This is a genomic window from Streptomyces sp. NK08204 (assembly GCF_020400585.1).
Lineage (GTDB): Bacteria > Actinomycetota > Actinomycetes > Streptomycetales > Streptomycetaceae > Streptomyces.
Genome location: NZ_JAINVF010000015.1, coordinates 57,672 through 160,862, shown reverse-complemented (window position 1 = coordinate 160,862; position 103,191 = coordinate 57,672). Strand labels below are relative to the sequence as shown.

Here is a 103,191-nt window from a genome sequence, read left to right as displayed (position 1 = left end):
GCTGGTGAACCGCGGCTTCACGATCGACGTGGCGCCGATCGGCGACGTCCAGTGGGTGGAGATCGACAACCACGACGACCTCGCCCGTGGACGGGAGATCGCATGCCGGTACTGACGCGCCTCATACCGTCGCCGGTCGTCGTGGACATCCGCCCGGGTGCCCTGGACGACCTGGCGACGGTCCTCGCCGACCAGCGGATCTCGCAGTCCGGGCGGCTCGCCGTCGCCGTCAGCGGCGGCTCCGGCGCCAGGCTGCGCGAGCGCCTCACCCCCTCGCTGCCCGGGGCCACCTGGTTCGAGGTGGGCGGCGGCGCGCTGGACGACGCCGTGCGGCTGGCGGACGAGATGAAGTCCGGCCACTACGACGCCGTCGTCGGCCTGGGCGGTGGCAAGGTCATCGACTGTGCGAAGTACTCGGCGGCCCGCGTCGGCCTGCCCATGGTCGCCGTCGCCACCAACCTCTCCCACGACGGCATCTGCTCGCCCGTGTCCATCCTGGACAACGACGCCGGCCGCGGCTCGTACGGTGTGCCGACCCCGATCGCCCTCCTCATCGACCTGGACGTCATCCGGGAGGCGCCGGTGCGGTTCGTGCGCTCGGGCATCGGGGACGCGCTGTCCAACATCTCCGCGGTCGCGGACTGGGAGCTGTCCAACCGCGTCAACGACGAGCAGATCGACGGACTCGCCGCGGCCATGGCCCGCCAGGCCGGCGAGGCCGTGCTGCGGCATCCGGGCGGCTGCGGCGACGACGGGTTCCTGACCGTGCTGTCCGAGGGCCTCGTCCTGTCCGGCATCGCCATGTCGATCGCCGGGCACACGCGCCCCTCCTCGGGTGCCTGCCACGAGATCAGCCACGCACTGGACCTGCTGTACCCGAAGCGGGCGGCCAGCCACGGCGAGCAGGTGGGACTCGGTGCCGCGTTCGCCATGCACCTGCGCGGCGACCACGACGGCTCCCTGCTGATGGCCGAGGTGCTGCGCCGGCACGGGCTGCCGGTGCTGGCGCAGGAGATCGGCTTCACCGACGAGGAGTTCGTCCGGGCCGTGGAGTTCGCTCCCGAGACCCGGCCCGGCCGGTACACGATCCTGGAGCATCTGGAGCTGTCCCCGGACGGCCTCCGCAGCGCCTACGCCGAGTATGCGGCCGCCGTCAACAGCTGAGCAGGGCCCGGTTTGACCCTCACCGGTCCAGGCCCGTAGTCTTGACCGTCGGCGTGTCCACTGAGCACGCCACATCCCCGTAAACCTCTTCCTCCCGGGCGCAGGGCTGGCCTGGGAGAGGTCGTCCATGGCGTTTCTGGGCGGCTGGCCTGCGGGGGTGCCGTGTCTTCGAGCGAAAGAGAGATCCGCGTGTACGCCATCGTGCGCAGCGGTGGTCGCCAGCACAAGGTTGCTGTCGGCGACATCGTTGAGGTTGACAAGATTTCCACCGCCAAGGTTGGCGACACGGTCGAGCTCTCGACCCTGCTCGTTGTCGACGGCGACTCCGTGACCAGCGACCCGTGGGTGCTGGCCGGTATCAAGGTCCAGGCCGAGGTCGTGGACCACCACAAGGGCCAGAAGATCGACATTCTGCGCTACAAGAACAAGACCGGCTACCGCCGTCGCCAGGGTCACCGTCAGCAGTACACGGCGATCAAGGTCACGTCCATCCCGACGGCCGCGAAGTAAAGAGGGACTGAGCAATGGCACACAAGAAGGGCGCATCGTCCACCCGGAACGGCCGCGACTCGAACGCCCAGCGCCTCGGCGTCAAGCGCTTCGGTGGCCAGGTCGTCAACGCGGGTGAGATCCTGGTCCGCCAGCGTGGCACCCACTTCCACCCGGGCGCCGGTGTCGGCCGCGGCGGCGACGACACGCTGTTCGCGCTGCAGGCCGGTGCGGTGGAGTTCGGCAGCAGCCGTGGCCGCAAGGTCGTGAACATCGTTCCGGTTGCCTGACCGAGCGATTCTTCGCGAGGCGGACCTCACTTCCCCTGCGGGAAGGCGGGTCCGCCTTTCGCGTGTTATGCAAGAGAAGATCCGCACGATTATGGAGGCACCGAACCATGACCACCTTCGTGGACCGCGTCGATCTGCACGTCGCCGCGGGTAACGGAGGCCACGGCTGTGCCTCCGTCCACCGTGAGAAGTTCAAGCCGCTCGGTGGGCCCGACGGCGGCAACGGCGGCCGGGGCGGCGACGTGATCCTCACGGTCGACCAGTCGATCACCACGCTGCTCGACTACCACCACTCCCCGCACCGCAAGGCCACCAACGGCAAGCCCGGCGAAGGCGGCAACCGCTCCGGCAAGGACGGCCAGGACCTGATCCTGCCGGTGCCGGACGGCACGGTCGTCCTGGACAAGGCGGGCAACGTCCTGGCCGACCTCGTCGGCCACGGCACCTCGTACGTCGCCGCACAGGGCGGCCGGGGCGGCCTCGGCAACGCGGCGCTGGCCTCGGCCCGCCGCAAGGCGCCCGGCTTCGCGCTGCTCGGTGAGCCGGGGGACCTCCAGGACATCGTCCTGGAGCTGAAGACCGTCGCCGACGTGGCGCTGGTGGGTTACCCGAGCGCGGGCAAGTCCTCGCTGATCTCCGTGCTCAGCGCGGCCAAGCCCAAGATCGCCGACTATCCGTTCACCACCCTGGTGCCCAACCTGGGCGTGGTGACGGCCGGTTCGACCGTCTACACCATCGCCGACGTGCCCGGTCTGATCCCGGGCGCCAGCCAGGGCAAGGGCCTCGGGCTGGAGTTCCTGCGGCACGTGGAGCGCTGCAGCGTGCTCGTGCACGTGCTGGACACCGCGACCCTGGAGTCCGACCGTGACCCGGTCTCCGACCTCGACGTCATCGAGGAGGAGCTGAAGCAGTACGGCGGCCTCGACAACCGGCCCAGGATCGTCGTCCTCAACAAGATCGACGTACCGGACGGCAAGGACCTCGCCGAGCTGGTCCGCCCCGACCTTCAGGCGCGCGGCTACCGCGTCTTCGAGGTGTCGGCGGTGGCCCACATCGGCCTGAAGGAGCTGTCGTACGCGCTCGGTGAGCTGGTCGGCAAGGCGCGCGCAGCGAAGCCGAAGGAAGAGGCCACGCGGATCGTCATCCGGCCCAAGGCCGTGGACGACGCGGGCTTCACGGTCACCCGCGAGGAGATCGGCGGCGAGCCGCTGTTCCGGGTGCGCGGCGAGAAGCCGGAGCGCTGGGTGCGGCAGACCGACTTCAACAACGACGAAGCCGTCGGCTACCTCGCCGACCGGCTCAACCGCCTCGGTGTGGAAGAGCAGTTGGTGAAGGCGGGCGCCCGCGCGGGCGACGGCGTCGCCATCGGCCCCGAGCACAACGCGGTCGTCTTCGACTGGGAGCCGTCCTTGACGGCCGGTGCGGAGATGCTGGGCCGACGGGGCGAGGACCACCGCTTCGAGGCGCCCAGGCCCGCGGCGCAGCGCCGCCGCGACCGGCAGGCGGAACGGGACGAGGCCCAGATGGAGTTCGACGACTTCGAGGCCTTCTAGAGCCGGCGAAAAGGGCGGGGCCCGGAGGAGACATCCTCCGGGCCCCGCCCTTTGTCACTGCTCGCTCACAGCTCCTTGGCCTGCTCCAGCATGCGGTCCACGACCCGCGCCGAGGCGTGGCCGTCGTCCAGGTCGCAGAACAGGTGGTGGAAACGGTCGAAGCGGTCCTGGTACTCGGCGGAGACCCGGTCGATGTCCCGGATCGAGTCGATCAGCTCCTTGGAGGTGAAGACCAGCGGGCCGGGCGAGTCCTGCTCGAAGTCGAAGTAGAAGCCGCGCAGCGTGTCCCGGTAGTGCTCCAGGTCGTAGGTGAAGAACAGCATCGGCCGCTTCAGGTGGGCGTAGTCGAACATGACCGACGAGTAGTCCGTGATCATCATGTCGGCCGCCACGTACAGGTCGGCGATGTCCGGGTACTCGGAGACGTCCCACACGAAGCCGTTGCCGGCACCCGGCACCGCGTCCACGATGTTGGAGTGGCGGCGGATCAGCAGGACGTGGTCCTCGCCCAGCCGGCGCTGCGCGTCCTCCAGGTCGATCCGCAGGTCGAACCGGTACTGCCCGGCGCTGTGCGCCAGGTCGTCACGCCAGGTCGGCGCGTACAGGACGACCTTCTTGCCCTCCGGCAGGCCGAGCTGCTTCTTCACCCGCCCGGCGATGGCGTCCTTGTCGGGGGAGTACAGGTAGTCGTTGCGCGGGTAGCCCGCCTCGAGGATCTCCCCGTCGTAGGAGAAGGCCCGCTGCAGGATCGGCGTGCTGAACCGGTTCGAGGACACCACCAGGCTCCACTGCTTGGCCTCCAGCGCCAGCTTCTCCTGGTACTGGCGGTCGAAGTGCAGTGTGTCGATGTCGTGGCCGATCTTCTTCAGCATCGTGCCGTGCCAGGTCTGGACGATGACCTGGCCGGGGCGGCGCTCGATCCAGTCCGGCAGGTGGCCGTTGGTGACGATGTAGCGGCTGGAGGCCAGTGCCTCGTACCACTCGCGGCCCCACATCCGGACCCGCTCCACGCCCTCGGGCAGGATGACCTGGCCGTCGCGCACGGCCCACAGCTGCTTGAGGTCCGTCCCGCGGGACATCAGCTCCTCGTACATCGCCTTCGGGCTGTCGGAGAACTGCTTGCCGTTGTAGCTGAGGTAGAAGACCTGGTCCTTCAGCGGCTTGTGCCGCAGGGGCTGGTACAGCTTCTGACGCAGCTGCTTCTGCCGGTACGGGCCGCGCTCCAGGTCGTCCAGCTCCGAACGGCAGTTGAGCTGCGGGAAGTCGCCCCAGCGGTTCTCCAGCCAGTAGCGGCGTCCGCCCAGCTCGGCGCGGAGCGGGAACTGCGCGGCGGCGAGGCGGTCGGTGACGAAGGGCACGTCGGGGCCGTCGGCCGGGCGCAGGAAGAGGTTCCAACGGCCCGCGCGCAGCGGTACGTTGCCGTTGCCGTTGCCGCCCAGCGTGGAGGGGTCGAAGGCGACCTCGAAGCGGCCGTCCGCGGACCAGCGCGGCTCCACGAAGCGCTCCTCGAAGCGGTTGCGGGGCTTGAGCAGCAGCCGGGCGCCGGTGAGCCGGGCGTCGGTGCGGGCGGAGATGGTGATACGGCCGTCCCGCACGGCGACCTCGTCGATCACGGCACGGCGGGTGCGGCCCGACAGCTTCAGGTAGCCGTTGTGCCCGCCGACCACGGCCAGCTCGCACAGCTCGGCCTGCTCGCCCAGCGAGGCGGGCAGGTCGTACCGCCCGTCGGTCAGGCCCTCCTGCATGACGGTGCTGAACGTGCGCTCGCCGCCCTGCGGGTCCCTGGCGACCAGCACGGTGGACCAGACGCGCTTCTCCGGCTGGGCGAGGGCGTCGACGCCCTCGTGGAACACCAGCGCCACGTCGGCGACGGGGACCTCGACGGAGAACCGGCGGTTGCCGCCCTCCTCGGTGAGGGTGGCCGGGTACTCGTGGACCTCGGCGCCCTTCTGGTTCTTCACCCGCAGGGCCACCCGCTCGCCGGCGGCCAGGGGAACCCGGATCTCACCGGTGACCCGCAGCTTCTCGCCCTCCAGCGTCCAGCCGGTGACCAGCGCCCGCACCTTCTCGACGCGCAGCTTGAGCGCGCCGCCCTCGACCGACGGCAGCATCCGGAAGTCGGCGCTCAGCCAGTGGTAGGGCGGGAAGTTGCAGGCGGCACCGCCGCTGGACTGCACGGCGGCACGGCGCACCAGGCCGGAGGCGTACAGGCCGAGGCCCACGTGCCACAAGCCCTCCTGCCACTCGCCGCCCTTGCGCAGCTTGGCGGGGTCGATGGTGACATCCCAGCCGGCCCAGTCGTAGTTGTAGCGGTCCTGGCCGGACTCGGTGGTGCGCTCGGGGCGCTCCACGTTGCGCGCGGGCAGCACGGTGCGGCGGCGGGACTTGTCCTTGCGCAGCTGAAGGACCTTCACCGCCGAGCGCTTGGACGGCAGGTCGATCTTGTCGATCCAGGCGTCGCCGGACAGCACCAGCTTGCCCTCGGACCACTGCACGTCCTGCAGCGGGGCGCGCATGCGCAGGTCCTGGTCGATGCGCAGCGCCTTGCGCGGGAAGTCCAGGTCGGCGTCGGCCAGGGAGGGGAAGGAGGCGTACTTGCGGACCAGGCCGCTGACCTCGATGGCCTCCTTGCGCCGCTGCCCGGCCAGCAGGGTGATCAGCTCGTCGAGCTGGTGCTTGCGCACCAGCAGCCACTGCACCCGCAGCTGGGTCGGCAGCGCCATGACGACCTTGGGGTCGATGTGGTCCAGGAAGCGGTTGGCGGACCGCATGAACTCGGCGCGGTACTCCTCGTCGCCGTCGGGCACCACGTTGAGGAACAGCCGCAGGTCGTCCTTGAGGACCCGGGTGTCGTACTCGTTCTTCAGCCGGGCGAAGGTCTCGCCGCGCTGCCGGCCCAGGAACTCGCTGATCTCCAGCACGGAGGTGACACGGTCGCGCACACCGGCCGGGTCGGTACGGCGCTGCGTGATGGAGGGGGCGGACTCACCCTCGCGCAGTCGCCAGTAGTAGCAGGGCTCGGAGATCACGTCGACGGCGTCGGCGAGGTAGTGCGCCCGCATCGTGACGGGCGTGTCCTCGTACAGACGGCCCTCGGGGAAGGCGAAGCCGTGCTTCTCCCAGAAGGTGCGGCGGAACACCTTGTTGCAGGCGATCCGGTCCGCGACGAGCTTGGCGTACGTCGATATGTGGGTGCGCTGGCGGGCCTCGCCGGCCAGCATCTTCATCAGCGGCACCTGCCAGGTCTTCTCGCCGCGCAGGTGCCATACGTTGCCGGTGGCGAAGTCCGAGCCGGTCTCGTCCAGGCTGCCCACCATCAGCCGGTAGGCGTCCGGGGGTATGAGGTCGTCGCTGTCGACGAACGTGACGAACTCGGACTCCGGAGCCAGGTGGGCGAGGCCGGTGTTGCGGGCGGCCCCCAGGCCCCCGTTCTCCTTGCGTATCAGCCGGAACCGCGGATCACGCTGCGCGTAGGTCTCCGCTATCGCGGCCGAGTTGTCCGGCGAACCGTCGTCCACCATGAGGACCTCGAAGTCCTGGTACGACTGGGCCGCCAGCGAGTCGAGGCAGGCCGGCAGATAGTGCTCGACGTCGTACATGGGGACGATGACACTGAGCCGAGGGGCCATAACTGGGGGATCTCCTTTTCCGGTGTTCCGGGGTCAGGCCCGCTCGACCAGTTCGAGCGCCTGGGCAGGGGTCGGTGCGTGGGGGCGTTCGGCGAACGGCACGAAGGGCAGCGGTGTCTGCTCACCGAGGAAGACGCGCCGCACCACACGCTCGGCCGCTCGCCCGTCGTCGAACTCGCAGAAGCGCTGCCGGAAGGCGGCGCGCAGCCCGGCCGCCTCGCTGCCGCTGTACTCGCCGGAGCCGAGCAGGCCGATCAGCGCGGCCTGCGAGGTGGCGACCACCCCCGGCGGCTCCTCCAGCAGGTTGAAGTAGGTGCCCCGCACCGCCGAGTAGATGTCCCAGTCGGGGGCGTAGATGATGATGGGTCGGTCCAGGACGGCGTAGTCGAACATCGCGGACGAGTAGTCCGTGATCAGCGCGTCCGCGGCCAGGTACAGCTCCTCGACCCGGGCGTGGCCCGAGACGTCGACGATACGGCCGCTGCGGCGCAGCTCGGCGACGTGCGGCGAGCTGCCGTAGAAGTAGTGGCCGCGGACCAGCAGCGTGACGCCCGGGCCGAGTTCGTCCGCGAGGCGTGCGAGGTCGAGGCTCGGCTTGAACCCGGGCTGGTACTCGCGGTGGGTCGGCATGTACAGGAACGCCCTGGTGCCGTCGGTCAGGCCGAGCGCGGCGCGGGCCCGGCGCACGTCGTCGGACGTGGCGTTCACGAGGATGTCGTTGCGCGGGTAGCCGGTCTCCAGGGAGACGTACGAGCACGGGTACACCCGCTCCCACACGGCGGTCGAGAACCGGTTGGAGCTGAGGCTGAAGTCCCAGCGGTCGCAGCGCTCGAGCAGCTTGGCGAAGTCCATGTCCGTCGACGCGGGGTACTTGCGCTGGTCGAGGCCCATGGTCTTCAGCGGTGTGCCGTGGTGGGTCTGCAGATGGACCTGGCCCTCGCGCTTGACCACCGCGTCGGCGAAGTTGACGTTGTTGACGAGGTACTTGGCGCGGGCGAGGGCCGCCCAGTACTCGCGCGAGCCCACGCGGACGTACTCCACGCCCTTGGGCACCTGGGCGACCGCGTCGGGCCGCACGGCCCACACACGGCGGATGTGCGGGGCCAGCCGGGCCAGTTCGGCGTCGATGGCCGCGGGGTTGCAGGAGACGCTGCGACTCCAGTAGGCGGAGAACAGCGCCAGGTTCTCGTCGAGCGGCAGCCGCAGCTGGGACTGGTAGAAGACGCCCATGGCACTGCGCTTGGACTTGTTGATCGCGGTGCGGGTGCGGGTCTTCACGGCCTTGCGGAGCTTGACCGCGGTGGTGGCACTGGCGAGCGTCGCGTAGGCGTCCCGCTCCAGCATGCCGTACTTGTGGCCACGGCCGCCGCCGGGGCGCTTGAAGTCCTTCGGCAGGCGGGCCCGGTAGTCGGCGGACGCCTTGTGGAAGAACTCGGCGCGCGCGTTCGACGGCAGGCGGTCTGGGCGGTCCAGGATGGTCAGGTAGTGGTCGACCATCTTGCGGAACAGCGGCTCGCGCCAGCGGTCGAGTTCGGGGTGGGCGTCGACGAAGTCGAAGACACGGCGGTACTGGTCGAAGACGTCGAAGTGCTTGCGGCTCACCGTCTTCAGGATGTTCCCGCCCTCGCGGCGCTGGCGGTACAGCACACAGACCCGGTCCAGCACGGCCATGCGCTCCGCGCTGATCAGCGAGCAGAACGTCCAGGGGGCGTCCTCGTAGTACCCCGGCGGGAAGGTCAGGCCGTGGCGGGTCACGAAGTCGCGGCGGTAGGCCTTGTTCCAGACGATCTGCAGCAGTTCCAGCAGCTGCGGACGGTCGGCGAGGGAGAAGACGTCCGGGCCGTCGGTGCTCAGCAGGTCCGCCCGCTGGTTGGGCCGTACCCGGCCGTCCCAGTAGGTACGGACGTAGTCGAAGGTGAGGATCTCGGGATCCCCGGTGGCGTCGAGGCGGTCGGCTATCGCCTTGAGCGCCCCGTCGGACAGGGTGTCGTCACTGTCCAGGAACAGGACGTAGTCGCCCTGGGCCTTCTCCAGTCCGGCGTTGCGCGCACGTCCCAGCCCCACGTTCTCCGTGAGGTGCATCACGTGCACGCGTGTGTCACGCTCGGCGTAGTCGTCGAGAATGGCACCCGAACCGTCCGGCGAGCAGTCATCGACCGCGATCACCTCGAAGTCCGTGAAGTCCTGCCCGAGCACCGAGTCAAGGCACTCGGCGACGTAGCCCTGCACCTTGTAGGCCGGTATGACGAGAGAGAGTCTGGGCATCCTTACAAACCTGTTCCGGGAGCTGATCCGCCGACTTAGCGTAAGGGATTCACTTTAAGTTTCCGCGAGTCAGGTTGAGAGACGGTTACGGGACCGCACCCGATCCCCGACAGCCGCTCCCCTGATACACGGGCAGGTCCGGAATGTCCGATTCGATTTTCCCCGGCTCATGGATGAGTCTGCTCTTCCGGAGTCTTCCGGAGACGATGACCTTGGGAGGCATGAGGATGAGCTGGCTGGTCACGGGCGGCGCCGGGTACATCGGCGCCCATGTGGTGCGCGCCATGATCGAGGGCGGCGAGCGTGTGGTCGTGTTCGACGACCTCTCGACGGGCAGCGCCGAGCGGGTGCCGGCCGGCGTACCGCTGGTCGTCGGCAGTGTGCTGGACGGGCCCCTGCTGGAGCGGACGGTTCGTGACCATGATGTGACCGGTGTGGTGCACATCGCAGCCAAGAAGCAGGTGGGGGAGTCGGTGGAGCAGCCGCTCCACTATTACCGGGAGAACGTCACCGGACTGCAGACCCTCCTGGAGGCGATGGCGGCCACCGGCGTCGAGAGCATCGTCTTCTCGTCGTCCGCCGCCGTCTACGGCATGCCCGATGTGGCGCTGGTCACGGAGGACACGCCCTGTGCGCCCATGAGCCCCTACGGCGAGACCAAGCTGGTCGGGGAGTGGCTGATCAACGCTGCAGCCCGCGCCCACGGCCTGCGTGCCGCGTCCCTGCGCTACTTCAACGTGGCCGGAGCCGCCGCGCCCGAACTGGCCGACACGGGCGTCTTCAACCTCATCCCCATGGTCTTCGAGCGGCTGGAGGCGGGGGAGGCGCCGAGGATCTTCGGCGACGACTACCCGACCCCGGACGGCACGTGCATCCGTGACTACATCCACGTCCAGGACATCGCCTCCGCGCACGTGGCCGCCGCGCAGCGCCTCGCCAAGGCGGACCCCGGCACCTCGCTGATCCTCAACATCGGGAGCGGCGAGGGCAGTTCTGTCCAGGAGATGGTCGAGCGGATCCTCAAGGTCACCGGCAACGAGCAGGTGACGCCCGAGGTGGTCGCCCGGCGCCCCGGCGACCCGGCCCGTGTCGTCGCGTCGGCGGCCCGCATCCGTGCGGAACTGGGGTGGGCGGCCCGCCACGACCTGGACGAGATGATCGAGTCCGCCTGGCAGGGCTGGCGCCACCACCACGCCTGAGTCCGGCCGGGCCTGGCTGAGCTCCCGGACCGTTCCGTCGGCCCGGGAGCGCGCATGACGCAGCTGACCTGCAGCGGTTCACCGCGCCGCTGCCTCCTGCCGTTGGGTAGCCGAGGGAGAGGCCGGAGCCCGGTGTGACGCCGCCCGCGGCCGAGCGCGGACCGGGGCGGCGGCCCCGCCGGCGAGACGCCGGGACCTGCCGTCTGCGGTGGAGAAGAGCGTGACCAGGGATGCCCGGACGGGGGCGGCGATCCGCCCGGCGTCGTCGGATATGCCCGGTTGTGGTCAGATCTGCCCGGTCGTGGTCGGCGGGGAGCTGCCGGTCAGGCTTTCAGCTCCGCCCTGTCTCCCATCACCACGACCGGGTGCTGGGCGGGATCGAGGGTCCGCAGCAGGTACCGCATCGCCGACTTGGACTGGCTCACGCACGCCGACGTGCCGCTGCCGTGGTCCATGTGCAGCCAGATGTTGCCGCCCTTGGACTGCCCCTCGGGCCGGGTCTGGTCACTGGGCGAGGTGCCCTTGATCCGGTTGTAGTCGATGGCGATGACGTAGTCGAAGTCGTGCCGGTACGCCTTGGCCCAGTAGCTGGGCGTCTGGAAGGCCACGGACCGGGTGTACGGCAGCCTGGTGCCCGGCGCGGCCAGCACACCGCCCGCGTCGCTCAGCGTGAAGACCCCCACCGGGCTGCGCCGGTCCCCTTCGTGGTGGTCCGGCGTCCAGCCCCTGCGCCCGTTGTGCGCCGGCCAGGACCGCTCCTGCTTCCAGACCGAGCCGTGCTTGGTGAAGAACACCACGGTGGAGTCGGGGGAGTTCCGGCCCGCGCCGTACACGGCGACCACCTGGCGGGAGCCGGCCGGCACCTGCCGCCACAGCCGGTCCCCGATGCCGGGTATGCGCTTCAGTACCGTGCTGCCGCGTGGCCGTGCGTCATCCGTCCGGTCGTGCGCGGCGGCGGACTTGTGGTCCGAACCGCCGCACGCCGCAAGGGACGTCACCAACAACGCGCCGCAGGCCGCAGCCACGGCCGCCCGTGTCGAACCGCCTTTTCGCATGGGGTCCATGGTCGCAGACCCCGGCCCAGGACCTCAGACCAGTACGTCCTTGTAGTAGATGCTGGCCAGCTTGCTGGTGTCGGTGCTGGAGGTGTAGGAAGCGAAGCCGCTGCACAGGCGCACCGCCTGAGGGTTGCTCGGGTCGGGGATCTGGATCGCCATGCCTTCGGGCTCGCGGTAGAGCAGGGTGTATCCGGCCTTGGTGAGCTTCTGTTCCACGGCGGCGCCGGTGTTCCAGTCCACCGTGGTGATGAAGGTGTTGCCGTCCGGCGAGGTCGAGCCGTTCGAGCCGTACGCGGAGCCGGCCAGCAGGTAGAGGTAGCTGCCGTAGCTCGCGAAACCCTGGAAGACGTCGGTGTAGCCGGGCTGGAGGTCGGCGGGCTGGGCCACGTCGGCGAGTGGCGTCCGGTTGCCCGACTTGAAGGCGGCGAGGTCGTACAGGCGGTACCGGAACGTGCCGCTGACCCGGCAGCGCACCGCGAGCCGGTTGTTGACCGGGTCGATGCCGCAGGTGGTGCGGTCGACACCGCTTTCCAGGGTGTACTGGGTGAGGCTCGGCGAGTCCGCGGTGAGGACGGTGCCGTTGGCGAATTCGAACCGGGCGAGCCGGTCGCCCCAACCTGTGTAGGTGCCGTCCGAGTTCAGGGTCCGTACGTTATGTGTCTCGGTCCACAGGTAACTGCCGGAACTGGTGGTTTCGACGCCGATCTGCACGCCGTGCCCGAATCCGCGCAGATACATGGTGCCGAGAATGCGCCCGGAGGTGTCCAGACGGGTCAGGCACAGGTCGCCATTGGCCTCGCGGTCGGCACCCGAATATGTCTGGGTTTCTCCCGGCAGCTGAAGCCCGCCGTCGACGAGTTGCACGGTGAACAGGTGTCCGCGGGTGTTGTCGAACGCGAAGGACTGCAGCACGCGCGTGCCGCTCAACTGGAACTCGCGCAGCAGTTCCTTGGAGCCGGCGGTCAGGTCGAACCGTTTGCCGGCGGTGACCGAGCCCGGGCTCACGTTGTCCTGGGCGGTGTCGCGGGAACGCGCGATCGCCTCACTCGCGCCGACGGCGACCGCCGGAACGGCCGCCGCGCCGATGGCCGCTCCGGCCATACGCAGAATGCGCCTGCGATCGAGCATGGTGATCTGAGCCCCCTTGAGAAAAGGAAAAGAGTGCCAACGCGGTGCCTTTGGCGCGCAGATGACGACATGCGGGTGCCAAGGGTGCTGGCTGAGCTGTTGGCCGGTCATTAAAGCACCTGTCAAGCGGCCGCGGTAGGGACACCGGAGCGGGGCATTCAGTTGCCCATGCAGGCGCAAAAATTTCGCCAAGGGGGCGGTGGACTTTGAGCCATCGAGGCTCGATTTCCCCCAAATGACGTGATCAAGAAGGTGGTTAGTCTCCGCTCTACGCGTGTTCGCCGTGCATTGGCTTCGTGTTGCCTCGTGCGTCGCGAGCCCGCTCTTTCAGACCGTTTGAGGTCGATGTCCGGCCAGAGGGGTGGGGGTTCGTGATGCGTGCGTCGTTGAGACGCGGCTTCGTCGTGGCTGTCTCCAGTGCGTTGTTGTCCGGTCTGGTGTCCGCACCGGCGTTCGCCGCGGCTGTTGCCGTGGCCAAGCCGAAGGACCCAACCGTCAGTGTTCCCACGCGCAAGGGCGCAGGTGTGCCCCGGCAGCAGGCGGAGCCGACCTTGACCAAGGCGCCACGGGTGACCTGGCCGAAGGGGGTGCGGGCCAAGGTCGACCTGTCGACGGCCAGGCCGGGACACGCCCTGGCCGTGTCCCCGTCGGGCAAGGTCCTCGACGCCGACGCCGGCAGCGCCGCGGCCAAGTCCGCCGTGGTCTCGCTGCGCACCCCCACCGCAGCGCAGATCCGGTCCGCGGGACTGCCCCCGCAGTCCGCGTTCGCCATCGGCCAGAAGGCCGCCAAGGACGCCCTCACCGGGAGCAAGGGACTCGACCTGGCCCCGTCCGCCGGCACTCCCGACGACGTCGATGTGCAGGTGCTCGACCGGGCGAAGATCAAGTCGATCGGCGGCGTCGGCATGGCCCTGCGCCTGACCCGCAAGGACCACAAGCCGGTCCCCGGCCCGGTCGGCGTCACCATCGACTACAACGCCTTCAAGAACGCCTACGGCGGCGACTTCGCCTCCCGGCTGCGCCTGGTGCAGATGCCCGCGTGCGCGCTCACCACACCGCACAAGCGTGGCTGTTCGCCTGACAGCCGCCGCTTCCTGCCGGTCCGCAACGACGTGAAGACGGGCAGGCTGACGGCCACGGTCTACGCCGACGCGGACCCCACCACGTCGACTGCGTCCCCGAAACCGGGCACCGCCATGATGGCCGCGGCCACCACCTCCACGGTGACTGCGGTGACGACCGCTTCCTCCTCGGGGGCCGGGGACTACCGCGCGTCCACGCTCAACCCGACCGGCAAGTGGGCCGTGACGACCGGCTCCGGCGCGTTCACCTACGACCTGCCGATCAAGCTGCCGAAGGCTCCCTTCGGCGCGACGCCGGACCTGTCCCTGTCGTACAACTCTCAGTCGGTCGACGGCCGTACCTCGGCGACGAACAACCAGGCGTCGTGGGCCGGCATGGGCTGGGACCTGGACGTCGGCTACATCGAGCGGAAGTACAAGAACTGCTCGACGGACGTCAACAACACGGTGGGTGACCTCTGCTGGCAGTCGCCGAACCACAGCACCGAGCCGGACGGCGCCGAGTACACCATCAGCCTCAACGGCGTTGACTCGGCACTCATCCAGGACGGCAACGGCACCGGTTCGTACCACGTCCAGAACGACCCGGGCTGGCGGGTGCAGCACCTGACCGGCGGACACGGCGCCGACGACGAGTACTGGGTGATCTCGACCCAGGACGGCATGCGCTACTACTTCGGCTGGGGCCGCAGTGAGCGCGACGGCTCCATCACCCACTCCGTGCTGACCGTCCCGGTGGCTGGTGACGACGACGGCGAGCCCTGCCACGCCCAGTTCCCCGAGCCCTGCACCCAGGCTTGGCGCTGGAACCTTGACCGTGTCGTGGACCCCAACGAGGTCGAGAACGCCTACTTCTACGACAAGGACCAGAACTACTACCGCTCGGTCATCAACACCGACAAGGCGCGCGTCTACGATCGGGCGAGCTACCTGACGAAGATCGAGTACGGCTGGGCCGCCCAGGTCCCCGGTGCGCTGCTTCCCGCCAAGGTCGAACTGCGGCACGTGGGGCGCTGTGTGGAGCGGATGAAGGACACCGACCCGCTGGGCAAGGAGCCCCCGGCCTGCCCGTCCATATCCGAGCAGCCCAGCTCCTACCCGGACGTGCCGACCGACCTGATGTGCGACGGCAGCTCGGCGGACAACTACTGTGCCGGCAAGACGTACTACCCCACGTTCTTCAGCACCGACATGCTCTGGGACATCAAGACCTACGTCAGCGACGACGGCGGCAAGACGTGGGACCCGGCGATGCAGTACCAGATGAAGTTCGGCCTGCCGGACCCGTCGGGCACGATCGGCAAGACGCTCTGGCTCGACTACGTCCAGCGCCAGGGCTACGGCGACGGCAAGGACCTGCGCCTGCCCGTCCTCAATTTCAACGGTGAGTGGCTGGACAACCAGGTCGGCTCCTCCACCCTCAACTTCCGCCGCGTCACGAAGGTCTATGGCGACCTGGGCGCGGTCACCAGCGTCACCTATGGCCAGCCGGACGCCTGCGACATCAACAACCCGCCCACCGAGGCCAGCAATACCCAGGACTGCTTCTGGCAGAAGTGGACGCCCGAGGGCGACACCACCGATCACTCGGGCTGGTTCAAGAAGTACCTGGTCACCCAGATCGACGAGGACCCGGGAGTGGCCCAGGGCGCCGGCACCGACGGCGACCCGGTCATGACGACGCGGTACGAGTACCACGGCGGCGCGGGCTGGCGGTTCACCAACGACCCGCTGACCCCGGACTCCGACGAGAGCTGGACCGACTGGCGCGGCTACCAGCAGGTCGAGGTCTTCACCGGCAGCAAGAGCAACGCGGCCTCCACCTACTACTGGCTCTACCGAGGCCTGGACGGCGACCGCACCTCCAAGTCGGACACCTCCGCGACCCGCAGCGTCTCGGTCACCGACGGCTTCGGCACATCCTGGACCGACTCCGCATGGCTGGCCGGCAAGACTCTGGAGCAGTCCAAGCGAGACGGCGACGGCAACTCGCACGAGCGCATCCGCAAGGAATACTGGGTCCACGACACCGCCCACTACGACGGTCTGCCCGACGCCCGCTTCGTGCGCGACAGCAAGACCACGACCGACAAACTCATCTCCGCGGGCGACTGGCGCGAGAGCGTGGTCAAGGACGAGTACGACGACACCCAGGACACCAGCACCGTCTACGGCCTGCCCATGCGCACCAACGACTGGGGCCAGGTCAACACCGACGACAACCGCTGCACCACCTACGGCCGCGCGTACAACACGTCGAACTTCCCGAACTCCGACGTCAAGCGCTGGATGGTGTTCCAGGACGAGGAGCGCCACTACGCCGCCGACTGCGCCTCCCGGGACGCCTCCAACCAGGACGCATACGTGGTGACTCTGTACGACGGGGCCACCTCGCTCGCGGAGAACGACACCAAGCTGGTGGACGGCAACGCGACGGAGAAGGACCAATACACCGACGCCGACCCGGCGCACGCGCGCAAGACGTGGACCGACTACGACGGGGCGGGCCGTGTCATCGGGGCATACGACGGCAAGCGGCAGAAGACCACCACCACCTACGACCCGGTCACGACCTGGCCCACGAACGGCGTCACGGTGACTACCCCTGACCCGGACGGCCCCGACAAGCCGGGCGCGGCGACGTCCACCACCACGTGGTACTCGCGACTGTGGGGGACGCCTTACCGGATCCTCGACGCCAACGGCCACACCACCCGGCTCGTCCACGACTCGGTGGGCCGCTATGTCCAGGTCTTCAAGCCGACGGAGATCGGGAACTACCCCACCGGCAACCCGTCGATCCAGTTCGCCTACGACACGCCGACCGGGCTCAACAGCGACGGCGTGCCCGACACGGTGACCGGCCCGACCAAGGTGACCACGGGCGTCCTGCAGTCCGGTGCCACGTATGTGAACTCCTACGACTACCTCGACGGGCTGGGTCGCAGCCGCGAGACGCAGGCCACGGCTCCGGACGGCACCGGCCGGGATGTGATCTCCACCCGTTACGACACGTCCGGCAATGTCACGGGCACCTCCGCGGCGTTCTACAACTCAGGCAAGGCCGGCATCGACGGCATGGTGCTGCCAACGGTCGCGGACCTGCCCTCCTACACCGACCCGATCTTCGACTGGGCCGGCCGGATCACGCAGACCCAGATCCTGGTCCACGGAACACCACAGGCGACGGGCCACACCCGCACCTATTACTACGGCGACTACACCACCACCCTGCCGGCCACCGGCGAACGCACCGACGCCTACACGGATGTCTTCGGACAGATCACGAAGGTCGTCGAGCACGGCCCGACCGGTGCCTCCACCACGTCGTACGCGTACACGCGCAGCGGCGAGCTCCAGAAGATCACGGATGCCAAGGGCAACGTCACAACCTACGGCTACAACTGGGCCGGTGACCGGACCTCGGTCGTCGACCCGGACACCGGCACGACCTCGACCACGTACGACGAGAACGGCAAGGTCGCCACGGAGACCGACAACGGCACGACGCTGACGTACCAGTACGACAACCTCGGTCGGCAGAAGACGGTCGCCCAGGGCACGACCCTCCTGACGGAGCTGAACTACGACACCGCCCCTGGCGGCATCGGCCAGCTGGCCTCGTCGACGAGTTACGCGAATGGCAAGGCATACACCCAGGCCGTCACCGGCTACGACGACCGCGGCCGTGCGACGGGCAAGAAGATCACCGTCCCGGACGACGGCTCCGGCTTCGCCGGCTCCTATGCGTTCGGCTACGGCTATGACCTGGCCGACCACATGACGTCGGTCTCCTACCCGGCGGTCGGCGGCCTGCCCGCGGAGACGGTGACCACCGCCTACACCGACCAGGGACGGCCGTCCAAGGTCTCCTCGCCGCTGGCGACCTACCAGTCGAATATCGACTTCGACCGGCTGGGGCGCCTGGACGGCCGGGCATACGGCACCAGCGGTTCGGACGCTACGGTCAGCCGCGCCTACTCCTTCAACGACACCGACGGCACCGGCGCGCTGTCGAACATCAAGACCACGGTCACCGCCGGCAGCACCACCACGACCGCGCAGGACGACACGTTCACCCGTGATCTCGGCGGTCAGGTGACGGGCATCACGGACGCCGTGGCCAAGCAGAGCGAGTGTTTCACGTACGACGAGCTCAACAGGCTCACCCATGCGTGGACCACCGAGGCCTCCGACGGCTGCACCGGCGCCGCCGCACCTGACCGGAGCAGCAGCCTCGACCCGTACGACCAGTCGTACACCTACGACGAGCTCGGCAACCTGATGTCCGTCAAGGACACGACGGCCGCCGGGTCGACGACCAGGAAGTACAGCTACCCCGGTTACAGCGCCGACGGCTCCACGTACACCGCTGGCCAGGCCCACCCGCACGCGGTGACCCAGGCCGGTTCCGACAGCTTCGTCTACAACGCGGCGGGTCAGATGCACACCCGCACCGTGGACGGCGTCAGCTCGACCGTCGACTGGAACCCGCAGAACCGGGTCAGCCAGATCACCCAGCACAAGGCCACCGGCGACGAGACGTCGACCTACGTCTACGACACCGACGGCGACGTCCTGCTGCGCACCTCGCCGCAGGAGAACGTGCTCTACCTCGACGGCCACGAACTGCACAAGGCCGCCGGTGCCAGCGTCAAGGCCACACGCCTGTACAGCGCAGTCGGCACCGCGGTGGCGATGCGCCAGGACGACGGCACGAGCAACGGCAAGCTGACCTGGTTCCTGAGCGACAACCAGGCCTCCACGTCCGTGCTGATCGCCATGAACGGCACGGTCACCCGACGCAAGTACACACCGTTCGGCAAGCAGCGGGGCAGCGTGGGCCTGCCGCCCTCCACCGACCGGGGCTTCCTCGGTAAACCAGAGGACGACTCCACCGGACTGTCCCTCCTCGGCGCCCGCATGTACGACGCGGCACTCGGCCGGTTCATCAGCCCCGACGAACTGACAAAGCCGTACGAGCCGCAGATCCTGAATGCCTACAGCTACTCCGGGAACAACCCCGCCAACTTCACCGACCCGTCCGGGCTGATGGAGATGATGGACAGCAGTGGGGGCGGCGGCCCGGTCGGCGGCTGCGGCACTCCAGGTTTCATCGGCCCGTGCCCGATGGCCGCCAAGGCACCGCATGTCGAGAACGATGAGCTGAGGGACATTCTCAAGGACATCTACATCAAACCGGGATCCGTCCCGGAGGTCGGCGACGGCAAGGTTGCCACGGCGCTGATCTCCGAGCTGAAAACGGGCAGGCCCACCAAGGGGCTGTGGCACATTGAGGACGCAGCCAGCCAGTTGAGGCGACTGGAGAAACTCCTCGAAAAGGATCGGAAGCCGGACAAGCCGGTTAATCTCTCCGAAGCCGACCGCAATGTCGCTCTGGCTGAGGCAGACGAGCTGTGGAGGGCGTTGGACACCAAGGATGACGCCGGTGCGGTCACGCAGATCATGAAGGACAATCCCAAGGTCTACAGTGCCGTGAAATCCGCCGTAGAGCATGCCTGGCGGGCGCCCTCGATGAAATCCGTAACGGGGGGAGAATTCGAGGAAAGCTCACATGGTGTGCCGCGGCTGAGGGGCGCGCCAACGCTTCCCAAGGTGATGGACGGGGTGGGTGTTCTGAGCGATCTGCTGTTCCTCTGGGACGGGATCAAGTCCGTCTACAATGCCGATCCGTCGTGTGACGTCATGGGAGATTGCGTTGTGCCGCAGGAGGCCTAGTATGTGACCGACGGTTCGAAGGAAGCGCCTCTCGGGGGAGTGTCCCGAGAGGCGCTTCCGCGCGTTGAATTATCGAAGGGGTAGGATTCGTGGAAGTTTCGGATTCCGCACTGGTCAGAAAACTTCTGTGGGATTGCTTTCCGGAGCAGCGGGAAGCAATCCTTGCTTTGGAGGAGGAAGAGCGGGAGGATGCGCTGCCGGATCACTGTGGACCGGTGGAGGTGGAGCAGTACGAGCTGACCAGCGTGGTCTTCGTCGAAGGGGTTCTGACGCCGCTCCTGGCTGCCGAGCCCTCGCTGAATGAGGAACTGGCAAAGCGCTGCGCGTACTTTCTGGAACGCCTCCTGGGCAGTGAGCGGCCATCCATTCATCAGATGGCGAGCATCAGGATTACTGACCACTTGCTCGGGTATCCGGAAAACTGGGTGAAGTTTCGAAAGTACGCGGGTGATCTGTTGCTCCGTGAAGTGGGGGAACGCAAGCGCTACTACAAGGGGCCCTTTCCCGACTGAGCATGCCGAACGTGCCGGACGTCACACGGCGTTGTGAGTGGTTACGATGACGGCTCGGGGCGATCAGCCCAGGCGCGCGAAGGAGACGAACCGCAGGTGGCAAGGGCAAGGCAGGCCGTGAACGAAGCCCGCAGGATCGTCGTGAAGGTGGGATCCTCCTCCCTGACCACCGCCGCGGGCGGCCTGGACGCCGACCGCGTCGACGCGCTGGTCGACGTCCTCGCCAAGAGCCGCAGCGGCGGCGAGAAGGAGATCGTCCTCGTCTCCTCCGGTGCCATCGCCGCCGGCCTCGCCCCCCTCGGCCTGCGCCGCCGCCCCAAGGACCTCGCCCGCCAGCAGGCCGCCGCCAGCGTCGGCCAGGGCCTGCTCGTCGCCCGCTACACGGCCTCCTTCGCCCGCTACGGCGTCCGCGTCGGCCAGGTGCTGCTGACCAGCGACGACATGAGCCGCCGCGCCCACCACCGCAACGCCTCCCGCACCCTCGACAAGCTGCTCGCCATGGGTGCCCTCCCGGTCGTCAACGAGAACGACACCGTCGCCACCGACGAGATCCGCTTCGGTGACAACGACCGCCTCGCCGCGCTCGTCGCCCACCTCGTCCGCGCCGACCTGCTGGTGCTCCTCTCCGACATCGACGGCGTCTACGACGGCGACCCCGGCCGGCCGGGCACCTCGCGGATAGCGCAGGTGCGGGGCCCGCAGGACCTCGCCGGCGTCGAGATCGGCAGCGCGGGCAAGGCCGGGGTCGGCACCGGCGGCATGGTCACCAAGGTCGAGGCGGCCCGCATCGCCGCCGCCGCGGGCATCCCGGTGGTGCTGACCAGCGCCGTCCACGCCGCCGAGGCACTGAGCGGCGGCGACACCGGCACCTACTTCCACCCCACCGGCAAGCGCTCCGCCGACCGGCTGCTGTGGCTCCAGCACGCGTCCACCCCGCAGGGGGCGCTGATCCTGGACGACGGGGCGGTCGACGCCGTGGTCAAGCGCCGCCTCTCGCTGCTGCCCGCCGGGATCGCAGCCGTCGAGGGCGAGTTCAGCGCCGGCGACCCGGTCGAACTGCGCGACGCCTCGGGGCACGCGGTGGCCCGCGGGCTCGTCAACTTCGACGCCAAGGAGATCCCCCGGCTGATCGGGCGTTCCACCCGCGAGCTGGCCCGCGAGCTGGGACCGGCGTACGAGCGGGAGGTCGTACACAGGGACGACCTCGTGCTCCTGCACGCGTAAAAACGGGGCGCGGGCACCGCCTTCAGGCGGGGACGTTCCGCAAAACCGCCCCACGGAGCCATACGGCCTGCTCAACTTTGTCTCAGGAACACGTTCCCGAGCGCTCGATGAAGGAGGCCGTCGTGAGACGAGTTCGCCCTGGGGCGGCATCCCGCGGTGCCCTGACGAGCGTCGCGGCCGGGGACGCCTATGAGGCGCCCAAGGACCTGCCCCGGCTGTGGCACGTCACCCTCAGCGTGGCCGGTCCGCAGGTCCCGCTCCAGGACCTGCGGCGGGCTCTCGAGCAGTTGGCCCACGACCACCCCTTCCTGCTGACCAGCAGATACGCCGGCGACCACGCGGAGATCCGGTACTGGGAGGAGGCCCGCGACCTGCACGACGCGGCGGCCGTCGCCCTGCGCCTGTGGGGCGAGCACCGGCAGAGCGCCGGGCTGCCGCCCTGGGAGATCGTCGGCCTGGAGGTCATCGACCGCGAGACCTACCACCAGCGCATCGCCGCGGGCTACGGACCGGCGCCCGCCACACCCGTAGGCGTACACCCGTTCTAGCCCGGGAGGGGTTCACCCCCTTTTGCGGCGTCTCGGGGTGTGGAACGGCCGCCGGACCGACCCGTGCCGCGCACTACCCTTCCCTCATGACCACGCTCTCCCCGTACGACTCGATGTCCCCGGTCACCCAGGCCGCCTACCGGGCCAAGGCCGCTGCCGCCCAGCTTGCGCCACTGCCGCGCGCCGCGAAGGACGACGCGCTGCTCGCCATCGCCGACGCCTTGGAGGTCCGTACGGCCGAGATCGTCGAGGCCAACGCCAAGGACGTGGCCAAGGCCCGGGAGAACGGCACCAGCGAGGCCATCGTCGACCGGCTCACCCTGACCCCCGAGCGGGTCCGGGCCATCGCCGGCGACGTCCGCGACGTCGCGAAGCTGCCCGACCCGGTCGGTGAGGTCGTCCGCGGCTCCACCCTCCCCAACGGCATCGACCTGCGCCAGGTCCGCGTCCCGCTCGGCGTCGTCGGCATCATCTACGAGGCCCGCCCCAACGTCACCGTGGACGCCGCCGCGCTCTGCCTGAAGTCCGGCAACGCCGTCCTGCTGCGCGGCTCCGCCTCCGCCTACGCGTCCAACAGCGCCCTGGTCCGGGTGATCCGGGACGCCGTCGGCGGTGCCGGGCTGCCCGCCGACGCCGTCCAGCTCGTACCCGGCGAGAGCCGCGACAGCGTGCGCGAGCTGATGCGCGCCCGCGGGCTGGTCGACGTCCTCATCCCGCGCGGCGGCGCCTCCCTGATCCAGACCGTGGTCAACGAGTCCACCGTCCCCGTCATCGAGACCGGCACCGGCAACTGCCACGTGTACGTCGACGCCCACGCCGACATCGACATGGCGGTCGACATCCTGATCAACTCCAAGGCCCAGCGGGTCAGCGTCTGCAATGCCGCCGAGACCCTTCTCGTCCACCAGGACATCGCCGCCGAGTTCCTGCCGCGCGCCCTCGACGCCCTCGCCGAGGCCGGGGTCACCGTCCACGCCGACGGGCGGGTGCTGGCCTACGCCGAGGGCTCCAAGGCCACCGTCGTCGAGGCGACCCCCGAGGACTGGGAGACCGAGTACCTCTCCCACGACATCGCCGCCGCCGTGGTCGACTCGCTGGACAAGGCCGTGGAGCACATCCGGCTGTGGACCTCCGGCCACACCGAGGCGATCGTCACCACCTCGCAGCAGGCCGCCCGCCGGTTCACCCAGCTGGTCGACTCCACCACCGTCGCCGTGAACGCCTCCACCCGCTTCACCGACGGCGGCCAGTTCGGCTTCGGTGCGGAGATCGGCATCTCCACCCAGAAGCTGCACGCCCGCGGCCCGATGGGCCTGCCGGAGCTGACCAGCACCAAGTACATCGTCACCGGCGACGGGCACGTCCGCCCCTGAAGATCGCTCGTTCGGCGGCGGCCGGAAGCTGTCTCAAAGCCGTCTCACCAGGCAGACGAATTTCCATACCGTCTGCCCAAATTGACCCCCCAGGTCTACCCTGGACCCGTGCCGGAGGACGTGGGGGGCACGCCGTTCCCTGACGGCTGGGAGCCCGACGACGACCACGACCACGGGGTGTCGGACGAAGAGTTCGCCTCCGTGGTCTTCGACGAGGCCTTCGTCAAGGCGGCCACGGTTCATGAACCGACCGCCGTCGAACGCCTCCTTGCCGCCGCACAGGCCAGAGCCGAGGCCTCCGAGGCGGAGGCCCGCCGCGCCCGCGCCAGAGCCGAGCGCTACGAGGAGAAGTACGGCCTCGAGGGGACCGATTTCGGTCATGATCAGGACGAGGACGAGGACGAGCTGGACGATCCCTACGTCCTCTCCGACCGCCACAGCCCCTTCGGCCCCTACGGCAGACAGGTCCGCTGGCACCGCCCCATCGCCTGGCTGCTCGCCCTCGTGATGGGCGTCGGCATGGTCGCGCTGGCCTTCGCCGCGGTCTACCGCGGCGCCTCCTCCGGTACCCGTGACCGGGTGCCCGCACCCGCCTCCACCGGCCCGGAACAGGGCGGCGGCGCATCGGCTCCCTCATCCGCCGACGAGCGTTCCCGGACGGCCGTCTCAGCCGTCCCCCGCTCTCCCTGAAGCGCCCGCGCACGCCTGGTGAGAACCTGTCAGAAGTTGGCGTGCAGCGGGGCGTTTACCCGAGGGCCGCGAGACCCACTCTGAAAGTATGGGCGGGCCTGCAGACCCACCGGAGGGGACACCCGAGCAGGGCCCCGGCGGTGCGGAGGACGAGTACCGATCCGTCGTCTTCGACGAATCGTTCGTACGTGCTGCCCGCCTCCAGGAGTACTCCGCCGAGGAGCGCATGGCCGACCACGCGCCCGCCGTACGCCGTCGCCCGGCCATGTACCGCGGACTGTCCCGGCAGGCCCTGATCCTCCTCCTGCTGATCGCCCTCGCCTTCAGCACCGCGATCTACATGGGCCTCCGCCACTCCTACGACACCCCACAGGCCCGGCGGCCCGTGGAGCCCCTGCGGATGACCGTCATCCCGCTCGCCCCGCAGGGCAAGGTGCCCGGCGCCGCCGACGCCGAGACCCTGTACGCGCACAGCCCCGCCGCCCAGTTCGAGGTCGGCGCCGAGGGGATACCGCTGCCCGCCTCCCGCGCCACCGCCCACTTCTCCGAGAGCCAGGTCGTGGCCGCCCTGGCCACCACCAAGGACTACATCGTCCGGTCCTCCCTCTACCCCGAGGTGCTGACCGGACGCCAGGTCCGCCCGGCCCGCGCCCTGCTCGACGCCGGCCAACTGGGCCAGTTCGACCAGAGCTTCGAGCACCCGGCGGCGGACGGCCGGCACGCCCCCACCGGCTGGCTGGTCCGCCTCGACCCCTCCAGGGCACAACTGGCCGACGACAAGATCCGCGTCCAGGGCAGCCTGCAGGCCGCCGAAGCCGACCCGGCCACCCTGGAGATCACCGCGGACCACACCTTCGTCTACGCGCTGCGCCCGACCGGCTCCGCCAAGGCGGCCGTCTCCCTGTTCACCGTCCGCCGCGAGCTGACCTTCCGCTTCGACCGCGACGACCTGCGCACCCACCAGATCCAGCTGGTCACGTCCTCCGTCCAGGCCGGCCCCCTGGCCTGTGCCGAGGACTCCGTCTCCTACCTCCGCCCCCTCCTGGCCGGCCAGACGGCCAGGACCGGCGGCCCCGCGGGCACCAACCCCTACGAGACCGACAGCCCCACGTCCCTGTGCGGGACGCTGGCCACGGGGGCCGAGCCGAACAGGTGAGGCGGCCGGGTGCGAGGCGGCCGGGTGCGAGGCGGCCGAAGGTGCCGGGCGGACAGGGTGCGAGCCGGGCCGGCCTCGCTACCGGTCTTCTGCCTCGCCGTCCTGCGGCGTCGCGTCGGTCGGGCCCTGCTGCGCAGGGGGCGGGCTCGTGAAGCCGTCGAAGCCGCGCCGCACCCGGCCGCCCAGGCCGCCCGCGCCGCCCGCCAGATCCGTGACCAGCTTCATCAGCGGGTCCTTGGAGGCCTTCACATCGTCGGCGTAGCTGGCCGCCGACTCCCGGAACGAGCCACTGACCGAGGTGTCCTTGTCCTCACTGCGCCGCGGGTAGTGCCCGTCCATGAGCCGCTGGTAGTCCCGGGACTCCGCCCACTTCTTCAGCTCGGCCGCGCGGATGGTGGCGAAGGGGTGCGAACGGGGCAGCACGTTGAGGATCTTCAGCACGGAGTCGCGCAGATCACCCCCGGAGTCGTACTCCTCGGCCTGCTCCAGAAACGCGTCCACGTTCATCTCGTGCAGATGGTTGCCGCCCGCCATCTTCATCAGGCCCCGCATCGAGGCCCGCACGTCCTGCCCCACCAGCAGGCCCGCCCGGTCCGCGGACAGCTCCGACTTGCGGAACCACTCCCTGAGCGCCGTCACGATCGCCATGATCGCCACATTGCCCAGCGGGATCCAGGACACCTTCAGCGCCAGGTTCGTCAGGAACAGCAGGATCGTGCGGTACACCGAGTGCCCCGACAGCGCGTGGCCCACCTCGTGGCCGACCACCGCCCGCATCTCCTCCTCGTCGAGCAGCTCGACGAGCCCGGTGGTGAGGACGATGACCGGCTCGTCCAGCCCGATGCACATGGCGTTGGGCTGCGGGTCCTGCGTGACGTACATCGGCGGGACCTTCTCCAGGTCCAGGATGTAACAGGCGTCCAGCAGCATGTCGTGCAGGTGTGAGAACTGGCGCTGGGAGACCCGCACCGAGTCGGACAGGAACAGCAGTCGCAGGCTCCGCTCCGGCAGCAGTCCGCTCAGCGCCTTGAACACGGTGTCGAAACCGCTCAGCTTGCGCAGCGCCACCAGAGCCGACCGGTCGGCCGGATGTTCGTAGGCACGGGAGGAGATCCCGGGGAAGCGCATGCGCTGCCTGCTCGGCACCCGCTCGTGCCCGGTCCCGTACAGGCCGTCGTCGGACATGTCATCCCCCATGTGCGTGTGAGTGTCCACTGTGCCCCCGAGGCGGAGCCCAGCCTAGGCGGAGATACCGTGGACGGGCAGTACAGCCGAAGGAGTCCACGTGATGGAGCATCACCCCGCAGCCGCCTGGCTGACCGAGGCCGCCACCAGCGCCGTCCAGCAGCACGGGACGGGGAATCTGCTCCGGATCGTCCTGGTCGTGATGGTCCTGGGCTGCGCGCTGACCGCCTGGTTCCTGCTGCGCGGCTACAAACGGAAGGACGACTGACCGGCCGCGGAGGTTCCCCGGACCGCCCGCTCCTGCCGCCGCCCGTCCCCAACGGCGGAGTCGGGGTGATCGGCGCGGGGGCGCCCGCTTACGATGAGCCGACATCTTTATCCCGCCCACACGCGATAGGTCCTGCCGAAGATGAGCTTCCACAGCGCCGCAGCCCAGTTGGTCACCCTCGCCGCCGAGGGCGAGGAGCACGGAGGTCACCACAACAGCCTGAACCCGGCCGTCACCGGCGGCGGCGCCCTGATCGTCCTGCTCCTTCTGCTGTGGGTCACCACGCGCTTCAACCGCGACCGCTGAGCCGAGAAGGCGGAGCACCCCGCCCCGGCAGGGGGTCCGAGGCCGGGCCGGTAGGGTCTGCACGCATGGGAAAGCAGGACATGCCTACCGGTCCGGCGAACGAGTACGGTGGCGCCAGGGCGAAGCACCCGCAGGACGGCCCGGGCCACGGCCCCGCCCACTCGGGCAAGCGACGCCTGGGCGTCATGGGCGGAACGTTCGACCCGATCCACCACGGACACCTCGTGGCGGCCAGTGAGGTCGCCGCACAGTTCCACCTGGACGAGGTGGTGTTCGTGCCCACCGGCGAGCCCTGGCAGAAGTCCCACCGCACGGTCTCCGCGGCCGAGGACCGCTACCTGATGACGGTCATCGCCACCGCCGAGAACCCGCAGTTCTCCGTCAGCCGTATCGACATCGACCGCGGCGGTCCCACCTACACCGTGGACACCCTGCGCGACCTGCGCGCCCTCAACCCCGACACCGACCTGTTCTTCATCACCGGCGCCGACGCCCTCGCCCAGCTGCTGACCTGGCGCGACAGCGCGGAGCTGTTCTCCCTCGCGCACTTCATCGGCGTCACCCGCCCCGGCCACCACCTGACCGACCCGGGCCTGCCGGAAGGCGGCGTCACCCTCGTCGAGGTGCCGGCGCTCGCCATCTCCTCCACAGACTGCCGTGCGAGAGTCGCCAAGGGCGAACCCATCTGGTACATGGTGCCGGACGGAGTCGTGCGCTACATCGACAAGCGCCAGCTGTACCGCGGCGAGTGAGCCGAGAGGGGCACCGGTGAACGACCGATACGACGCGGGGTACGGGAGCGACCAGTACGTACTCGTCGGCTACGACGAGTACGGGCAGCCCGTGTACCGGCAGGTCCCGGTACAGCAGGCTCCGCAGCGGACCTACGACCCGTACACCCAGCAGGCGGGCTACGGCTACGACCCTTACGCCACCGGGCAGCAGCAGCCCGTACCGCCCTACGACACCGGCCGGCAGCAGCCGCAGCCCCCGTCGTACGACGGGTACGGCTCCTACGACCCCCACGACCCCTACGGTACGGCGGCCCAGGGCCAGGCCCCGGCGTACGACCCCTACGGGCAGGCGGCGAGCAGCGGCCGACAGCCCCGGGTCGTCCCCGAGCAGACCGCCCACATCCCGCAGCAGACCCCGCACATCCCGCAGCAGACCCCGCATATCCCGCAGCAGGCCGGCCCGGCCGAGGAGGCATACGCCCCGCAGGAGGCCGAGGGGCAGCGGCCCGCGGAGGAACGGGACTATCGCACCGAGCAGTTCGCCTTCGTGGAGGAGCCCGACGGCGACTCCGAGGACGTCATCGACTGGCTGAAGTTCACCGAGAACCGCACCGAGCGCCGAGAGGAGGCCCGCCGCCGCGCCCGCAGCCGGATCGTCGCCCTCGTCGTCGTCCTCGCGCTGGTCGCCGTCGGTGGTGCCGGCTACCTCTGGTACGCCGGAAAACTCCCCGGCCTGTCCTCCTCCGGCGGCAGCACCGCCCAGGCCACCGCCGTGGGTGCCCAGAAACGCGACGTGATCGTCGTGCACCTGCACAACACCGCCAAGGGCGGCACCTCCACCGCGCTGCTGGTCGACAACACCACCACCAAGCAGGGCACCACCGTCCTGCTGCCGAACTCCCTCGCGCTGACCGGTGACGACGGCTCCACCACGACCCTCGCCAAGTCGGTCGACGACGACGGCGCCTCCGGCACCCGTGACCAGCTCGGCGCCGTCCTCGGCACCGACATCCAGGGCACCTGGCGGCTGGACACCCCCTACCTGCAGAACCTCGTCGAGCTGGTCGGCAACATCGACATCGACACCAATGCCGACGTGCCCGACCCCGACGCCAAGAAGAAAGGCGCCTCGCCGCTCGTCCACAAGGGCTCGGACCAGACCCTCAGCGGCAAGATGGCCGTCGCCTACGCCACCTACCGCGCCACCGGCGAGTCCCAGAACGCCCAGCTGGAGCGGTTCGGGCAGGTCATGCAGGGCGTGCTGCGCAAGCTGTCCTCGGACCCGGCGGGGGCCACGGTGACCGTGCAGACACTCGCGCAGATCCTTGACCCGCCGCTCACCGACAAGGACCTCGGTGCCTTCCTCGCCAAGCTCGCCGACCTCGCCAAGGGCGGCGACTACAAGACGGCCCTGCTGCCGGTGCAGGCCGACGGCACGCTGAGCGCGAGCACCAGTGACAGCGTGGTGAAGGACATCCTGGGCGGCACTGCCAAGAGCCCCGACGCGGGATCCGCGGTCCGGGTCTCCGTCCAGAACGCCACCGGCGCGAAGGACAACACCGAGAAGGCCCGTGTGGTGCTCCTCAACGGCGGCTTCACCTTCCTGGAGGGCGGCAGCGCGTCCGGCACCCGGACCACGTCGAGGGTGGTCTACGCGGACGCCGCAGACAAGGAGAACGCCACCGAGGTCGCCAAGACGCTGGGCCTGCCGGCCGGCTCGGTGGCCAAGGGCACCGTCTCCTCCGGAGCCGACGTCTCGGTGGTCCTGGGAACGGACTACCGGCCCGGCGCCTCCTGACTCCGGTCGGTGCACCCCACGTGCCGTCGTCATCACGTGGGGTGCGCCAGGCGGACCGTGAGACCCTTGAGGTCCAGTGACCGCCGACCGAAAGCTTCGTAGTGACCGCCACCGACCGTTCTCTTGAGCTCATCAACACCGCCGCCCAGGCGGCGGCCGACAAGCTCGCCCACGACGTCATCGCCTACGACGTCAGCGACGTGCTGTCGATCACGGACGCATTCCTGCTGGCCTCCGCGCCCAGCGACCGCCAGGTAAAGGCGATCGTGGACGAGATCGAGGAGCGCCTGCTGAAGGAACTCGGCGCCAAGCCGGTGCGCCGTGAAGGCGACCGCGAGGCCCGCTGGGTCCTGCTCGACTACGTCGACATCGTCGTCCACGTCCAGCACAGCGAGGAGCGCGTCTTCTACGCCCTTGAGCGGCTGTGGAAGGACTGCCCCGAGATCGAACTGCCCGCCGACGCCAAGGCCACCCGGGGCAAGGCCGAGGAGCACGCCCGCCTGCAGGCCGCCGAGGAGCCGGGCGGGGAGTGGTGATGAGCGCCACCGGCGAGGTGACCGACCGCAAGAACCGGGGCCGCCGCATCATCCTGTGGCGGCACGGCCAGACCGCGTGGAACGTGGAGCGCCGCTTCCAGGGCAGCACCGATGTCGCGCTCACCGAGGCCGGTATGGGCCAGGCACGCCGGGCCGCCCGGCTGCTCGCCTCCCTGCGGCCCGACGCCATCGTCTCCTCGGACCTGCAGCGGGCCGCGAGCACGGCCGCCGAACTGGCGGCACTCACCGGGCTCGACGTCAGTTGCGAGGAAGGCCTGCGCGAGACCTACGCCGGTGTCTGGCAGGGGCTGACGCACGAGGAGATCATCGCCCGGTACGGCGAGGAGTACGCCGCCTGGAAGCGCGGCGAGGCGGTCCGCCGTGGCGGCGGCGAACTGGAGACGGAGGTCGCCGACCGAGCCGCCCCCGTCGTGCTGCGGCACGTCGAGAAGCTGCCCGAGGACGGCACCCTCGTGGTGGTCAGCCATGGTGGCACCATCCGCACCACCATCGGCCGGCTGCTGGGCCTGGAGGCCCAGCACTGGGAGAGCCTCGGCGGCCTCTCCAACTGCTGCTGGTCCGTGCTGGGCGAAGGCGCCCGCGGCTGGCGCCTGCTGGAGCACAACGCGGGCACCCTCCCGGAGCCCGTCCTCGGCGACGACACCTGAGCCCGGGACCCCGGATTTCACTTTCCGGCAGGTCGCAGGCTAAAGTTCTTCTTGTTCGCCCCGCCGAGCGGGAAGAACACCAGGGGCTATAGCTCAGTTGGTAGAGCGCCTGCATGGCATGCAGGAGGTCAGGAGTTCAATTCTCCTTAGCTCCACTGGTCGACACTCTGTTGAGTTGTCAAAGATCGGTGATGAGGATCCCGTCCCCTCTCAGGGGACGGGATTTTCTGCATTCCACCCCGGGGTGCGCTCCCGGGTCTCCCGCAGGAACGCCACCTTCCGGCGCGTCTCCTCCTCCTCCGGCGTGTAGACCACGATCCGGCACTCGGGCATCCCGTCGATCGACAGCGACTGCGAGGTCATCCGCATCTCACCCACCGCCTCGTGCCGGAACGTCTTCACCCGCGGTCCCGGCGGCGCCACCACCCCGCTCTCCCACAGCTGCGCGAAGGAGGGGCTCGCCGCGGACAGGGCCCGTATGTACTCCTCCCAGGCCGGCTCGCCCACATGTCTGCCGTAGGCGGACCGCAGCGTCGCCACCATCAGCGGCAGCTCCTGCTCCCGGTGCACCACCGGGCAGGCCGCCTCCGACACCGTGAACAGCATCCACAGCACGTTCGACACGCCCATCCGCAGCGTCTCCGGCACCGCGAACAGGGCGCGGTAGGCCGCGTTCGTGGCGAGGATGTCGTACCGCGCGTTGTAGACCACCGCGGGCTGCGGGTCGAGCGCGTCGATGATCCCCTGCACCTCCGGACCGATCCGCCGGGTCACACACTGCGGATCCGGGTCGAAAGGCACCTCCGCCAGCCGGTAGAGATGCTCGCGCTCCGGCGGGTCCAGCCGCAGCGTGCGCGCGACCGCGTCCAGCACCTGCGCCGACGCGTTGATCGGGCGGCCCTGCTCCAGCCACGTGTACCAGGTCACGCCCACGCCGGAGAGCTGGGCGACCTCCTCCCGCCGCAGCCCGGGTGTGCGCCGCCGCAGCCCCGGCGGCATGCCCACGTCGGCCGGTTTCACCCGCGCCCGCCTGCTGCGCAGGAAGGCGGCCAGCTCGGGCCTGCGGCGTTGTGTCCTCGTACCCATCGTCGTTCCCCGTTCCCCCGTCTTCCGTCCCCATCGTCCGGATCAGGCCCGTCTCCTGCCAGGTGCTGGCAGTACCAGCATCAGCGGGCACTCGGCACCCTTACCGGTGTGTCGCGAGGCTCGATGCCATGACGACGACACCTCGAACCGTGCTGGGCTCCGCGCCCGGTGCGGGCCCTGCGATCAGTGAAGCACCGACCACTGACAGTGAAGCACCCGGCACTGACAACCGGTCCCGGGTACTGCTCGCGGCCCTGCTCACCGCCATGTTCATGGCCGTCCTCGACGTCTTCATCGTGAACGTCGCGGCCCCCACCATCGGTTCCGACCTCGACGCCTCGGGCGCCGACCTGCAGTTGGTGATCGCCGGCTACACCATCAGCTACTCCGTGCTGCTGATCACCGGCGCCCGGCTCGGCGACCGGCTCGGCCACGGCCGGGTCCACCTCGCCGGGCTCGCCCTGTTCACGGCCGCCTCACTCGCCTGCGGCCTGGCGCAGGGATCGACCGAGCTGATCGTGTTCCGGCTGGTGCAGGGCGTCGGTGCGGCGCTGATGATCCCGCAGGTGCTCAGCCTGATCCAGCGGACCTTCACCGGCGAGGCCCGGGTCCGGGCGCTCGGCGTCTACTCGGCGGTCCTCGCCGTGGGCGCGGCAGCCGGGCAGGTCGTCGGCGGTGTGCTGGTGAGCGCCGACCTGTTCGGCACCGGCTGGCGGCCGGTGTTCCTGGTCAACGTTCCCGTCGGCGCCGTACTGCTGGTGCTGGGCCGGCGCATCCTGCCGCTCGGCGGCTCGGCGAAGGAGGAGCGGGCCCGCACCCTCGACCTGCCGGGGCTGGTGCTGCTGGCCGCCGCCGTGTCGCTGCTGACCGTGCCACTGGTGCTCGGGCAGGAGGAGGACTGGCCGCTGTGGTCCTGGCTGTCGCTGGCCGGCGCCGTGGTGCTGTTCGCGCTGTTCTGCGGCTACGAGGCCGGGCTGGCCCGGCGCGGCGGCGCCCCGCTGATCGCGCCGCGAGTGCTGCGCCACCCCGGCATGGGCCTGGCCGTCTTCCGTGTCCTTGCCGTCATGTCGGTCAACGCCGGTTTCCTCTTCGCGCTGACGCTGCACGTCCAGGGCGGTCTCGGCTACAGCGCCCTGCGGGCCGGGCTGAGCTTCGCCCCGACCGCGGCCGTCTTCGGCGCCGTCAGCCTGACCTGGCGGAGGTGGCCCGCCGCCTGGCAGCGGGCACTCACCCCGGTCGGGTTCGCGCTCGCCGCGGTGTCCGTGGCCGGGGTGGGACTGTCGTTCCACGGTGGCGGCGACGGCGGCGCGGTGCTCTACGCCGCGTACGCCGGCATGGGGGTGGGGCTCGCGCTCGCCTTCAGCCCGACGCTCACCCGGGCGCTGGCCACGGTGCGGCCCGAGGACGCGGCGGACGCCAGCGGTCTGCTGGCAACGGTCACCCAGCTCGGCCAGCTGCTCGGCGTCGCGGTCTTCGGCACACTGTTCCTGAACCGGCTTGAGTCACTCGGGGTTCCGCGGGCGTATACCTCTGCGGAGGCGCTGTGGGGCTGCGCGTGCGCGCTGGCCGCGCTGGCCGCGGTGGGCGCCGTGTCCGGACTGGTACTGAGGCGTCGCTGACCGTATTGGTCCGGCCGTGGCAGAATCAAACGGCCGGAAGGGGGCGCGGCCCGACGGGAGGGAGCAGTGGTGCCTGAGAGCATCCTTGAGGAGGGCGGCGACCTCCTCGGTGCGGCGTTGATACGGGACACGGCGACCCGGCTCAGCTGCCCTTCCTGCGGTTCCGCGCATGTGGCCCAGGTTCTCGGGGACAACGGCGGAATCTCCTACGTGTGCACGGCCTGCGGCCACAGCTGGAGCTGATCGATGGGTGCCCACAGGCGGAAGTGCGACTGGTGCGGCAGCGGAACGCCGATCGTCCGGGACATGGAACCGGTCAATCCCGATTACCAGTACTGGTGCGAGGAATGCGCGCGGGCGCTGATCATAAAAGGCGACCCGATCGAGACCTACCGGGAACTGGAGGGCGAGCCGATCTATGGCCGCCTGCTGGAAGAGCACTGCACGCTCAAGCGGTTCTATTCCTTCGTCACGGCCTGACCACTCCTGAGCGCTTTCTCCGCACCGGCAACGATGTCCGGGCCGGCGCGAGGAACAGCGCACCGGTTGCTCCGTAGAGGGCGGGCAGCGTCAATCGCTCTCCTTCCTGCCGCAGTTGGGGTCTTCCGGCGCCGCGGGGGAGCGGCAGCGGGCCGCGCTCACCCCGGCGGCTTGCCGGTCCTGGTGTGCGGCAGGCGGGCCGGAACGCCGCGCGGGCCTGGTCCGCGGTGTCCTCGGCGTGCCCCGTGGCCCCACGCGGAACACCGCGCCGGTTCACCACCGCCACGAGTCGTGCGCCAGGGCGACCCCCGCGCCCAGCGTCGCCCCGCGTCGGCCCCGCGAAGGCGACAGCCGCCCTGGCCGTAGCCATCACAGTCCCCAAAGCCGACATCGATGCCCGTATCGGCCCGTACCGGAAACCGATTTGGTGCTACGCCCCGGGACCTGTAATGTTTACGTCGTCGCCGGGGGAACCGGGCGAGACAACAAAACAAGGGGCTATAGCTCAGTTGGTAGAGCGCCTGCATGGCATGCAGGAGGTCAGGAGTTCAATTCTCCTTAGCTCCACACAAATCGAAGGCGGATCATCCGAAGGATGGTCCGCCTTCGGCGTGTTGCGGAACGCGGCGGCCGAGAAGAAGGGGCGGGCCCCCGAACCGGGTGCCCCGCCCTTCCTGTGTGCTCAGCGCCCTTCCTGTGTCCTCAGCGGCCCAGCGCCCGCCGGCCGCGGCCCTGGGAGAGAACCGGCAGGTTGCGCGTCGGTTCCTGTGCGCGGGTGTCCTCCTCGATGCGCAGGGCGAGCGCCGGGCAGCGACGCACCGCACGCAGCGCCTTCGCCTCCGCATAGCGCGGCACCTGCGCCTGCGCGACGGTCGGGAAGCCGTCGGCGCCCAGCTCGAAGACCTCCGGGAGGATGTCGGCGCACAGCCCGTGCCCCCGGCACAGGGTCCAGTCGACGTAGATCTTCTGGCGGCTCGCGCCGGCCTCTGCCGGTCCCACGCCGCCCGGGACGCCCGCCGGGGCCCTGCCGCCCTCGAAGAGCGGCAGAACGCCCTCCACGGGCCGTCCGCAGCCGTTCCCGAGGACATGGGCGGCCAGGTCGCCGGTGAACGCCCTGATGGTCGACTCCAGGAACATCGCGGAGCCGTCCGGATGCGAACACGCCCCGCGCCGCTTCACGTTCCTCGCGACCTGCTTCAGCGCCTCCAGGGCGGCCGGGCCGCCGCCGTCCAGGATGTCCTCCATGCCACGCGCGGCGGCAGGCAGTCCGAGGTAGCAGGGGCCGCACTGGCCCGCACTCTCCTCGGCCAGCCACTGCGCCACCCGCAGCGACTCGCCCAGCGCACAGGTCTCCTGGCTGATCGGCAGGATCGCCCCGGCGCCCAGCGAACCGCCGACCGCGTCCAGGGAGTTGCGGGAGATGATCGCCTCGTCGGCGGTCGCCGCGTCGATCCACTTGCCGTGGTAGCCGCCGGTGAGCACGCCCTGCGGCACCGGCGGAGCACCGGCCATGTGCAGCACGTAGCGCAGCGGCACACCCGTGGGTATTTCGATCACCATGGGGCGGGCGACCGCGCCGGAGACGGTGAGCATGACGGTACCCGGCTCGTCGTACAGACCGGTGTTGCCGTAGCGGTCCGGGCCGATGCGTGCGGCGACGGCCAGCTGTGCGAACGTCTCGGCGTTCGACAGCAGCGTAGGCGCCCCGCCGACGCCGCTCTGCGAGGCGCTGGTCTTGCGGCCGGGCGGGATCGGCGGGCCGCCGTCGATCGAGCGGATCAGCGACGCGGCGGCACCGGTGACCATGCGCACCGGGTTGCGCTGCACCCACGCGCGCAGGGCCGACCTACGGCTGTTGCTCAGCCCGCGTTCGGCGAGCGCGGCCTCCATGGAGCGCTGGGTGGACTCCCGGGTGACCCCCACCACGAGCGTGCGGGCACCCAGGGCCTCGGCGCACAGCAGCGCGCCGTCCAGGATGAGGTGCGGGGCCCGGTTGATGAGCACCGTGTCCTTGCGACAGGCCGGCTCGTCCTCGCTGCCGTTGACGACGACGACCGGCCGTACGCCGCGCCTGATCGCGGACTCGGCGACCGAACGCAGCTTCTTGTGGAAGGGAAACCCGGCGCCGCCGCGCCCCTTGAGGCTGATCCGCTCGGCGAGCTGGGCGAGCTGTTCGCCGCCCAGGGGGTCGAGCGGCCCGTGCACCTTCAGGTGCATGGGCAGGTCGAGTCGTTCCACAAGGTCGAAGCCCGACGTGAGCTGGGGGAGCCCGACGACGCGGACCTCGGGAACGTCGGGCAGGGCCTCGTTCACTCAAAGCCTCCGGAAGGCGTGTTCCAGGGTTCGCCCGATCCCGGCGCGCCGAAGGGCGCTCCGGGCAGCGTTTCGGTGGCGGGACCGCCGTTGAACGTGTCACCCGGGTGGTACGTGCCATGACGGCCGTTCGTCTCACCGGTGTCGTACGGATCACTCCCGCCGTATCCGCCGACGCCCAAACCGTCGTACACCGGCACGCCCGGACCGTCGTACACCGGCATGGCGCGGCCGGTGTCCCGCACCGGGTCGTAGGCGGACGGCGCGGCCTCACCGACCGGCGGCGGGGACGGGATCGGCCAGCTGCCCGAGGAGCCGGAGGGGCCGCCCGCGCGGCCCGCGGTGGACACCGCCCGGTAGGCGGCGGCGAAGCCGGACACGGGCTCCGGGGCCGGGACGGGGGACGGGTACGGCGAGGCGAAGAGGGGACCCGTCGAGCCGGCGGGCGACGGCCTCCGCTCGGGCCGGCCCTCGTAGCCCGGCAGCGCGGACCCCCGGGCGCGGACGGCGTCCAGGTCGTCCGGCCCCGGCCGCTCCGGGCTGCCGAACAGCGCCGCGAGCCGGTCGGCGATCCTGCGCTTGACCGGACGCGGGGCCGAGCGCAGCGCCAGGGCGCCCATCACGCCCAGCAGGGACAGGATGTAGAGGATCACGAAGACGGGCTTGGCCTGGCGGCCCGCGTACAGGCCGTGCACCAGCGCCGCGCACCACGCCGGGTAGGCCAGCATGTGCATGGCCCGCCACCGGGCGGCTACGGGGGCCGGGGTGGCGAAGTTGCTGCGCAGGGCGCCGGTGACGCCCACGAAGATCATCAGCAGGCCCGCGAGCGAACCCAGTCCGATCAGACCGGCGATTCCGGTGACACCGAGCGAGAAGGGGACGACCGCGGCGATCAGCCGCGTGTGGCCGAGCGAGACCTTGATGGTGATGTGCAGCAGCAGGAACGCGATGGAGGCGATCCCCGTCGTCCGGTGCACCGCCTGGCCGACGATCCGCTGCCGGGCGTTCAGAAAGATGCGGTCCTGTGCGAACAGGCCCCAGATCACGGAGCAGCTGAGCGAGACGAGGGACATCACGCCCGCGCCGAAGTTCAGGAAATCGCGGAACCGGCTGCCGCCGGCCAGCACGGTCACGGGAAGGAGCAGCGAGGTGACGGCGGTCGCCGCCCCATAGGCCGACCGGCCTGGTTTGGGAAGCGAGCTGGTGCTACGACGACGGTTCATGGGGGCAACTCCGAGCAGTTTCGGGAAAGCGGTCCCGCTGCCGAACTCTAGGTGGCGCCATACCGATCAGTACGGGGTTTGAGTCATTGCGTTGTTATCGACGGACAATGTGACTGAGTGATGTCCCTTGGCGGGTGTTATGCGAAGCGGTCCTCGCCCTCGGTTCAGTTCCGTCCACGTTCCTGGCATGTCCACAAGGCATACGGAACCGCGTCGCTGCTTGCTCAAAGGGTGCGGTACCCTGGCGCCATGCGTGCCGTACGCCTTCTGCTTAGCGGGCCGCGCTGATCAGTACCGACCGGTGGTTGCAACCGTGGTCGGCATCGGCGCGGCGTCCCCTCCTGTGCGAGGGGTTTTTTCGTTTCTTTGGATGTCGCAGCCGCAGGCAGAGACGATCGATGGAGCTTTGAGGATCATGAGCGAGACGAACCCCGCTGCCACCGCCGAGGTAGCCGCGCCGCACCGCTACACGGCCGCCATGGCGGCCGAGATCGAGGCACGCTGGCAGGACTTCTGGGACGCCGACGGGACCTACGCGGCACCCAACCCCAAGGGCGACCTGGCCGGCGACGCCGCGGTGGCCGCGAAGCCCAAGAAGTTCATCATGGACATGTTCCCGTACCCCTCGGGTGCGGGCCTGCACGTCGGCCACCCGCTGGGCTACATCGCCACCGACGTCTACGCCCGGTTCCAGCGCATGACCGGCCACAACGTCCTGCACACCCTCGGCTTCGACGCCTTCGGCCTGCCCGCCGAGCAGTACGCCGTGCAGACCGGCACGCACCCGCGCGTGTCCACCGAGGCCAACATCGAGAACATGAAGGCCCAGCTGCGCCGGCTGGGCCTGGGCCACGACAAGCGCCGGTCCTTCGCCACGATCGACCCGGACTACTACAAGTGGACCCAGTGGATCTTCCTGCAGATCTTCAACTCCTGGTACGACGACGAGGCGAAGAAGGCCCGCCCGGTCTCCGAGCTGATCGCCCAGTTCGAGTCCGGTGAGCGCGCCATCGCGGGCACCACGCGCGCGTGGAACGAACTGACCGCCGCCGAGCGCGCCGACGTCCTGGGCGAGTACCGCCTGGCCTACGCCTCCGACGCGCCCGTCAACTGGTGCCCCGGCCTGGGCACCGTGCTGGCCAACGAGGAGGTCACGGCCGACGGCCGCTCCGAGCGCGGCAACTACCCCGTCTTCAAGGCGAAGCTGCGCCAGTGGAACATGCGCATCACCGCCTACGCCGACCGGCTGCTGGAGGACCTGGACGCGCTGGACTGGCCCGAGGCCATCAAGCTGCAGCAGCGCAACTGGATCGGCCGCAGCGAGGGCGCCCGAGTCGACTTCCCGATCGACGGCGAGCGCATCACGGTCTTCACCACGCGCCCGGACACCCTGTTCGGCGCGACCTACATGGTGCTGGCCCCCGAGCACCCGCTGGTCGAGAAGTTCACCCCGGCCGCCTGGCCGGAGGGCACGCACGAGGCGTGGACCGGTGGCCACGCCACCCCCGCCGAGGCCGTCGCCGCCTACCGCGCGCAGGCCGCCTCGAAGTCCGACGTGGAGCGCCAGGCCGACGCCAAGGACAAGACCGGTGTCTTCACCGGTGCGTTCGCGACCAACCCGGTCAACGGCGAGAAGGTCCCCGTCTTCATCGCCGACTACGTCCTGATGGGGTACGGCACCGGCGCGATCATGGCCGTCCCGGCGCACGACACACGTGACTTCGCCTTCGCGCGCGCCTTCGAGCTGCCGATCCGCTGCGTCGTCGAACCGACCGACGGCCGCGGGACCGACCCGTCGACGTGGGACGACGCCTTCGCCTCCTACGAAGCGAAGATCGTCAACTCCTCCGGTGACGACGTGAAGCTGGACGGCCTGGGCGTCACCGACGCCAAGGCCCGCATCACCGAGTGGCTGGAACGCAAGGGCATCGGCGAGGGCACCGTCAACTTCCGCCTGCGCGACTGGCTGTTCAGCCGCCAGCGCTACTGGGGCGAGCCCTTCCCGATCGTCTACGACGAGGACGGCATCGCGCACGCCCTGCCCGAGTCGATGCTGCCGCTGGAGCTGCCCGAGGTCGAGGACTACAGCCCGCGCACCTTCGACCCGGACGACGCCGACACCCAGCCCGAGACGCCGCTGTCGCGCAACGAGGAATGGGTCAACGTCACCCTGGACCTGGGCGACGGGCCGAAGAAGTACCGCCGTGAGACCAACACCATGCCCAACTGGGCCGGTTCCTGCTGGTACGAGCTGCGCTACCTGGACCCGCACAACGAGCGGCAGCTGGTCGACCCGGAGATCGAGCGGTACTGGATGGGCCCGCGCGAGGGCCAGCCGCACGGCGGTGTCGACCTGTACGTCGGCGGCGCCGAGCACGCCGTACTGCACCTGCTGTACGCCCGCTTCTGGTCCAAGGTCCTGTTCGACCTGGGGCACGTCTCCTCCGCGGAGCCGTTCCACAAGCTGTTCAACCAGGGCATGATCCAGGCCTACGTGTACCGCGACAGCCGGGGCATCGCGGTGCCGGCCGCCGAGGTGGAGGAGCGCGACGGCGCCTACTACTACCAGGGCGAGCAGGTCACCCGCCTGCTGGGCAAGATGGGCAAGTCCCTGAAGAACGCGGTGACCCCGGACGAGATCGCCGCCGAGTACGGCGCCGACACGCTGCGCCTGTACGAGATGGCGATGGGCCCGCTGGACGTCTCCCGCCCGTGGGACACCCGCGCGGTGGTCGGCCAGTTCCGGCTGCTGCAGCGGCTGTGGCGCAACATCGTCGACGAGAACACCGGCGAGGTCACCGTCACCGGTGCCGAGCCCGATGAGGAGACGCTGCGCGCCCTGCACAAGGCGATCGACGGGGTACGACAGGACCTGGAGGGCCTGCGGTTCAACACCGCCATCGCCAAGGTCACCGAGCTGAACAACCACCTGACCAAGGCCGGCGGCGCGGTGCCGCGCTCGGTCGCCGAGCCGCTGGTGCTGATGGTGGCCCCGCTGGCCCCGCACATCGCCGAGGAGCTGTGGCGCAGGCTGGGCCACACCGACTCGGTCGTCCACCAGGACTTCCCGGTCGCCGACCCGCAGTACGTGGTCGACGAGACCGTGACCTGCGTCGTGCAGATCAAGGGCAAGGTCAAGGCCCGCCTGGAGGTGCCGCCGACGATCTCCGAGGAAGAGCTGGAGAAGGTCGCGCTGGCCGACGAGAAGGTCGTGGCCGCGCTGGACGGTGCCGGCATCCGCAAGGTGATCGTGCGCGCGCCGAAGCTGGTGAACATCGTTCCCGCGTAAGCACCGGCAGCGGCCGGCCGGCTCGACCGTCTCGACCGGCTCGGGGTAGTCCCTTACGGGCAGGTTCGGGGTTCTTGCGGAACCCCGGACCTGCCCGCTGCGTTTACCGTGGAGAGCGCAGCGGCTTGCGCCGTGCCGGGCGGAGGAGGAGCGTCGTGGAAGCAGTGATCATCGTGTTCACCTTGCTCTTCCTGCTGTTCATCGGGCTCGGCGTGTACGCCACGGTCAAGGCGGTCGGCGCCGCCAAGCGCGGGGTCGACCGGACGATCGCGCAGGCCCGCCGCACGGTCGAGGACCACACCCTGCGCGCCAGGTCCTTCGTCCAGACCGGCCCGGCCGGTGAGGTCGCCCAGCTGCGGCTCACGCTGCGCACCTCGATGCGCGCCACCCAGGACGCCCTGCACACGGGCGTGGCCGAGGACGCATCCCTCAAGGAGTCCCTCGGCCTCTTCGAGCGGCTCAGCGCGCACGGACACGAACTGGACGCCGAACTCAGGCGCCTGGAGACCGAACCGGACCAGGCGGCACTCACCGCCCGGCTGCCGGAGCTGCGCCGCCGCACCGAACGCATCACCAAGTCCGCGGACTCGCTGCGCTGGGCGGCCCGCGACCGGGCCCGCCACTTCGCCGACGACGACCTGGACGCGCTCAGCGCCGAGATAGACGTCGAGGCGGGCGCCCTGCGCCACTGGACGCGTTCCACCGCACCGGATCCGCAGCCCCGGCCGGAAGCGCACGGCTCCCGCGCCGAGGATCCGACGACCCCGGCGATCACCCCGCCGTCGCGGCGCCCTGCCTACCCTTGGGAGAAGAAGGCCCGTCCCGAGAGCACCACATGACAGCGCCGGGTCCGTACCGCACGGCAGGGGGCCGGGCTGCCGTGTGAACGCTACGGCAGGTAACCTCCAGCTCATGTCCCGCCATGTCGCGATCGTCACCGATTCAACGGCCTACCTGCCGCCGCGGACGATGGAGCGCCACGGCATCACCGCGGTGCCCCTGACCGTGGTCCTCGGTGACCAGGCACTCGAAGAGGGCACGGAGATCTCCACCCGTTCCCTCGCGCAGGCCCTGCAGAAGCGGCGCCCGGTCACTACCTCCCGCCCCAGTCCCGAGCTGTTCGCGGAGACCTACCGCAGAGTCGCCGAGTCCGGTGCGAGCGGCATCGTCTCCCTCCACCTCTCCGCCGAGCTGTCCGGCACCCACGACGCGGCGGTCCTCGCGGCGCGCGAGGCGCCGGTACCCGTGCGGGTGGTGGACACCGGGATGGTCGCGATGGCACTGGGCTTCTGCGCGCTCGCCGCGGCCGAGACGGCAGAGGCCGGCGGGACCGTGGACGAGGCCGTCACAGCAGCCGAGAAGCGGGCTGCGGGTACCTCCGCCTACTTCTACGTGGACACCCTCGACTATCTGCGCCGCGGTGGTCGCATCGGCGCCGCGCAGGCGCTGCTCGGTTCCGCGCTCGCCGTCAAACCGCTGCTCCAACTCGAGGACGGCCGTATCGAACTCCTCGAAAAGGTCCGCACGGCGTCCAAGGCGATCGCCCGCCTGGAGGAGATCGTCGCCGAACGGGCGGGCTCCGCCGAGGTCGACATCGCCGTCCACCATCTTGCCGCCCCCGACCGCGCCGCCGCGCTCGCCGACCGGCTGCGGGAACGGGTGCCAGGCGTGGCTGACCTGCATGTCAGTGAGGTCGGTGCGGTGATCGGGGCGCACACCGGGCCCGGGCTGCTGGGAGTGGTCGTCTCGCCGCGCTGACCCGGTCACCTCCGCCTTGTCCTGCCTCGCCTTTGCTGCATCTTTCACCCGTACGGGTGGCGAAGTTATCCACAACTGGGCGGTAATCCTCGGGAATTGAACAAGATCATCGCGGAACGGTGAGATGCCCGATCCTCGTCGCATGGCACTTCGACCACGCTCACGCACAGCCACAGCGACCAGCGGCCCGGGCCGCGGCCCCACCTCCGACGGCCGGGTCCGCCACCGCCGCCCCACCCACCACAGGCGAGGCCCTGCCGCCCCGGCGGAGGAACTGCGCCGCCGGGCGGAACTCCTCTTCGGTGAACGAGCCGTGCAATGGAGGGAGTCGGGCAACGCCCCGCCGGACGGAAGGATCGCGACGCCCGTGTCGCTTGCGGCACCCGAGGCCGCCGCGTCCGAGTCTGCACCGCCCGAGTCTCAACCGTCCGAGTCTCAACTGCCCGAGTCCGAACTGCCCGAGTCCGAACTGCGCGAGTCCGAACTGTCCGAGTCCGAACTGTCCGGGCCTGAACCGTCCGAGATCGAACCCTCCGAGGGTGAACCACCGCAGGCTGCAGACGCTTTGGAGGCGGCGGGGCCGGTTGTGCCGAGCCGGCGGGAGCGGGTCGGTCTGGCGCTGCGGGAGCGGGTACCGGTGTGGTTGCAGACGCGGTACGGGGTGGAGCGGCGCGGGGTGATCGCGCTCTGCGTGGTGCTGCTGGCCGCCGCTCTCCTCGCCGTACAGCACTTCTGGGCAGGCCGGACCCAGTCCGTGAGTGCTCCCCAGGTGGTGCGGGCGCAGGCCCCGTTCGACAAGCGGACCGACGAGGGAAGGGGCGAAGACGAGGGAAGGGGCGAAGGAGAGGCGGCCGGTGATCGGACGGCCGGTGCGCCCTTGGGGGTCTCGGGGACACCGGGTGGAGAGATCGTCGTGGACGTCGGGGGCAAAGTCAGGCATCCCGGCGTCCAGCGATTGCCGACCGGTTCACGGGTGACCGACGCGTTGCGGGCGGCCGGCGGGGTGCGCCCGGGCGTGAGCATCGAGGGGCTCAACCGGGCCCGCTTCCTGGTGGACGGTGAACAGGTCGTCGTCGGGACGCCGCCCGGGGCACCGGCCCAGCCCGGCCCTGCCGCCGGGGGCGGCCCCGGAGCGGCCGGCGCAGGTTCCACGGCGCCCGTCTCCCTCAACACAGCGACCGCGGACCAGCTCGAGACCCTGCCCGGAGTCGGTCCCGTGCTGGCCCAGCACATCATCGACTACCGCACCCGACACGGCGGCTTCCGCTCGGTGGACGAACTGCGTCAGGTCAACGGCATCGGCGACCGCCGCTTCGCCGACCTGCGAAGCCTGGTCCGGCCATGAGTCCGACACGGGACGCCGAACGGGGACATGGGGATCGGGCGGTGCCGGCGCGGGGCGTGAGTGAGGGTGACGCGCGTGACCGTGACGTGCGGGACGGTGAGCCGCCGCGGCACGGGGTCTCCGGGGCGGTCGCCGGGCGCGCCGCGGAGCAACGACTTTCGCGGCCGGTGGCGGTCGGGCAGGCCGTGGGGGCAGAGCCGCCCGGGGAGCGGCTGCCGGGGCGCACGGGCGGGCGGCGGTCCCGCCAGGCCGGTCCAGGGCGGCGGGGCGGGACCGCTGAGCCGCGGCCGGCGGAGTCGGCGGACCTGCGGCTCGTTCCGCCCGCGCTCGCGGCCTGGGGTGCGGCGGCTGTGGCGCTGAACGTCCCGACGGGCTGGAGCATGGGGATCGCGGCGTTCTGTCTGGCCCTCGGAGGTGTCCTGCTGCTGGCGCGGCGGCCCGGGGCCGCCGACCGCTGCCGCCCCGCGGGTCCCGGGCGGTGGCTGCGGGCGGGACCGGCCGACGAGGCGCGCGGACGGTTCGCCTGGGCTCGCGCGCCGGTCGCCGCGATGCTGCTCTGCGTCGCCGCGGCCACCGCCTCGGCCGGGCTGCACGGGGCGGATGTGCGGCGGGGCCCGGTGCCCGAGCTGGCCCGGCGGTTCGCGACGGTGACCGCCGAGGTCGAGCTGACCCAGGACCCCTGGCTGAGCAGGCCTCGGGTGCGGGGCGACCGCACGGTGCCGGTGGCGGTCCTGGCCCGGGCGGAGGTGAGGCGCGTCAGGGAGAGCGGCGGGAGAAGTGTGCGCACGCGCAGCCCAGTGCTGCTGGTCGTCGACACGGACGGCCCGGCATCGGACACGCACGGCCCGGCATCGGACGCAGACGGTCCGGGAGAGCGGGACGCGGACGGTCCGGGAAGGCGGGGTGGGCGCTCGGCGTGGGGCGGGCGCTCGGCCTGGTCAGGGCTGTTGCCGTCCACGCGGCTGCGGGTGACCGGGCGGCTGGCGCCGGCCCGGTCGGGCGGTGGTCGGACCGCGGCCGTGCTGCGGGTGCGGGGCGGGCGGGGACCGGTGGTCGTGGCGGGGCCGAGCGGGCCGCAGCGGCTGGCAGGGCGGCTCAGGGCCGGGCTGCGGGAGGCGACCGAGGGGCTGCCCGCGGACACGCGGGCGCTGCTTCCCGGCCTGGTCGTCGGCGACACCTCGCGGATCACACCCGAGCTGGAGGAGGCGTTCCGGGAGACGGACCTGGCGCACACGCTCGCCGTTTCCGGCAGCAACCTCACCATCCTCCTCGCCCTGCTCATCGGACCGTTTGGCCTGGCCCAGCGGACCGAACGTCGCGGCCTTGCCCCGCGCCTGGGGCTCTCGCTGCGGGCGACCGCCCTGCTCGCCGGGGGGCTCACGGTGGGATTCGTGGTCGTGTGCCGGCCCGATCCCAGCGTGCTGCGGGCAGCGGCCTGCGGTGCGGTCGCCCTGCTGGCCCTGGCCACCGGACGCCGCAGGTCCCTGATCCCGGCGCTGGCCACTGCTGTCCTGCTGCTGGTGCTGTACGACCCGTGGCTGGCTCGCAGCTATGGCTTCCTGCTCTCCGTGCTGGCCACCGGCGCCCTGCTCGTGCTGGCGCCCGCCTGGAGCGAGGGGCTGCGGCGGCGCAGGGTGCCCGCGCGGCTCGCCGAGGCGCTGGCCGCGGCTGCCGCCGCGCAGGCCGTGTGCGCGCCGGTCGTGGCGGTGCTGTCGGCCCGGGTGAGCCTGGTGGCGGTGCCCTGCAATCTGCTGACGGAGCCGGCGGTGGCACCGGCCACGGTGCTGGGGTTCGCGGCGCTGGCAGCAGCGCCGGTGGGGATGCCGGTGGCCAAGGCGCTGGCCTGGTGCGCGAGTTGGCCGGCCCGTTGGATCGCCGGGGTCGCCCGCGCCGGGGCCGGCCTGCCCGGCGCGGGAGTGGACTGGCCCGCAAGCCTGCCGGGAGCGCTGCTGCTGGCGGCGGTCACCGTGGCCGTCGTCCTCGCTGGTCGCCGAGTGCTGCGGCACCCGTGGTGGTGCGGGATGCTCGGCATGCTGCTCCTGCTGGTGGTGGTGCGGCCGACGCCGCTGACCAGGGTGATCACGGGCTGGCCGCCGCCCGGCTGGCGGTTCGCGATGTGCGATGTCGGCCAGGGCGACGCGACCGTGCTGGCGGCGGGCAAGGGAGCGGGCGTGGTCGTGGACGCCGGGCCCGATCCCGCGCTGGTCGACCACTGCCTGCAAGAGCTGGGCATCACGCGTGTGCCCCTCCTCGTCCTCACCCACTTCCACGCCGACCATGTGGCAGGGCTACCTGGAGTGCTGCGCCACCGCACGGTGGCCGAGATCGAGACCACCGGCTTCGAAGAACCCGCGGAACAGGCAGAGTTCGTCAGAAGGGAGGCGGCCGAACGGCACATCCCGGTGAGCCGGGCCGTGGCGGGGGAGGAGCGGCGCACCGGACCGCTCGCCTGGCGCGTGGTGTGGCCCCCGCCGGGCCCGGCACCGGAGCCGGACGGACCCAACGATGCGAGTGTTGCACTGCTCGCCCGGACGGGCGGACTGCGGATGTTGTTGCTCGGCGACCTCGAACCGCCTTCCCAGCAAGCGCTGTTGCGCTCGCCGGATGTGGCGCGGTTGGCGGCGGTGGACGTACTGAAGGTGGCCCATCACGGCTCGGCCTACCAGGACCCGGACCTGATACGACTGGTGGCTCCACGGGTGGCGTTGATCTCCGTGGGCGCCGACAACCCCTACGGGCACCCGGCACCGGCGACCACGGCCGCGCTGCGGACCGGCGGCGCGGTGGTGCTGCGCACGGACCGGGACGGTGCGCTCGCGGTCGCCGGGAGTGGAGGCGCGGGCGGGGGAGGGCTGACGGCGTATGGGAGCGGTTCGGGGAGTTGAGCCGGGTGCGGGGCGCTGGCCGCCGGCCACTGGAGCCGGCATCGATTGTGCGGACTCCGGCCCAGGCGGAGCCGGACTGGGCGGACTCGGGCCCTCGGACGGGGCCCGCACTGGGCGGACTCGGGCCCTCGGGCGGGCCCCGGCCCTGGGCGCCCCCGGCCCCGGGCGGGCCGCTTCGGAGGGGGTTTCGGCCGGTGCTCGTGCTGTGTCGGAGAATGGCCCGGTGAGCGATGTGAGACACGTGCTGGTGCTGCCCGACCGTGAGGCCGCCGAGGAGGCTGCCGAGGCGGTCGCGGAGCGGTTCGGGATCGACGAGGAGCCCCGGGTCGTCCGGGACGCACTGGCCGGCGAGGACGACGCCGAGGACGTCCAGTGGCTCGTGGTCCTGCGGGACCAGGACGAGCTGCTGGACCCGGCAGAGCTGGACGCGTTCGCGGAGGAGTGGGACGGCTGGCGCGAGGAACCGTGACCCTGAGCCGGGCTCAGGGGACGCCCGAGGGCCGGCCGGGGTGCGTGGCCGGTCCGCTGTCAGTGCCGCGTGGGATGCTTGGGAGCGATGGCCAGGAAGACTGCGAATGACGACCCTCTCGCCCCCGTGACGCTCGCCGTGGGCCAGGAGGACCTCCTGCTCGATCGTGCCGTTCAGGAGGTGGTGGCCGCCGCGAAGGCCGCCGACGCCGACACGGACGTACGGGACCTGACCCCGGACCAGCTGCAGCCCGGCACGCTCGCCGAGCTGACCAGTCCGTCGCTCTTCGCCGAGCGCAAGGTCGTGGTCGTACGCAACGCGCAGGATCTTTCGGCCGACACAGTGAAGGACGTGAAGGCGTACCTCGGGTCACCCGCGGAGGAGATCACGCTCGTGCTGCTGCACGCGGGCGGAGCCAAGGGCAAGGGCCTGCTGGACGCCGCGCGCAAGGTGGGGGCCCGGGAGGTGGCCTGCCCGAAGATGACCAAGCCGGCGGACCGGCTGGCGTTCGTGAGAGGGGAGTTCCGCTCGTTCGGGCGTTCGGCCACGCCCGAGGCGTGCCAGGCGCTGGTGGATGCCATCGGGAGCGACCTGCGGGAGCTGGCGTCGGCGGTGTCGCAGTTGGTCGCCGACGTGGAGGGGACGATCGACGAGGCCGTCGTCGGCCGGTACTACAGGGGGCGGGCGGAGGCGTCGAGCTTCACGGTCGCCGACCGCGCCGTCGAGGGACGCACGGCGGAGGCACTGGAGGCGCTGCGCTGGTCGCTGGCGACGGGGGTCGCGCCAGTGATGATCACCAGCGCGCTGGCGCAGGGCGTCCGGGCGATCGGCAAGCTGTCGTCGGCGCGCGGCGGCAGGCCCGCCGATCTCGCGCGGGAGCTGGGTATGCCGCCGTGGAAGATCGACCGGGTACGGCAGCAGATGCGCGGCTGGACCCCGGACGGGGTCGCGGCGGCGCTGCGGGCGGTCGCCGAGGCCGACGCGGGCGTGAAGGGCGGCGGCGACGACCCCGAGTACGCCCTGGAGAAGGCGGTCGTGACGATCGCCCGGGCCGCGCGCTCCCGGGGCCGGAGCTGATCCTGATCCGGGGGGCCGCGGTGCCGCGGTGGTGCGGGCGGGGAGAACCGTAGGTATCAGCCATACACCGGTAACGGTCGTGCGCCGGTGGCAGTCATAGGCGGGGATGAGCCGTACCCCCGATGTCAGCCGTAGGCCGGTGGCAGTCCCTGCACCGATGCCAGCCGTACACCGGTGGCAGTCCTGCACCAGTGTCAGCAGTGCACCGGTATGGCCACCTACCCGAACAGCTGTGGACCGGTGGGCACGTAGACCCGAGAAACTCGTAGCCCCGAGCCCCGAGCCCCGAGCCCCGAGACCCGAGACCCGAGACCCGAGCCCCGAGACCCGAGACCCGAGCCCTGTAAGACCCGTAGACCCGTCAGCCGACCTCGCCGGTGTGTGCCGGAAGGGGCGATCGCCATGGCTGAGCACTCTCACGCCGCGGTGCTCGTCCGCACGAGCTACGACGCCTTCTCGCGCGGGGACATGGACACCCTGCGCGGACTCATGGCGGCGGACTGTGCACCCCCTGTGCCGGGCAGTCATCCGGTGTCAGGCGACTTGAAGGGCGTGGAGGCCGTCCTCGGGATGTACCGCCGACTGATCCTGGAGACGGGCGGGCCCCTGCGGATCCGACTGCGCGACGTCTTCGTTCGACGCCCGGGGCATGCGGTGGCCGTGCACCACCTCATGGCGGAGCGGGCGGGCATGCGCTACGACGATGGATCGCGTCCCTCGTCTTCCGGATCGTCGGAGACAAGGTCGCCGACCTCGGCCTGGGCGTCGCGGGCATCGACAAGGAGAACGAGTTCTGGGGCCGAGGCCCCGCGCACCGTGTGCCCGGCGCCGGGTACGCCGAAGGCCCCGCCACCCGCTCCGGGGAAGAGAGGGGGACAGGGCCTTCGGATCAAGCTGGTGAGCCCGTTCCCGCGTGGCGAACGCAGGCCGCGAACAGGCTCTGGGGTGCCGGACGGGAGCGGATGAGAGAGGGCCCGCTCTGGGTCCTTCCGGCGGTCAGATCAAAAAAGGGGGTCTCAGCCCTTGAGGGAAGCGACCTTGGAAGCCAGCGCCGACTTCTTGTTGGCGGCCTGGTTCTTGTGGATGACGCCCTTCGAGACGGCCTTGTCGAGCGCACGCGCGGCAGCGCGCTGCAGCTCGGTGGCCTTCTCGACGTCACCCGCGGCAGCGGCCTCACGGGCCTTGCGGATCGCGGTCTTCAGGGAGGACTTGACGGCCTTGTTGCGCAGCCGCGCCTTCTCGTTGGTCTTGATCCGCTTGATCTGGGACTTGATGTTCGCCACGAATGAGCCTTTTCAGGTTCTGGTACGGGGCCGCTCGGGTCCCGTACCGATGATCCAAACTTGTTTGTTGTGCCTCGCGCTGAGAGGGCATGAGACACAGCCGTCTACATTACCAGTGGCCCTGCGGGCGGCCCAAAACGGTCCCCGGTCGTTCTCCGTGGGACCATGGAGACAACGTAACGATCCGACCCGAGGCATAAGGCGCCTCAAGAGACAGGACCCTGCGTGCCCGCGACCCCTAACCATGTGCCCGAGCCGAGCCGTACCGCCCCGGCTCTGATCCGCAATTTCTGCATCATCGCGCACATCGACCACGGCAAGTCCACGCTCGCCGACCGGATGCTCCAGCTGACCGGTGTGGTCGAGCAGCGGCAGATGCGTGCTCAGTACCTCGACCGGATGGACATCGAGCGCGAGCGCGGCATCACGATCAAGTCCCAGGCGGTGCGTCTGCCCTGGGCCCCGACCGAGGGCCCCGACCAGGGCACGACGCACATTCTGAACATGATCGACACCCCGGGGCACGTCGACTTCACCTACGAGGTCTCGCGGTCGCTGGCCGCCTGCGAGGGCACCATCCTCCTCGTCGACGCCGCCCAGGGCATCGAGGCGCAGACCCTCGCCAACCTCTACCTGGCGATGGAGAACGACCTCACGATCATCCCGGTGCTGAACAAGATCGACCTGCCCGCGGCCCAGCCCGAGAAGTTCGCCGAGGAACTGGCGAACCTCGTCGGCTGCGACCCGTCCGACGTGCTGAAGGTCTCCGCCAAGACGGGCCTCGGCGTCGACGCGCTGCTGAACAAGGTCGTCAAGGAGATCCCGGCCCCGGTCGGTGTCGCCGACGCGCCCGCCCGCGCGATGATCTTCGACTCGGTCTACGACTCCTACCGCGGTGTCGTGACGTACGTCCGTGTCATCGACGGCCAGCTCAACAAGCGCGAGCGCATCAAGATGATGTCCACCGGCGCCACCCACGAGCTGCTGGAGATCGGCGTCAGCTCCCCCGAGATGCTCCCGGCCGACGGCCTGGGCGTCGGTGAGGTGGGTTACCTCATCACGGGTGTGAAGGACGTCCGGCAGTCCAAGGTCGGTGACACCGTCACCAGCCAGGCCAAGGGCGCCACCGAGGCGCTCGGCGGCTACAAGGACCCGAAGCCCATGGTCTTCTCGGGCCTGTACCCGCTGGACGGCTCCGACTACCCGGAGCTGCGCGAGGCCCTGGACAAGCTCCAGCTCAACGACGCCGCGCTCGTCTACGAGCCGGAGACCTCCGCCGCCCTCGGCTTCGGCTTCCGCGTCGGCTTCCTGGGCCTGCTGCACCTGGACGTGATCCGGGAGCGGCTGGAGCGCGAGTTCGGGCTCGATCTGATCGCCACCGCCCCCAACGTGGTCTACCGCGTGGTCATGGAGGACGGCAGCGAACACACGGTCACCAACCCGAGCGAGTTCCCCGAGGGGAAGATCAACGAGGTCTTCGAGCCGGTCGTGCGGGCCACCATCCTCGCGCCCACCGAGTTCATCGGCTCGATCATGGAGCTGTGCCAGACCCGGCGCGGCACCCTGCTCGGCATGGACTACCTCTCGGAGGACCGGGTCGAGATCCGCTACACGCTGCCGCTCGCCGAGATCGTCTTCGACTTCTTCGACCAGCTGAAGTCCAAGACCCGCGGCTACGCCTCGCTGGACTACGAGCCCACCGGCGAGCAGACCAGCTCCCTGGTCAAGGTCGACATCCTGCTGCACGGCGACAAGGTGGACGCGTTCTCCGCGATCACCCACAGGGACCAGGCGTACGCGTACGGCGTGCGGCTCGTCGCCAAGCTGAAGGAGCTGATCCCGAGGCAGGCCTTCGAGGTCCCGGTGCAGGCTGCCATCGGCTCCCGGGTCATCGCCCGCGAGACCATCCGCGCCATCCGCAAGGACGTCCTCGCCAAGTGCTACGGCGGTGACATCTCCCGTAAGCGCAAGCTGCTGGAGAAGCAGAAGGAAGGCAAGAAGCGGATGAAGATGGTGGGCTCCGTGGAAGTTCCGCAGGAAGCCTTCATCGCCGTCCTCTCCAGCGATGACAGCGCAGGGTCGGCCAAGGGCAAGAAGTAACCGAAGGCAGCAAGTGCGTGACGCTCGCAAACCGGGCGGAACGGGGGCCCGTCGTGCGAAAGTGCGGCGGGCTCTACGCATGCGTAGGTTCGCTCTGCGTGGAAGTTACCGGCCGATGCCCCTTACGCGGCGGCCGGTCGACGCTTACCCTGATCCCTGCTCGTTAGTTACTCGCGAGTTAAACAAGCTGCCCCACCCCCACACCCGTGAGTCAACCCAGCCACATGTGAGCCAGCCGCGCCGTCGCGGGCCCCTGGAGGATGTCGTGAGCGACACACAGACCCTGATCGAGAACCGTCCGCCGTCCGTGGCGGCCCTCTTCCTGGAGCGCGTGGCGGCCACCCCGGACGCCGAGGCGTACCGCTACCCCGTCCCACCGTCCTCCGGTCAGGGTCCCGACGACTGGAAGTCGCTGAGCTGGGGGCAGGCGGCCGAGCGGGTGTACGCGATCGCGGCCGGGCTCATCGAACTGGGCGTGCAGCCGGAGCAGCGCGTGGCGCTCGCCTCCTCGACCCGCGTGGAGTGGATCCTCGCCGACCTCGGCATCATGTGCGCGGGCGGCGCCACCACCACCGTCTACCCGCAGACCAACGCCGACGAGTCGGCGTTCATCCTTTCCGACTCCGAGAGCCGGGTGCTGATCGCCGAGGACGCGGCACAGCTCGCCAAGGCCCTGGAGAAGCAGGCCGAGCTGCCCGATCTCACCATGATCGTCGTCATCGACCCGGCCGGCGTGGAGACCGGCGACCGGGTGACGACCCTCGCCGCACTGGAGGAGAGGGGCGCCGCCTACCTGGAGGAGCACCCGGAGCTGATCAAGGAGCGGGTCGGCGCGATCACCCGGGAGCAGCTCGCCACTCTCATCTACACCTCCGGCACCACCGGCCGCCCGAAGGGCGTGCGCCTGCCGCACGACAACTGGGCGTACATGGCGAAGGCCATCGCCGGGACCGGGCTGCTCAGCGGCGAGGACGTGCAGTACCTGTGGCTGCCGCTCGCGCACGTCTTCGGCAAGGTGCTGACCTCCGGGCACATCGAGGTCGGGCACGTCACCGCCGTGGACGGCCGTGTCGACAAGATCATCGAGAACCTTCCGGTGGTGCAGCCGACGTACATGGCCGCCGTGCCGCGCATCTTCGAGAAGGTCTACAACGGCGTCGCCGCCAAGGCCCGTGAGGGCGGCGCGGCCAAGTACAAGATCTTCCAGTGGGCCGTCGAGGTCGCCCGCGAGTACGCCAAGGCCAGCCAGGACAACTTCCGGCGCACCGGCAACCCCTCCGTGCCCTTCGGCCTCGCCGCCAAGCACAAGGTCGCCGACGCCCTCGTCTACGCCAAGCTCCGCGAGGCCTTCGGTGGCAGGCTGCGCGCCTGCGTCTCCGGCGCCTCCGCGCTCGCCCCGGAGATCGGCTACTTCTTCGCCGGTGCCGGCATCCACATCCTGGAGGGCTACGGCCTCACCGAGTCCTCCGCGGCCTCCTTCGTCAACCCCGGCGAGGCCTACCGCACCGGCACGGTCGGCAAGCCGCTGCCCGGCACCGAGGTCCGCATCGCCGACGACGGCGAGATCCTGCTGCGCGGCCCCGGCATCATGGAGGGCTACCACAAGCTCCCCGAGAAGACCTCCGAGGTGCTGGAGTCCGACGGGTGGTTCCACACCGGTGACATCGGCGAACTCTCGCCCGACGGCTACCTGCGCATCACCGACCGCAAGAAGGACCTCATCAAGACCTCCGGCGGCAAGTACGTCGCTCCCGCCGAGGTCGAGGGCCAGTTCAAGGCGGTGTGCCCGTACGTCTCCAACGTCCTGGTGCACGGCGCCGACCGGAACTACTGCACCGCGCTCATCGCCCTGGACGAGATCGCCATCCTGGACTGGGCGAAGGAGAACGGCCTGGAGGGCAAGCCGTACGCCGAGGTCGTCGCCGCGCCGCAGACGGTCGAGATGGTCGACGGCTACGTCAGGGAGCTCAACCAGGGCCTGCAGCGCTGGCAGACCATCAAGAAGTTCCGCCTGCTGCCGCGCGACCTCGACGTCGAGCACGGCGAGATCACGCCGAGCCTGAAGCTGAAGAGGCCGGTGGTCGAGCGGGAGTACAAGCATCTGATCGACGAGATGTACGCGGGGACCAGGGAGGCGTAGCACCGTCCCGCAAGAGGGGCGAGGGGGACCGGCGCCGGCTGCGGGCCCTGCGTGGCCTGCCACGGGGCTCCCCGCGCCCCTCGAGGCACATCCCGCTCGGCCACGCTCCGAAGTGTTCGCCTTCTCACGCTCCACTAGCACAGTTCTCAGTCATTACTGACCAGTTCGGTGACTCGGCGCTTGTGCGTGCCGCCCGTCTGCCACCCTGGCCGCATGGACATGGCGGCGTTACCGGCGCAGCGGGAGAACGACTCCCTGGCCTGCGACGCGCCCGCGCACGACGGCGCGGGTCCGCGCGGGCAGGGGGGCTCAGGCCTGCCCGGAAGCCCCCTCGCGCCGGGCACCGCCCGCGCCCTGCTGCGCGCCGCGTTCGCCGAGTGGGCCGACCAGGGACTCCTCGGTCCCGAGGGCGGCGCCCGGCTCGCCGACGACGCCATGGCCGTCGTCAGCGAACTCGTCACCAACGCCGTCGTCCACGCCGGTACCGACGTGGACGTCGCCTGGTGCCTGGAGGACACCGGCGCGTTCGTGGTCGAGGTCAGCGACCAGCACCCCTCCCGCGCCCCGCGTGACGTGGCCGGCGGCGAGACGCCGTGCGACACGCCCGAATACGGGCGCGGCCTGCGTCTGGTGGCCACCCTCGCCGACTCCTGGGGCGTCACCTACCGCACCGGCACCAAGACGGTGTGGGCCCGGCTGCCCCCGGGCGGCGTCCCCGACCCCGTCGGGCCCGCCCCGGAGCAGAGCCTGGCGGTCGCCGAGGATCTGGCCCCGCAGCCGCAGCGCCCCGGCAGCGACCGGGACTGGCTCGGCCGCGGCGCGCTGTCCTTCCTCGCCGAGGCGTCCGACCTGCTCGCCGGGCAGCTGGACGAGAACCTGGTCGTCGCCCTCACCGGCCAGCTGATCGTCCCCCGGCTCGCCGACTGGTGCGCGGTGTGGCTGGAGGACGAGGCCTCCGCCCGCGCGGGCGACGGCGGCGGACCCTCCCGGGTCTGGCACGCCGGCGAGTCCCGCGTCGAGGAGCTGCGCCGTGCCCTGGAGAAGGAACCGCCGTGTCCGCGTGAGGGCCTGCGCTCGGGCCCGGAGCCGTACTCCTGGCCCGGTGACGCGCTCGGTCCGCAGGGCGGCGTCGGCGCGGCGCTCGCGTACCGGCTGATCGCCGGCGGCCGTCCGCTGGGCACGCTGGTCATCGGCCGGTGCGGACTGCTGCGCTTCCCCGACGAGATCACCGGGCTGGTGGAGGACCTCAGCCGCCGGGTGGCGCTCGCCATCGGCGCGGCCCGGCAGTACGCCCGCCAGGCCACCATCAGTGCCGTCCTGCAGCGCGGGCTGCTGCCCGGAGCGGTCGCGGAGATCCCCGGGCTGCGCAGTGCGCTCGTCTACGAACCCTGCGACAAGGGCGGCCCCAGCGGTGACTTCTACGACCTGTTCCCGGCGGGCGACGGCCGCTGGTGCTTCGCCGTCGGCGATGTGCAGGGCAAGGGCCCGGAGGCCGCGGTCGTCATCGGGCTGGCCCGTCCCTGGCTGCGGCTGCTGGCCCGCGAGGGGTACGGGGTCGCCGACGTCCTCGACCGGCTGAACCAGCTCCTGCTGGACGACGCCACCGAGGCCGCCGACGCCGCCGCCCGCGCCCTGGTGGCCGTCGGCGGCCGGCCGATGGCCACCGGGGACGGCCCGCAGTCCCGCTTCCTGTCCCTCCTCTACGGCGAACTGACACCGCTGGACGGCGGCGGCGCCCGCTGCACCCTCGCCTCCGCGGGGCATCCGCTGCCGCTGGTGCTGTGCCCCGACGGCACGGTGCGCACCGCAGCCCGGCCGCAGACCCTGCTCGGGGTGGTCGAGGACGAGACCTACCTCAGCGAGACCCTCGAACTGCGGCCCGGCGACAGTCTGCTGTGCGTCACCGACGGGGTCACCGAGCGCCGCTCCGGCGCCCGCCAGTTCGACGACGGCGACGGGCTCGCGCGGGCCCTGTCCGGCTGCGCGGGCCTGAGCGCCGAACGGATCGCGGAACGCATCCGACGTCTGGTGCACGACTTCGGCGGCGGCCTGCCGGAGGACGACCTGGCGCTGCTGGTGCTCCAGGCCGAGTAGGCCTCCCGGTGCTGGACAATGGAGGACATGCCTTCCGCACTTCCCGACGGCGAGCCCGTCCCCGACGACGGCGCGCTGCCCGCGGCCGCGCTCGCCGGGGCGCCCGAGCGCCCCCTCGGGTTCTACCTACACGTCCCCTACTGCGCGACCCGCTGCGGCTACTGCGACTTCAACACCTACACCGCCACCGAGCTGCGCGGCACGGGCGGAGTGCTGGCATCCCGCGACAACTACGCCGACACCCTCACCGACGAGATCCGCCTCGCCCGCAAGGTGCTCGGCGACGACCCGCGCCAGGTCCGCACGGTGTTCGTCGGCGGTGGTACGCCCACGCTGCTGACCGCGGACGACCTCGTGCGGATGCTGGGTGCCGTGCGTGACGAGTTCGGCCTGGCGCCGGACGCCGAGATCACGACGGAGGCCAACCCCGAGTCGGTGGATCCGGCGTACCTCTCCGCCCTCCGGGAGGGCGGCTTCAACCGGATCTCGTTCGGCATGCAGAGCGCGAAGCAGCACGTGCTGCGCGTGCTCGACCGGACCCACACCCCCGGCCGCCCCGAGGCGTGCGTGGCGCAGGCACGGGCGGCGGGCTTCGAGCACGTCAACCTCGACCTGATCTACGGCACCCCGGGCGAGAGCGACGACGACTGGCGGGCCTCGCTGGACGCGGCACTGGGCGCGGGCCCCGACCACATCTCGGCCTACGCCCTCATCGTCGAGGAGGGCACCCAGCTCGCCCGCCGCATCCGCCGGGGCGAGATCCCGATGACCGACGACGACGTCCACGCCGACCGCTACCTGATCGCGGACGAGGTGCTCTCGGCAGCCGGGTTCGACTGGTACGAGGTCTCCAACTGGGCCACCTCCGAGTCCGCCCGCTGCCTGCACAACGAGCTGTACTGGCGGGGCGCGGACTGGTGGGGCGCGGGCCCCGGGGCGCACAGTCACGTCGGTGGCGTCCGCTGGTGGAACGTCAAGCACCCGGGCGCCTACGCGGCGGCCCTGGCCTCCGGCCGCTCACCGGGCGTGGGCCGCGAGCTGCTGTCGGACGAGGACCGCCGGGTGGAGCGCGTCCTGCTGGAGCTGCGGCTGCGGGAGGGCGTGCCGCTGTCCCTGCTGAAGGAGGAGGGGCTCGCCGCGTCCCGGAGGACGCTGGCGCAGGGGCTCCTCGAGGAGGGGGCTTACGAGGAGGGGCGGGCCGTGCTGACGCTGAAGGGGCGGTTGCTGGCGGACGCCGTGGTGCGGGACCTGGTCGACTGATCACTCGGGCGAGTGAATCGCAGCGCAACACCGGTTCGGTCCCTAACCTGATTCATAGTCTGCCGCTGACCGTACGCGGCGAATGTGGAGGCCACGGAGATGACCGCTGTGGACGAACGTGGAGTCGCAGAGTTCTTCGAGGGGTTCGAGCCGCCCGACGGACTCAAGGTGGAGCTTCTGCGGGGGGAAATCGTGATGATGGCCAGCCCGGATCTGGTGCACAACCTCATCGTGCTGCTCACGGAGAGGCAGATCCCACTGGACCGCTGGTATCCCCTCCAGACCCAGGATGTCGACATCGTGGGCGAGGCCAGCGAGCCCGTACCGGACCTGGTGGTCGTGGAGCGCGATGTCCTGCCCGCCTCGGGACGCCTGTTGCCGTGCCGCCTGATCACGATGGTCGTCGAGGTCGTCTCCAAGACCAGCGTCCAGCGGGACTACGAGATCAAGCGGTCGATCTACGCCGCCGGCGCGGTGCCTGTCTACCTCGTCGTGGATCCGATCATGGCGCAGTGCGTCCTGCTGACGAAACCGGTGGGAAAGGGAGAGGACGCCGACTACCGGCGGCAGGAGATCACCAAGTTCGGGGCGCCGCTGGTGGTGGAGGATCTCGGGCTGGAGCTGGACACCAGCGAGTTCGGCACGTTCTCCGACGTCAAACCCCACCGCTACCCGTGACGAAGTCGATCAGCTCCTCCACCCGCCCCAGCAACGCCGGCTCCAGGTCCTTGTAGGACCCCACCCGCTTCAGGATCGCCTGCCACACCGCCCCGGTGTTCTCCGACGGCCACCCCAGCGCCCGGCACACCCCCGTCTTCCAGTCCTGCCCGTGGGGGACCCGCGGCCAGCCCGGGATGCCCAGCGAGGCCGGCTTCACCGCCTCCCAGATGTCGATGTACGGGTGGCCCACCACCAGCGCGTGTTCGCTGGTAACCGACTGGGCGATGCGCCACTCCTTCGTGCCGGGGACCAGGTGGTCCACCAGGACGCCCAGGCGGGCGTCCGGGCCCGGCGCGAAGTCGGCCACGACCGACGGCAGGTCGTCCACGCCCTCCAGGTACTCCACGACCACGCCCTCGATGCGCAGGTCGTCGCCCCACACCTTCTCGACCAGTTCGGCGTCGTGCCGGCCCTCGACGTAGATGCGCCCGGCGCGGGCCACGCGGGCGCGGGCGCCGGGCACGGCGACCGATCCGGAGGCCGTACGAGCGGGACGCGGCGGACCCGAGGGCGGCCGTACGAGTGTCACCACCCTGCCCTCCAGCAGGAAGCCCCGCGGCTCCAGCGGGAACACCCGGCACGTGCCGAAGCGGTCCTCCAGGGTCACCGTGCCCGCCTCGCAGCGGATCACCGCCCCGCAGAACCCGGTGCCGGGCTCCTCCACCACCAGGCCGGGCTCGGCCGGGACCTCCGGCACGGGCTGCTGCTTCTTCCACGGCGGGGTGAGGTCGGGGGAGTACTGGCGCATTCGGATGACGATAGGAGAAGCCGGAGGGCGGGGCCTACGACACGCCGAAGCGCGCCGCCAGCTCGTCGCGTTGCCGTCGTACGAAAGCCGCGTCCACCACCGCTCCGTGGCCGGGCACGTACAGAGCGTCGTCACCGCCCAGTGCCAGCAGGCGGTCCAGCGCGTCCGGCCAGCGCGAGGGGACGGCGTCCGGGCCCGCCTGGGGCTCGCCCGACTCCTCCACCAGGTCGCCGCAGAACACGATCTCCGGGTCGCCCGGAGCCGAACCGGGAACCAGGACCACCAGGTCGTACGCCGTATGGCCCGGACCCACGTTGGCCAGCAGCACCTGGCGCCCGCCGCCCAGGTCCAGCGTCCACTCGCCCGAGACCAGGTGACGGGGCGCGGTGAGTGCGTCCACCGCCTCGTCGGCGTCGGCCGCCGGCAGGCCGTGGCGCATCGCGTCCAGGCGCAGCCCCTCGCGCTCGAACGCGAACACCGTGTCCAGCCCCACCGCCCCGTACACCTCAGCCCCGGCGAACGCGGCGGCGCCGAAGACATGGTCGAAGTGCGGATGGGTCAGAGCGAGATGAGTCACACGGTGCCCCGCGAGCGCCTGCGCGTGCGCCCGCACCCACGCTCCCTCGGCCAGGCTCGACCCGGCGTCCACCACGAGCGCCGTGCCCTCCCCGAGAACCAGCCCCGTGGTGCAGTCCCAGCCCGGCAGCCGGCACCGTCCGACCCCCGCGGCGAGCCGCTCCCACTCCACCTCTTCCCAAGTCACCGTCATACCGAGACGCTAGCGACAACGGCCATCCTGGACACGGACCGGGCACGGTGGCGCGGGGACCGGCCTTGCCCGGGGCGTACCCCGCAGCCGTACACTGGGCCGGGGAAGGCTGGCACTCGCGTGCGAAGAGTGCCAGCGGACCACCCGAACGGCCGAGGGACAACGTGCTGGAGGTGCGCGCGAATGCTGAGTGAACGCAGGCTGCAGGTGCTGCGCGCCATCGTCCAGGACTACGTGGGCACCGAGGAGCCGGTCGGCTCCAAGGCACTCACCGAGCGGCACCAGCTCGGCGTCTCCCCGGCGACCGTGCGCAACGACATGGCGGCCCTGGAGGACGAGGGGTACATCGCGCAGCCGCACACCAGTGCCGGGCGCATCCCCACCGACAAGGGCTACCGGCTGTTCGTGGACAAGCTGGCCGGCGTCAAGCCGATGACCGCGCCCGAGCGGCGGGCGATCCAGAACTTCCTGGACGGCGCCGTCGACCTCGACGACGTGGTGGCTCGGACCGTGCGGCTGCTCGCGCAGCTCACCCGGCAGGTCGCCGTCGTGCAGTACCCGTCGCTGACCCGGTCCACCGTGCGGCACGTGGAACTGCTGTCCCTCGCGCCCGCGCGGGTGATGCTCGTGCTGATCACGGACACCGGCCGTGTCGAACAGCGGATGGTCGACTGCCCGGCACCGTTCGGGGAGTCCTCGCTGGCGGATCTGCGGGCGCGGCTGAACAGCCGGGTCGCCGGACGCCGCTTCACGGACGTGCCGCGGCTGGTCGAGGACCTGCCAGAGGCGTTCGAGGCCGAGGACCGAGGCACGGTCTCGACGGTGCTCTCCACCCTGCTGGAGACGCTCGTCGAGGAGAACGAGGAGCGGCTCATGATCGGCGGCACCGCCAATCTCACCCGCTTCGGGCACGACTTCCCCCTTACGATCAGACCCGTCCTGGAGGCTCTCGAGGAGCAGGTCGTGCTCCTCAAGCTCCTCGGCGAGGCGAAGGACCCAGGCGTGACCGTGCGCATCGGCCACGAGAACGCCCACGAAGGACTCAACTCCACCTCCGTCGTGTCGGTCGGCTACGGTTCGGGCGGCGAGGCAGTCGCCAAGCTCGGCGTGGTCGGACCGACCCGCATGGACTACCCGGGAACGATGGGAGCGGTACGCGCAGTGGCACGGTACGTCGGACAGATCCTGGCGGAGTCGTAAGTGGCCACGGACTACTACGCCGTTCTCGGCGTGCGCCGCGACGCGTCGCAGGATGAGATCAAGAAGGCGTTCCGCAGGCTCGCACGCGAGCTGCACCCGGACGTCAACCCCGATCCGAAGACCCAGGAGCGGTTCAAGGAGATCAACGCCGCTTACGAGGTGCTGTCGGACCCGCAGAAGAAGCAGGTCTACGACCTCGGCGGCGACCCGCTCTCCCAGTCGGGCGGCGGCGCGGGCGGCTTCGGCGCGGGCGGCTTCGGCAACTTCTCCGACATCATGGACGCGTTCTTCGGCACGGCGTCGCAGCGCGGCCCGCGCTCGCGCACCCGGCGCGGACAGGACGCGATGATCCGGATCGAGGTCGAGCTCGACGAGGCGGCCTTCGGGACCACCAAGGACATCCAGGTCGACACGGCGGTCGTCTGCAACACCTGCAACGGTGAAGGCGCGGCGCCGGGCACCTCCGCCCAGACATGTGACATGTGCCGGGGCCGCGGTGAGGTCTCCCAGGTCACCCGGTCCTTCCTGGGCCAGGTCATGACCTCGCGGCCCTGCCCCCAGTGCCAGGGCTTCGGCACGGTCGTGCCCACCCCGTGCCCGGAGTGCGCCGGCGACGGCCGGGTCCGCTCCCGCCGCACCCTCACGGTGAAGATCCCGGCCGGTGTCGACAACGGCACCCGCATCCAGCTCGCCGGCGAGGGCGAGGTCGGGCCGGGCGGCGGCCCCGCGGGCGACCTGTACGTGGAGATCCACGAGCTGCCGCACCCCGTGTTCCAGCGGCGTGGCGACGACCTGCACTGCACGGTCACCATCCCGATGACGGCCGCGGCCCTCGGCACGAAGGTGCCGCTGGAGACGCTGGACGGCATGGAGGAGGTCGACATCCGGCCCGGCACCCAGTCCGGCCAGTCGATCCCGCTGCACAACCGCGGTGTCACGCATCTGCGCGGCGGCGGGCGCGGTGACCTCGTCGTCCACGTCGAGGTACAGACCCCGACCAAGCTGGACCCAGAGCAGGAACGCCTGCTGCGCGAGCTGGCCAAGCTGCGCGGCGAGGAGCGGCCGCAGGGACAGTTCCAGCCGGGGCAGCAAGGACTGTTCTCCCGCCTGAAGGACGCCTTCAACGGGCGCTGAGTGGCGCGTTCACAGGACGGGCACGGGGTGCTTCTGCACCCCGTGCGCCGTTGCCCTGTGCCAGGAGAAACCCCGATTCGGACTTGTTCGAGGGACGTGACAACATGCGGTCATGTCCTCCGCGCTGACCGATCTCTTCCCCCACCCGATCGTGCAGGCCCCCATGGCGGGTGGTGTCTCCGTCCCGCAGCTCGCCGCCGCCGTCTCCGAGGCCGGTGGTCTCGGGTTCCTCGCCGCCGGGTACAAGACCGCCGACGGCATGTACCAGGAGATCAAGCAGCTGCGGGCCCTCACGGGCCGTCCCTTCGGCGTGAACGTGTTCATGCCCCAGCCCGACTACGCCGAATCGGGCGCCGTCGAGGTCTACGCCCACCAGCTGGCCGGTGAGGCCGCCTGGTACGAGACCGAGCTGGGCGACCCCGACAGCGGGCGGGACGACGGCTACGACGCCAAGCTCGCCGTCCTCCTCGACAACCCGGTGCCCGTCGTCTCCTTCCACTTCGGCGTCCCGAGCCGGGACGTCATCGACTCCCTCCACCGCGCCGGAACCTTCACCCTGGTCACCGCCACCAACGTCGAGGAGGCACTCGCGGTGGAGCGGGCCGGTGCGGACGCGGTGATCGCACAGGGCGTCGAGGCCGGCGGCCACCAGGGCACCCACCGGGACGTCCCCGAGAACGACTGCGCCGGCCTCGGCCTGCTGTCGCTGCTCGCGCAGATCCGGGAGACCGTGAGCATCCCGGTCATTGCCGCCGGCGGCATCATGCGCGGCAGCCAGATCGCCGCCGTCCTCGCGGCGGGCGCGAGCGCGGCCCAGCTGGGCACCGCCTTCCTCGCCACCCCCGAGTCCGGCGCGAGCCCCCTGCACAAGCAGGCGCTCACCAACCCCCTGTTCGCGCGCACCGAGCCGACCCGCGCATTCTCCGGCCGCCCGGCGCGCGCACTGGTCAACCGGTTCATGCGCGAGCACGGCCGCTACGCCCCCGCCGCCTACCCCGAGATCCACCACCTGACCGCACCGCTGCGCAAGGCCGCCGCCAAGGCCGGTGACCCGCAGGGCATGGCGCTGTGGGCCGGGCAGGGCCATCGCATGGCCCGGGATCTGCCCGCCGGGCAGCTGGTGGAGGTGCTGGTCGGCGAACTCACCGCCGCCCGGACGGCACCGGCCGCCGGAGGCGGGCGATGACGGCGCCGGTGTTCGTCGTCGAGCACTTCCGCGCCGGAGGCGGCGGACAGTACGTCCTGGACGGCCCCGAGGGACGGCACGCGGTCTCCGTGAAGCGGCTCCAGCCCGGCGAGGAGGTCGTCCTCACCGACGGCGCCGGGCGCTACGCGGTGTGCGACGTGACCGGCACCGAGGGCAAGGACCGGCTGATCGTCCACATGGGCACCGTGGAGGAGGAACCCGAGCCGTCCCCCCGGATCACGGTCGTACAGGCCCTGCCCAAGGGCGACCGCGGCGAACTCGCCGTGGAGACGATGACCGAGGTCGGCGTCGACGCGATCGTGCCCTGGCAGGCCGCCCGCTGCATCACCCAGTGGAAGGGCGAGCGCGGTCTGAAGGCCCTCGGCAAGTGGCGGGCCACCGCCCGCGAGGCCGGCAAGCAGTCCCGCCGGGTGCGCTTCCCGGAGGTCGCGGACGCAGCGACGACCAAGCAGGTTGCCGCACTTCTCGCCAAAGCCGACTTCGCCGCCGTGCTGCACTCCGACTTCGAGCACGACAGTGCGCCGCTCGCCACCGCCGAACTCCCCGACCACGGTGAGATCGTGCTGGTCGTCGGCCCCGAAGGCGGCGTGTCCCGGGACGAGTTGGCGCTGTTCGAGGGGGCGGGTGCGAGGACCTGCGTGCTCGGTCCTACCGTGTTGCGCACGTCCACCGCCGGCACCGCCGCGGCGGCCCTGCTGCTGGGCCGTACCGGCCGCTGGTCCTGACACCTGGGGGAACACCATGGAACTCGCCCAAGTCCGGCTCCTCGTCACCGACTTCGCCGCCTGCTACCGCTTCTACGCCGACGTCCTCGGCCTCAAGCCGCAGTCCGGGGCGACCGAGGGACCGTACGAGAAGTTCAGCCCGCACGCGGGCTCCGCCGGAATAGCCCTGCAGGACCGCTCGATGATGGCCGAGGTGCTGGACGAACTGGGCGACACGGCCACCGGCCACCGCTCCCTGGTGGTGCTGCGCGTGGACGACCTCGACGCCTACTGCGACGCGATCGGCTCCCGGGGCGGGACCCTCATCCACGGCCCGGCCCCCATGACCGACCGCATGCGCGTCGCCCACCTCAAGGACCCCGAGGGCAACCTGGTGGAACTCCAGGAGTGGCTGCTGCTGCGCGGCTGACGGCGACGCCGGGCAGCAGGGCCCATCCGTCCCCCTCACCGGCCTCAAGAGCCAGGGCGTCGTACGGCGTCGGCGAAGGCCCGCACCACGCCCGGTTCGTGCAGGTCGACGGCGTGGCCGTGGTCGTCGGCGACGGGCCCGGCGTGTGTGTACGCTCCTGCGGCGACCCCGTGGAACACGATCGGGGTGACGGCCCCGTCCCGGTGCAGCGCGAGGATCTCCCGGCAGGTCCCCGTGCCTCGTGCCCGGTGCCGTACGGTCCACCGGCACCCGGTCCCGTCCCCGACGACCAGCCGTCTGAGCCTGCGTTCACCGCGCACCGCGCCAGAGGAGACCGCCCTCACCCGATGGTGGGGTTCCCGAACGTGTGACTGGCCGCAAGTGACCTACCGCCGCGAGCAGGCCGGTGGCACGCTGCCCTTCATGGGGGTCATGAGGCGCAACTGGCGGAGGCCGAAGCCCGCGCGGGCGGCGGCCATGGCGGGGCTCGCGGTGGTCGCGGGGGGCGCGCTGGTGGCGTGCGACCCGGGCGGACTCAGCTCCGCGACGGCCGCGTACACCACCAGTACGACCGCGAAGGCGGAGCTGAACCGGCGGCATGTGGACGTCAGTTGGCTCAGCTGCACCGGCAGGGGCGGCAGCACGCCCGGGAAGACGCCCTCGTCCACCGAGCACACCGTCGTCTCCGTCGACTGCGACGGCCGTACCCGCGACGGGCGGAAGATCACCGTCACCGGCAAGGTGACCAAGGCCGTCGACGGCGCGTGCGTGCGCGGCGCCCTGACGGCCAGGGTCGGCGGCAGGCAGGTGTTCCACGTGGGCGGGCTCGGCAACTGCAACGCCAGACCCGGACCGTCGTACAAACCGTCCTACACCAACCCGCCCCCCGGCGGACCCCGGCCCACCGTGACGGTCACCGTCACCCGGACCCTGTGGTGCAAGAGTGACCCGACCTGCTGGCCCGCGCAGGGCAAGTGATCGGAAACCGGGGCGCGAACCACCCGCCGCTGCGTACGCTGACGAGGTGACTAAGGGCGCTTCGACGGGACCCGCGGCATCCCCGGCCTCCCCATCCTCCACGGCCTATCTCCGATTCCCGCACCTGCACGGCGACTTGGTGACCTTCGTCGCCGAGGACGACGTCTGGCTGGCGCCCCTCGACGGCGGGCGGGCCTGGCGGGTCAGCGCCGACAACAGACCGGTGACCCACCCCCGGATATCCCCCGACGGAACCTTGCTCGCCTGGACCTCCACCCGGGACGGCGCGCCCGAGGTACATGTCGCCCCGGTCGACGGCGGCCCCGCCACCCGCCTCACCCACTGGGGCAGCCGGGGCACTGCCGTACGCGGCTGGACCCCGGACGGGCGGGTACTCGCGCTCGGCGCGCAGGGCCGGCCCCACGGCCGTCTCTGGGCGCACGCCGTGCCCCTGGACGGCGGCCCGCCCGAGACCCTGCCCTACGGGCCCGTCGGCGACGTGGCGTTCGGCCCCGCCACCGTGCTCCAGTCCGCGACCATGGGCCGCGAGGCCGCCCACTGGAAGCGCTACCGGGGCGGTACGGCGGGCAAACTGTGGATCGACCCCGACGGCAGCGGCGCGTTCGTACGGCTGCAGGCCGAGCTGGACGGGAACATCGAGTGCCCGGTGTGGGTGGGCACGGGGGACCTCCCGCTCGAGCGAGGCCAGGAGCGCGGGAGGCTGGCGTTCCTCTCCGACCACGAAGGCACCGGCGCCCTGTACTCCTGCCTCGCCGACGGCTCCGACCTGCGCCGGCACACCCCGCTCAACGGCTTCTACGCCCGGCACGCCACCGGTGACGGCAGCCGCGTGGTGTACACCTGCGGCGGTGAACTGTGGCTGCTGGAGGACCTGGAGAGCGCCGAGCCGCGCCGGCTGGACGTACGGCTCGGCGGGCCCCGGCTGGACCTGCGGCCTGCCCCGGTGGACGCCGCCCACTGGTTCGAAGCCGCGTCCCCCGACCACACCGCGCGCGGCAGCGCCGTGGGCGTGCGCGGCGGCGTGCACTGGGTCACCCACCGCTCCGGGCCCGCCCGCGCCCTCGCCGCCACCCCCGGGGTGCGCGCCCGGCTGCCGCGTACCTTCCGCGCCGACGGTGAGGAGTGGGTGGTGTGGGTCACCGACGCCGAGGGCGACGACGCCCTGGAGTTCGCCCCCGCCACCGGCACCGTGCCCGGCGCCACCCCCCGCCGGATCGCCGCCGGACAGCTCGGCCGGGTGCTGGAGCTGGCCATGGCACCCGACGGCAGCCGGGCCGCCGTCGCCGCGCACGACGGACGCCTGCTGCTCGTCGAGCGGGAGACCGGCGAGGTCCGCGAGGTCGACCGCAGCGACGACGGCGAGGTCTGCGGACTGGCCTTCTCACCCGACTCCACCTGGCTGGCCTGGGCCCACCCCGGCCCCCGCCCCCTCTCCCAGCTGCGCATCGCCCACACCACCGACCTGTCGGTCACCGAGGCGACCCCGCCGCGCTTCCAGGACTACGCGCCCGCCTTCACCCTCGACGGCAAACACCTCGCCTTCCTCTCCAACCGTGCCTTCGACCCGGTCTACGACGAGCACGTCTTCGACCTCGCGTTCGTGGTCGGAGCCCGCCCGCACCTGATCACCCTGGCCGCCACGACACCGTCCCCGTTCGGCCCGCAGCGGCACGGCCGCCCCTTCGAGACCCCCGACAAGGACGAGACCCCCGACAGCGAGGGCACCCCCGCCACCCGGATCGACCTCGACGGCCTCGCCGACCGGATCGTGCCCTTCCCGGTCGAGGCCGGCCGCTACTCCGGACTGCGCGCCGCCAAGGACGGCGTGCTCTGGCTGCACCACCCCGTGCACGGGGTCCTCGGCGCCTCCCGCGCCCACCCCGAGGACCCCGGCCCGCACACCGAGCTGGAGCGCTACGACCTCGCCCAGCGGCGCCTGGAACACCTGGCCTCCGACATCGACCACTTCGAGGTCAGCGGTGACGGCAAACGGGTCCTGCTGTGGACCGACGGCCGGCTCCGGGTCGTCCCCAGCGACCGCCGCACCGGCACCGACGACGACGGCGACAGCAGCGTCACCGTCGACCTCGCCCGTGTCCGGCAGACCGTCGACCCCGCCGCCGAGTGGCGGCAGATGTACGACGAGACGGGCCGCATCATGCGCGACCACTTCTGGCGGGCCGACCTCGGCGGCGTCGACTGGTCCGCCGTCCTCGACCGCTACCGCCCCCTGCTGCACCGCCTCGCCACCCACGACGACCTGGTCGACCTGCTGTGGGAGGTGCACGGCGAACTCGGCACCTCCCACGCCTACGTCAGCCCGCCCGGCCGATACGGCGGCGGCCCCCGGCAGGGCCTGCTGGGCGCCGACATCTCCCGCCACGCGGACGGCAGTTGGCGCATCGACCGCATCCTGCCGTCGGAGACCTCCGACCCGGACGCCCGCTCCCCGCTCGCCGCACCCGGGGCCGCCGTGCGCCCCGGCGACACGATCGTCGCCGTCGCCGGCCACCCGGTCGACCCCGTCACCGGCCCCGCCCCGCTGCTCGTCGGCACGGCCGGCCGCCCGGTGGAACTGACCGTCTCCCCGGCCGGCGGCGGCGAACTGCGGCACACGGTCGTCGTGCCCGTCGCGGACGAGGGCCCCCTGCGTTACCACGCCTGGGTCGCCGACCGCCGCGCCCATGTCCACGCCGTCTCCGACGGCCGGCTCGGCTACCTCCACGTCCCCGACATGCAGGCCCTCGGCTGGGCGCAGATCCACCGCGACCTGCGGGTGGAGGTCGCGCGCGAGGGGCTCGTGGTCGACGTCCGGGAGAACCGGGGCGGGTTCACCTCCCAGCTCGTCGTGGAGAAACTGGCCCGGCGGATCATCGGCTGGGACATGCCGCGCGGCATGCGCCCCACCAGCTATCCGCTGGACGCCCCCCGGGGACCGGTCGTAGCCGTCGCCAACGAGTTCTCCGGCTCCGACGGCGACATCGTCAACGCCGCGATCAAGGCCCTCGGTATCGGCCCCGTCGTGGGTACCCGCACCTGGGGCGGCGTCATCGGCATCGACAGCCGCTACCCCCTGGTCGACGGCACCCTCGTCACCCAGCCGAAGTACGCCACCTGGCTGGAGGGTTACGGCTGGGACGTGGAGAACCACGGCGTCGACCCGGACGTGGAGGTGGTGCAGCGCCCGCAGGACTGGGCGCAGGGGCGCGACGTGCAACTCGACGAGGCGATAAGGCTGGCACTGGCAGCGCTGGAAGCGGCACCTGCGAAAACACCCCCGGCGCTGCCAGGGCAAGGGGCTGGGGGAGCCGCAGGACAAGCCACCGACGACCCGCACCCGAACGACTAGGATGCCCCCGTACCGATCACCGGCGAAAGCGAGCGCAGCGCAATGGCGGGAGAACCGCAGGACGACTGCCTGTTCTGCAAAATCGTCGCAGGCCACATTCCCGCGACGATCGTCCGAGAGACGGAGACCACCGTCGCCTTCCGGGACATAAATCCCCAGGCGCCCACACACGTCCTGGTCATTCCCAAGGCGCACTACAAGAACGCCGCCGCGCTCGCCGCGGGCGCCCCGGAACTGGCCGCGGACGTGCTGCGTGAGACCCAGGCGGTGGCCGACGAGGACGAGCTGGAGAGCTACCGCATCGTCTTCAACACCGGCAGCGGCGTCGGTCAGACCGTCTGGCACGCCCACGCGCACGTCCTCGGTGGCCGTGGCATGGAATGGCCCCCCGGATAAATCGCCATGTCCGTCCGTGAATTGGTGGTCCTCGGCACAGCCAGCCAGGTCCCGACCCGGCACCGCAACCACAACGGCTACCTGCTGCGCTGGGACGGCGAGGGCATCCTGTTCGACCCCGGTGAGGGAACACAGCGGCAGATGCTGCGCGCCGGGGTCGCCGCCCACGACCTGAACCGGATCTGCGTCACGCACTTCCACGGCGACCACTCCCTGGGCCTCGCCGGGGTGATCCAGCGGATCAACCTCGATCAGGTACCGCACAGGGTCACCGCGCACTACCCGCGCTCGGGGCAGCGCTTCTTCGACCGGCTGCGGTACGCGACCGCCTACCGGGAGACCGTCGACCTCGTCGAGGCGCCGGTCGCCGCCGACGGCGTCCTCGAGGTGACGCCGTCGTACACGCTTCAGGCCCGCAGGCTGTCCCACCCCGTGGAGTCCTTCGGATACCGGCTGATCGAACCCGACGGCCGCCGCATGCTGCCCGAACGGCTCGCCGCGCACGGCATCAAGGGCCCGGACGTGGGTGTGCTCCAGCGCGAGGGCAGGCTCGGGGACGTGACCCTGGACGAGGTCAGCGAGGTGCGGCGCGGGCAGCGGTTCGCGTTCGTCATGGACACCCGGCTGTGCGAGGGGGTGCACGCCCTGGCCGAGGGCTGCGACCTGCTCGTGATCGAGTCCACCTTCCTCGACGAGGACGCCGGACTCGCCGCCGACCACGGGCATCTGACGGCCGGTCAGGCGGCGGAGGTGGCCCGGGACGCCGGGGTACGGCACCTCGTCCTGACCCACTTCAGCCAGCGCTACTCGGAGCCCGACGAGTTCGAGCGGCAGGCACGCGCCGCCGGTTTCGAGGGTGAGCTGACCGTCGCCCACGACCTGCAGCGAGTTCCTGTTCCGAAACGCCGGTGACACGGCCGTACGATGCGTTGATGCCCCTCCCCAAAGCAGAACTGCACCTTCACATCGAAGGCACCCTGGAGCCCGAGCTGGCGTTCGAGCTGGCCGACCGCAACGGCGTCGAGCTGCCCTACGCCGACACCGACGAGCTGCGCGAGGCGTACCGGTTCGAGGACCTCCAGTCCTTCCTGGACCTGTACTACGAGCTGATGGCCGTCCTGCGCACCGAGCAGGACTTCGCGGACCTGACGGACGCCTACCTGGCCCGTGCCGCCGCGCAGGGCGTGCGGCACGCGGAGATCTTCTTCGATCCGCAGGCCCACCTCGCCCGGGGCGTGGCCATGGGCACGGTCGTGGAGGGGCTGTGGCAAGCGCTCCGCCACAGCGAGGAGAACCACGGCATCTCCACCCGGCTGATCATGTGCTTCCTGCGCGACCAGTCCGCCGAGTCGGCCATGGAGACCCTTCAGGCCGCGCGGCCCTACCTGGACCGGATCACCGGCGTCGGCCTCGACTCCGCCGAGGTCGGGCACCCGCCGGTGAAGTTCCGCGAGGTGTACGAGGCCGCCGCCGCCCTCGGGCTGCGGCGCGTGGCGCACGCCGGTGAGGAGGGGCCGCCGGAGTACATCACCGAGGCCCTGGACGTGCTCGGCGTGGAGCGCGTCGACCACGGGCTGCGCTGCATGGAGGACCCGGTGCTGGTCGAGCGGCTGGTGCGCGAACGCGTCCCGCTGACCCTGTGCCCGCTGTCGAACGTCCGGCTGCGGACCGTCGACACACTGGCCGACCACCCGCTGCCGGCCATGCTCGACGCCGGGCTGCTGTGCACCGTCAACTCCGACGACCCGGCCTACTTCGGCGGCTACGCGGGCGACAACTTCGACGCCGTCCGCGCCACCCTTGACCTGAGCGAGGACCGGCTGCGCGAACTCGCCCGCAACTCGTTCCTCGCCTCCTTCCTGGAGGACGACGAGGAGCGGCGCGAGCGGTACCTCGCCGAGGTGGCGGCGTACCAGTTCGGTCCGTCGGCGTAGGCACGCTGTTCGGGCAGCGTTGCGCAGCGGGCAGGTTCAGTGGCCGTCCTGGTGCCCACGCCCTGGCCACAGGTCGAGCGGCGTTCTGCTGCTGTCGATCTACCAACTGCGCGGCTTCTCGGGACAGTTCGCCTGGCTTCTCGCCCAGGTCGCAGCCCTCGTGACGATCTGGCACCAGTTGGCCCGCAGCTAGGCGCTCCCCGGCCTTTCCGTGGACGAGTCCCGGGGCCGCCAGTCCGGTTGGAGGACATGACCCGGCCGCACCCGCGCCGGAGCGCGGACAACCGCTCCCACGCCGGTACCGGCCAGCCGTGCCGGGGGAGTGGTGTGGTGCACACTGACCAGAACCGCACCACCGCAGGGAGCGCACCGTGAGCCCGTCCCACACGATCGCCGCAGAGGAACCGGAGCACCTCACCGAGGCAGCGCGCTGTCAGGCCCAGGTCGATCCGCTGGCCGCCCTGCGCGTACCGGGCGACCCGCCCTGGGACGTCTACCTCACCGGCACCGTCTTCCTGGACATCATCTTCACCGGCCTGGACTCGGCGCCCGTGCGCGGAACCGAGTCCTGGGCCCGGGGCATGGGCTCCAGCCCGGGCGGGGTCGCCAACATGGCCACCGCGCTGGCCCGGCTCGGCCTGAAGACCTCCCTGGCCGCGGCCTTCGGCGACGACCACTACGGCGACTACTGCTGGGACGCGCTCGAACAGGGCGAGGGCATCGACCTCACCGCCTCGAGGACCGTACCCGGCTGGCACTCCCCGGTGACCGTCTCCATGGCGTACGAGGGTGAGCGCACCATGGTGTCCCACGGCCACGAGCCGCCCCCCGAGGAGCCCGCCCCCGACTGCCCGCCCCGCGCACGGGCCGCCGTCGCCTCCCTCGTTCCCGGCAGCCGCGCCTCCTGGATCGCCCAGGCCGCCCATGAGGGCACCCGGATCTTCGCCGACGTCGGCTGGGACGACACCGGCGCCTGGGACCTCGGGGGGCTCGCCGACCTCGAGCACTGCGAGGCGTTCCTGCCCAACGCGGAGGAGGCGATGCGCTACACCGGCACCGAGTGCCCGCGTCTGGCCGCGCATGCCCTGACCGAGTACGTGCCGGTGGCCGTGGTGACCCTCGGGGCGGAGGGGGCGTACGCGGTGGACCGGCGTACGGGGGAGGCCGCCGAGGTGCCCGCGATCGCCGTGCAGGCGCTGGATCCGACAGGGGCGGGGGACGTGTTCGTCGCCGGGTTCGTGACGGGATCCCTCGCGGGATGGCCGCTGGCCGACCGGCTGGCCTTCGCCGGGCTCACGGCCGCCCTGTCGGTGCAGGAGTTCGGCGGGTCCCTGTCGGCGCCCGGGTGGTCGGAGATCGGGGCCTGGTGGCGGCGGGTCCAGTCGGTGGAGGAGCAGGACCCGGCGGCCCTGCGGCGGTACGCGTTTCTCGACCGGTTCGTTCCGGAGGAACTGGACCGGCCGTGGCCGCTGCGGCGGGCGGTGCCGACGATCGGGTTCCGGCGGCCCGCCTGACATACCGGATGCCGGCGGCCCGCCCGGCAGGCGGGGGCTCGGCCCCCGAAAAGGGGAACGCGGCCCCCGTCGAAAAGCCCTTCGGCGTTGTCAGCCCGCCGTCGTACCCTGGAATCGCGAGGCCGCCCTCAGCCGTGCGGCCGTGACGAGGAGGAACCGCAGGCCACAGCGCCGGCCCATGACTCAGACACCCACAGCTCACAGCTCCGCGCAGGAGCGGGCGAGAGCACAGTTCACCGTCCCCGCCCAGCACCCCATGGTCACCGTGCTGGGGTCCGGCGACTCGCTCCTGCGCGTGATAGAGAAGGCCTTCCCGGGGGCCGACATCCACGTCCGGGGCAACGAGATCAGCGCGGCCGGCGACCCGATCGATGTCGCCCTTATTTCGCGCGTGTTCGACGAGATGATGCTGGTGCTCCGCACCGGGCAGCCGATGACGGAGGACGCAGTGGAACGCTCGATCGCGATGCTCAAGGCGAGTGAGGCCGGGACGAGTGACGGGACGGAGACGCCCGCGCAGGTGCTGACGCAGAACATCCTGTCCTCGCGCGGCCGTACGATCCGCCCCAAGACCCTCAACCAGAAGCGGTACGTCGACGCGATCGACAAGCACACCATCGTCTTCGGTATCGGGCCCGCCGGTACCGGCAAGACCTACCTGGCCATGGCCAAGGCCGTGCAGGCCCTGCAGTCCAAGCAGGTCAACCGCATCATCCTGACCCGCCCGGCGGTGGAGGCGGGGGAGCGGCTCGGCTTCCTGCCCGGCACGCTCTACGAGAAGATCGACCCCTATCTGCGCCCGCTGTACGACGCGCTGCACGACATGCTCGACCCGGACTCCATTCCGCGGCTGATGGCAGCGGGGACCATCGAGGTCGCGCCGCTGGCGTACATGCGTGGCCGTACGCTCAACGACGCCTTCATCATCCTGGACGAGGCCCAGAACACCAGCCCCGAACAGATGAAGATGTTCCTCACCCGCCTCGGCTTCGACTCCAAGATCGTGATCACGGGTGACGTGACCCAGGTCGACCTGCCGAACGGCACCAAGTCCGGTCTGCGGCAGGTGCAGGAGATCCTTGAGGGCGTCGAGGACGTCCACTTCTCCCGGCTTTCGTCCCACGATGTCGTCCGGCACAAGCTGGTGGGCCGTATCGTCGACGCGTACGAGAAGTACGACACCAAGTACGGCACCGAGAATGGCACCCACAAGGGCGGCCACGGCAAGACCGGCGCCAAGGGCACCAAGGGGAAGTAGACCAGCACGGCCATGTCGATCGATGTCAACAACGAGTCCGGCACCGAAGTAGACGAGCAGGCGATCCTGGACGTCGCCCGCTATGCGCTCACGCGGATGCGCATCCACCCGCTCTCCGAGCTTTCGGTGATCGTCGTGGACGCCGACGCCATGGAGCAGCTGCACGTCCAGTGGATGGACCTGCCCGGTCCCACCGATGTCATGTCCTTCCCCATGGACGAGCTGCGCCCGCCCACGAAGGACGACGACGAGCCCCCGCAGGGGCTCCTCGGCGACATCGTGCTGTGCCCGGAGGTCGCCGCCAGGCAGGGCGCGGAAGCACCGACGCAGCACTCCATGGACGAGGAACTCCAGCTGCTCACCGTCCACGGGGTGCTGCACCTGCTGGGCTACGACCACGAGGAGCCCGACGAGAAGGCGGAGATGTTCGGGCTCCAGGCCGCCATCGTGGACGGGTGGCGGGCCGAGCGCGGGCTGACGGGGCCGTCTCCGGCGCCGACCGTCTCGTAAGCGAAACGGTCCTCTCGTGAGTCCGCAGATCGTCGTCGGCGCGATCGCGCTCGTCGTCGTGGCCTGGCTGGCGGCCTGCGCGGAGGCGGGCATCGCGCGCGTCTCCAGCTTCCGCGCCGAAGAGGCCGTGAAGTCGGGCCGCCGGGGCAGCGCCAAGCTCGCCCAGATCGCCGCCGACCCCACCCGCTACCTCAACATGGCCCTCCTCGTGCGCGTCGCCGCCGAGATGGCCGCCGCGGCCCTGGTCACGTACGCCTGCCTCCAGCAGTTCGCGGCCACCTGGCAGGCGCTGCTGGTCGCCATCGGCGTCATGGTCCTGGTGTCCTACGTCGCCGTCGGCGTCTCCCCGCGCACCATCGGCCGCCAGCACCCCCTCAACACCGCGACCGCGGCGGCGTACGTGCTGCTGCCGCTGGCCCGGGTGATGGGCCCGATCCCGTCGCTGCTGATCCTCATCGGTAACGCCCTGACACCCGGCAAGGGCTTCAGGCGCGGGCCGTTCGCCTCCGAGGCGGAGCTGCGGGCGCTGGTCGACCTCGCCGAGAAGGAGTCGCTGATCGAGGACGAGGAGCGCCGGATGGTGCACTCGGTCTTCGAGCTGGGCGACACACTCGTGCGCGAGGTCATGGTCCCGCGCACCGACCTGGTCACCATCGAGCGGTTCAAGACCATCCGCCAGGCCCTCACCCTCGCCCTGCGCTCCGGGTTCTCCCGCATCCCGGTCACCGGGGAGAGCGAGGACGACATCGTCGGGATCGTGTACCTGAAGGACCTGGTCCGCAAGACGCACATCAACCGCGACGCGGAAGGGGACCTGGTCTCCACGGCCATGCGCCCGGCCGTGTTCGTGCCCGACACCAAGAACGCCGGCGACCTGCTGCGGGAGATGCAGAAGGAACGCAACCACGTCGCCGTCGTCATCGACGAGTACGGCGGCACCGCCGGGATCGTCACCATCGAGGACATCCTGGAGGAGATCGTCGGTGAGATCACCGACGAGTACGACCGGGAACTGCCGCCCGTGGAGCGCCTCGGTGACGACCGCTGCCGGGTCACCGCCCGCCTGGACATCACCGACCTCGGCGAGCTGTACGGCCTGGGCGAGTACGACGACGAGGACGTGGAGACCGTCGGTGGACTCCTCGCCAAGGCCCTCGGCCGGGTGCCGATCGCCGGCGCGTCGGCCGAGGTCGAACTCCCCGACGGCCGCAGGCTGAAGCTGACGGCGGAGGCCACGGCCGGCCGCCGGAACAAGATCACGACCGTGCTGGTGGAGCCGGTGCCCGTGCCGGACCCGCAGGAGGCGACGCAGGAGTGACCCCTCAACAACTGCGCACCCTCTGCCTGTCCTTCAACGCGGCCGTGGAGGACTTCCCGTTCAGCCCGGACGTCTCGGTCTTCAAGGTGCTCGGCAAGATGTTCGCCCTGAGCCGGCTGGACGCGCGGCCGCTGACGGTCAACCTCAAGTGCGACCCGGAGGACGCGGTCCGGCTGCGCGGCGAGTACGAGGGGCTGATCGTCCCCGGCTACCACATGAACAAACGGCACTGGAACACCGTGACCGTGGACGGCGGCCTCCCGGACCGGCTCGTGAGGGAGCTGATCGAGGACTCCTACGACCTCGTCGTCGCGGGCCTGCCGAGGACCGAGCGACTGCGGCTGGACCGGCCCTGAACGGCGCGCGCGGCCGTGTCGTCCACACGGCCGCGCGTTGCGAGAACGTCCAGTGAATGCGTTCAGGCCCTGGAGCGGCCTTCCCGCAGTCCCAGGCCCACCAGAACGGCGGCGGCGAGGACGATCGCCGCGTCCAGGGCGAGGACCGTGTGCACGCCCGTCAGCAGATCGCCGGAGGTGGTGGCCAGCACGCCCAGCAGCGGGATGCCGACCGTGATGCCCACCTGCTGGGTGGAGGTCACCAGACCGGTGGCCAGCCCCTGCTCCTCGTCCGGGACACCGGAGGTCACGGTCACGCCGTACGAGATGATCGCGCCCAGGTGGCACACGCTGGCCAGCGACACCGCCCCCGTGGCGAGCCACGCCGACCAGGTGTGGGCGTTCAGCGGCAGCAGCGCCGCCACCAGCGCGCCCTGGCCGGCCAGCGAGCCGACCAGGGTGCGGTGGGCGCCGAAGCGGCCGATGACCTTCGGGGCGAGCGTGCCCGCGACCGCCGACAGCGCGCCCTGGACACCGAAGACCAGACCCGTCTCGAACGCCGACAGCTCGAGGATCTCCTGCAGGTACAGGGTCAGCACGAAGACCACCGTCGACATCATCGAGAAGGTGACCAGGCCGCCCACATTGCCCCACGCCACCGTGCGGCGGCGCAGCATGGGCAGCGAGACCAGGGGGGCGGCCGAGCGGCTCTCGATCACGGTGAACGCGGTCAGCAGGACCAGGCCGGAGAGCAGTGCCGTGATGACGTCGGCGCGGCCGAAGCCGTGGTCGGCGGCCGTGGACAGGGAGTAGATCAGGGACAGCAGGCCCCCGGTGACGGTGATGGCGCCGGGCACGTCCAGGCGCGGGCGCTCCGGGGTGCGGGACTCGGGCAGCAGGCCGGGGGCGAGCGGCAGCACGATCAGCGCGAACACCGTGAGCAGGGCCATGGTCGAGCGCCAGCCGAGCGCGTCGGTGAGCACACCGCCCGCGACCATGCCGACGGTGAAGCCCAGCGACAGCAGGGTGCCCGATATGCCGAGGGCGCGGTCGCGGGCCGGGCCCTCCGGGAACGTGGTGGTCAGCAGGGACATGCCCGTCGGTACGATCGCCGCCGCGGCGAGGCCCTGCAGGGCGCGCCCGGCGAGGAAGGACGCCGGGTCCCAGGCCAGGGTCGCCAGCAGCGAGGCCGCGCCGAACACCGCCAGACCGGTGAGGAACAGCTTCCGGCGGCCGTACAGGTCGCCGATGCGGCCGAACAGGAGCAGGAAGCCGCCGGAGGGGAGCGCGAACGCGGTGACCGCCCACTGCAGGGCGGAACGGCTCATCCCGAGATCGGTGCCGAGGTCGGGGAGTGCCACGTTCAGCACGGAGAAGTCCAGCGCGACCATGAACTGGGCCGCGCACAGGACGAAGAGGACCAGTTTGTCGCGCGTCGACAGCCGGGGGGCGCCGAGCGGTTCGCCTACAGGGGTGGTGGGTTGCGTGGTGGTGTCGATCGCCATGGCAAGAGCTTCGGGCGCGCGGAATACGGGTGGGGAGTCGGAACTTATGGTGGTGGTGGCACCACCAGAACGGGCGCGACGGGGGAGGAGCGGTACGTGGCTCAGGACGCGGTGAAGAGTCATCGACGGCGTGAATTGCGCGAGTTCCTGATGAGCAAGCGGGCCCGGGTCGGTCCCGAGGAGGCCGGACTGCCGGTCGGCGGGGCCCGGCGCCGTACGCCCGGACTGCGCCGTGAGGAGGTCGCCGTGCTCGCCGGGGTGGGGGCCTCCTGGTACCAGTGGCTCGAGCAGGGCCGGGACATCTCCGTCTCCCCGCAGGTCCTCGACTCCGTCGCCCGGGTGCTGCGGCTGAGCAACGCCGAGCGACGGCACCTGTACCTGCTCGCCGGGCTGAACCCGCCCGCGGTCGAAGTGGCGCCCGACAAGCGGGAGATGTGCGACGGGCTGCGGCGGCTGATCGACACGTGGATGCCGTATCCGGCGCACATCATGGACCGGTACTACAACTGCGTGATGTACAACGACGCCGCCGCGCTGGTGCTCGGCATGCGGCCCGGCATCACGCAGAACTGCCTCGTCGACTTCTTCACCGATCCGCTGTACCGGTCACGCGCCAGGAGCTGGGAGCGCAACGCGCGTACGGTCGTCGCGCAGTTCCGGGCCGCCTGTGCCGCCCGGCCGGACGACGAGGGCTACCGGGCGGTGCTCGCCGAGGTGAGCGAGGCGAGCCCGGAGTTCCTCGAGCTGTGGGCCGAGCAGGCGATCGAGGACGCCGGGCAGGTGCGCAAGGAGCTGGAGCATCCGGTGGTCGGGCTGCTGGTGGTGGAGTCGACGGCGCTGAAGGTGCCCGCCCGGCCCGATCTGTCGATCGTCCTGCACACCCCGCTGGACGAGGCGAACACCGCCGCGAAGCTGGAGTGGCTGGCCTCTCCGGAGGGCAGGCGCGGGACGATGTACCCCGTGGCGGGGTGAGGGGCCGTGCCTTTCGTATGCTCAGGGCATGACCGAGAGCAACGGGCTTGACCCCGAGGACCGCAAGATCGTGACCCTGGCCCGTTCGGTGCGGGCCCGCAACGGCGTACCCGAGGGGGCGGCCGTACGGGACGAGACCGGGCGGACGTATGCCGCCGGGTCGGTCGGGCTCGAGCACCTGAAGCTGAGCGCGCTGCAGACCGCCGTGGCCATGGCGGTGGCCTCGGGGGCGACGTCGCTGGAGGCCGCGGCGGTGGTCAGCGAGGCGGACGAGGTCGCATCGGAGGACCGGGCCGCCGTCGCCGATCTGGGCGGCGCCTCGACGCCCGTGCTGCTCGCCGGGCCCGACGGAGCCGTGAAGCAGACGGTACCGGCGGGCGCCGGGGAGTAGTCCCGCACGGTCGAACCGAGCGACCTGGGTTCCGGACGCCGCAGAAACTGATGAGCCCGTCAGCTTTCTGCGGCCTCTCCCTCGGCAGAGGGCTTCACCGTTCGGGGCGACCGCGCTCGCGGTCACCACGGGCGGCGCACCGGCCTGTGCGAGTCCGGTGCCGCCGGCACGAACGTGGACTTCGCCACGCACCGCATCCAGCCGCCGTCGCAGGCACTCCCGCCGGTCGACGGCACACCACCGCCGGCATGTCCGTGGACCACAGCAGCCTCAAGGCCGGTGACACGTCCGGAGTGATCTGCACGGTGGTCACGGCCGCCGCGAGCGACCCCCACCGACCTGGCGCTGCCGGCCGTCCACGTCCCAGGCCGGGGACGCCGTCGCGCTGTCGTAGGCCGGCTTCGGAAAGGGCGGGGCCTCCACCGGGTCTCTGCACACGGGGACCGTCCGGGGCTCCCGGGGCGGCGCCGCGGGCCGGTCGCCGACCGGCAAGGTCACCGACTTCACCGGTCCCGGCGCGAAGATCGACGCGAACAGGCTGAGCCGGAGTCCGGCCTGCACGACCAAGCCCGGCAGCCCCAGCACCAGCAGGGCCGGTCGGGCAGGTGTACATCAGCCGCCACCCGCCGCTCGACATCCCGGCTGGTCCGGGGGGTTCAGAGCGCGTCGGGGCCGCGTTCGCCGGTCCGTACCCGCACGACCGTCTCCACGGGGACGGACCACACCTTCCCATCCCCGATCTTCCCCGTCTGCGCGGCCCTGACCACCGCGTCGATCACGTCGTCGGCGACCGCGTCCTCGACCACCACCTCGATCCGCGCCTTCGGTACCAGGTCGACCCGGTACTCGGCCCCCCGGTACACCTCGGTGTGGCCGCGCTGGCGGCCGTAGCCGCTCGCCTCGGTCACCGTCAGCCCGTGCACGCCCAGCTCCTGCAGGGCGGTCTTGACCGCGTCGAGGCGGTAGGGCTTGACGATCGCGGTGATGAGCTTCATGGCTGGGTGCCGACCTTCTGCGTGCTGGTTCCGGTGAGGACGGAGTGGGAGACCGGGGCGCCATGGCCCAGGACTCCGTGATCGTAAGCCGTCTCGGCGTGCACCGTAAGGTCCAGGCCGGTGTGCTCCTGCTCCTCACCCGCCCGGAAGCCCATCACCCGGTCGAGCAGCTTGCCGAGGCCGTACGTCACCGTGAACGCGTACCCCGCGACGACCACCACGGCGAGCAGCTGCTTGCCGAGCAGGGCGAGCCCGCCGCCGTAGAGGAGGCCCTCCGTGCCGCCGGTCATCGCCTTCTCGGCGAACAGGCCGATCAGCAGGGTGCCGATGATCCCGCCGACCAGGTGGACACCGACGACGTCCAGCGAGTCGTCGTAGTTCAGCCGGAACTTCCAGCTCACCGCGTAACTGCAGACCACACCGGCGGCCAGGCCCACCACGAGGGCGCCGAGCAGGGAGACCGTGCCGCAGGACGGGGTGATCGCGACCAGGCCGGCGACCGCGCCGGACGCCGCGCCCAGCGTGGTCGGGTGGCCGTCCCGCTTCTGCTCCACGAACAGCCAGCCCAGCAGGCCGGTGCAGCCGGCGGCGAGGGTGTTGAGGAAGGCCGCGGCGGCCAGACCGTTCGCGCCGAGCGCGGAGCCCGCGTTGAAACCGAACCAGCCGAACCAGAGCAGCCCGGCGCCGAGCACCACCATGGGCAGATTGTGCGGACGCATGGCGTCCTTCTTGAAGCCGAGACGGGGGCCGAGGACGAGGCACAGGGCGAGACCGGAGGCGCCGGAGGTGATCTCGACGGGCAGACCGCCGGCGAAGTCGAGCGCGCCGAGCTTGTCGAGGATCCAGCCACCTGGTCCCCACACCCAGTGGGTCACCGGAACGTATACGAGCAGGGTCCACACCGGGACGAAGACCAGCCATGTGGAGAACTGCGTCCGGTCGGCGACCGCGCCGCTGATCAGCGCCGCCGTGATGATCGCGAAGGTGAGCTGGAAGGTGGCGAAGAGGACGGTCGGGACCGTGCCGTGGACGCTGCCCGGGCCGAGCCCGCTCATCCCGGCGTGCTCCAGACCGCCGATCAGCCCCCCGAAGGCGTCGTCACCGAAGGCGAGGGAGTAGCCGGCGGCCAGCCAGACCACGGTGACCAGGGCGATCGACACGAAGCTCATCATCAGCATGTTGAGGACGCTCTTCGCGCGGACCATGCCGCCGTAGAACAGGGCCAGTCCCGGGGTCATCAGCAGGACGAGGGCGGTCGCGGCGAGCAGCCAGGCGGTGTCGCCGGTGTTGACGTGCGCGGCGGCGAGGGTCACGGGCGTCTCCAACGGTGTGCGGGCTCCTCAGAGGGTCACCGGTGAGCGTTTCCGGTTGTGTACGGGGGTGTTTCCGTGACGTTTCATTGCCTGACGGTTACCGAAGGCTCACCGTGCGGCGGGGCTTCGTGGATCAGGGACAATGAACGGCATGAGCGTTCGCACCCAGTCACCCGAAGAGCCGGCCGAGACCGTCCACCGCGCCGGCTTCGCCTGCTTCGTGGGCCGCCCCAACGCGGGCAAGTCCACCCTCACGAACGCTCTGGTCGGGCAGAAGGTCGCGATCACCGCGAACCAGCCGCAGACGACGCGCCACACGGTGCGCGGCATCGTGCACCGGCCCGACGCCCAGCTGATCCTGGTGGACACCCCGGGGCTCCACAAACCGCGCACCCTGCTCGGCGAGCGGCTCAACGACGTCGTACGGACGACGTGGGCCGAGGTCGACGTGATCGGCTTCTGCCTGCCCGCGAACGAGAAGATCGGCCCCGGTGACCGCTTCATCGCCAAGGAGCTGGCCGGGATCCGGAAGACCCCGAAGGTCGCCATCGTCACCAAGACCGACCTGGTCGACTCCAAGACCCTCGCCGAGCAGCTGATCGCGATCGACCAGCTGGGCAAGGAGCTGGGCTTCGAGTGGGCGGAGATCGTGCCGGTGTCGGCGGTCGGCGACAAGCAGGTGGGTCTGCTGGCCGACCTGATCGTCCCGCTGCTGCCGGAGGGCCCGGCCCTCTACCCCGAGGGTGACCTCACGGACGAGCCCGAGCAGGTCATGATCGCGGAGCTCATCCGCGAGGCGGCCCTGGAGGGTGTCCGCGACGAGCTGCCGCACTCCATCGCGGTGGTCGTGGAGGAGATGCTCCCGCGCGAGGACCGTCCGGCGGACAAGCCGCTACTGGACATCCACGCCAACGTCTACATCGAACGCCCCAGCCAGAAGGGCATCATCATCGGCCCCAAGGGCAAGCGCCTGAAGGAGGTCGGCATCAAGTCCCGTAAGCACATCGAAGCGCTGCTGGGCACGCCCGTCTTCCTCGATCTCCACGTCAAGGTCGCGAAGGACTGGCAGCGGGACCCGAAGCAGCTGCGCAGGCTCGGGTTCTGAGTCCCCGGCTGGGATCGGAACCCCGCCTCGGCGAGCGTCGCCAGGCGGGATGCCAGGACTCTTGCCCACGCCCGGTAGCCCGCCGGGGACGGGGGAAGCGGTCGGGGCCGGCCAGTCGCCGGGAACTCTGCCGGACCGCTCAGCGACTTCGCCGTCGCCGCCGGGGACGCGCCGGAGCGGGCGGCGCAGTCCGTGCGGTCAGGGCCGGCTGGGTGACAGGTCCTGGAGGCCCACCACGCGCAGCAGCCGGAGCCGTTCGTGGGACTCCGTTCCCGGGCGGGCCGTGTGGATGATGAGCAGGTGATGCTGGGCGTCGTTGAGCAGGACCTCGCAGTCCAGCTCCAGCAGGCCGACCAGCGGGTGCTGGAAGCGTTTCGTCGACGTGCGGCGCACCGCCACCTCGTGCTCGTCCCACAGCCGGGCGAACTCCTCGCTGCGCGCCCGCAGTTCGGCCACCAGCGCCGCCGGTTCCGGGTCCGTGGGGCGGGCCGCCGCCACCGCCCGCAGATTCGCCACGTGCTGCCGCGCGTGCTCTGCCCGGTCCTCCGGCGGGAACAGCTCGCGGGCGGCCGGGTCCAGGAAGTAGCGGCGGACCAGGTTGCGGTCCCGCGGCGGGCGGGCGGACGCGTCGCCCGTCAGCGCCCTCGCCAGCGCGTTCTGGGCCAGGACGTCCCCGCAGTCCGTCACCACCTGTGCGGGAGTGTCGTGCAGCCGGTCCAGGACCAGCAGCAGCCCGGGGCCGACATGCCCCGACGCCGCCGTACGGCGCGGCGGCTCCTCGCCCGCCAGGTGGAAGAGGTGGTCGCGCTCGTCGTCGGTCAGGCGCATCGCCCTCGCCAGCGCCGTCAGCATCTGGCGCGACGGGCGAGGCCCCCGGGACTGCTCCAGGCGCGTGTAGTAGTCGGCCGACATGCCGGCCAGGGACGCCACCTCCTCCCGGCGCAGTCCCGGCGTACGGCGGCGGGCGCCCGCCGTCAGGCCCACGTCGGACGGTTCGAGGCGGGCGCGGCCACGGCGCAGGAAGTCGGCGAGTTCGGCTCGGTTCACGCCCCAAGACTGACCGAGCCCGCCCGGCTTATCCAGGGAGTGCCGGTCCCCTGATCGGAAGGTCTCTCCCGCCAGGCCCGGTGCGCGCCGAAGCTGCATGCACCCACCCGGCAGGGCAGATCAACCAGGGAGCAGATCATGCTGACACTCGTCACCGGCACCACCGGCCAGGTCGGCCGCGCGTTCGTCCCCCGCCTGCTGGCACAGGCCCGCCCCGGAGAGCAGGTGCGCGTCCTGGTGCGGGACGAGAGCCACGGGGCCGCCCTCGCCGGCCTCGGCGCCCAGGTCGCCGTCGGTGACCTCCGCGACAGCGAGGCCCTCGGCAAGGCGCTCGCCGGAGCCGATGCCGTGGTCAACATCGCCGCCGCCTTCCGGGATGTGCCGGACGAGGAGATGCGGGCCGTCAACCGTGACGCCGCCGTGGAGCTGGGGCGAGCCGCCGTGGCCTTTGGGGTACGGCGTTTCGTGCAGGTCAGCACCAACCTCGTCTACGGCGAGGGGCGCGCCCGCCCGCACGACGAGGACGACGCGAGCATCCCGGGCGGGCCGCTGTGGGGCGCCTACCCGGAGTCGAAGGCCGAGGCCGAGCGGGAGTTGCTGGCGCTCGACGGCCTCGACACCCGCGTCGGCCGCCTCGCCTTCGTCTACGGCGAGGGTGACCCGCACCTCGCCCAGTCGCTGCGCTGGCTCGCGCACTGGCCGGCCGCCAAGCGATTCCATCTGGTGCATGTGGCCGACGTCGCCCGGGGACTCATGCGGCTGCTGTACGCCCCCGGTGCCGACGGCCGCGTCTACAACATCGCCGACGACGCCCCCGTCACCGCCCTGGACGTCCACCGACTTCTCGACGCCGGCCTCCCGGCGGAGGCCCACACCCGCATGGACGAGGACCCCTGGCACGGCATCGTCTCCACCGAACGCATCCGGCGCGAGCTGGGCTTCTGCCCGCAGTACCCGACGATCTGGACCGCCCGGGACGCCGGCGCCCTGTGAACCCGCCACGCACCCCGCCTCAGTCCACCCCCCGGATCCGGCCCACCAGCCCCGCCCCCGCCAGCCCGATCACCGCCGCCACCAGGTACAGCACCCGGTAGCCGCCGAGGTACGTGACGATCGGAGCGGCCAGGGCGGGGGCCGCGACCTGGGGCAGGGCGTTGGCCACGTTGATGACGCCGAGGTCCTTGCCCCGGTCCGCGGCCTTCGGCAGGACGTCGGTCATCAGCGCGAAGTCCACCGAGGTGAACACGCCGAAACCGATCCCGAGGACCGCCGCCGCCACGATCGCGCCCGGCCAGGTCTGCCAGCCCGACAGCGCCGCCGTCGCCACCGCCATCAGCACGCCCGACCAGATCACGAACGGCTTGCGCCGGCCCGTCCGGTCCGACCGGACGCCGCCGACCACGACCGTCGCGAGCAGCGTCAGCCCGTTCACCGCGGTCAGGATCAGTACGCCCTGGTCGGGGTCGTGGTAGTGGACGCGGTCCCGCAGGTAGTAGAGGAGGTACAGCAGGACGAGGGAGTTGCTCAGGTTGATCAGGAACCGGGTCAGCCAGGCCCAGCCCAGGTCCGGGTGGCGGCGCGGGCTCAGCCAGAAGCCTCCGAGGAAGGCCCGCCAGGACCAGGGAGGCCGTGCCTCGGGCGGCAGCCGCAGGTCCTCGTGGCGCAGGACGTACGGCAGCACGCCCACCGCCGTGAACACCGCGCACGCCCCGTACCCGGCCGCGACCCCGCCCGCCGCCGTCGCGAGACCCGTCCCGCCGACCACGCCGAGGATCTGCGCCGCCCCCAGCCAGCCGCCGACCGCGCCCCGTTGGAGCCGCGGCACCCGGTCCGGCACCGCTGCCGTCACCGCCGCGAAGGCCGCGTTGAGCGTCAGCTGGACCAGACACCAGCCCGCCGCCATCGTCCACGGTCCGCCCGCGCCCGCGAGCAGCAGCAGCGACAGTGCGCCGCCCGCCGTCCCGGCCACGATCCACGGGGTACGGCGGCCCCGGCGGGCCGTGGTCCGGTCCGAGAGGGCGCCGAAGACGGGGTTGGCCACCAACGACACCACCGCGCCCGCGCCCGTCACCCAGGCCAGGATCGTCTCCTTCGACATCCCGGAGCCGGGCGCGAAGTCCCTCGCCTGGGAAGCGAGCAGGATCTGCAGCGGGCCGAACCAGCCGACCCAGATCGCTCCGTTGGCCAGCGCCAGGGCCGCCGTCCACCCCCGGCCGACCGGCTCGACGGGCTCGGTGAGGGCCGCCGAGCCGGAGGTGGTGGTCATCTCCGAGCCCGCAGCACGTCCCGGAACCAGTGGTAGGAGGCCTTCGGGGTGCGTCTCTGGGTGGCGTAGTCGACATGGACGAGGCCGAAGCGGCGCGCATGTCCCTCCGCCCACTCCCAGTTGTCCATCAGGGACCACACGAAGTAGCCCCGCACGTCCACACCCGCCTGCACGGCCGCGTGCAGGGCACGGATGTGGGCGTCCAGGTAGGCGATGCGGTCCTGGTCGTCGATGCCCTCGTAGGAGCATCCGTTCTCGGTGATCACGATCGGCGGGAGCCGGTCGCCGTAGCGGTCACGGAAGGCGGTCAGCAACTCGGTCAGCCCCTCCGGCACGACGGGCCAGCCGAAGTCGGTGACCGGGCGGCCCTCGATCTGCCGGACGGAGAAGGGAAGTTCGGCGGGCATGGTGATCCCGCCGAACTCTGTCTGCGTGCCCCGCGGGGCGCCCACTCTGGTCGGCGCGTAGTAGTTGACGCCGTAGAAGTCGACCGGCTCGGCGATGACCGCCAGGTCACCGGCCACGTCTCCCGGCATCAGCTCGCCGATGTGCTCGGGGTACACGCCCAGCAGGACCGGTTCGGCGAACATCCGGTTCAGCAGTACGTCGTAGAAGTCCGCCGCCTCCACATCGGCCTGTTCCTTCGAGGCGGGCCAGGTCGGGCCGTGGGAGTTGGCGATGCCGATGTCCGTGGCCCCGGCCGCGCGCAGGGCCTGTACGGCCAGACCGTGGGCCAGCAACTGGTGGTGGGCGACCGGCAGTGCGTCGAACAGCAGCCGCCGGCCCGGTGCGTGGACGCCCAGCGCGTGGCCCAGCAGGGTGTGTTCGGCGGGCTCGTTGAGAGTGATCCACTTGTGCACGCGGTCGCTCAGCCGCCCGGCCACGACCGACACGTACTCGGCGAACCGGGCCGCGGTGTCCCGCTCCAGCCAGTCCAGCGAGGCGGGCAGGTCCCAGTGGTAGAGAGTGGGCACCGGCCGTACGCCCGCCGCGCACAGCTCGTCCACCAGGCGGTCGTAGAAGCCGAGGCCGCCGGGGGAGTTCACCCGGGGCCAGGAGACGGAGAAGCGGTAGGCGTCCACGCCCAGGTCGGCGAGGAGGGCCACGTCCTCGGGGTGGCGGTGGTAGTGGTCGCAGGCCACCGCCGCCGTCGAGCCGTCCTTCACCCGCCCCGGCTCGGCCGTGAACACGTCCCACACGGACGCCTCACGCTCGCCGACGCCGCCCTCGATCTGGTGCGCCGAGGTCGAGACGCCCCACAGGAAGCCGTCCGGGAACGGGAGTGCCGGGTTCGTCGCCGTGCGCGCATCTGTCGCCATGTGCCGGATCATCCGTACCGGCGGTAACGGAAGTCAACGGGCAGGCGGGAACAAGCAGTTACGCGCCCTCTTTGAGCACCCTGGTGATCAGTTGCCGCTGGTCGTCGGTCAGCCGCGGGTCCGCGCAGTACACGGTCCTGTCGCCCACCGTGATCTGGTAGCTGAACCCGTCGGGCACTCCGATCGGGGGTGTGCCCCGGCCGGCCGCGAGCGCGCGCTCGGCCAGGGCCTGCCACTCCTGGGCGTCGGGGTGTTGTGAGATGTCCACCTCGGCGTACCGCTCGATGCCGCCGAAGCCACCCGTGCGCCTCACCTGAATCCGCATGATCCCTGTCTAGTACAGAACTACGGGGTCCGCACTCCGACCTGCTCCCAGGCCTTCTGCACGGCCTCCAGTTCGTCGCCCGCGCCGTACCGCTTGCGGGCCGCACGGACGGTGAGCTTGGCGAAGTCCGCGAAGCTGGCGTACGTCGGCAGTTTGCCGCCGGTCAGGACGTCGTACCAGATCTGCCCGGCCCTCTCCCAGGAGTGGCCGCCGATGGCCTTGGCGACCAGGTAGAAGGCGTGGTTGGGGATGCCGGAGTTGATGTGCACGCCGCCGTTGTCGCGGCCGGTGTGGACGTAGCCGTCCATCGTCGCGGGCTGCGGATCCTTGCCGAGGCGGGGGTCGTCGTAGGCCGTGCCCGGGGCCTTCATCGAGCGCAGGGCGGTGCCGTGGACGCGGGGCGCGAGCAGGCCCGCGCCGATCAGCCAGTCGGCCTGCTCGGCGGTCTGGCCGAGCGCGTACTGCTTGATGAGCGAGCCGAAGACGTCCGAGATCGACTCGTTGAGCGCGCCGGACTGGCCGAAGTAGGCGAGGTTGGCGGTGTGCTGGGTGACGCCGTGGGTCAGCTCGTGGCCGATGACGTCGACCGGGATGGTGAAGTCCAGGAAGATCTCGTTGTCGCCGTCTCCGAACACCATCTGTTCGCCGTTCCAGAAGGCGTTGTCGTAGTCGACGCCGAAGTGCACGCTGGCGTTCAGCGGCAGCCCCTGGCCGTCGATCGAGTCGCGGCCGTACACCTTCTGGTACAGCTCGAAGGTGGCGCCGAGGCCTGCGTAGGCGCGGTTGACGGTGGCGTCCGCACCGGGCTCGGAGCCCTCCTCGCGGACCTTCCTGCCGGGCAGGTCCTGGGTGTGCCCGGCGTCGTAGATGGTGCGGTGCGGCTTGCCGTTCACGGCCTGTGCGGGCGGGGTGACGGCGGGCGCGCCGATCACCGTGGTCAGGCGGCGACGGGTGCGCTGGTAGGCGTCGTGCTCCAGGGACCGGCGGGCGGGTCCGGAGAGCGCGGGGTCCTCGTGCTGCGCGAGCTTGTCGAGGACGTGCGGCGGCACGATCGTGCAGAAGACGGGCGCGAAGCCCCCGTTGCTGGTCATGTCCGGCACCATTGCACTGGGTGATGCCGTTGTCACTAGCAGCGACCTTGATTGGTGAAATACGGGGACATTCGCCCCCGCTCTGTGTCACGGAGTGGTAGAGGGGTGCCATCGGCGAGTGGTGTAGCGCACTTTTTGTCCTATTTCCCGACCGGGTTCCGCATACTGATACAGACCCGCGCAGCCGGCGCGGCTCGGCTAGTCTGCGGAGCATCATGCGTTTCGGGCTGCTTCTCCTTAGCTGCCGCGGCGAGGGCCTGTAGTCAAAGGCCGACTCCCTCCCCGCGGAGCTCTGGCGTTGCGTCGTCGGCCGTCCACCGGACCCGCGGACCCCGCGGTCTTCTCGAGGAGCCCACGCGATCATGGCGAACCGCCAGCAGCCCAGTTCCATGCCGATCCACAAGTACGGCCGCTACCAGCAGGTCGACATCCCGGACCGCACCTGGCCGGAGCAGCGCGTCACCACCGCCCCCCGGTGGCTGTCCACCGACCTGCGCGACGGCAACCAGGCACTGATCGACCCGATGTCGCCCGAGCGCAAGCGCCGCATGTTCGACCAGCTGGTCAAGATGGGCTACAAGGAGATCGAGGTCGGCTTCCCCGCCTCCGGTCAGACCGACTTCGACTTCGTGCGCTCGATCATCGAGGAAGAGGGCGCGATCCCCGAGGACGTGACCATCTCCGTGCTGACCCAGGCCCGCGAGGACCTGATCGAGCGGACCGTGGAGTCCCTCAAGGGCGCCCGCCGCGCCACCGTCCACCTGTACAACGCCACCGCCCCGGTCTTCCGCCGGGTCGTCTTCCGCGGCTCCAAGGACGACATCAAGCAGATCGCCGTCGACGGCACCCGCCTGGTGATGGAGTACGCCGAGAAGCTGCTGGGCCCCGAAACCGAGTTCGGCTACCAGTACAGCCCCGAGATCTTCACCGACACCGAGCTGGACTTCGCGCTGGAGGTCTGCGAGGCGGTCATGGACGTCTGGCAGCCGGGCCCGGACCGCGAGATCATCCTCAACCTGCCTGCCACCGTGGAGCGTTCGACGCCCTCCACGCACGCGGACCGCTTCGAGTGGATGCACCGCAACCTCTCCCGCCGCGAGTACGTCTGCCTGTCCGTCCACCCGCACAACGACCGCGGCACGGCCGTGGCGGCGGCCGAGCTGGCCCTGATGGCCGGCGCCGACCGCGTCGAGGGATGCCTGTTCGGGCAGGGCGAGCGCACCGGCAACGTCGACCTGGTCACCCTGGGCATGAACCTGTTCTCCCAGGGCGTCGACCCGCAGATCGACTTCTCCGACATCGACGAGATCCGTCGTACGTGGGAGTACTGCAATCAGATGGAGGTCCACCCGCGCCACCCGTACGTGGGGGACCTGGTCTACACGTCCTTCTCGGGCTCCCACCAGGACGCCATCAAGAAGGGCTTCGACGCCATGGAGGCCGAGGCGAAGGCCAAGGGCGTCACGGTGGACGACATCGAGTGGGCGGTGCCGTACCTGCCGATCGACCCGAAGGACGTCGGCCGCTCCTACGAGGCCGTCATCCGCGTCAACTCGCAGTCCGGCAAGGGCGGTGTCTCCTACGTCCTGAAGAACGACCACAAGCTGGAGCTGCCGCGCCGGATGCAGATCGAGTTCTCCCGGATCATCCAGGCGAAGACGGACGCCGAGGGCGGCGAGATCACGCCCAAGGAGATCTGGGCGGTCTTCCAGGACGAGTACCTGCCGAACCCGGACAACCCGTGGGGCCGGATCCAGGTGAAGACCGGCCAGTCGACCACCGACACGGACGGCGTCGACACGCTGACCGTCGAGGCCACCGTCGACGGCGAGGACACCGTCCTGACCGGCTCCGGCAACGGTCCGATCTCCGCCTTCTTCGACGCCCTGGAGTCCATCGGCCTCGACGTACGCCTGCTGGACTACCAGGAGCACACGATGAGCGAGGGAGCCTCCGCGCAGGCCGCCTCCTACATCGAATGCGCGATCGACGGCAAGATCCTGTGGGGTATCGGCATCGACGCGAACACGACGCGTGCGTCGCTGAAGGCGGTCGTCTCCGCGGTGAACCGCGCGTCCCGCTGATGGCTGTGCTCCGCTCCTGACCGGGCATTTCGTGGCCCCGGTCGCCGTTCACGGCGGCCGGGGCCACGTCGCTTCTCGGCCAGGGCGGCCCGCAGGTCACGGAAAGGTCTCCTCCGGGGTACTGACTCAGCCTCCATGGTGTGGCTAACATCACGCCAGCGCTGCGATGCTGCCGCGCGGTTACGGAGGTGCGACGTGCTGCCAGTACGGGGTCGAGACGGCCGTGCCGCCAGGGCTGTGCGCGTGCTGGGCATCCGCACCGCGTGGACACCGGTCGGGGACGGCGAGTTCTTCTGCCCCGGCTGCGGAGGCGACCGCAACTACCAGCGGCTCACCGGCCGCCGCCGCCTCACCCTCCTCGGGATGCCCGTGCTGCCGCGCGGGACGACCGGACCGGTCGTGGAATGCGCCGCCTGCGGCCACCACTTCGGCACCGACGTCCTCGACCACCCCACCACCCGCCGTTTCGCCGCGATGCTCCGCGACGCCGTGCACACCGTCGCCCTCGCCGTACTCACCGCGGACGGCACCTGCTCCCGCACCGCCCTGGAGACGGCCGCCGGCGCGGTCCGCGCGGCCGGCTTCGACGAGTGCACCGAGGACCGGCTCCAGGCCCTGGCCGAGGCCGTCACCGCCGACACCGGCCGGGTCCTCGGCGGGCCCTGCGGCACGAGCCTCGCCATAGAGCTGCACGAGGCCCTCGACCCGCTCGCCCCGCACCTGTCCACCCCCGGACGCGAGTCCCTGCTCCTCCAGGCCGCCCGCATCGCCCTGGCCGACGGCCCCTACACGCCCGCCGAACGCGACACCCTCACCACCGTCGGCGCGGCCCTCACCATCTGCGCCGACGACGTGAGCCGTCTGCTGGCCGCCGCCCGTACGCCGTCCTGACCGTCCCCGTGATGCTCCCCAGGGAGCAACGGCACCCTCCGGTCACCCCCGCGAACTGCCGACTCCGGCCTCGTCCCGCTGGGCCCCGGCACGGTCGGGCTCCTCCACGAGGCGGGCAGGGCGGGGCCGTACGACACGATCGTGTTCCGCAGTCTGCGCCTGCCCGGACGGGATCACCAGGCCAGGCGCATGCGCAGCCGTGGTTCTCCCGGGCCGAAATAGTCTTCCCGGGGGAGGCCCCAGGGCGCGAAACCAAGATGGCGGTAGAGCGCCATGGCGGACTCGTTGTCGGGGTCCACGGTGAGCAGGACCTCGCACGCGCCTTCCTTGCGCAGTTGCTGGAGCATCTCGGTCATGAGCGCGCGGCCCACGCCGTTGCCGCGCAGGCCGTGGCCGACGACGAGGCTGAGTATCCAGCTGCGGGCGTGGTGCGGTGGGGTGGCGAGGACGTACCCGCGCAGCCCGTCGCCGCCGTCGACGACGAGGAGATGGTCCCCGAGGGCGTCGTGGAACTGGCGCAGGGCGAAGTAGGGATACGGTCCCTCCGGAAAGGCCTCCTGGTCGAGGCGCAGCACCTCAGGCAGGTCGGTCTCCACGACCTTTCTGATCCGCTGGTCTTCGGGAAGAGGAATCATTCCGTCCCCTTTTCTCGGTCAGGTGCGAGGTGACGGTGAAGAGGCGCGGGGTCGTGTGACGTGCCTATTGATATGACGGTATGTAGATGATCGGGCAACCCGCCAACGGCACGGCTCCCCCAGCGTGATTCACTGTTTCCGGCCGTTCAAGGAGAGATTCAGACCATTTGTGGTTGAGTGGGGCGGGCGGCCGAAACTGTACGTTCACAAGGCTTATCGCGGTGATCATCTGCGGCGTGCCCTGTGCGGCTGCGACGAATCCTGCGCGGCGCGGGTTCGGGATGCGACCGCTCTGCTACCCTGCGTTAATGACCTCGGGATCGCCGATCGGCACGGAGAAGCTCAACGATGACGTAGCCTGGGAGGATTTCGATCCCGGGGAGTACATCAAACACAATTACCTCGTCCTGCACCCTGATGACGAGGCGATCATCGGCATCGTTCGCGATCATTTCAGCGGTCATTTCGGCGCTTCCGGTGGCGTGGCTTCCGGTATCGACGTCGGGGCGGGTCCCAACCTCTATCCCGCCCTCAGCATGCTCCCCTGGTGCGACAAGATCACGCTCCTGGAGCGCTCGCCCGCGAACGTGGGGTATCTCAACGGACAGCGGGATTCCTACGCGCGCCAGTGGGGCAAGTTCTGGGACGTCCTGTGCCGGGACGAGGTCTACGGTCGGCGCTGCCCGGACCCTCGGACGTCCTTCGCGCAGAAGGTCCGCCCCCGGCCCGGCAATCTCTTCGACCTCTGCGAGAGGGACGAGCGCTGGGCGATGGGCACCATGTTCTTCGTCGCCGAGTCGATCACCACCTCGCTGGAGGAGTTCCGGCGCGGCGTCAGTTGCTTCATGAGCGCCCTGGAGCCGGAGGCTCCTTTCGCCGCCGCCTTCATGGAGCACTCCCGGGGGTACCGGGTGGGGGAGAGTGATTTCCCCGCGCTCGACATCGACGAGCAGGAAGTCCGCGACACCCTCGGTGCATACGCCTCGAAAATCGAGATCCACCGGCTCGGCAAGCCCGGGGGACTGCTGCGCGAGGGTTACACAGGAATGATCGTCGCCTGCGGCCACCGGGGTGCGTGAGAAATGCTCATATCAATTCGCCGTCCGGGTGACATACCTGTGTGAGGGGCATGGGGATGCAGATCAAACCCAGGCAGAATCTTCTGTCCATCTGGCAGTCGATTGCTCGTCACTGCTACGCGGACGGCGCATGGGACTGGGGGGAATGGGGTGGCCTCAGCAGCGTGTCCGACGCCGAACGGCTGCTGTGCCTGCTGTATCCCGCGACCGAGGTTCCCGCGTTCCGGCTGGACGCGCCCGACACCACACAGCCGGACGTCGAAAAATCCCTGCGGGCTGTCGGCGACGCGACGGAGATCCCGGAGAGCCTGGTCCGGGTGCTCACCGAGTTCATGGAGAAACACCGGGCCGGCGACACCCCTACTTTCTCGGGCGGGCACTATTTCATCGCCGAGGACCCCGATCAGGAACTGACCAAAGAACAGCGGGCCCTCGGTGTCGTGGACTCCTTCAGCCTGTCCGTCACCCTGTGTCTGGCCACCCTCGGGTTCCTCAAGGTCTACCAGAGCAAGACCGAGCGGTCCGGCACGCTCCAGCTCATCGAGAGACTGCGCAGCGCGACCAGCGACCGCCTCACCGCCGCCATGGTCAGCCTGCTGAGGTCCTTCACCGTCGACGTCTACGAGGTCGAGTCACCGCAGGGCCAGGCGCTGTGCCGGCTCATCGGCCAGGACCGCACGCCGGACCGGATGGTCCTCCAGCAGTTCCAGGAGCGCTTCCGGGCGCTGCGCGCCGTCATCCGTGAGAGCGTCGTCCTCGGCGTCGACGTGGAGGAGCAACTCGGCAACGAGAACCGGCTCTTCGAATGCGGCTGGGCCTGGAGCCTGGTCAAGGGCGCACCCCAGGTGGAGACCGCCGAGCCGATCGGGGACCAGCCCGACGGCGTAGCCCGCGGGGTGCCGTACCTGTACTTCACCGTGGTCGCCCTCGACGGCATCCAGGACCTGTTCTCCGACCGCACCCTCGTTCTCGGTCTGCTCAACCCCGAGCAGCAGAAGCTCGCCGACGCGCTGCGCCTGCGCTGGACCATCACCCAGCAGTACTGGTCGGGCATCGCGCGTTTCGACGACGACAGATGGCCGCTGGAGGACATCCCCTGGCGGACCACGGGCCAGCAACTGGAATCGGAGTACTTCTCCCTCTGCGTCGCCTCGATCCTCGTCCACGACCTGCTACGGCGCCGCGCCACCGACGACGATCTGACCCGCACCGTCGGCGTCATGGAACGCCTCGCCGAACGCGGCCGGATCACTTCCAGCACCACCCGTGAGGACCCTGCCGTCCTGCTGCACAACCCCGGCGTCGCGCTGCCCCTCCAGTCCGACAACCCCCTCGGGCCGCCCATGCGGTGGACGATGACCGACTTCTCGGCCCAGCTGCTCAAGCGAGTGATCCAGTTGTGCGCCCTGTCCCGCAACGTCGCCGCGCACGACCGGCTGCTCCGGCTCGCCGAACAGGCCCTCGACCACCTGTGGCGACGGCGCATCCCCGACGGGGAGGGCGTCGGCCTGTGGGACAACGTGCACGCGACCTACCCGAACTCACCGGCCCGCCAGGCACCGCTGTCCTGGAGCATCACCGAACGCGTCACCGAGTGCATGGTCGCCGCCCAGCAGCTCTACAACCAGGCACCGATCCGCAGCCCCGAACCGGCGGCGCTGGCACGGTCCCTGCTCAGCGAGGCGACCCACCTCCTCGGCACCGAACAGATGGAGCAGCCCGCCCCCATCGCCAAGAGCCAGGAGGGCACGGAACTCAAGAGCATCGAGGCCGACCTGCGCCGCGCCCGCACCCTGCTCGACTCCCAGCCCGGCACGTCCTGCGCGCTCGCCCTGAGCGTGCTCGGCAGGCTCGACGCCCTGGCCCGCGCCAGGGCCGCCGGGCGTCAGGGAGTGTGAGCCGTGCTCGTCTTCGCCGCCTCCGACAAGGGAGGCACCGGACGCTCGGTCACCAGCGCCAACCTCGCCTACCGCCGTGCCCTCGACGGCGACGACGTCTGCTACCTGGACTTCGACTTCGGCTCGCCCACCGCCACCGCCGTCTTCGACACCCCGAACGTCAAGGAGGAGGCCGAGGGGCGGGGCCTGCACTCCTACCTCAAGGGCAAGACCGGCGAACCACTGCGCGTCGACGTGTGGAACCGTACCGAGCACCCCGTCCTCAGCGACCGCCCCAGCGGCTGCGGACGCCTGGTCCTGCTGCCCGGCGACCGCGGCGGCGGGGAATTCGTCACCGACGAGGAGAACCTGCACCGCTGCGTCGACCTCTTCCTGCGGCTGCACCGCGAGTTCGACCTGACCGTGGTGGACCTCAGCGCCGGACGCAGCTACGCCATGGACCTGGCGCTGGCCGCCACCGCCCGCGACGAGCTGTGCCGCATCCCCGCCCGCTGGCTTCTTTACCACCGCTGGACCCGGCAGCACGTCATGGCCGCCGCCGAACTGGTCTTCGGCCGGCAGGGCATCGTGTCCCACGGCACGGCCACGGGGCACGACCGGACGGCACTTCTCGGCGCTGTCCGCTTCGTCCGGGCCGCCGTGCCCGACCTGGAGTCACCGCAGTGGGCGCAGATGCCGGCGGCCCAGTACGCCTGGATGCGCCAGTGCAACAAGAGGCTGGAGGAACTGGCGGCCTCCCTCGACATCGGCAAGTCCCGCGTCCTGGGATCGATCCCCCTGGAACCCGTGCTCCAGATGCGCGAACAGCTCATCACGGACGACGACGTGCTCGACAGCAAGATCGCCAACTTCAAGACCCGGCAGGCGCTGGTGGAACTGGCGGAGCGGCTGACCGACGACAAGTACTGGGGGCAACTGTGACGGAAGCCGCCGCCTTCCGGGAGACCAGCGCCGACCCGGTCACCGAGTCCCTTCCCTTCTCCCATCTGTCCCTGGAACTGGGCCACCTGTACATGGAGGACTTCGCCGAGGGCGCCGAACGGCTGGTGCGCCACTTCACCGCCGTACGCCCCTGGGCCGAGACCGCCCGTGCCTGGACCACCGCTCTGCCGACCGACAACCGGCCCCGGATCAGCACCTGCTTCCTGATCGACGACTACTTCAGCCGGCTGTCCACCCCCGCCGAACTGTTACCGACCCTGCTGGGAGCGGCGGAGCGGGCCGGGCTGAGCATCGACTACCTGGCCCGCGAGTCGGGATGCGCCCTGACCGACCCCACCCGCGCGGGCCGGCCCGGCCTCGCCGACTCCGTGGTGCACCGGCTGGTGGAGTCCCCGCCGCCCGGCAGCACCGGCTTCCGTCCGCCGGTCAGCCGCACCGGATGGCTCACCAACGGCAGGCGCGCACCGACCCGGCGCACCTCCGCGGCGTTGGACGCCGACGGCGCCTGGCAGCCCCCCAGCGAGACCGGGGCCCGCGGCCACTCCGTCTTCGTCGACGTCGAGCTGTGGGACGACGCCGGCGAACACCGCACCTGGTCCTGCGCGTTCCTCGCCGCCGTCTGGCAGCTGGCCCGCCTCGGACTGCTGCGCGACGACGGCCGGGCCGTACTGACCCCCACCCCGTGGGACCAGAAGGCCTTCCCCGACGACTGGGACGCGCTGCCGCCCCTGCTGCGGCTCAACCCCTCCGCGCCGCCCTTCACCGCGTACTACACGTGCAGCGTGCTGCCCACCCGGTTTCTGCCCGTGGAGCATGCCGTCCGGGTCGTCCTGGAACAGGTGCACGTGGACGCGCGCGCCGTCGGCCAGGTAGTCGAGCGCGCCGAGCGGGAACAGCTCACGGTGCCGGAGGACGTCGCGGCGCGCACCTCCTACCTCTTTCCGCCGGGGCTGTGACATGGCGCCCCAGACGCGGCCGGCGGGGCCGGCCCTGATGTGCGGCGAGGTCCGCACCTGCCTGCTGCCCACCCGCGACGCCGTCGGTGCCCGCATCGCGGAACGGCTGCTGCAACTGCGCCCCGACGAACGGGTCCGTCTCTCCCGGCGCCCCAACCTGCACGCTCTCTCTCCGGAGGTCCTCACCGGCGTGGACTGCCGGCTGCCCACCGCGAGCGGCGCCAAAGTCCGCGCGATCGGCACGGTGGCGGCCCGTGCCGCCCTCACCGAGGGCCGGGTGCTTCAGGCCACGGCGTACTTCTCCGCCCCGGCCACCGGACCCGACCGGCGCCGCCCGTGGGGGTACTACCTGGTCCGCCCCGGCGTGCTGGTCCCCCTGGGCCGCCTGCCGCGCGAGGCGGTCGCCCAGGGCTTCCTGGACGACCCCCACGCCCCGGAGCTGCTCGACGTCGGCTCCGTTGCCGAGGGCCTGCTGGCCCGGATCTCCCGGCAGCACCGGCTGCTCGACCACGACCCCCCGCTGCGGACCTCCGGCACCCGGCTGCGCTGGGCCGCCCTGGCCGCCCCCGCCGGGACGCCGGCCCATCTCGTGAGCTTCACCGTCGACGACGAGGACAGCCTGCGCACCGCGGAACTGCGTGTGCCCGAGGACACCGCGCCCGACGCCGTCGCCGGACTCTGCGAGGACCTGGCCCTGCACGACTGGCTGCTCACGACCGTCGGACACAAACTCGACGGCCTGCCGCTCGGACCCGCGAACGGGGCCGGCGCCCTGAAGACGCTGGGCCCCCTCGTCGAACACCTGCTGCACGTCTGGATGCCGAGGGCCCGCGTCGACCCGGCGCTCGGACCGCTGTGGCAGACGCTGGAACAGCGCCCCGGCTTCACCCGCCAGTGGCAGAACCTGGTCCAGCGCCTCCGCGACCAGATGGCCCTCAGAGCGTTGCTGCCCCGCAGCGACGAAGCGCTGGCGGCCCGCTGACCGAACGACCCTCACCCACACGGCCCCGACGGGGGGAGAAAGCGAGATGACCGGAACGATCACATCGCGCGGTCACACCGCGCACGACGAAGAAGACGGCGGCGGGGAGGACGGCGCGCGCAAACTGATACAGAAGCTGATCGTCACAGTCCTGGCGGGCGGCGTGGTGTTCGTGCTGAGCACGGTGCTGAGCCCGACGGCCGACGACATGTGGCAGCTGGTCCTGTCGGTGCTGTGCGGCGGCGCGGTGCTGATCGTCCAGTTCATGGTGACCTTCGCGCATCAGCTGGGCGATCTGAAGAGCTCCGTCGAGAAACGCTTCGTCGACATCGGCCGGGCCACCAAACTCTTCAACGAGGTGGAGAAGCTCCGCGACGACGGCGTGCCCCGGCTCGCCGAGAGCGCCACCCACGTGATCTCCATCGGCCCGAAGATCCTGCACGACTTCGCGCGCGAGGAGATCAACCGGCTCGCCCTGCAGATGGACGACCTGACCAACCTCAGCGCCGAGTGCCCCGGGGAGAACCACGACTGGCTGCTGAGCCTGACCAAGTGCACCAGGAAGAGCATCGACGCCATCAGCACCTCCGTCGACCAGAACTTCTGGAGCACCGAACCGGCCGGCCGCTATCTGGAGGCGCAGCGCAAAGCGATCGACGAGCGTGGTGTGCGGGTCAGGCGCCTGTTCATCGTCAGGGATCCGGCGGACATCCCGCAGCTGGCGGACCTCTGCAAGGAGCAGCGGGACGTACGTATCGAGGTGCGGGTGGTGGCCCTGTCCCAGCTCCCGCTGCACGTCCAGCGCGGCAAGATGATCGACTTCATCGTGTTCGACGAGGAGCTGTCCTACGAGATCGGCGCCGACCAGTTGAGCGTGAACTCCTGGACGACGGTGAACGCCCGCGAGGACGAGGTGCAGCAGCGGATCAGACGTTTCCGCGAGTTGTGGAACGCCAGCCCGCACGGCAGTCCCAACGGTGTCCCGGACAGGGCCCGGACCCTGAGCGGTGACCCCGAACCGACCGCCACCTGAACCGCGGATCCCGAACCGCGTCCGCCGTACCCCGCCCCGGACCCGCGCACGACGGGCCCGGGGCGGGGCGGCAGGAGGCCCGGCGGGTCACAACAGCCCGGCCGCCGCCAGGAACTTCCCCACCTGCTCGACTTCCGCCCCCGACAGCGGAACCTGCGGTTCCGCGGTGATCGGGCAGTCGATGACACCCCGCAGATGCAGCGCTGCCTTGAACGCGCCCAGCGCCGAGGAACTGCCGCCCATCCGTGCCGGATCACCGACGCCGACCATCCCGAACAGCGCGCACAGCCGCTCCTGCTCGGCCCGTGCCCCCGCCCAGTCGCCCGCCCTGCACAGCCGGTAGAGGCGCACGTACCCGTGCGGGTCGACGTTGGCCAGGCCCGGCACCGCCCCGTCGGCGCCCAGCGCCAGTGCGGCGTCCACGACCACCTCGGAGCCGGTCAGGACGCCGAACCCGGCGAGCGCGCGGGCCCCGGTGACCATCTCCCGGAAGACGCCCAGGTCCCCGCTGGAGTCCTTGATCCCGGCCAGCACCCGGTCGGCCGCCAGCCCCAGCACCAGATCGGCGGGGAGCTTGGTGTGCACGGCGGACGGGATGTCGTAGGCGATCACCGGGACCGGGCTGGCGGCGGCGATCCGGCGGTAGTGGTGGACGATCTCCGAGCGGTGCGTGCGGGCGTAGAAGGGGGCGGTGACGACGACGGCCTCGGCGCCCGCCTCCGTGACCGCGCGCACGTGCTCGAGGACGCGCGGGGTGGTCATGTCGATGGCCCCGGCCAGCACCGGAAGCTGACGGCCCACATGGTCCGCGACGGCCTCCACGACCAGTCTGCGCTGCCGGTCCGTCAGAAAGGCCGCCTCCGAGGTCGAGCCCAGCAGGAACAGCCCGTGCACCCCGCCCGCCACCAGATGCTCGACCAGCCTGAGCAGTGAGGGCACGTCCACCTCCCGCTCCGGAGTCAGGGGCGTGCAGACGGGCGGTACGACACCGGTCAGCGGGGTGGGAAACGTCATTCAGGGCTCCTGGTTCGCTAGGTCTCGGGTCGGCCGGTCCTCCTCCACAGGATGGTGACAGCGGTAGCGGTGCCCGGGCCGTGACGCGGCCGAGAAGCCGGGCATCAGGTCGGCGCACAGGGTGTCGGCCTTCCAGCAGCGGGTGCGGAAGGGGCAGCCGCTCGGCGGCCGGGTCGCCGAGGGCACCGGGCCGCTCAGCGGGATCGGGGCGATGGGGTCCAGCAGGCTGGGCGTGGCCGAGCACAGGGCACGGGTGTACGGGTGCCGGGCGCTGTCGGTGACCCGGTCGGCCGGGGTCTCCTCCACGATCCGGCCCAGGTACATGGTGATCACACGGTCGCTCATCCGCCGTACCGTCCGGATGTCGTGCGAGACGAACACCAGGGCGAGACCGAGCCGTTCCTTCAGGTCCAGCAGCAGATTGAGGATCTGCGCGCGGACCGACACGTCCAGGGCGCTGGTCGGCTCGTCCACCACCACCAGCCCCGGGTCCAGGGCCAGCGCGCGGGCGATGGCGACCCGCTGCCGCTGCCCGCCGGAGAGCTGTCCGGGCAGGGCGTCGGCGAGCGCCCGGGGGAGGCGTCGTGGAAGCACGACACTGGCCTAGAAGCGGGCGGCCCCAACGGCACCGATGAACTCCGTCCACGCAGCCGCCCCGATCACCAACACCGCACCCGCGTGCACCTTGCTGTCCCGGACGGGGACGACACCGGGGACTGCGTCGGCTACCTCGATGCAGGCCTCCCCGCCGCTGCCGCCGCTGTAGCTGCTCTTGCGCCAACGGGCGTTGCTCAGGTCGTACTCGCGCATCGTCTGTAGTCCTCCGCCGCCGATTCGATCAGGGCCAGGGACGCCTCCGGTGCCAGCGCGGCGGCCCTGATGTGATCGTAGGCCGACCGGGTGCGCTTCACCACCAAGGGTTCGTCCACCAGATTCCCCGAACGCACCGCTTCTGTATAGACGGTTGGCGGGGCGTCCTCGAACTCCATGAGCCACATCATCTTGCCCATCTCCGGATGCGCGCCTGCCGCGAACGGCAGCATCTGCACCAGCACCTTGCGCTCCCGCACCAGCGCCGCGATGTGGTCGAGCTGGTGTGCCATGACTGCCGGGCCGCCGACGGGGATGCGCAGGACTGTCTCGTGGAGGACCACCCAATACAGGGGCCTTGTAGTGTCCTTGAGCAGCCGCGCCCGGTCCATGCGTCCCTTGATCAGCTCCTCGATGTACTCGTCGGTGGCGAACGGGTTGCTCGCCAGGAACACCGCCTGCGCGTACTCCCGCGTCTGGAGGAGCCCGGGGACCACCGCTGGCGCGAACTCGCAGATCTCCGTCGCCAGCCGCTCCAGCTCAGCAGCGTGCGCGAAGTACTCCGTATACCGCTGATCCTTGATCAGCTTCCGCCAAAGCCGCTCGAAAAAACCGTCGGTTTGTAGGACCTCGTCGATCCGCTGGGCCACATCCAGCTGAGGCTTCCGGATGGGCCTGCTCGAACTGTCCGATATACCCACCGGAAACGAAAACGCGTGCCCCCAGCTCCGCCTGGGTGATGCCGGCGTTCTCCCGTCGCCTCTTCAGCTCTGCCCCGAAGAATTCCCATGCCGCCTGCCGCGAACCGTTGGCCATGGCCAACCCCCTTGAGCTGCCTCTTACTTGTAGGGCGCAGAATGCTGCCGAGTCTACTGGCGCAGGGTCACTCTGGAGATACGAAGCGTTAAATCGCAGGAGAAAGGGGAATCACGTGGCGGCACGGCACTCGGCGTTGTGCGTCGAAGAGGCGGAGGAGACTTTGAGGGAATTGCGGTCGGTTCTGGAAAGGGCCGGGATCGTTCTGCCGTCGCTCGGGCTGGACCCGGTGAGTCTCGCTCGGGAGGCGCCCTGTCCGCTGGTCGAACTGGGCCGGTGTTCCGTGGAGACCGCACGCCGGCTCACGTCGGCCTTGGGGGTGATCGCGCCGTGAAGCCCGCCGTCGGCAGCCACGTCGTGGACACGCGTAAGGGGCGCGTCGGGGTCGTCATGGGGTACGAGGGGCCGTACGTGCAGTTGAGGCCGTACGGCGGTGGGCGGGAGTGGGACTGCGCCCCGGACGCCGTACGTCCCGCCACCCTGGCCGAGCGGCTGCGCGCGGCCACGGCGTACGAGAACGCGCGCAGCCGCGGCGAGGTGCTGTGAGGCCCCAGGGGAGGTCAGGACAGAGCCCAGATCCTGGCCCGTTTGCCGGCCTGGCCCATGTGATCCAGGAGGTGCTGGATGTCGTCGGGATCCGACGTGAACACCCTGGCTCCGAACTGTGCGGCGAGTGCCGCGACGACGCCGTCCACCGGGTCCGCCACCCTGGCACGGCCTAAGAGTTCGCCGACATTCCGGGCGAGGTGGTGATCCAGAGGCGTAATGTCGCATCCGCTGAGAAGGCGGGCCAGTTGCACCTGGCGGGCGCCGTCCCGCCAGGCCTGGGACACGACGGGCGCAGGGACGAGGGGCACGCCGCCGGCGATCAGGAAGGAACGATGGGCTCGCCAGAAGGCCACGCGGTTCCGTTCCGCGGCGATCAGTGCCCCAGTGTCGTACAAGAAGGGCTTCAAGGTGCTCACGCGGCGCCTCGCGAGAGGCCGTCCGAGTCCGCAGAGCGAGTGACGTCATCCATGACGGCGTCCACCCACGCCTGCTCCTCCGGCGTCGGTGGATCAAGGTCTGCCATGGCCTCCTCCGCCGCCGCGAGCCCCGCCTCGATCTTCGCGGCCCGTTCGGCCGCACGGGACAGCCAGGCGGACACGCTCAGGCCTTCGCGCTCGGCGGCTGCCTTGGCGGCGTCGAGTGTCTCGCCGGGGATGGTGATGGTCACGCGCTCCAGTCTCATACCGGGAGTCTCACTGACCCTGGCGGGCCCGGGCCAGGCACACCGGCTGCTTTCACCCGGATGAGCGGTGCGCCGTTCCCCGTGCGCGAGAATGGGCCCATGAGTCTGTTCCGCGACGACGGCATCGTGCTGCGCACCCAGAAGCTGGGTGAGGCGGACCGGATCATCACGCTGCTCACGCGCAGTCACGGGCGGGTGCGGGCCGTCGCCCGTGGGGTGCGGCGGACCAAGTCGAAGTTCGGGGCTCGGCTGGAGCCCTTCTCCCACGTGGACGTGCAGTTCTTCGCGCGGGGAAGCGAGCTGGTCGGACGCGGGCTGCCGCTGTGTACGCAGAGTGAGACCATCGCGCCGTACGGCAGCGGGATCGTGACCGACTACGCGCGGTACACCGCCGGTACGGCCATGCTGGAGACCGCAGAGCGGTTCACGGATCATGAGGGCGAGCCGGCCGTGCAGCAGTATCTGCTGCTCGTCGGGGCGCTGCGGACCCTCGCCCGGGGGGAGCACGCGCCCCACCTCGTGCTCGACGCCTTCCTGCTGCGGTCGCTGGCCGTCAACGGGTACGCCCCCAGCTTCGGTGACTGCGCCAGGTGCGGCATGCCCGGTCCGAACCGGTTCTTCTCGGTCGCCTCCGGTGGTTCCGTGTGCGTCGACTGCCGGGTGCCGGGCAGTGTCGTGCCCTCCCCGCAGACCCTGATCCTGCTCGGCGCGCTGCTTACGGGAGACTGGGAGACGGCGGACGCGTGCGAGGCGCGGTACGTCCGCGAGGGCAGCGGGCTGGTGTCCGCCTACCTGCACTGGCATCTGGAGCGCGGGCTGCGCTCACTTCGGTACGTGGAAAAGTAAGAGCAAGTTAGGGAAGCGAGAACCACACCATGGTCGTACGCGGGATCCTGGGGCGCCAGCGGCGCGAGTACAGGGCGCCGGAGCCGCACCCCTCCGGTGCCCGCG

General features: G+C 70.8%; 91 protein-coding genes, 2 tRNA genes and 4 pseudogenes (1 of these 97 cut by a window edge). 70 read left to right on the top strand and 27 right to left on the bottom strand.

What is annotated here, in order from left to right:
- From K7G59_RS22730 to obgE, 5 genes and pseudogenes are all read left to right on the top strand, one after another.
- Positions 1-115, top strand: a pseudogene (locus K7G59_RS22730) (phosphocholine cytidylyltransferase family protein); the annotation flags it as partial.
- On the top strand, positions 103-1,164 hold the full coding sequence (locus K7G59_RS22725) for an iron-containing alcohol dehydrogenase family protein (protein WP_225837059.1): 1,062 nt from the start codon (positions 103-105) through the stop codon (positions 1,162-1,164). The pseudogene K7G59_RS22730 and the gene K7G59_RS22725, both read left to right, overlap by 13 nt.
- A 189-nt stretch (positions 1,165-1,353) precedes the next feature.
- The gene (gene rplU, locus K7G59_RS22720) at positions 1,354-1,674 is read left to right on the top strand and encodes a 50S ribosomal protein L21 (RefSeq protein WP_028422127.1); all 321 of its coding nucleotides are present in this window, start codon (positions 1,354-1,356) and stop codon (positions 1,672-1,674) included.
- 14 nt (positions 1,675-1,688) lie between these two features.
- Entirely contained in the window at positions 1,689-1,943 is a 255-nt protein-coding gene (rpmA, locus tag K7G59_RS22715; RefSeq protein ID WP_055620927.1) for a 50S ribosomal protein L27, read from the top strand.
- 107 nt (positions 1,944-2,050) lie between these two features.
- A complete protein-coding gene (gene obgE / locus K7G59_RS22710) occupies positions 2,051-3,496 on the top strand; it encodes a GTPase ObgE (protein WP_225837057.1) in 1,446 nt (481 codons plus the stop codon).
- Between the two features lie 65 nt (positions 3,497-3,561).
- On the opposite strand, the gene K7G59_RS22705 is transcribed toward obgE, so the two are convergent.
- Both K7G59_RS22705 and K7G59_RS22700 read right to left on the bottom strand, forming a co-directional pair.
- Complete coding sequence (locus tag K7G59_RS22705; RefSeq protein ID WP_225837055.1) at positions 3,562-7,125, bottom strand: bifunctional glycosyltransferase/CDP-glycerol:glycerophosphate glycerophosphotransferase; 3,564 nt, start codon at positions 7,123-7,125, stop codon at positions 3,562-3,564.
- Positions 7,126-7,158: 33 nt separating this feature from the next.
- A complete protein-coding gene (locus tag K7G59_RS22700; protein WP_225837052.1) occupies positions 7,159-9,390 on the bottom strand; it encodes a bifunctional glycosyltransferase/CDP-glycerol:glycerophosphate glycerophosphotransferase in 2,232 nt (743 codons plus the stop codon).
- Positions 9,391-9,617: 227 nt separating this feature from the next.
- On the opposite strand from K7G59_RS22700, the gene galE reads away from it, so the two are divergent.
- On the top strand, positions 9,618-10,589 hold the full coding sequence (gene galE, locus K7G59_RS22695) for a UDP-glucose 4-epimerase GalE (RefSeq protein WP_225837050.1): 972 nt from the start codon (positions 9,618-9,620) through the stop codon (positions 10,587-10,589).
- A gap of 323 nt (positions 10,590-10,912) precedes the next feature.
- Here the strand turns inward: galE and K7G59_RS22690 are convergent, their stop codons facing one another.
- Positions 10,913-11,644, bottom strand: a complete 732-nt coding sequence (locus K7G59_RS22690; protein ID WP_225837049.1) for a hypothetical protein — start codon at positions 11,642-11,644, stop codon at positions 10,913-10,915.
- Between the two features lie 33 nt (positions 11,645-11,677).
- Complete coding sequence (locus tag K7G59_RS22685; protein WP_225837047.1) at positions 11,678-12,775, bottom strand: Tat pathway signal sequence domain protein; 1,098 nt, start codon at positions 12,773-12,775, stop codon at positions 11,678-11,680.
- Positions 12,776-13,344: 569 nt separating this feature from the next.
- Between K7G59_RS22685 and K7G59_RS22680 the strand changes: the two genes are divergently transcribed.
- The 7 genes from K7G59_RS22680 to K7G59_RS22650 all read left to right on the top strand — a co-directional run bounded on the left by K7G59_RS22680 (position 13,345) and on the right by K7G59_RS22650 (position 25,099).
- Positions 13,345-19,596 carry an RHS repeat-associated core domain-containing protein gene (locus K7G59_RS22680; protein ID WP_225837045.1) on the top strand — a complete coding sequence of 2,084 codons (6,252 nt, stop codon included), beginning with the start codon at positions 13,345-13,347 and terminating at the stop codon, positions 19,594-19,596.
- Positions 19,597-19,685: 89 nt separating this feature from the next.
- The gene (locus K7G59_RS22675) at positions 19,686-20,108 is read left to right on the top strand and encodes a hypothetical protein (RefSeq protein ID WP_225837043.1); all 423 of its coding nucleotides are present in this window, start codon (positions 19,686-19,688) and stop codon (positions 20,106-20,108) included.
- Between the two features lie 117 nt (positions 20,109-20,225).
- Positions 20,226-21,332, top strand: a complete 1,107-nt coding sequence (gene proB / locus K7G59_RS22670) for a glutamate 5-kinase (protein ID WP_225837077.1) — start codon at positions 20,226-20,228, stop codon at positions 21,330-21,332.
- A gap of 122 nt (positions 21,333-21,454) precedes the next feature.
- Positions 21,455-21,880, top strand: coding sequence for a hypothetical protein (locus K7G59_RS22665; RefSeq protein ID WP_374114259.1), 426 nt, complete (start codon positions 21,455-21,457; stop codon positions 21,878-21,880).
- 86 nt (positions 21,881-21,966) lie between these two features.
- Positions 21,967-23,253, top strand: coding sequence for a glutamate-5-semialdehyde dehydrogenase (locus tag K7G59_RS22660; protein ID WP_225837039.1), 1,287 nt, complete (start codon positions 21,967-21,969; stop codon positions 23,251-23,253).
- An 81-nt stretch (positions 23,254-23,334) separates the two neighbouring features.
- Positions 23,335-23,943, top strand: a complete 609-nt coding sequence (locus K7G59_RS22655; protein ID WP_225837037.1) for a hypothetical protein — start codon at positions 23,335-23,337, stop codon at positions 23,941-23,943.
- 88 nt (positions 23,944-24,031) lie between these two features.
- Complete coding sequence (locus K7G59_RS22650) at positions 24,032-25,099, top strand: hypothetical protein (RefSeq protein WP_225837035.1); 1,068 nt, start codon at positions 24,032-24,034, stop codon at positions 25,097-25,099.
- A gap of 78 nt (positions 25,100-25,177) precedes the next feature.
- Here K7G59_RS22650 and K7G59_RS22645 read toward each other — a convergent pair whose 3' ends face one another.
- Entirely contained in the window at positions 25,178-26,284 is a 1,107-nt protein-coding gene (locus K7G59_RS22645; RefSeq protein WP_225837033.1) for a M48 family metallopeptidase, read from the bottom strand.
- A 103-nt stretch (positions 26,285-26,387) separates the two neighbouring features.
- Here K7G59_RS22645 and K7G59_RS22640 point away from each other — a divergent pair, with 103 nt between their 5' ends.
- From K7G59_RS22640 to K7G59_RS22610, 7 genes are all read left to right on the top strand, one after another.
- Positions 26,388-26,552: a hypothetical protein gene (locus tag K7G59_RS22640; RefSeq protein WP_225837031.1), complete on the top strand. Its 165-nt coding sequence runs from the start codon at positions 26,388-26,390 to the stop codon at positions 26,550-26,552.
- Positions 26,553-26,693: 141 nt separating this feature from the next.
- Positions 26,694-26,858: a hypothetical protein gene (locus K7G59_RS22635; protein WP_225837029.1), complete on the top strand. Its 165-nt coding sequence runs from the start codon at positions 26,694-26,696 to the stop codon at positions 26,856-26,858.
- A 65-nt stretch (positions 26,859-26,923) separates the two neighbouring features.
- Positions 26,924-27,610 (top strand): nicotinate-nucleotide adenylyltransferase, encoded by a 687-nt coding sequence (nadD, locus tag K7G59_RS22630; protein WP_225837028.1) that lies wholly within the window; start codon positions 26,924-26,926, stop codon positions 27,608-27,610.
- A 16-nt stretch (positions 27,611-27,626) separates the two neighbouring features.
- Positions 27,627-29,390 carry an LCP family protein gene (locus tag K7G59_RS22625; protein ID WP_225837027.1) on the top strand — a complete coding sequence of 588 codons (1,764 nt, stop codon included), beginning with the start codon at positions 27,627-27,629 and terminating at the stop codon, positions 29,388-29,390.
- A gap of 101 nt (positions 29,391-29,491) precedes the next feature.
- Positions 29,492-29,926: a ribosome silencing factor gene (rsfS, locus tag K7G59_RS22620; protein WP_225837026.1), complete on the top strand. Its 435-nt coding sequence runs from the start codon at positions 29,492-29,494 to the stop codon at positions 29,924-29,926.
- Complete coding sequence (locus K7G59_RS22615) at positions 29,926-30,594, top strand: histidine phosphatase family protein (RefSeq protein WP_225837025.1); 669 nt, start codon at positions 29,926-29,928, stop codon at positions 30,592-30,594. Before rsfS ends, K7G59_RS22615 begins: the two co-directional genes overlap by 1 nt.
- 82 nt (positions 30,595-30,676) lie before the next feature.
- Positions 30,677-30,749: transfer RNA gene (locus tag K7G59_RS22610), tRNA-Ala, on the top strand.
- A 55-nt stretch (positions 30,750-30,804) separates the two neighbouring features.
- Here the strand turns inward: K7G59_RS22610 and K7G59_RS22605 are convergent.
- Complete coding sequence (locus K7G59_RS22605; protein ID WP_225837024.1) at positions 30,805-31,680, bottom strand: helix-turn-helix transcriptional regulator; 876 nt, start codon at positions 31,678-31,680, stop codon at positions 30,805-30,807.
- Between the two features lie 266 nt (positions 31,681-31,946).
- Here K7G59_RS22605 and K7G59_RS22600 point away from each other — a divergent pair, with 266 nt between their 5' ends.
- The 4 genes from K7G59_RS22600 (at position 31,947) to K7G59_RS22585 (ending at position 34,346) form a co-directional block, all read left to right on the top strand.
- Complete coding sequence (locus tag K7G59_RS22600) at positions 31,947-33,299, top strand: MFS transporter (protein ID WP_225837076.1); 1,353 nt, start codon at positions 31,947-31,949, stop codon at positions 33,297-33,299.
- Between the two features lie 69 nt (positions 33,300-33,368).
- Positions 33,369-33,542 (top strand): hypothetical protein, encoded by a 174-nt coding sequence (locus K7G59_RS22595; protein ID WP_225837023.1) that lies wholly within the window; start codon positions 33,369-33,371, stop codon positions 33,540-33,542.
- Positions 33,543-33,545: 3 nt separating this feature from the next.
- Positions 33,546-33,779: a hypothetical protein gene (locus tag K7G59_RS22590; RefSeq protein ID WP_003976229.1), complete on the top strand. Its 234-nt coding sequence runs from the start codon at positions 33,546-33,548 to the stop codon at positions 33,777-33,779.
- Positions 33,780-34,273: 494 nt separating this feature from the next.
- Positions 34,274-34,346: transfer RNA gene (locus K7G59_RS22585), tRNA-Ala, on the top strand.
- 135 nt (positions 34,347-34,481) lie between these two features.
- Here the strand turns inward: K7G59_RS22585 and K7G59_RS22580 are convergent.
- Both K7G59_RS22580 and K7G59_RS22575 read right to left on the bottom strand, forming a co-directional pair.
- Positions 34,482-36,092 (bottom strand): NADH-quinone oxidoreductase subunit NuoF family protein, encoded by a 1,611-nt coding sequence (locus K7G59_RS22580; protein WP_225837022.1) that lies wholly within the window; start codon positions 36,090-36,092, stop codon positions 34,482-34,484.
- Positions 36,089-37,315 (bottom strand): cytochrome b/b6 domain-containing protein, encoded by a 1,227-nt coding sequence (locus K7G59_RS22575; RefSeq protein ID WP_225837021.1) that lies wholly within the window; start codon positions 37,313-37,315, stop codon positions 36,089-36,091. Before K7G59_RS22575 ends, K7G59_RS22580 begins: the two co-directional genes overlap by 4 nt.
- A 415-nt stretch (positions 37,316-37,730) precedes the next feature.
- Between K7G59_RS22575 and leuS the strand changes: the two genes are divergently transcribed.
- The 8 genes from leuS to K7G59_RS22535 all read left to right on the top strand — a co-directional run bounded on the left by leuS (position 37,731) and on the right by K7G59_RS22535 (position 49,104).
- Positions 37,731-40,604, top strand: coding sequence for a leucine--tRNA ligase (gene leuS / locus K7G59_RS22570; protein ID WP_225837018.1), 2,874 nt, complete (start codon positions 37,731-37,733; stop codon positions 40,602-40,604).
- 155 nt (positions 40,605-40,759) lie between these two features.
- Entirely contained in the window at positions 40,760-41,443 is a 684-nt protein-coding gene (locus K7G59_RS22565) for a hypothetical protein (protein WP_225837016.1), read from the top strand.
- A 73-nt stretch (positions 41,444-41,516) separates the two neighbouring features.
- The gene (locus K7G59_RS22560; protein ID WP_225837013.1) at positions 41,517-42,362 is read left to right on the top strand and encodes a DegV family protein; all 846 of its coding nucleotides are present in this window, start codon (positions 41,517-41,519) and stop codon (positions 42,360-42,362) included.
- 142 nt (positions 42,363-42,504) lie between these two features.
- Positions 42,505-43,707: a ComEA family DNA-binding protein gene (locus K7G59_RS22555; RefSeq protein ID WP_225837010.1), complete on the top strand. Its 1,203-nt coding sequence runs from the start codon at positions 42,505-42,507 to the stop codon at positions 43,705-43,707.
- A gap of 548 nt (positions 43,708-44,255) precedes the next feature.
- On the top strand, positions 44,256-46,592 hold the full coding sequence (locus tag K7G59_RS22550; RefSeq protein WP_225837074.1) for a ComEC/Rec2 family competence protein: 2,337 nt from the start codon (positions 44,256-44,258) through the stop codon (positions 46,590-46,592).
- Between the two features lie 223 nt (positions 46,593-46,815).
- Positions 46,816-47,061: a hypothetical protein gene (locus tag K7G59_RS22545; RefSeq protein WP_225837008.1), complete on the top strand. Its 246-nt coding sequence runs from the start codon at positions 46,816-46,818 to the stop codon at positions 47,059-47,061.
- Positions 47,062-47,148: 87 nt separating this feature from the next.
- Positions 47,149-48,138, top strand: coding sequence for a DNA polymerase III subunit delta (gene holA, locus K7G59_RS22540; protein WP_225837005.1), 990 nt, complete (start codon positions 47,149-47,151; stop codon positions 48,136-48,138).
- A gap of 402 nt (positions 48,139-48,540) precedes the next feature.
- Positions 48,541-49,104, top strand: a complete 564-nt coding sequence (locus tag K7G59_RS22535; RefSeq protein WP_308295074.1) for a nuclear transport factor 2 family protein — start codon at positions 48,541-48,543, stop codon at positions 49,102-49,104.
- 50 nt (positions 49,105-49,154) lie between these two features.
- Here K7G59_RS22535 and rpsT read toward each other — a convergent pair whose 3' ends face one another.
- Positions 49,155-49,421 carry a 30S ribosomal protein S20 gene (gene rpsT, locus K7G59_RS22530; RefSeq protein WP_004001350.1) on the bottom strand — a complete coding sequence of 89 codons (267 nt, stop codon included), beginning with the start codon at positions 49,419-49,421 and terminating at the stop codon, positions 49,155-49,157.
- Between the two features lie 225 nt (positions 49,422-49,646).
- Here rpsT and lepA point away from each other — a divergent pair, with 225 nt between their 5' ends.
- From lepA to K7G59_RS22505, 5 genes are all read left to right on the top strand, one after another.
- On the top strand, positions 49,647-51,521 hold the full coding sequence (gene lepA, locus K7G59_RS22525; RefSeq protein WP_225837003.1) for a translation elongation factor 4: 1,875 nt from the start codon (positions 49,647-49,649) through the stop codon (positions 51,519-51,521).
- 265 nt (positions 51,522-51,786) lie between these two features.
- Positions 51,787-53,661 (top strand): long-chain fatty acid--CoA ligase, encoded by a 1,875-nt coding sequence (locus tag K7G59_RS22520; protein ID WP_225837001.1) that lies wholly within the window; start codon positions 51,787-51,789, stop codon positions 53,659-53,661.
- 219 nt (positions 53,662-53,880) lie between these two features.
- Positions 53,881-55,755, top strand: a complete 1,875-nt coding sequence (locus tag K7G59_RS22515; RefSeq protein ID WP_225837071.1) for a SpoIIE family protein phosphatase — start codon at positions 53,881-53,883, stop codon at positions 55,753-55,755.
- Positions 55,756-55,782: 27 nt separating this feature from the next.
- Complete coding sequence (hemW, locus tag K7G59_RS22510) at positions 55,783-57,015, top strand: radical SAM family heme chaperone HemW (protein WP_225836999.1); 1,233 nt, start codon at positions 55,783-55,785, stop codon at positions 57,013-57,015.
- Between the two features lie 99 nt (positions 57,016-57,114).
- Positions 57,115-57,693 carry a Uma2 family endonuclease gene (locus K7G59_RS22505; protein WP_225836996.1) on the top strand — a complete coding sequence of 193 codons (579 nt, stop codon included), beginning with the start codon at positions 57,115-57,117 and terminating at the stop codon, positions 57,691-57,693.
- Here K7G59_RS22505 and K7G59_RS22500 read toward each other — a convergent pair.
- The gene (locus K7G59_RS22500; protein WP_225836994.1) at positions 57,671-58,483 is read right to left on the bottom strand and encodes a DUF3097 domain-containing protein; all 813 of its coding nucleotides are present in this window, start codon (positions 58,481-58,483) and stop codon (positions 57,671-57,673) included. The two genes, K7G59_RS22505 and K7G59_RS22500, sit on opposite strands and share 23 nt — an antisense overlap.
- Positions 58,484-58,517: 34 nt before the next feature.
- Positions 58,518-59,252: an MBL fold metallo-hydrolase gene (locus K7G59_RS22495; protein WP_225836992.1), complete on the bottom strand. Its 735-nt coding sequence runs from the start codon at positions 59,250-59,252 to the stop codon at positions 58,518-58,520.
- 183 nt (positions 59,253-59,435) lie between these two features.
- Between K7G59_RS22495 and hrcA the strand changes: the two genes are divergently transcribed.
- The 5 genes from hrcA to K7G59_RS22470 all read left to right on the top strand — a co-directional run bounded on the left by hrcA (position 59,436) and on the right by K7G59_RS22470 (position 63,927).
- A complete protein-coding gene (gene hrcA, locus K7G59_RS22490) occupies positions 59,436-60,452 on the top strand; it encodes a heat-inducible transcriptional repressor HrcA (protein ID WP_225836990.1) in 1,017 nt (338 codons plus the stop codon).
- Positions 60,453-61,586 (top strand): molecular chaperone DnaJ, encoded by a 1,134-nt coding sequence (gene dnaJ, locus K7G59_RS22485; protein ID WP_225836988.1) that lies wholly within the window; start codon positions 60,453-60,455, stop codon positions 61,584-61,586.
- A 112-nt stretch (positions 61,587-61,698) separates the two neighbouring features.
- On the top strand, positions 61,699-62,772 hold the full coding sequence (locus K7G59_RS22480) for a nitronate monooxygenase (RefSeq protein WP_225836987.1): 1,074 nt from the start codon (positions 61,699-61,701) through the stop codon (positions 62,770-62,772).
- Positions 62,769-63,518 (top strand): 16S rRNA (uracil(1498)-N(3))-methyltransferase, encoded by a 750-nt coding sequence (locus K7G59_RS22475; protein ID WP_225836985.1) that lies wholly within the window; start codon positions 62,769-62,771, stop codon positions 63,516-63,518. Before K7G59_RS22480 ends, K7G59_RS22475 begins: the two co-directional genes overlap by 4 nt.
- Before the next feature lie 16 nt (positions 63,519-63,534).
- A complete protein-coding gene (locus K7G59_RS22470) occupies positions 63,535-63,927 on the top strand; it encodes a VOC family protein (RefSeq protein WP_225836983.1) in 393 nt (130 codons plus the stop codon).
- A gap of 44 nt (positions 63,928-63,971) precedes the next feature.
- On the opposite strand, the gene K7G59_RS22465 is transcribed toward K7G59_RS22470, so the two are convergent.
- A complete protein-coding gene (locus tag K7G59_RS22465; RefSeq protein WP_225836981.1) occupies positions 63,972-64,247 on the bottom strand; it encodes a hypothetical protein in 276 nt (91 codons plus the stop codon).
- Between the two features lie 103 nt (positions 64,248-64,350).
- Here K7G59_RS22465 and K7G59_RS22460 point away from each other — a divergent pair, with 103 nt between their 5' ends.
- The 11 genes from K7G59_RS22460 (at position 64,351) to K7G59_RS22410 (ending at position 75,561) form a co-directional block, all read left to right on the top strand.
- Entirely contained in the window at positions 64,351-64,905 is a 555-nt protein-coding gene (locus tag K7G59_RS22460; protein ID WP_225836979.1) for a hypothetical protein, read from the top strand.
- A gap of 136 nt (positions 64,906-65,041) precedes the next feature.
- Positions 65,042-68,275 carry a S41 family peptidase gene (locus tag K7G59_RS22455; protein WP_225837069.1) on the top strand — a complete coding sequence of 1,078 codons (3,234 nt, stop codon included), beginning with the start codon at positions 65,042-65,044 and terminating at the stop codon, positions 68,273-68,275.
- Positions 68,276-68,317: 42 nt separating this feature from the next.
- The gene (locus K7G59_RS22450) at positions 68,318-68,671 is read left to right on the top strand and encodes a histidine triad nucleotide-binding protein (RefSeq protein WP_225836977.1); all 354 of its coding nucleotides are present in this window, start codon (positions 68,318-68,320) and stop codon (positions 68,669-68,671) included.
- Positions 68,672-68,677: 6 nt separating this feature from the next.
- Positions 68,678-69,583 (top strand): ribonuclease Z, encoded by a 906-nt coding sequence (locus tag K7G59_RS22445; RefSeq protein WP_225836975.1) that lies wholly within the window; start codon positions 68,678-68,680, stop codon positions 69,581-69,583.
- Positions 69,584-69,603: 20 nt separating this feature from the next.
- Entirely contained in the window at positions 69,604-70,605 is a 1,002-nt protein-coding gene (locus tag K7G59_RS22440) for an adenosine deaminase (RefSeq protein ID WP_225836973.1), read from the top strand.
- A 19-nt stretch (positions 70,606-70,624) separates the two neighbouring features.
- Positions 70,625-70,798, top strand: a complete 174-nt coding sequence (locus K7G59_RS35405; RefSeq protein ID WP_225836971.1) for a DUF6185 family protein — start codon at positions 70,625-70,627, stop codon at positions 70,796-70,798.
- Between the two features lie 196 nt (positions 70,799-70,994).
- Positions 70,995-72,119, top strand: coding sequence for a PfkB family carbohydrate kinase (locus K7G59_RS22430; RefSeq protein ID WP_225837067.1), 1,125 nt, complete (start codon positions 70,995-70,997; stop codon positions 72,117-72,119).
- Between the two features lie 178 nt (positions 72,120-72,297).
- A complete protein-coding gene (locus tag K7G59_RS22425; RefSeq protein WP_225836969.1) occupies positions 72,298-73,377 on the top strand; it encodes a PhoH family protein in 1,080 nt (359 codons plus the stop codon).
- 12 nt (positions 73,378-73,389) lie between these two features.
- Positions 73,390-73,887: an rRNA maturation RNase YbeY gene (gene ybeY, locus K7G59_RS22420; protein ID WP_225836967.1), complete on the top strand. Its 498-nt coding sequence runs from the start codon at positions 73,390-73,392 to the stop codon at positions 73,885-73,887.
- A 16-nt stretch (positions 73,888-73,903) separates the two neighbouring features.
- Positions 73,904-75,205, top strand: coding sequence for a hemolysin family protein (locus K7G59_RS22415; protein ID WP_225836965.1), 1,302 nt, complete (start codon positions 73,904-73,906; stop codon positions 75,203-75,205).
- Positions 75,202-75,561, top strand: coding sequence for an MmcQ/YjbR family DNA-binding protein (locus K7G59_RS22410; protein WP_225836963.1), 360 nt, complete (start codon positions 75,202-75,204; stop codon positions 75,559-75,561). The genes K7G59_RS22415 and K7G59_RS22410 overlap by 4 nt, the downstream gene beginning before the upstream one ends.
- 62 nt (positions 75,562-75,623) lie before the next feature.
- Here the strand turns inward: K7G59_RS22410 and K7G59_RS22405 are convergent, their stop codons facing one another.
- Complete coding sequence (locus K7G59_RS22405; protein WP_225836961.1) at positions 75,624-77,045, bottom strand: MFS transporter; 1,422 nt, start codon at positions 77,043-77,045, stop codon at positions 75,624-75,626.
- 150 nt (positions 77,046-77,195) lie between these two features.
- Between K7G59_RS22405 and K7G59_RS22400 the strand changes: the two genes are divergently transcribed.
- The 3 genes and pseudogenes from K7G59_RS22400 to K7G59_RS22390 all read left to right on the top strand — a co-directional run.
- On the top strand, positions 77,196-78,017 hold the full coding sequence (locus K7G59_RS22400) for a helix-turn-helix transcriptional regulator (RefSeq protein WP_225837065.1): 822 nt from the start codon (positions 77,196-77,198) through the stop codon (positions 78,015-78,017).
- Positions 78,018-78,045: 28 nt separating this feature from the next.
- Positions 78,046-78,408, top strand: coding sequence for a cytidine deaminase (locus K7G59_RS22395; protein WP_225836958.1), 363 nt, complete (start codon positions 78,046-78,048; stop codon positions 78,406-78,408).
- A gap of 355 nt (positions 78,409-78,763) precedes the next feature.
- Positions 78,764-79,015: pseudogene (locus tag K7G59_RS22390) on the top strand (beta-xylosidase); the annotation flags it as partial.
- A gap of 49 nt (positions 79,016-79,064) precedes the next feature.
- Here K7G59_RS22390 and K7G59_RS22385 read toward each other — a convergent pair.
- On the bottom strand, positions 79,065-79,403 hold the full coding sequence (locus K7G59_RS22385; protein WP_225836951.1) for a P-II family nitrogen regulator: 339 nt from the start codon (positions 79,401-79,403) through the stop codon (positions 79,065-79,067).
- Positions 79,400-80,716: an ammonium transporter gene (locus K7G59_RS22380; protein WP_225837063.1), complete on the bottom strand. Its 1,317-nt coding sequence runs from the start codon at positions 80,714-80,716 to the stop codon at positions 79,400-79,402. The genes K7G59_RS22385 and K7G59_RS22380 overlap by 4 nt, the downstream gene beginning before the upstream one ends.
- Before the next feature lie 151 nt (positions 80,717-80,867).
- On the opposite strand from K7G59_RS22380, the gene era reads away from it, so the two are divergent.
- Positions 80,868-81,821, top strand: a complete 954-nt coding sequence (gene era / locus K7G59_RS22375) for a GTPase Era (protein ID WP_225836950.1) — start codon at positions 80,868-80,870, stop codon at positions 81,819-81,821.
- Positions 81,822-82,019: 198 nt separating this feature from the next.
- Here era and K7G59_RS22370 read toward each other — a convergent pair whose 3' ends face one another.
- Complete coding sequence (locus K7G59_RS22370) at positions 82,020-82,868, bottom strand: helix-turn-helix transcriptional regulator (RefSeq protein ID WP_225836948.1); 849 nt, start codon at positions 82,866-82,868, stop codon at positions 82,020-82,022.
- A gap of 138 nt (positions 82,869-83,006) precedes the next feature.
- On the opposite strand from K7G59_RS22370, the gene K7G59_RS22365 reads away from it, so the two are divergent.
- The gene (locus tag K7G59_RS22365; RefSeq protein ID WP_225836946.1) at positions 83,007-83,861 is read left to right on the top strand and encodes an NAD(P)-dependent oxidoreductase; all 855 of its coding nucleotides are present in this window, start codon (positions 83,007-83,009) and stop codon (positions 83,859-83,861) included.
- A gap of 19 nt (positions 83,862-83,880) precedes the next feature.
- Here the strand turns inward: K7G59_RS22365 and K7G59_RS22360 are convergent, their stop codons facing one another.
- The 4 genes from K7G59_RS22360 to K7G59_RS22345 are packed head-to-tail and all read right to left on the bottom strand — an operon-like array spanning position 83,881 to position 87,869.
- On the bottom strand, positions 83,881-85,134 hold the full coding sequence (locus K7G59_RS22360) for an MFS transporter (RefSeq protein WP_225836944.1): 1,254 nt from the start codon (positions 85,132-85,134) through the stop codon (positions 83,881-83,883).
- Entirely contained in the window at positions 85,131-86,453 is a 1,323-nt protein-coding gene (locus K7G59_RS22355) for a GH1 family beta-glucosidase (protein ID WP_225836942.1), read from the bottom strand. The genes K7G59_RS22360 and K7G59_RS22355 overlap by 4 nt, the downstream gene beginning before the upstream one ends.
- 58 nt (positions 86,454-86,511) lie before the next feature.
- A complete protein-coding gene (locus K7G59_RS22350) occupies positions 86,512-86,778 on the bottom strand; it encodes a protealysin inhibitor emfourin (RefSeq protein ID WP_225836941.1) in 267 nt (88 codons plus the stop codon).
- Positions 86,779-86,798: 20 nt separating this feature from the next.
- The gene (locus K7G59_RS22345; RefSeq protein WP_225836939.1) at positions 86,799-87,869 is read right to left on the bottom strand and encodes a M4 family metallopeptidase; all 1,071 of its coding nucleotides are present in this window, start codon (positions 87,867-87,869) and stop codon (positions 86,799-86,801) included.
- A gap of 362 nt (positions 87,870-88,231) precedes the next feature.
- Between K7G59_RS22345 and leuA the strand changes: the two genes are divergently transcribed.
- Both leuA and K7G59_RS22335 read left to right on the top strand, forming a co-directional pair.
- Positions 88,232-89,953: a 2-isopropylmalate synthase gene (leuA, locus tag K7G59_RS22340; RefSeq protein WP_225836937.1), complete on the top strand. Its 1,722-nt coding sequence runs from the start codon at positions 88,232-88,234 to the stop codon at positions 89,951-89,953.
- Between the two features lie 195 nt (positions 89,954-90,148).
- Positions 90,149-90,844 carry a TerB family tellurite resistance protein gene (locus K7G59_RS22335; protein ID WP_225836935.1) on the top strand — a complete coding sequence of 232 codons (696 nt, stop codon included), beginning with the start codon at positions 90,149-90,151 and terminating at the stop codon, positions 90,842-90,844.
- A gap of 173 nt (positions 90,845-91,017) precedes the next feature.
- Here the strand turns inward: K7G59_RS22335 and K7G59_RS22330 are convergent, their stop codons facing one another.
- Complete coding sequence (locus K7G59_RS22330) at positions 91,018-91,479, bottom strand: GNAT family N-acetyltransferase (protein WP_225836934.1); 462 nt, start codon at positions 91,477-91,479, stop codon at positions 91,018-91,020.
- Positions 91,480-91,787: 308 nt separating this feature from the next.
- Here K7G59_RS22330 and K7G59_RS22325 point away from each other — a divergent pair, with 308 nt between their 5' ends.
- The 6 genes from K7G59_RS22325 to K7G59_RS22300 are packed head-to-tail and all read left to right on the top strand — an operon-like array spanning position 91,788 to position 98,369.
- On the top strand, positions 91,788-92,558 hold the full coding sequence (locus K7G59_RS22325; protein WP_225836932.1) for an SCO2525 family SAM-dependent methyltransferase: 771 nt from the start codon (positions 91,788-91,790) through the stop codon (positions 92,556-92,558).
- A gap of 56 nt (positions 92,559-92,614) precedes the next feature.
- Positions 92,615-94,456 carry an SCO2524 family protein gene (locus K7G59_RS22320; protein WP_225836930.1) on the top strand — a complete coding sequence of 614 codons (1,842 nt, stop codon included), beginning with the start codon at positions 92,615-92,617 and terminating at the stop codon, positions 94,454-94,456.
- Positions 94,457-94,459: 3 nt separating this feature from the next.
- Positions 94,460-95,377 carry an SCO2523 family variant P-loop protein gene (locus tag K7G59_RS22315; protein ID WP_225836928.1) on the top strand — a complete coding sequence of 306 codons (918 nt, stop codon included), beginning with the start codon at positions 94,460-94,462 and terminating at the stop codon, positions 95,375-95,377.
- Positions 95,374-96,354, top strand: a complete 981-nt coding sequence (locus K7G59_RS22310; RefSeq protein WP_225836926.1) for an SCO2522 family protein — start codon at positions 95,374-95,376, stop codon at positions 96,352-96,354. Before K7G59_RS22315 ends, K7G59_RS22310 begins: the two co-directional genes overlap by 4 nt.
- 1 nt (position 96,355) lies before the next feature.
- A complete protein-coding gene (locus K7G59_RS22305) occupies positions 96,356-97,336 on the top strand; it encodes an SCO2521 family protein (RefSeq protein ID WP_225836924.1) in 981 nt (326 codons plus the stop codon).
- Positions 97,337-97,382: 46 nt separating this feature from the next.
- Positions 97,383-98,369, top strand: a complete 987-nt coding sequence (locus tag K7G59_RS22300) for a hypothetical protein (protein WP_225836923.1) — start codon at positions 97,383-97,385, stop codon at positions 98,367-98,369.
- An 87-nt stretch (positions 98,370-98,456) separates the two neighbouring features.
- Here the strand turns inward: K7G59_RS22300 and K7G59_RS22295 are convergent, their stop codons facing one another.
- From K7G59_RS22295 to K7G59_RS22280, 4 genes and pseudogenes are all read right to left on the bottom strand, one after another.
- Positions 98,457-99,383 (bottom strand): dihydrodipicolinate synthase family protein, encoded by a 927-nt coding sequence (locus tag K7G59_RS22295; RefSeq protein WP_225836921.1) that lies wholly within the window; start codon positions 99,381-99,383, stop codon positions 98,457-98,459.
- Positions 99,384-99,962 (bottom strand): annotated as a pseudogene (locus K7G59_RS22290) (oligopeptide/dipeptide ABC transporter ATP-binding protein); the annotation flags it as partial.
- 24 nt (positions 99,963-99,986) lie between these two features.
- Positions 99,987-100,193, bottom strand: coding sequence for a DUF397 domain-containing protein (locus K7G59_RS22285; RefSeq protein ID WP_225836919.1), 207 nt, complete (start codon positions 100,191-100,193; stop codon positions 99,987-99,989).
- Positions 100,175-101,009 (bottom strand): annotated as a pseudogene (locus K7G59_RS22280) (helix-turn-helix domain-containing protein). Before K7G59_RS22280 ends, K7G59_RS22285 begins: the two are co-directional and overlap by 19 nt.
- 115 nt (positions 101,010-101,124) lie before the next feature.
- Here K7G59_RS22280 and K7G59_RS22275 point away from each other — a divergent pair.
- Together K7G59_RS22275 and K7G59_RS22270 are read left to right on the top strand one after the other, a co-directional pair.
- The gene (locus K7G59_RS22275) at positions 101,125-101,343 is read left to right on the top strand and encodes a hypothetical protein (RefSeq protein WP_225836916.1); all 219 of its coding nucleotides are present in this window, start codon (positions 101,125-101,127) and stop codon (positions 101,341-101,343) included.
- A complete protein-coding gene (locus tag K7G59_RS22270) occupies positions 101,340-101,555 on the top strand; it encodes a hypothetical protein (RefSeq protein ID WP_225836913.1) in 216 nt (71 codons plus the stop codon). Before K7G59_RS22275 ends, K7G59_RS22270 begins: the two co-directional genes overlap by 4 nt.
- Positions 101,556-101,569: 14 nt before the next feature.
- On the opposite strand, the gene K7G59_RS22265 is transcribed toward K7G59_RS22270, so the two are convergent.
- Positions 101,570-101,974, bottom strand: coding sequence for a PIN domain-containing protein (locus K7G59_RS22265; protein ID WP_225836910.1), 405 nt, complete (start codon positions 101,972-101,974; stop codon positions 101,570-101,572).
- Entirely contained in the window at positions 101,971-102,240 is a 270-nt protein-coding gene (locus tag K7G59_RS22260) for a hypothetical protein (protein ID WP_225836907.1), read from the bottom strand. Before K7G59_RS22260 ends, K7G59_RS22265 begins: the two co-directional genes overlap by 4 nt.
- A gap of 99 nt (positions 102,241-102,339) precedes the next feature.
- Between K7G59_RS22260 and recO the strand changes: the two genes are divergently transcribed.
- Both recO and K7G59_RS22250 read left to right on the top strand, forming a co-directional pair.
- On the top strand, positions 102,340-103,086 hold the full coding sequence (gene recO / locus K7G59_RS22255; protein WP_225836905.1) for a DNA repair protein RecO: 747 nt from the start codon (positions 102,340-102,342) through the stop codon (positions 103,084-103,086).
- A gap of 29 nt (positions 103,087-103,115) precedes the next feature.
- Positions 103,116-103,191 carry the beginning of an isoprenyl transferase gene (locus K7G59_RS22250; protein ID WP_225836903.1) on the top strand. It continues 776 nt past the right edge of the window, so the window shows 76 of its 852 coding nt (coding positions 1-76); its start codon is at positions 103,116-103,118; the stop codon falls past the right edge of the window.

Coding starts and splice junctions, on each gene's coding strand:
- K7G59_RS22725 (WP_225837059.1), top strand. CDS start 103: ATGCCGGTACTGACGCGCCTCATACCGTCGCCGGTCGTCGTGGACATC.
- rpmA (WP_055620927.1), top strand. CDS start 1,689: ATGGCACACAAGAAGGGCGCATCGTCCACCCGGAACGGCCGCGACTCG.
- obgE (WP_225837057.1), top strand. CDS start 2,051: ATGACCACCTTCGTGGACCGCGTCGATCTGCACGTCGCCGCGGGTAAC.
- K7G59_RS22705 (WP_225837055.1), bottom strand. CDS start 7,125: ATGGCCCCTCGGCTCAGTGTCATCGTCCCCATGTACGACGTCGAGCAC.
- K7G59_RS22700 (WP_225837052.1), bottom strand. CDS start 9,390: ATGCCCAGACTCTCTCTCGTCATACCGGCCTACAAGGTGCAGGGCTAC.
- galE (WP_225837050.1), top strand. CDS start 9,618: ATGAGCTGGCTGGTCACGGGCGGCGCCGGGTACATCGGCGCCCATGTG.
- K7G59_RS22690 (WP_225837049.1), bottom strand. CDS start 11,644: ATGCGAAAAGGCGGTTCGACACGGGCGGCCGTGGCTGCGGCCTGCGGC.
- K7G59_RS22685 (WP_225837047.1), bottom strand. CDS start 12,775: ATGCTCGATCGCAGGCGCATTCTGCGTATGGCCGGAGCGGCCATCGGC.
- K7G59_RS22660 (WP_225837039.1), top strand. CDS start 21,967: ATGACCACGCTCTCCCCGTACGACTCGATGTCCCCGGTCACCCAGGCC.
- K7G59_RS22650 (WP_225837035.1), top strand. CDS start 24,032: ATGGGCGGGCCTGCAGACCCACCGGAGGGGACACCCGAGCAGGGCCCC.
- K7G59_RS22645 (WP_225837033.1), bottom strand. CDS start 26,284: ATGTCCGACGACGGCCTGTACGGGACCGGGCACGAGCGGGTGCCGAGC.
- K7G59_RS22640 (WP_225837031.1), top strand. CDS start 26,388: ATGGAGCATCACCCCGCAGCCGCCTGGCTGACCGAGGCCGCCACCAGC.
- K7G59_RS22635 (WP_225837029.1), top strand. CDS start 26,694: ATGAGCTTCCACAGCGCCGCAGCCCAGTTGGTCACCCTCGCCGCCGAG.
- nadD (WP_225837028.1), top strand. CDS start 26,924: ATGGGAAAGCAGGACATGCCTACCGGTCCGGCGAACGAGTACGGTGGC.
- K7G59_RS22615 (WP_225837025.1), top strand. CDS start 29,926: ATGAGCGCCACCGGCGAGGTGACCGACCGCAAGAACCGGGGCCGCCGC.
- K7G59_RS22605 (WP_225837024.1), bottom strand. CDS start 31,680: ATGGGTACGAGGACACAACGCCGCAGGCCCGAGCTGGCCGCCTTCCTG.
- K7G59_RS22600 (WP_225837076.1), top strand. CDS start 31,947: ATGTTCATGGCCGTCCTCGACGTCTTCATCGTGAACGTCGCGGCCCCC.
- K7G59_RS22590 (WP_003976229.1), top strand. CDS start 33,546: ATGGGTGCCCACAGGCGGAAGTGCGACTGGTGCGGCAGCGGAACGCCG.
- K7G59_RS22575 (WP_225837021.1), bottom strand. CDS start 37,315: ATGAACCGTCGTCGTAGCACCAGCTCGCTTCCCAAACCAGGCCGGTCG.
- leuS (WP_225837018.1), top strand. CDS start 37,731: ATGAGCGAGACGAACCCCGCTGCCACCGCCGAGGTAGCCGCGCCGCAC.
- K7G59_RS22560 (WP_225837013.1), top strand. CDS start 41,517: ATGTCCCGCCATGTCGCGATCGTCACCGATTCAACGGCCTACCTGCCG.
- K7G59_RS22555 (WP_225837010.1), top strand. CDS start 42,505: ATGGCACTTCGACCACGCTCACGCACAGCCACAGCGACCAGCGGCCCG.
- K7G59_RS22550 (WP_225837074.1), top strand. CDS start 44,256: ATGCTGCTCTGCGTCGCCGCGGCCACCGCCTCGGCCGGGCTGCACGGG.
- holA (WP_225837005.1), top strand. CDS start 47,149: ATGGCCAGGAAGACTGCGAATGACGACCCTCTCGCCCCCGTGACGCTC.
- K7G59_RS22535 (WP_308295074.1), top strand. CDS start 48,541: ATGGCTGAGCACTCTCACGCCGCGGTGCTCGTCCGCACGAGCTACGAC.
- K7G59_RS22515 (WP_225837071.1), top strand. CDS start 53,881: ATGGCGGCGTTACCGGCGCAGCGGGAGAACGACTCCCTGGCCTGCGAC.
- hemW (WP_225836999.1), top strand. CDS start 55,783: ATGCCTTCCGCACTTCCCGACGGCGAGCCCGTCCCCGACGACGGCGCG.
- K7G59_RS22505 (WP_225836996.1), top strand. CDS start 57,115: ATGACCGCTGTGGACGAACGTGGAGTCGCAGAGTTCTTCGAGGGGTTC.
- K7G59_RS22500 (WP_225836994.1), bottom strand. CDS start 58,483: ATGCGCCAGTACTCCCCCGACCTCACCCCGCCGTGGAAGAAGCAGCAG.
- K7G59_RS22495 (WP_225836992.1), bottom strand. CDS start 59,252: ATGACGGTGACTTGGGAAGAGGTGGAGTGGGAGCGGCTCGCCGCGGGG.
- hrcA (WP_225836990.1), top strand. CDS start 59,436: ATGCTGAGTGAACGCAGGCTGCAGGTGCTGCGCGCCATCGTCCAGGAC.
- K7G59_RS22480 (WP_225836987.1), top strand. CDS start 61,699: ATGTCCTCCGCGCTGACCGATCTCTTCCCCCACCCGATCGTGCAGGCC.
- K7G59_RS22475 (WP_225836985.1), top strand. CDS start 62,769: ATGACGGCGCCGGTGTTCGTCGTCGAGCACTTCCGCGCCGGAGGCGGC.
- K7G59_RS22470 (WP_225836983.1), top strand. CDS start 63,535: ATGGAACTCGCCCAAGTCCGGCTCCTCGTCACCGACTTCGCCGCCTGC.
- K7G59_RS22460 (WP_225836979.1), top strand. CDS start 64,351: ATGGGGGTCATGAGGCGCAACTGGCGGAGGCCGAAGCCCGCGCGGGCG.
- K7G59_RS22450 (WP_225836977.1), top strand. CDS start 68,318: ATGGCGGGAGAACCGCAGGACGACTGCCTGTTCTGCAAAATCGTCGCA.
- K7G59_RS22445 (WP_225836975.1), top strand. CDS start 68,678: ATGTCCGTCCGTGAATTGGTGGTCCTCGGCACAGCCAGCCAGGTCCCG.
- K7G59_RS22440 (WP_225836973.1), top strand. CDS start 69,604: ATGCCCCTCCCCAAAGCAGAACTGCACCTTCACATCGAAGGCACCCTG.
- K7G59_RS22425 (WP_225836969.1), top strand. CDS start 72,298: ATGACTCAGACACCCACAGCTCACAGCTCCGCGCAGGAGCGGGCGAGA.
- ybeY (WP_225836967.1), top strand. CDS start 73,390: ATGTCGATCGATGTCAACAACGAGTCCGGCACCGAAGTAGACGAGCAG.
- K7G59_RS22405 (WP_225836961.1), bottom strand. CDS start 77,045: ATGGCGATCGACACCACCACGCAACCCACCACCCCTGTAGGCGAACCG.
- K7G59_RS22400 (WP_225837065.1), top strand. CDS start 77,196: ATGAGCAAGCGGGCCCGGGTCGGTCCCGAGGAGGCCGGACTGCCGGTC.
- K7G59_RS22395 (WP_225836958.1), top strand. CDS start 78,046: ATGACCGAGAGCAACGGGCTTGACCCCGAGGACCGCAAGATCGTGACC.
- K7G59_RS22385 (WP_225836951.1), bottom strand. CDS start 79,403: ATGAAGCTCATCACCGCGATCGTCAAGCCCTACCGCCTCGACGCGGTC.
- era (WP_225836950.1), top strand. CDS start 80,868: ATGAGCGTTCGCACCCAGTCACCCGAAGAGCCGGCCGAGACCGTCCAC.
- K7G59_RS22365 (WP_225836946.1), top strand. CDS start 83,007: ATGCTGACACTCGTCACCGGCACCACCGGCCAGGTCGGCCGCGCGTTC.
- K7G59_RS22360 (WP_225836944.1), bottom strand. CDS start 85,134: ATGACCACCACCTCCGGCTCGGCGGCCCTCACCGAGCCCGTCGAGCCG.
- K7G59_RS22355 (WP_225836942.1), bottom strand. CDS start 86,453: ATGGCGACAGATGCGCGCACGGCGACGAACCCGGCACTCCCGTTCCCG.
- K7G59_RS22350 (WP_225836941.1), bottom strand. CDS start 86,778: ATGCGGATTCAGGTGAGGCGCACGGGTGGCTTCGGCGGCATCGAGCGG.
- K7G59_RS22345 (WP_225836939.1), bottom strand. CDS start 87,869: ATGACCAGCAACGGGGGCTTCGCGCCCGTCTTCTGCACGATCGTGCCG.
- leuA (WP_225836937.1), top strand. CDS start 88,232: ATGGCGAACCGCCAGCAGCCCAGTTCCATGCCGATCCACAAGTACGGC.
- K7G59_RS22330 (WP_225836934.1), bottom strand. CDS start 91,479: ATGATTCCTCTTCCCGAAGACCAGCGGATCAGAAAGGTCGTGGAGACC.
- K7G59_RS22325 (WP_225836932.1), top strand. CDS start 91,788: ATGACCTCGGGATCGCCGATCGGCACGGAGAAGCTCAACGATGACGTA.
- K7G59_RS22320 (WP_225836930.1), top strand. CDS start 92,615: ATGCAGATCAAACCCAGGCAGAATCTTCTGTCCATCTGGCAGTCGATT.
- K7G59_RS22305 (WP_225836924.1), top strand. CDS start 96,356: ATGGCGCCCCAGACGCGGCCGGCGGGGCCGGCCCTGATGTGCGGCGAG.
- K7G59_RS22300 (WP_225836923.1), top strand. CDS start 97,383: ATGACCGGAACGATCACATCGCGCGGTCACACCGCGCACGACGAAGAA.
- K7G59_RS22295 (WP_225836921.1), bottom strand. CDS start 99,383: ATGACGTTTCCCACCCCGCTGACCGGTGTCGTACCGCCCGTCTGCACG.
- K7G59_RS22285 (WP_225836919.1), bottom strand. CDS start 100,193: ATGCGCGAGTACGACCTGAGCAACGCCCGTTGGCGCAAGAGCAGCTAC.
- K7G59_RS22260 (WP_225836907.1), bottom strand. CDS start 102,240: ATGAGACTGGAGCGCGTGACCATCACCATCCCCGGCGAGACACTCGAC.
- recO (WP_225836905.1), top strand. CDS start 102,340: ATGAGTCTGTTCCGCGACGACGGCATCGTGCTGCGCACCCAGAAGCTG.